The following is an 85,370-nucleotide window of genomic DNA, read 5'->3' as shown; positions in this document are numbered from 1 at the left end:
GTCGGGTGGCTTCAACCGTGACCGCGATGACCGTGGTGGTCGTTCGGGTGGTTTCGACCGCGAGCGTTCCGGTGGCTTCAACCGTGACCGTGACGACCGTGGTGGCCGTTCGGGTGGCTTCGGCGACCGTCCGGCGCGCTCCTTCGGTGACCGTCCGGCCTTCGGCCGGGACCGTGACGAGCGCGGTGGCAGCAGCAGCCGTCCGTTCGCCCGCCGTGACGACCACCGCTCCGGCGGCCGTCCGCAGGCCTCCGGTGGCTTCAACCGTGACCGTGACGACCGTGGTGGCCGTTCGGGCGGCTTCGACCGCGAGCGTTCGGGCGGCTTCAACCGCGACGACCGCAAGCCGCGCTGGAAGAACTGACATCGCGTATCCGATGTCGCGTAGCGCGTAGCTGACGCACTGCGGGCCCGCTCCACCTCGGTGGGGCGGGCCCGTTGGCGTTCCGGCCCCGGCGGGCCGTTGTTCTGCCGGTGAGAATAACCTGTGGCGCCGGGTGCGGGGTGTCCCGTACGGTCGCGGGCATGAGCAGCAGACTGCACGACGTGGCGGTGGTGAACGAGGGGATCGCCGAGCGGGGGAGCTACCGGGCGGCCGGGGGCGAGCTCGTGGAGGTGGCCGACCGGCTGGCGGTGGCCAGGGCGGGGACGGTGTCGTACGCCCCGGCGGAGCTGGACGCGCTGGTGCGGGCCGGTGCCCCCGGGCCCGGTCCGGCGGCCGGTGAGGGGGCGGTCGAGGTGACGGCCGAGGGCAGCATGGAGGCCGCCCGGCGGCTGGTCGGAGCCGGGGCCGGCCCGGTGGGGGTGCTCAACTTCGCCTCCGCGCGGAACCCGGGCGGCGGCTATCTGCGCGGCGCCCGCGCCCAGGAGGAGGACCTCTGCCGCAGCGCCCTGCTGTACTCCTGCCTGCTGGAGGCGCCGGACTACTACGAGGCGCACCGGGTCTCCACCGACCTGCGGTACAGCCACCGGGTGATCGTCTCACCCGGCGTGCCGGTGATCCGGGACGGGCGGGGCGAGCTGCTGGCGCGGCCGTACCCGGTCACGTTCCTGACCTCGCCCGCGCCCAACGCCGGTCAGCTGGAACGGCGTTCGGCGGGGGTGGACGTCCGGGGCGTGCTCGCCGAGCGGGCGGAGCGGGTGCTCGCGGTGGCCGCCCGGCACGGGATACGCGCGCTGGTGCTGGGGGCGTGGGGCTGCGGGGTGTTCCGCAACGACCCGGTACAGGTGGCGGAGGCCTTCGAGGGCGCGCTGGCGCGGTACGGCGCGGCCTTCGAGCGGGTGGTGTTCGCGGTCTGGGACCGCACGCCCGTCTCGGCGAACCGGGCCGCTTTCGAGGCCCGGTTCGGCGCGGCCGGGTCCTGAGGGCAGCCGGTTCCCCTACGGCCTGTGCCGTCCCCGTACGGTCAGCGCTTGCGCGTGATCAGGGCGGTCGCGACGGTGGAGGCGGCGGCGACGACCCCGGTGACGGCGAAGACGGACGGCCAGGCGCCGATCTTCTTCGCCAGCGGGTGCGAGCCGCCGAACGCCGCCACATACAGCCCGGTCAGCGCGGCCGCGGTGGCCGGGCCCGAGCGGTGGTGCCACTGCGCGGCGGCTCCGGCACCGGCCACCGCCAGCACCGCGCCGCCCAGTTCACGCCGGCCGCTCCAGCGGGCGACGCCGTAACCGCCCACCAGACCGCTCGCCGCGGTGAGCGCGGCCGGTGCCGCGGCCGAGAGCACGTTCGGGACCTTCGCCATCCTCGACTCCACTCCTCAGATCCACCGGGCCGTCCGCACACCTGCCGACCGGCCCACTCCTCCCGACCATAACCCGACATCTCCCGACCGTCGGACGGGCCCCGGCCCCCGGGCGACAAGGCCTAGCGGAACGCCTGCTCGAACGACCGGGCCTCGGCCGCCCCCGCCAGCCGGGCCCCGGCCTCGGCCGGTGTCAGCACCCGTTCCAGCCGCAGATCACCGGGGACCTGCTGGATGAACCGCCCGGCCGACCAACTGCGCTCGTACGGCTGCGGGTCCAGCACCAGGGTGCGGACGCCGTCGACCACCGGGATGTCGTCGGGCGTGCCCTCGTTCCAGATCCAGGACCCGTCCGGCGCGACCAGGTTGAACGAGCCGAACGCGGTGAGCCGGCGCCCGTCCGGCACCTCGGTGCGGCAGAGCGCGACGACCTCCGGGTCCGGGCGGGTGCCCGGCAGGTGGCCGCCGCCGATCAGCACGTCCGCGAGCAGCGTGTGCAACTGGAAGTTGTCGCTCAGCCCGTCCATCCGCAGCAGGTACCCGGTGCCGGTGGGCCGGTCCAGCACCAGCAGCGGTTCGTCGTCGAGCGTCCTCGCCAGGTGGACCAGGCACTTGAGGTCGTGCCGGCCACCGCTGTACCGGTCGGCCAGTTCGACCAGGACGTCCGTCACCCCGGACGCCCGGGCCGAGGTGCGGACGGCGGCGTACGAGTACACCGCGAACGAGGCCATCTGCCAGAGGTGCAGCGTCCACCAGCCGATGACGGCCCGCTGGGCGTGCCACTCGTCCAGGCGGTCCGGGTCCTCGATCCGTCCGAGGGCTTCGGCCGGGTTGTCCCGGTCCGGGTCGGGCAGCTCGCCGCCGTCCGTCTCCTGCCAGCGCTCCACCAGCAACTGCGCGGCGCCGAGCGCTTCGCGCAGCCCGGCCAGCACGTGATCGGCGCAGGCCACCGGGTCGGCGCCGCGCTCCACGCACGCGCCCACCATCATCGCCAGCCGCGACCGGGGGAACGGCGGAGTGTCCGGCAGCAGGGTGGCCAGCTGCGGACCGACCGCCGCCGACTCGCGGGGCCCGGCAGGCCCCAGCAGGCCGCCCACCAGCCGGAGCGCGTCGCCGAAGCGCTCGTCGTCGGCGGCTTCGACCGCCGCCGCCAGATCGGCCACCGCCTCGTCGAGGGTCGGCTGCTGACGGTCCGACGGGTCGGCGGACCCGCCGTGCGAGGGATTTCGGTCGGACACCATTCGCCGCAGCATAGGCGCCCCGTCGGACACCCGGCAGCGGGGGCTCTGTCGGACCCTGGTGGGACACTCCCACCGTGACTGACCATGTGATCGCGGACGGCCTGTACCGGGTGCGCAACGTCGGCAGCGGTCTGCTGCTGGAGGTCGCCGACGGCAGCCGCCGCAGCGGCGCCAAGGTCCAGCAGGGCGAGGACAGCGGCTCCGACGCCCAGCTCTGGCGCCTCACCGCCGTCCATCCCGGCGGTGCCCTCCACCACTTCGAGAACGTCGCCAGTGGCAAGCGACTCGACGTCACCGGCGCCTCCCCCGACAACGGCACGCTCATCCAGCAGTGGTCGGCCAACGCCTTCGGCGCCCAGGAATGGCTCCTCGAACACCACCTCGACGCCCCCGGCACCTACACCCTCACCAGCTTCATCAGCGGCAAGCCCCTCACCGTCCGCGACGCCGCCACCACCGCCGGCGCCCCGGTCCACCAGTGGGAGGACACCGACTCGCCCTCCCAGTGGTGGCTGCTCGAACGCCAGGGGTAGCGCGGGGAGGGCCTCACCCCTCACCCCTCACCCCTCAGGCCGAGAGCCTCAGGCCGAGAGGTTGGCGCGCAGGGCGGCGAGGTCGTCCTCGGTGGCGCCGTGGGCGCGGAGGTAGTCAGGGACGGAACCGTGCCGGTCCCGGATCCAGGCGAGGGACGAGGCGAGGAGGGGAGCGGAGATGGGGCGGGAGACGCGTTCGGTACCGGTCTCGTCGAGATAGGGGGTGGGGCCGTCGAGGAGGCCGAGGCCGGCGTTGGAGAGCAGGAAGTCGGCGGTGATGTCGGCGTCGGAGGCCCCGAGGAGGGACTGCAGGACGGCGATGGTCAGGCCGGTACGGTCCTTGCCGACGGCGCAGTGGACGACCGCCGACAGGGTACCGGGGTCGCCGAGCCGGCGGACGATGGCGACCAGCGAGGGGCCGGCGGTCCCGGCCATGAAGGGGTAGAGCTCCTCCTGGTCCTCGGGCCAAGGACGGTCGACGTCCTCGCGGTTGGCGGGCAGGGTCGGGACGTGCAGGGTCTCGTGTTCGAGGCCGTGGTACAGGTCGGGCCAGACGTCGAGCTCGACGGGGCTGCGCAGGTCGATCACGGTGCGCAGGCCGAGGGCCTTGAGACGCTGAGCGCCCTCCGGGGTGAGGGTGTGGAAGGACCCGGAGCGGTAGAGCACGCCCCGGCGCAGGGCGCCGACACCGCCGGCGTCGCGGAAGTTGCGTACGCCGGGGATGTCGAGGAAGGCGGACGGCAGGTCGGTGGCACGGTCCGGCAGGTCGTCGGTCATGGCGTCCACCGTACGGGCGCGGGGTGGGCGGGGGAAGGTCGTTCGGGGAGCCGGACCGACGGCGGGGACGACGGCAGGGGTGGGATCAGCGCCCGCCGGCGATGTCCAGGAAGGCGCCGGTGGTGTACGAGGAGGCGGGCGAGAGCAGGAAGAGGATCGCCTCGGCGACCTCCTCCGGCTGTCCGCCGCGCCGCATCGGCAGGTTCGGGGCGACCCGGTCGACCCGGCCGGGCTCGCCGCCGAGCGCGTGGATGCCGGTGTGGATCAGGCCGGGGCGGACGGCGTTGACCCGGATGCCCTCGGCGGCGACCTCCAGTGCCAGCCCGCGGGTCATCGAGTCGACGGCGCCCTTGGCGGCCGCGTAGTCCACGTACTCGTTGGGCGAGCCGAGCCGGGAGGCGGCCGAGGAGACGTTGACGATGGCGCCGCCCTGCCCGCCGTGCCGGGTCGACATCCGGCGGACGGCCTGCGCCGCGCAGAGGAACGGGCCGGTGATGTTGGCGGCCCAGATCCGGTTGAGCCGGTCCTCGTCCACCTCCTCCAGCCGGCACTGCTTCTCCAGCGTGCCGGCGTTGTTCACCAGAGCGGTGAGCGGGCCCAGTTCGGCGTCCACGGTGGCGAACAGCCGCTCCACCTCGGCGGTACGGGTGACATCGGCCCGTACGGCGACGGCCGTGCCGCCCTCGGCCCGGACGGCCGAGACGACGGAGGCGGCGGAGGCCTCGTCGGTGCGGTAGTTGACGCAGACCCGGTAGCCGCGCCGCCCGGCCAGCAGGGCGGTGGCGGCGCCGATGCCGCGTCCGGCACCGGTGATGAGAACGACCTCGGGGCGGGCGGAGCCAGGAGTGGAGTCCATGGCCGCAACAGTACCCAGAGCGTCGCGGTCGATCCACGGTCCGGCCCTCCGCCCGGAATTCGTTCGCGCGGCGCGGCCCGCTCCGGGCAGACTCCACGGAACGACCCCCGGGGCCGGCGGCCAGGGCCGTCCGCCCCGGCGGACAGCAGCCCAGCCCAGCCCCGCCCCGACGAGAGAGGAGAGCCCCGTGGTACCCGCACCCGGCACCGCCCTGCTCGTCGGCGTCGTCGGCTCGACCGCGTACGGCTTCGCCCAGGCCGGCTCCGACATCGACCGGCTCGGCCTGTTCGCCGCCCCGACCGAGGACTTCCACGGCCTGCACCGTCCGGCCGAGTCCCAGGTCACCACCGACCCCGACGTCACCCTGCACGAGGCGGCCAAGTGGTGCCGTCTGGCGCTCACCTGCAACCCGACCGCCTTCGAACTCGTCTGGCTGCCGGACGACCTGTACGAGGTGCGCGGCCCGCTCGGCGAGGAACTGATCGCGATACGCCGTTCCTTCCTGAGCGCCAAGGCCGTGCGGACGTCCTATCTCGGCTACGCCGACCAGCAGTTCCGCAAGCTGCTGACCCGCGACACCACCGACCCGGTGACCCGCCGCCGGGCCGCCAAGCACGCCCGGCACCTGGTCCGGCTGGTCGAACAGGGCGTCCGGCTCTACGAGACGGCCGAGAACGTCGTCCGCCTCCCCGACCCGGACCGGGTCCGCGACCTCGGTGAGCGCATCGCGGACCACCCCGCCACGGCCGAGGCCCTGCTCGCCTCGGCCGCCGAACGCCTCGCCCGCCCCGGCGTCCTCCCGCCGGCCCCCGACCCCCGCCCCGCCGAGGCCTGGCTCCGCCGCGTCCGTGCCGCCCACTACACCCCGCCCACCACCTGACCCCGCCCGCTCCGCCCACCACCCCCCGGCGCGCCCGCACAATCCACTGGCGGAGCCCTGGGTCCCACCGGGTAGGATCACCGTGGCCCGCCCCACACGGGGCCGGGCCACGGGCCGCTAGCTCAATTGGCAGAGCTGCGGACTTTTAATCCGTAGGTTCAGGGTTCGAGCCCCTGGCGGCCCACGGCGAAGCCCAGGTCAGATACCATCTGACCTGGGCTTTTATCATTTCTGAGGCAAGCAGCACTGGGTTCCCCGAGGGTGCTATATGTCCGATCCGTCCACCTGCGGGGACAGCGCCCCCTCGTTGCCCCCAAATCGCCCCCGAAGTTGCCCCGCGTCAGCTCCCCTGCCAAGTGAGAGAGTTGAGGCGGCTTCCTGGGTTTGGTGTGGAGTCGGAATTGAAGACCTTCGGATTATTCTGAAGCCGAAGCGGGCGCACGGCCGTCGGTGTCCCGCGCTGATGGTGTACCGCTGTGCCCTCTGGCAGTGCACCATCCCCAAGCCTCGAACCCCATGACCGACGCGGCGTCCGCCCCGCAGCTCATTACGGCCGCCAGACGGTCGGCGATCTGGCCTACTTCGCATGAGCTATGAAAGGCCGCCCCTGCTAGGCGCCGCCAGATGCCGGGCCGAACTGGCATGATCACACCCCAGCCCGCCACCACCAGCCCCTGGTCCCGTTCCGCCCCCACCCAGTGCCACCGGTCGCCGCGCCCGTCCAGGTCATCGGTGCCTCGGTGCCATCAGCGACCTCGATCTACGACCAGCCGGTCACCGAGCTCGGCAACCCCTTCCTCGACCCTCTGCTCCGAACTGCTCCTCCTGCAGGGTGCGAGTCATAGCTTCAAATCGTGCCCATCAGGCAGCAGGGCTCTCCTTCACGGTAGTTGAGCGCTTGCGAGGCATCAGGGCCTTCACCCGAGGCAGTCGATGGATCGCGGTGGCGCCAGCAGCCCGGGGGGCTGGCGGCGCCACCGGACACGACCTGATCGGCGGCGTCGCGATGCCTTGCCCGGGTCTCCACTGGAACATCCCGCCCATGGCGCCATGTTTGGCAACGCGAAACCGGATGTCTTGTGACCTGGGCATCTGTACAGGTGGACAGCTTTGCGGTTTGAAACGACATGTGCCATGTTTCTAAATACTTGCGCCTTGTCATCTCGACATGCCATCCTGACGGCATGTCACCTGGGGCGAGAACAGAGAAGCTGTGCTGGCAGAGCATTCGATCCGTCGCGCTTGCGCACAAGCTCGTGCCCGATGCGCCCGGCATCTACGCCTACTCGGAGCTCGCCGAGTTCCACGGCCTGGCTGTGGAGCACCACTGGATATACGTCGGCCAGGCGCTGTGCCTGCCAGCAAGACTGGCCCGCCACCAGGTCCGTACCGAGTCCAACAGGCAACTCAGAGACTGGCTGCACCGACCCGGCGAGAGGCAGCTCTGGTACGCAGAAGTTGACCACGCCGATCTCGACCGGGTGGAGCGGGACTTGATCGCCCGTCTCCAGCCCCGCTTTAACCGGACGCGCTACCTGCAGCACGTCCAGTCTGTCTAGCACCACGATCCCCGCAGATATCCAGGAGAGCGCATGGACACCCGTTCCGCATCCGACCTTGCCGCAGAGATGGAGGAGCTAACGGGACTCCGCGAACGGCAGATCAACATGATCGCCCGCTTCCTCGACGACTCGATTGCCCGGGACGACGCCCTGTTCGTCGAGGTGGCGCAGATGGGGGGCAGCCCCTCCTACATCGCCTCGGCCTCTCTGGAGTGGATCCGTAACCAGGTCAGCCTGGCGAACACCATGCCGCTGCTCAAGAAGAGCATCGACCCGGAGACGGGGAAGCTGCGGATCGACGAGGAGAGCATCGAAGTCATCTCGCAGCGAGCGATCGACTGGTCCCGGGAGTCCGTGCTCGCCAAGTACCTCATCGAGCGCGATAACCACAAGTTCCCGCCGATCCTCGTCGTCCTCAGCCAGCCGTGGGTCGACGACACCGAGAGCGACATGTGGGACGAGGACGGATGCGCGAAGGAGACCTCCGCGACCTTCCGTGCCCTCGACGGACGCGGCCGTGTCGGCATGCTTGAACTCGGCCCGCTGACCCGCCTGTACGCCTTCGACGGTCAGCACCGTGTCATTGGGATCGACGCCGCGCTCAAGCTCATCACCTATGGCCGGCTGGACGTTCGAGACAAGGAGGGCAGGGTCAAGCGCGACGAGGTCCTCCTCCTCGACGCCATCGTCGCCGAGCACAATCTCGACGAGGCCCAGCTCCAGCAACTCGGCGCCGAGCGCATGGGAGTCGAGATCATCCCAGCCGTCCTGAAGGGGGAGTCCCGCGAGGACGCCCAGCGCCGAGTCCGGAGCATCTTCACGCACGTAAACAAGCAGGCATCCCCGCTCACCCCCGGTGAGGTCGCTCAGCTCGACGAAGACAACGGGTTCGCCATCGTTGCCCGACGCGTAGCCGTTGAACATCCTCTCTTCAAGACCGCCAAGAGTGCTGTCAACTTCAAGAACAGCACGATCTCCAAGCGCTCGGCCCACATCACGACCCTCCAGACCTTGACGGAGATGGCAAAGGGCTACCTGCTCGCCGACAACCACTACAGCGACTGGGAAGCCAAGGGTCGCGAACTCGCACGCCGGCCAAGTGATGCAGAACTTCTGAAGGGCCGGTCGGACTTCGCACAGCTCTGGGACTACGTCAACGAGATGCCTACGTTCCAGGCCATCAACCGTGGCGAGTCCGCCTCGCGGTTCCGCCGCTTCGGACACGAGGTGGAGCGAGGAAGCGGCGGCGGAAAGGGACACCTCCTCCTCAGGCCGGTGGGCCAGCAAGCAATGGCCCAGGCTGTGGGACTGCTTCGCGCCGAAGGCATGCATCTCGACGACATCTTCAGCAAGCTCCACGTGCTCGACAGTCGGGGTGGCCTGAAGCTGGACTCCGTAGAGAACCCGTGGTGGGGAGTCCTGTACGACTTCAACGGCCAACGAATGAGCATCAAGGGGCGGGACACCGCTGTAAAGATCTTCCGCCACCTGGTGGCTGGCCTGCCGACGGAGAAGGAGCGGCGCGCCCTGCGTGAACTGCTCGCCGACGCACGTCTCGTTGGCGAGCACGAGTACCGCGACTACTCGGGCGAGGTCGTCCAGCGGAACAAGATCGGCCTGCCCGCCCAGATCTGACGAGATCTCGTCAATATGCTCACGGAGGGCGCGCCCCTCTTCCTGAGAGGGGGCGCCCGTCGAAGCTGGAAGCCGAGCCGCAGCCTCGGTAGCCGCTGGGTGTCCGTGAGTACTCCGAAATGGCTTCAGGTCGAGCCTGATTGAAGTGGCGCAAAAAATCTCGCGCGATCGTGAGGGTAGATCGCGTGAACAAGTCCCATAACAGGTAGAGCAGTTAAGCCACGAGCAGCGAGTGGCGCTTCGTATGCTGGAACCACCTGCTGATGTCGGGGTCGACCACACGGCGACGCCAGCCAAAGGGACAGCGGGCTACAACCGAAGAGGGCCTGACGCATGGCCGTCAGGTACCGGAAGGGCATTAGATGCCTCAGCTCAACGAGGCACGCCAGAGCGTGCTTCGCCGCCTGTACGACATGCACCACCGAGGAGCCCAGGACGTTCAGCGTCTGGAGGTCCTCGACACCGCGCTCAGCCTGACGCTCGGCGAGCGCCGCGCGGCCGACTGTCCCAAGTTCCTGCTGCGCAACGTACTCCGTGACGCCAAGCGGACCCACGATCGAGCGGCGATGGCCGCTCGCGAGTCGGCCGCAGTACTACCTCTCCCTGACGCTCATCGCCGGCGGACCTACCAGCTCCAGGCGGATGGCACCAAGACCGTTGAGCTGGTCTCGCACGACACCCCAGAGGAACGCGCGCTGGTGGGCGAGACCCTTCAGGAACTCGAGTCCTACGCTCGTAATCTTGGTCGGCACGGCCTGACCTGCTGGGCGGGACTGCTGGCAGGGCGGACCGCTACCGAAACGGCCGCTGGCGCAGGAGTCTCGATCGCTACGGTCGAACGAGCCTGGAAGAGCATCCGGACACACGCGCGTTGCCTCCTGCTGGCCAGCGGGTGATCGCATAGCCGTGGAGCTCGCTTTCCGCGGGGCTCCGTGGGGGGAAGGCGAACAGCGCCTCGCCTATCGCTTCACAGCAACTGTCCTGCGCCAACTGCTGCCTACCGGTGTGCTCGGAGCGTACTTGCTGCTCGATGCCAGCCCACCAACACCCGCTCCGATCTACATCGGCCGATCCGACTCCTGTCTACGGACCCGCCTAATCCGCCACCCACTGCTGGGGACCGCTACGCACTTCGCCTGGAGCCCCGCTCGCACGCCCCGGGGCGCCTACTGGTGCGAGTCCTACTGGTACCACCGGCTGCGTGGTGAGCAACTCTCGATCGCTAACCAGATACACCCCGCAACACCGGCTCACGCTGACTACCGGTGTGCGTTCTGCGCCGATGACTCGGCGGCTTGGCACCACGCTCTGAACACGAACCTGCTGAACTACAAGGAGGCACCCCATGACTGACACGAACCAGACGCCCGATGTCATCCCAGTGATGCTCAGCGGCCAGGCCCTCACCAGCCTGCGCGAGTCCGGCTACACGCTGTCGACCGCGATCGGCGAGGTCGTGGACAACAGCATCGAGGCGAACGCCAACACGATCCAGATCCTGATGGAAGAGACCACCAAGGGCCGCAAGAAGACCATCGACCGAGTGATCGTCATCGACGATGGCATCGGCATGGACGACAACATCCTGCAGCACTACCTGCAGCTCGGATACTCCACCCGGTTCATGTCCGACAAGACCATCGGCAAGTTCGGCATCGGAGCTAAACTGGCCGGCCTGAGCGTCGGGGAACGCATCGAGGCATGGTCCCGGGTTGCTGGAAGTGACCGAATCCGGCACGTGGTCTTCGACCTCCAGGATGCACGTAGCGCTGAGAATCGCGGTGAGCCGGTCGGTATCTACCCGCCGGACGATGAGCCGCTCCCCGCGCACCTGGAGCCGTACTTCCCCGAGGGCACCGGAACCCTGCTGATGTGGTCGAAGATCGACCGCGCGTCGAACGGCCGCGGCCAGAGCACCCCTGACGCCCTTCGGCTTGAACTGCAGAAGGAACTCTCCCGCATGTTCCGCGAGTTCCTGTACGGCGGTATCAAGATCGAGGTTGACACCGTCCGACTGTTCCCGCACGACCCCACGTTCCTTCGGGCTGGCTCCTGGGCCGATCACGTCCTCACCCGGGAGGCCGCTCGGGCGCAGGGCGCTCCCCGTGACCCCGACCTCCCAGACGATCACTTCCCCGGGCACATCTTCTTCAACGACTGGATCCCCGTCGAAGGAACGGACCACAAGGTGCGTGTGGTGATCACGCTCGCACCACGGGAGGTCGTCCGCCGTAGCGGCGTCGGCGGCGACGCCCTCGCGAAGACCCTGAGGATCCCTGACAACGAAGGCATGATCAGCTTCATGCGCCTCAACCGGGAGATCAGCTACACCGTCGTGCCGAAGCTGTTTCCGGGTGGGATCAAGACGCCCGACCGCTACATCGGCTTCGAGGTCCACTTCGATCCGACGCTGGACCGCATGATGGGGGTGCGCAACGTCAAGCGTGGCGCCGAGCCCTCGGACGAGCTTCGGAAAACCCTCCGGACCCTGGCGGAGCGCTGGATCCCCAATGCTCGTGCGGAGCTGCAGATCATCTGGGGGCAGATGGCCCGTGAGGAAGCCAAGGAGTCGGGCGAACATGCGCCCATCAACCAGGCGCTCACAGAAGCGGACCGATCACTGCCGAAGAGCCGGGTCAAGGAGGTCGTCTCGGAGGAGCAGCAGCTAGATCTCCTGGGCGAGCTGGCCCGGGACGCCGGCAAGCGGAGCGAGGAGGAACGCGCCGCATACGTGAAGAAGACCAAGGAGATGCCGTTCGTCATTGAGACGGTCGACTTCCCCGGCACCAACCTCTTCGAGATCACCCACGTGAACGGACAGTCGCTCATCCGTCTCAACTCGCGGCACCGCTTCTACAAGGAGATGTACGCCCCGCTGCGTGCCCTGTCACAGCAGGACCCCACAACAGTCACCCCGCACCAGGCCGCGGCCACCGCGCGAAGGGCTGCTGAGGCGATCACGCTCCTGCTGGTTGCCTATGCCCGCGCTGAAGCGCAGCATCCCGAGCCGGCGGAGCACTACGGAGATCTTCGGCAGTGGTGGGGCAACCTGACTGACCGGCTGATGTTCAAGGTGAAGGACGTCCTCGACTGATCAACCTGCGTCTGGCGGACCCCGTGCTTGTTGGGGGCCCGCCAGACGCACGTCACGCAGCGACCGTCATGACGAGATCCCGCACACTTTCAAGGTCCTTACGTCCCGCGAGGTACCCAATTCCACGGTGGAGGTGGACCGCCAGGGTACGGGAGACAGCCTCGTCGGTGGGCTCCTCACCATCCTGAAGACAGCGCGCCTTGATCAGTGCGAGGTAGATGTCGCCGTACTCGCTGCCGGCAAACGTCTTCCAGTCCATCGTAACGTTGGAATCTGCGACGATCTCCCGGACCAACGGTGTCGATGTGTCCTGCAGAGAGAACATCAAGGCCCAACGGCACAGGACATTCCAGTGCTTGATGCCTGTCACGCGCTTGAGACGGACCAGCTGGTCCTTGCCGGTCTGCGACAGTTTGATGTGATCAAGCGACATTCGGAACTCCGGTGGTCCAGAAGTAGCCCTTGTGGACTGTGGTCGTGAGCGCAGAGTCGTCATGGACGAGGGTGTAGGTGTGAGCAATCGACTTCTTAAGGCGGTTGTACAACTGCTCGTCGATCTCCTCGTCCGTTGACAGCAGAAGGACCTGGTCGTTGGCGTGCGGGAAGTACCGCTCCACCAGGTGCTCGCGGTGGTAGCTGTCGAGACGTCCCAGCGGTGTATCGATCACGCTCGGCAGTTCGTTGCCGGCTACACGAGCCACTCCCCAGAGAAGGGATACGGCAAGGAGCTGACGTTCCCCAGCGCTGAGTCGAGCACGGTCCAGGGGCTCACCATCGTTTCCGATGAGGTTCAGCGTGTACTTGTCGGTATCGATATTCAGGTCACGAATGAGGCCGGACTTCCGCATGAGCTTTCGGAGGCTCTCGAGGACGGCTACTTCAAGCTTGTCAATGCTCTCAGCGATGATCCCCGCCGCGTACCTCGCCAGCGTGTCTCGTGCGCGCTCCGTATAGTCCTCAAGGCGCTGCAACTCATTCGAGGTGCGCTCCTTCTTGGCGTTCTCCTTCTTCGCGCGGTCACGCGCGGTCTCGAGTTCAGCGCGTCGAGCCGTTGCCTCCTCCTGAGTCTCTGCTGCCCGCGCGATGAGGGCTTCAAGCGATCCGACCTTCAGGAGAGCTTCATCGCGGCTGTCCATCATCTCCTTGATGGCCGTGACGGCTGTCCCATGGTCCTTCTTGCCGGAGGTGGCGCTCGCGAGGAGCTCATCGACGGTGTCGCGCTCAGCAGACAGGGAATTGGCCCGCTTCACGAGATTCTTTGCAGCTGTCCAGCTCCCGGCCAGGCCCTGGTCAAGTGAGCTCAGTTGGACGAGCATGTCATGGGGGAGATTGAGCTGTCGCGGGGACAGGGCATCCTGGTTTCGGCGGTCGCGATCGGACTCCAGCTCGCGCGCGATATCCGATGCGGCGACGGCTGGCATGGCCTTCTCCAGAAGCTCGACCAGCCACTGGTCTCGCTTCTCCAACGCGTCCAGAACCTCTGCTGCCTGCATTGCGGCGTGCTCCCGCTGCGCGTGCTCGCGGACGGTGGAGAGCAGATCCTTCACAAGCAGAAAGGGAAGTGGGCCGCCTGCGACGGTCGTTCGCAGGTCATGGTCAATTTCTTGGATCTGCTTCTGGAGCTGCGTGCTCTGAGCGGTGAGCTCGGCGTGCCGCTCGAAGACAGCTCCGCCCTCCTTCTCAAACCGCTTCTGAGCGTCGCTTAGCGTGTTCTTGGCCTTTTCGAGCCGGGGGCTCAGTGAAGCCATGTCCTGCTTGGCCGAATCGACTCTCTGCTGCACAGCCTGCAGCTCAGCCTCGATACGTTCGATAACGTCCGAGGCTTTCTTGTCGGAGGTCCGCTCTTCCTCTGCGCGACGCTGGACGACCCGCAGGTCAGTTCGCAGCTGTTCGACCAGATCGACACCCAGCAATGACTGAACAGCAGACTTGATGACGTCGGCTGAGCGCTGATGGTCAGCCAAAGCCTCGATCTTCTCGCCGTCGAAGAAGAAAAGAGACGCCACATCTAGCGGAAGAATCTCTTCGACATGGTCAGTCCAGCCTTGGCTGAACATCCCGTTCGGATTCTTGCTGCCATCGAGATAGACCTGAAGGAACTCGCGAACCTTGTCGTCCTCGATTCGCCACCGCCTCTCTACCTTGTAGAGTCGCTCTTCACTGTCGACGACGATTGAGAATTCGACAGTGACGGAGGCGCCAACTTCAGGGTCGGCGGAACGGTTGATGCTGTCCCGGAGGTACTTTTGGTAGGAGCCTCGGGTGGACTGGGAACGCGAGCCGTAGAGTGCAAGTTGAATAGCCTCTAGCAGCGTGGTCTTCCCGCAGCCGTTCAGTCCGCCGATCAAAATGATCGGCTTGTTCTTCTTGGTGGCGAGAACCAGCGACTGCTCTCCGCGGTAAGCGCCAAAGTCCCGGAGGGTGATCTTACGCAGGTGCATTGGTGGTCTTCTCGCTCGCGTCCGTCGAGTTCTCTGTGGAGGGCTCGATTCCTAGGTTTTCAAGTTGGAAATCAAGGGCGTCCTGCGCGTCCTTGTAGTATCCCTTCTTGATTGCCTTCGCCAGGTTTTCGTAGAGCCCAGCCCGGCGACCCATCTTGCGGTAGTTCCGCTCAACACCCAGGAGTTCACGGAGAGTCGAGTAGTGGAGCTCGTCGCCATCGCACACCTGCTTCAGGATGGCCATGTTGTTGCCCTCTAGGGCGAGGTGGGCATCCACGGGGCGTCCCGGGAACTTCTCTCCTGTGATCTTCTCGTACAGTCCAGGGAGGATGTCCTCGACCTCGTGCTTGTCGAAGACCCAGATGCGCCGGATCTCGTGCAGCTCCTCCATCGTGATGAGCTCGATGTTCTGCACGTGTGCCGGCGCGTTCGTCCGGACGTGGTTCTGGGCCTCCAGAAGCTGCTTCAGCCAGTCTGCCCGGGCTTCCTGGGTGTAGGGGCCGTGGATGACCCTGTCACCGAAGAGCTGGACCTGTCCATTCATCCGGCGGAAGTCGCGCAGCGGCTTGTCGTCGGGCACATCCAGCCTGTTGCGGAGTTCAAGGAGCGGCTCCATCCACAGCTTCTCGTCGTCGTTCGAGATCATCGCGGACATGGACTTGTCCTGCTCGACCAGCGTGCAAGTCCAGCAGCCGAACCGACTATCGCCACAGGAGGGCGTCGTGTTGTCCACGACCAGCGGGCACTCGCCGTCGCTCGAGGCTCCCTGGTACATGGTGAGCAGGTCCTTGTTGTTGTGCCCCCAAGGGTTGGCCTGCTGCATCAGGAACGTCCACACCTCGTCGTTGGTCCAGTCCTCGACGGGGCTGTAGACCAGCGAGTTCGGCAGATTGCCATTGGGGGACAACCGGTCGCGAACCCGGCGCTTCTCATGCTTGGCCATGGCCTTCGCACGGGCCTGGCTCTCGGCCTTGCGGATGCCGAGGACGAGGATCGCTTCGCCGTGGCTCTTGACGACGTCGCGGATGAACTTGTTGGACGGGCGGATCTTGAGGCGTTCCGTGCACCAGCGGAACTTCGGCCGGGGCGCGGGGTAGCCGCGGCCGATCAGGTTGACCCAGAAGGTGTCCTTCACGACCGGCGTGAGGCGATGGGGCTGGATCGGCAGGTCTTGCTTGGCTGCAGCCTCGCTCATGGTCTCGAGGGACTGCGTGACCCAGCTGGCTACGATCGGGTTCTCGACCAAGGTGTCCGTACTGATTACATGGACAGGCTTGCTGCGTTGCTCGGCGGGCAGTCCCTTCAGGGCGAGCCAGACGAGCTGCAGGATCGCGGTGGAGTCCTTGCCGCCGCTGTAGCCGACCACCCATGGCACCTCGTCCGCGACATACAGCTCGCGGATCTCGTCGGTGAGTTCACTGACGACCTCCGCGAGTTTCCTGCCCTGGAACGGTGCAGTACGCGTCGGGGTGCTCATGCGTCTCCTCGGTGGCTGAACGCTTCTTCGGCCTGCTGCTCTTCGGGGGAGAGGGGCAGGCCGAGGCGCAAGCGCAGGTAGTTAGTGGTCAGGGCAAGGTTTTGGTGGCTCTTGGACACCCGGCCGCCCAAGATCGCGCGACCGCTCCAGTCGGCATTCGACCGACCCCAGTCCACGTCCTTGAGACGGCCCATGGAGGGCTGCCACTGAACCGGGTCGGTTGACTCCCGTAGGAGCGAGTTGCCCACACGGCCCAGGGCGTGGAGCGCGAGGCTGTGCGAGTGGAGGTAGTCCCGCCGCACGTCAGGGGCGCACAGCGAGCGGTCTCGCACCAGCTCCCACTCAGGGATGGTCTGGTCGACAGCCTCCCAGTATGCCTGTGCGAGACCAGAGGCTTCCTTCTTGTCGACCTCCAGGCCCTGCAGCAGGGCGTGCGTTCCGGAGTAGATCGCGCTCAGGGTGAACAGGCGCCGGGACCGGCTCGACAGGGTGCTCTGCTCCATCTCGACGCACCCCTTGAACACGGGTGACTCGAGTGCGAGCAGCTTGGTGACCTGTGCCAGGTCGTCGCGGTGGTCGTACAACACGCCGATCGAGCGCGATGGCCGCACAGCGTGGCGGTTGAGGTCGGCGAACATCTGCTGACAGCGGGCGAGCCCGGTGTCATGGAAGAACACGACGGCGATCGTCTCGTCACCGAGGTCGGGATGCTCCTGGAGCGCGACCTCGATCGCGGCCCTTCGGTGCTGACCGTCGTTGATCAGGAACCGCGCGTCCATCGGGATGTGGATCTGGCCGATCCGCATGCCAGCGCCCTCGTCGCTGACGCCGGTGAAGCGCAAGTCACCGTCGATCGACGCGGTCAGCGCACTGAACACGTAGTCGCCGGGGTTGTCGAGGAGGTAGCGGGTCAGTGCTGGCAGGCGGCCCTTGTTGAGCACGCGCTGGGCGCGCACCTCGGGGGGTAGCTCCTCCTCGTCGAACATGAACATCTTGGGGATCAGGCGTAGCGGGCACATCGAGACGTAGAACTCGCGGCCGGCCTGGATCCCACGGATCGCCGGGAAGGTGTACTCGAAGCCGATCGAGGTCCCGGCGCGTTTGGTCTTGGACTGTGTACGTGATCCCACGTGCGTAACATTAGCTCAGGTACGTCTATGATTTCACACGGGTACGTGTCTTGAATTTCGTGTCTGTCATGGTGTTAAAACTGGGATGCGGAGGGCGGTTGTGGTGAACTACCTGGACGTTGCGGCGACCACGCGGGTCGACCAGCGTGTGGCTGACGTGGTCATGCACTGGATGACAGAGGATTTCGGTAACGCCGGAAGCCGCACGCATGAGTTCGGCGCCCGCGCGAAGAAAGCCGTCCAGCAGGCACGTGAGCAGCTCGCATCCCAGATGGCTGCCAAGCCAGAAGAGCTGATCTTCACGAGCGGCGCCACGGAGAGCAACAACATCGCCCTGCTCGGACTCGCACCTCACGGGGAGCAGACCGGCAGACGCCACATCATCAGCTCCGCCACCGAGCACAAGGCCGTCATCGAGCCCCTCGAGCATCTGAGGACCCGCGGCTTCGATGTTGACTTCCTCACCCCGGATTCCCATGGACGAGTGAGCGTGGAAGCCGTGGCCGAGCGCCTGCGCCCAGACACCCTGCTCGTCTCGCTCATGCACGTGAACAACGAGACCGGGGTCATCCAGCCCGTCGCTGAACTCGCCCAGCTGCTGAGTCAGACACCCACGTACCTGCACGTGGATGCTGCGCAGGGCTTCGCCAAGCTGCCGAAGGACCTCATGGCACCGATCGACATGGTCAGCATCAGTGGCCACAAGATCGGTGCGCCGAAGGGCATCGGAGCCCTCCTGACGCGCCGGCGCGGCTGGAACAAGGTGCCGTTGCAGCCGCTGATGTTCGGCGGTGGCCAGGAACGCAAGCTGCGGCCCGGGACCCTGCCCGTGCCGCTGATCATGGGCTTGGCCAAGGCGGAGGAAATCTTCCGCACCGAGCACGCGTCCTGGCTCGCAGGCAGTCTTCAATTCCGCGAGCAGCTGCTGGACGCCCTCTCCGTCACCCGCTTCCACGTGAACGGTGACCCCGAGCGCGGGGTACCCCACATCCTCAACGTGTCGTTCGACGGTGTGGACGCCGAAGCCCTGATCATCCAGCTCAAGAATGTGGCGGCCGTGGCTACGGGCTCCGCATGCACCAGCGCCTCCTACACTCCGAGCCACGTGCTCACCGCCATGGGATTGCCCGAGCAGCAGGCGCACAACGGGCTGCGGCTCTCGTGGTTCCCCTCGCAGGTGGAGGACCTGGACCCGAACGAGATCGCTGCGGCCGTCGCAGGCCTCCAGACGTAGACGCGGTCGGTGATTGGCCATCACGCCGCCTGGCGACGGACCAGGCGGTGCCCACGCAGTTCGCGTCCGCAACGCTGGAGTTCGGCCTGCCAGCCTGTCGCCGTGCCGATCAGATGAGGACGTTCGTAGAGGCCGGCCCGCGTCTCGGCGGCGCTCAGCCGCTGGTACTTGGCGGCATCAGGGTCCTCCGGTGCGAGGAACTCGTGCTTGCGGTGGAGCACCGGACGATCGGGAGCGTCAACGTACGAGGAGTACGACGGCTCCAGCGTTCGAAGGTCGACGGTGTACGAGGAGCTCAGCTGCGGGTGGGGATCGCGGTCGAAGTCCGGATAGTCCATCCAACTGGCGGATCGGCCGTGGTAGCACAGCTTGGCGATGCTCCAGCTGGCCGGACGGCCGGCAGCGATCGCCGCGCAGTGCTCGTACATGCGCAGCACCGTCGGCAACTGGTGCAGGGCCCGTCGGTGGACGTAGAGCGCGGTGGCCGTCACCTTGCCTGCGGCTGACGCCTGCATGGCCCCGAGCACGTATGCGTCGTCCCGCAGCTTGAGTAGCAACCGATCGGCTCGGCGGCACGCCTCCATATACGAGGAGAAGAAGGCGCGGACGTCAAGCTGGACGGACATCGGCAGGCTGCTGAACGGTCCACGTCCGTTGAACAGTTCCACCGCGAGGAACAGCAGGGTGTCCAGGGTTGAGCGCCGGGCGCCGGCGTCCACTTTGGCCGGGTCGGCGGAACGGCGCACGAGACGCTGGAGGTCAGAAGGTTGCACGTGACCGAGGATCTCGGCCATCTGCTGAGGCATCTCTTCCAGCCGGGGAAGCCGGCCACGGCGCTCGGCGTGGTCCACGACGGCGGTGATCGCGCTCGCGCTGTCGCTGGAGCTGAGCCACTTGGCACTCGGCAGAATGCGGCGGGCCAGAAACGCCAGCCGTGCCGAGTCGTCCTTGAAGGCGTAGACAATGCCCGGCGCCGCCGCGACGCACCGCACCCCGGTGACCTCCTGCACGAAGGTCCGAAGTTCACCAGGGCTGAACAAGTGCTGGAAGGTGTTCCGGCTGGTGAGTAGCCCATCCGCGTACTCGTCACCGCGGACCTTGGTCCTCTCCCAGGTCAGGCGAGTCGAGACGACCAAGAGGGAACCAGCGAGGTCCCACGCTTGCCGGAGGGTTGCACAGCGCTCCGACGGATCCTCGATGATGTTGAGCACGTAGGTGAGCAGGACAACCTCGGCGGGCTCCACTCGCCCGTCCGGTTGGTAGAACGGATCCCAGCCCGCGACCGAGACCTCCATCCGCTCAAGCCCTCGGACGTCGCCACCGCGCCCGCACCCGTAGTCCAAGACGCTGGTAGCGGAGGTGATCTGCAGATCGGTGACGGCTTGGCGGGCGGGAACGGACAAGGCGGTGCGCCCGATTGCTGTAAGGCGCCGTTCGCTCTGCCACACCTGACGTGCCATGTGCTGCCTCGTTGAGATCTCACTGACTTCTGATTGCGGTCGCCAACCTGTTGTACAGAATGTCATGCTGACGTCGTGCCAGATTTGGTGGGTGTGCCTCCTTTGGATAGCACGGCGACGGATCCGGACCTGATTGGGGTCGAATCGCTTCGATCAGCTCTGTTCACCGCCACATGCTGATCGTTCTGGCCAGCTGAGCTCGGACCACTTGACGACTCGACGCACCTGGAAAGTGATCCAGAGCCTCGTTTCACCCGTGGCCGAGAACTTCACCTCCATGCATCGATCAGCTGGTCGGGCCCCCAGATCAGGTCGACTAGCCCCTTGTCGACGTCTGTTGTGATTCCGGACAGAGAGGCCACCACCAGGCCGGAGCTGTGAGAGCTGAAGCCTGGAATCTGAGGGGCGGCGCGAGTGAGGTCTGTGAGGTCGTGGCGGTCGAAGGGGGAGAGGAGCCACTTGGTAGAGCCGACGAAGAAGATCTGCTGTGCGACAGGGGAGCGGTCGGTGCCGACCAAGTCGACTTCCGGGTCGAACTGCCGGTTCCACCAGCCGCCGACTGCCTCGACCTGGCTCCATGGCAGGGCGCCGTCCGCGGCCGCCAGTTCGAGGGACTGGCGGACGAGTGGTTCGACGGCGCGGCCGCGCCAGGTGGCCCAGCGGCGCTCGACCACGCGGAATGCGGCCTCTGGTCGGCCTCTGCGGACCTGGTCCTGGGCGCTGCGCAGGACCGCCAGGTAGAGCCGCAGGTTGCTGTCGGCAATGCGGTAGAGGGCGGGTTTGCCCGGGCGGGTGGATACCGGCTCTTCCATGGCCAGGACGTGTTTCTCCTCGACCAGGCGGCGAAGCAGTGGTGACAGGGATCCTGAGGGCAGGGCGCCCTCGCGGCTGCCGGCTGTTGCGGCAATGTTGGCGTGGGTCCTCTCGCCGTTCCCGACGGCCTCCAGAACGCGGCGGGCTTGGTCCGGCGCGGGGAACTCGGCCAAGAGGGATGACTCGGGCACCGAGAAGAGCGGAGACGCCGGGTCTGCGCACTCCTGTTCCAGGAACTGCAGGGCAGGGGTGGCGTGCGGCCACGCGCGCAGGATGCCTGGCAGGCCGCCTGAGGCCAGGTGGGCGTCGATGGCATCGGCCGGAGCCAGCCCCAGTGCCTCGCCCGTTTCGGCGGGGTTCAGCGGCCCCAGGGTCAGGTTGTCGGCGCGACCGTAGAACGGGCGGTCATAGGCGGTGAGGCGTTCCATCATGTGCAGGTCGCTGCCGAGGAGCAGCAGCAGGACCGGGCGCTTGGCCAGGAGCCGGTCCCACGCAGTCTGCAGGGCCCCGTCGAAGAGGTCGTCCTGTTCGGTGAGCCAGGGCACCTCGTCGATCACGACGATTGAGGGCTGGTCGGGCAGGACCGCTGCCAGGGCGCGAAACGCGTCGGGCCAGCTGCCGGAGCTGCCTGAAGGCACCAGTTCTCCGTCCCTGGACACGGAGGACTCTCGTAGGTTGGTCAGGAACTCTTCGACCGCCTCGACGGGCGAGGCGCCCTTGGTGGCGGTGAAGAACAAGTAGGGGGCCGCTACTCGGTCGCAGAACTCCTGGACCAGCCGTGACTTGCCGACCTGGCGGCGGCCTCGGATTGCCACCGCTGTGCCGGCCCCTGTGGTGGCGATTCGCTCGAGGCGCTTGCGGAGCAGGGCAAGCTCGATCTTCCGGCCGACGAATGATGAGACCATGGCAAGCTCCGATCTGGGTAGATTCAATCTACATAGATTGAATCTACCCAATGTTCCCGCTTGATGGTCGACTACCTCAGAGGCGGATTTACAGGCAGGGGACCTGGAAACTGGTCAAGCAGCAACATGCCGCCACCAGCCCGAGCGAGCGGGCGCCCGTCCGCATACTTGTGCAATGGCACCACCGCGGCGGCTCCGGCAGGGACGTGCTCGAGGGCATCGGGGTAAGCGGTTGCGGCGTCGCGGTACCAGCGCCGCGGCTGCCTCAGCTGAGGCACGGGCACGGGCGGGACTTACGGACGCGTAGTCGTCCGTGGTGGCGATGGTCGCATGGCCGAGCAGGTCCTGGACCACTCTTCGGTCCCCTACCGCAGTCAGCGTGAGGGTGGCTGCTTCGTGGCGCAGGTCGTGCAGGCGGACCGGAGGTGAGCCGCTGCGCCTGCAGAGCAGTCGGAAGCGCTTGGAGACGTAGTCAGGGTGGAGCGGGCTGCCGTCCGCGCGGACGAAAACGCGACCGCCCGGCGCCCACGGGTCGCCCCGACGGCGTGATGCCTCCCTCATCCGACTGCGGTGGGTGGTCAGGGCCCCGATGGTGCCACTGTCGAGCGCGAGGGTGCGTTCACTGTGCTGCTTGGGTGTGGCCTCGTAGGGGACATAGCCGAGTTGGATCACCTGACGGGTGATGTCGATCGTCCCGAGATCCAGGTCGACCTCGCTCCAGCGTAGGCCGACCGCCTCGCCGCGGCGCAGACCACGGTAGATCAGCAGGTGCCACAGCGCGTACAGCCAGTCCTCGACGACGGCATCGAGGAATCCGCCAGTCTGCTCCTCTGTCCACACCATGACCGAGCTTGGGCGCACACCAGTGCCCTCCCAGGCAGCGATGCGCGCGGGTGTCCACAGCAGGGCCCGCGGCTTGTGCACAGGCGGGAGTTGGACCAGGCCGGCCCAGTTGACGGGGATGAGCAGTTGCCGTCGAGCATCTGACAAGGCCGAGCGCAGAGTGGCACGGATACGCTGCTTGGTCGCCGCACTGACGACACGCGGCTGGGCACCACGCGGCCGGTGGCGTAGAGAGGGCTCTGGCACAGCGGGCGGGGGAGCGTTGGCGCGAGGGTGGCCGGGACTGCGTCCATACCGGGACTTCCACTCCTGGTGCCGCGTGTGTGCGCTGGCGTACTGGTCACGCTGGACGCTGATGGCGCTGTTACGGGCGTCGATCGCATCGAACACATCGGCGATGTGATGCGGCCTGAGCTCGGCCAGAGGTACAGCATCGAGGCACGGCAGCAGATGTAGGCGCAGGTGGCCCTCATAGGAGCGTGCAGTGGTCGGCGCAAGGCCCGGGGCCTTATCGGACAGCCACTGCCGCAGGAAGTCGCCGGTGGTCAGGCCAACACCTGGCGGGCCAGGCACGGCCAGCGCAGTGTTACGCAGGTGATCCGCCGCAGCGAGCGCTTCTCGACGTGTGGGGAAACCGCTTGCGCGGCGGCGTTCGCGCTTGGCGCCAGGCAGGTGAGGCAGGGTGACGTCGTAGCACCAGGAACCGTGGCGCCGGTTGGTCAGGCTCGGGCAAGCGGCCCCCAACCGGTAGTAGCGCGGCTTGCCGTCTGCGCCGAGTACGGGGCGTCCGGCAGGCGTGAGAATCGGTGCACGGCAGTCGCAGTACCGATGAACCGAGCTCCTGATACCAGCCATGGCAGATGCTCCACGTCTCCGAAGGTCCCACTTCCATCATGCTCTGCAAGATGGCCCCGTGGAGTTGGCCAGCCAGGAGAGCACAGGATGCGATGGGCGATGCTGGCGCCTCTCTGGACGCCCCGTGTCGGGATGCACAGCTCGTAACAGGAGCCGGGTGGGGCGCCACGGCTCGGCAGAGGTGAAATTCGAGTCCTCGCGACGGGAAATCCGAAGCCTTCGAATATCAGGTTCACATCGCCGCTGGTCACGTAGCGTGAACGGTGCGCTGAGGCCGCCGCAGGCCAGTCTGCGGGGACAACGCGGGGACAGTGCGGGGACAACGCGGGGACAGAGCCGCCTGACACGGGGCTGGTCTGGATTGGACGTGCATGGAATGGGTGCTCGGCAGCGTGCAGCGATGGCCTGCCTGACCTGGACGAACGTGGCTCCGGGCAGACGAAGTGAGATGGTTCTGGACGAATGAAATTGACGCCGGATCGGACTTTTAATCCGTAGGTTCAGGGTTCGAGCCCCTGGCGGCCCACCACTGTCAAGGCCAGGTCGGACTGTTCCGACCTGGCCTTTTTCATGTTCTCCAGGCTGTCGGCGCTCCCCTTTCCGCCCCTGTAGGACGTCGTTCGGCGGGCTCCGTCTCCAGCGGGAGGTTCACGGACCGTCGCGGCACCCCTGCGTGGTACGTCGGCCGGACATGTCGCGCGGCGTCCTGTTCGAGGCGGGCGCCGGCGTCCGAGATCGGTCCGGGCGTCGGGTTCGGGCCCACAGGTGGCTCGTGGGGGTGGAACATGTCAGGCTGGTCAACTGTCATGCAGGGGCGAGGGATGGGGGGTTGATGAGTGGATTGCGGTTCTCCGCGGCTGTTGGGATCGTGTGCGCGGCGGTCGTCTGCGCAGGCTGCACCTCGGAGCCGGCGGCGAAGCCGGCCGACGGCGCGCCGGCCGGAACGTCCGCCGCGACGGTCAGCGCCTCCGTCTCCAGCCTGTCGCCGGTGGCGCCCGCCACCCCGACGGTGGACCCGAATGTGGTGCCGGGGTCGGTTCTGAAGACCTATCTGCCGACCGGCGACACCCTGCCCGCGGGGTGGCAGCTGTCTCCCATCTTCACGGAGAGCGACAGCGGCCCGGCGCAGGTGCCGCCGTCCGCGGCTCCCAGCCCGACGCTGTTGCCCTCCTGCGAGCAACTGGCCTCCCACGGCACGGCGGCGGCGCTCGGCAGCCCGGCCGCGTACGCATCCGAGGGGGTCGTCGGCCCGTCGGCCGGCGAGGTCGGGATCACGGTGAACTCCTACCACGCGGGTGACGCGGCGAGGGTCCTCAGCAGGCTGACGGTGCTCAAGGGCATCTGCGGAAGCACCTATGAGATCGGTTCCTCCGGGGGATTCAATCCGGTGACGGTGACCGTCAGCGGGGTCGACGGCCTGGGGGCGGAGAGCGTCCTCGTCAGGGTCGACCGGAAGGCCTACGTCGGCAAGGAGTTCGTCGTGGCGCGGGTCGGTGACCGGGTGCTGTCCGTGAGCTCCGACAACAAGTACGGGGCCTTCCCCGATGTGGTGGCGCTGGCGAAGGCCATCGTCCCGCAGGTCAAGTGAGACCGGAGGCGGCCGCGGCCCCCGCCCCGAGGCGGACCGCGATTTCGGTGAAGTCCGTTGATCCGAAGCCGGTTCGGCCGGGTGGACGGCACCTTCCGGGGTGCGATTCGTTGCCCTGAAAGGTCCTTGCGGCGGGAGCCGGGGGCGGTGGCGGTGGTGTGGCGGAGGGGGTGGGAGGCCGTCGGAGGGGCTTCCGCGCAAGGCCCGAGATCAATATGACCGGCCTTGTATGCTCCCGAAGGGTCTCCTGTGACGGCAGGGGCTCGGGAGGGGTTCCGGAAGCGGTCGCGTGGGGCGTTCATCGGTCATTGCGACCTTCGGATGTGCAACCCGGGGGCGGTTTCGACCGTCTTTCTGTGTGCAGCGCGCCCGGACCGGGTGGGTGCCGCGTCCGCCGGTGAAAGGTTCACGCATGTCAGGTCAGTGGGGCGAGGGCCCGGCTCGTGGTGAGAGCGCGCCCGGCGCGGCCACGGCCGAGGGGACCGGCGACGGGGTACCGCAGCCGCGTGGCGGCGGACGGGCCGAGGCCCGGCGGGCGGCCCAGGGCGGGGCGAGCTCCCCGGTGGCGGCGGGCGGTGGCCGGGCGGCGGCGCGCAACAGCCGGAAGCCCGGGAAGAACGTCAAGAAGATCGTCGCCTGGTCGGCGGCCGGCGTGCTGGTGCTGATAGCCGGCGCGGGCGGCGCGATCTACCTGAAGCTGAACGGCAACATCAAGTCCTTCGACGCGGACGCGATCGCCGCCGACCGCCCGCCGGAGGCGCAGGCCGACGCGGACGGCAACAAGCCGGTGAACGTGCTGCTGATCGGCTCGGACAGCCGGGGCAAGAACAACAGCGACCTCGGCGGCGGCGAGGACGGCGGCGCCCGCTCGGACACCACGATCCTGCTGCACGTCTACGCCGACCACAAGCACGCCGTCGGCATCTCCATCCCGCGCAACGCCATGGTCGTCATGCCTCCCTGCAAGCTGCCGAACGGCAAGTGGACCAAGGGGAGTCCGAGCGCGATGTTCAACGAGGCCTTCTCCACGGGCGGTTCGGACGACGGCAACCCGGCCTGCACCCAGAACACCGTGGAGAAGCTCACCGGCATCCGGGTCGACCACACCATCGTGGTGGACTTCCAGGGCTTCTCCGCGATGACCAAGGCCGTGGACGGGGTGGAGGTCTGTCTGCCGAAGCCGATCTACGAGGGCGACGTCAACCCGCATCTCGGCAGGAAGGGCAACGTCGTCCTCCCGCAGGGCAAGCAGAAGGTGGCGGGCCAGCAGGCGCTCGACTACGTCCGGCTGCGGCACGGCATCGGCGACGGCTCCGACATCGGCCGGATGAAGCGTCAGCAGGCCTTCCTCGGCTCGCTCGCCACCAAGATCAAGGGCGAGGGGCTCAGCCCCACCACGCTGCTCCCGCTCGCCGACGCCGCCACCAAGTCGCTGCTCGTCGACCCAGGGCTCCGCTCCGCGGACAAGCTGCTCTCCTTCGGTCTCTCGCTGAAGAACATCGACATGCACGACCTCAAGTTCGTGACCGTGCCCTGGCGTTACCGCACCCAGGACAAGAACATCGACCTCGTCCAGGCCGACGCCGCCAAGCTCTGGGAGACCCTCAAGGCCGACCGGACCATCGACGGCCAGAACGCCACCGGCGAGCAGCCGGCCGCGCCCGGCACGTCGGCCGCGCTCGAGACCGCGCCCCCCTCGCCGTCCGCGGCGGCCGACGAGGGCAACACGGCCGTCAAGGTGGCCGTGTACAACGGGACCACCACCGCGGGCGCGGCGGGCAAGGCGGGCGAGATGCTGAAGGCGGCGAAGTTCACCGTCACCAAGATGGGCACCGCGGCCGGCACCAAGTACGCGACCACGATGATCGAGTACGGCTCCGGGCAGAAGGCGGGCGCGGAGAAGGTCGCCGCGCTGTTCCCGGGCGCGACCGTCGAGGCCGGCACCTCGCCGGGCGTCACCGTGATCCTCGGGAAGGACTTCGCCGCCGCCAACGGCGGCGCGGCCGGCTCCGGTACCCCCGGCACCTCGGCGGGGCCGCCGGCGGCCCCGCAGCCGCTGCCGAGCAGCGTCACCGGCGACTCCCGCTCGGCGGACGACGACATCTGCGCCAACACCACCTACGGCAGCGGCGGGTAGCGGCCGCCGGGTGGCACCGGCCCCTGTCCGGCGCGCCCGGGGCGCGGGTGTCCCGGGGCCGTGCCATGGTGGCCGGGAAGGGGGGCCGTAGGCCCGAGAGGCGGACCCCATGGCCGAGATCGCCCTGCAACTCGACATCGCCGCGCCCCGCGCCGTCGTCCTGGCCGCGCTCAGCACCCACGACGGGCTGACCAGCTGGTGGACGACCGCGGTGGACCGCGACGGCGACGACGTCCTGCTCTTCGACTTCCCCGATGTGCCCGAGCCCTTCCGGCTGCGCCGCGAGCGGGCCGACCAGGACCGGGTGGTGTGGACGAACGTCGGCACCTTCCCGCCGCACTGGGCCGGCACCTGGATCAGCTGGGACCTCGCCGAGCAGCCCGGAGCGCCCGGCCGCACCCGGCTGCTGTTCCGCCACGGCGGCTGGCAGCCCGGCAGCGAGGAGGGCGTCCCGATGGTGGCCGGCACCTGGGCCGAACTGCTGGTCCGGCTCAAGGACTACGCGCAGAGCGGCAAGGCGCAGCCGTACTTCGTGAAGCGGCCGCCGCACGAGGAGGCCTCCGGGTGAAGGGCCCCGGGCCCCGGGGGACGCGCCCGGCGGGAACCGGCGCCCCGGGGCGACCGGACCGGCACGGGCGGTGACCGTCCGCCGCGAGGCCCGCCCGGGGTCGCCCACCAGGGCGCCGTCCGGTGGCGGGATCGCGGTGACGCGGCGATCGTGGGCGATGTACCCGCCGTCCGTGGCGGACGGCCGTCGTCGGCGGGGGACCATCGCTCTGGAGGCCCAGCCATGCCCGTAGTCACCGCTCCGTACAAGCCCGGCACCCCGTGCTGGGTCGACCTGATGGCGAGCGACCAGCAGGCCGCGCTCGACTTCTACCGCGACCTGTTCGGCTGGCAGGGCCACGTCGGCCCGCCCGAGTTCGGCGGGTACTCCGTGTGCTCGCTGAACGGCAAGCCGGTCGCCGGGATCATGGCGGCGATGGCGCCCGAGGGCGAGCCCCTCCCGCCCGTCGCCTGGACCACCTACCTGGCCACGGACGACGCCGAAGCCGCCAGCCGGGCCATCGCCGACAACGGCGGCACGATCCTCTACCCGGTGATGGACGTCGGCTCCGTCGGCCGGATGCTGGTCGCCGCCGATCCGACCGGCGCGGTGTTCGGCGTCTGGCAGAAGGTGGACTTCGCCGGCGCGGGGATCGTCAACGAGCCCGGCGCACTGGTCTGGAACGAGCTCAACACCACCGACACCGAGGCCGCCGGGCGGTTCTACCACCAGGCGGTGGGCCTGCGCCCGGCGACCATCCAGGGCATGGACGGCTACTTCTCGCTCAACGTCGGCGACCGCACCGTGGGCGGTATGCAGAAGACCGCCGGGTACCTGGCGCCCGGCACGCCCCCGCACTGGATGACCTACTTCTCGGTGGACGACACCGACTCCACCGTGGACGCCCTGGTCAAGGCGGGCGGTTCGGTGATCCAGCCGCCGTTCGACATGCAGTCCGGCCGGATGGCGGTCGTCCAGGACCCGCAGGGCGCCGTGTTCGCGCTGATCGCCTCGCCCGACTCCCCGTGAGGGGCTGAGCAAGCGGAAGCCGCCCGTCCCGCGACGCGCCGCCGGGAAATGGGCGGCTTCCCCGTGTTCGCGGGTAAGACTGCACCCATGCTGGGGCTACCGGACGACATCCGCGCTTTCCTCTTCGACCTCGACGGGGTGCTCACCCAGACCGCCAAGGTGCACGCCGCGGCCTGGAAGGACACCTTCGACGCCTTCCTGCGCGCCGAAGCGGCCCGCACCGGTGGGCAGTTCGTTCCCTTCGACGCCGTCACCGACTACGACACCCACGTGGACGGCCGTCCACGCCTGGACGGCACCAGGGCGTTCCTGCACAGCCGGGGCATCGACCTGCCCGAGGGCACCGACGCCGATCCGCCCGGCGCCCGCACCGTGCACGGGATCAGCGCCGCCAAGAACGACACCGTGCTGCGCATGATCCGCGAGCAGGGCGTCCAGCCGTACGACGGCTCGGTCGCGTACGTGCGCCGGCTGCGCGCGCTCGGGCTGCCCAGCGCCGTGGTCTCGTCCAGCGCCAACTGCCGGGACGTGCTGCGGGCCGCCGGGATCGAGGAGCTGTTCGACGTGATCGTGGACGGCATCGTCGCCCGCCGCGAGGGCCTGCCCGGCAAGCCCGCGCCCGACACCTACCTGGCCGCGGCGAGGTCGCTGGGCGTCGCGCCGGCGCACGCCGCCGTCTTCGAGGACGCCCTCGCCGGGGTCGTCTCGGGCCGGGCCGGCGGCTTCGGCGCGGTGGTCGGTGTGGACCGCACCGGCCAGGCCGCCGAACTGCGCCGCAACGGCGCCACCGTGGTCGTCACCGACCTTGCCGAGCTGATCCCGGAGGAGGCGGCATGAACGGCCAGGACATCTTCGTCGTCGACCCCTGGCAGATCGCCGAGCACGGCCTGGACCTGGCCTCGATGGCCCGCGCCGAGTCCGTCTTCGCGCTCTCCAACGGGCATATCGGCCTGCGTGCCAACCTGGACGAGGGCGAGCCGCACGGTCTGCCCGGTACCTATCTGAACGGCGTCTTCGAGCTGCGCCCGCTGCCGTACGGCGAGGGCGGCTACGGCTACCCGGAGTCCAGTCAGAGCGTCATCAACGTGACCAACGGCAAGATCATCCGACTGCTGGTGGACGACGAGCCCTTCGACCTCCGCTACGGCGAACTGCTCAGCCACCGGCGGTGGTTGAACTTCCGCGAGGGCCTGCTGCGGCGCGAGGCGGAGTGGACCTCCCCGGCCGGGCGGACCATCAGGGTGCACTCGACCCGGCTGGTCTCGCTCACCCAGCGGGCCGTCGCCGCCGTGGAGTACACCGTCGAGGCGGTGGACGGGCCGGTGCGGATCGTCCTGCAGTCGGAGCTGGTCGCCAACGAGCAGCTGCCCGGCGGCGTCGACGGCGACCCCCGGGCGGCCGCCGTGCTGGAGGCTCCGCTGCTGGCCGAGGTGCACCATGCGAGCGGCACCAAGGCCGTCCTGGTGCACCGCACCCGCTACAGCGGCATCCGGGTCGCGGCCGGCATGGACCACATCATCGAAGGCCCGGAGCGGATGAACACCGTCGCCGAGAGCGAGGCGGACCACGGCCGGATCAGCGTCACCACCGTGCTCGAACCGGGCCAGCGGCTGCGGCTGGTGAAGTTCATGGCGTACGGCTGGTCGGCGACCCGCTCGCTGCCCGCCGTACGGGACCAGGTCGAGGCCGCGCTGACCGCCGCCCGGTACACCGGCTGGGAGGGTCTGGTGGACGAACAGGCCGAGTTCCTACGGGAGTTCTGGGACACCAGCGACATCGAGATCGAGGGTGACGTCGAACTCCAGCAGGCCGTCCGGTTCGCCGTGTTCCATGTGCTCCAGGCGGGCGCGCGCAGCGAGGAACGGGCCATCCCCGCCAAGGGGTTGACCGGTCCCGGCTACGACGGGCACAGCTTCTGGGACACCGAGACCTTCGTCCTTCCGGTGCTCACCTACAGCCTGCCGAGCGCCGTCAACCAGGCATTGCGCTGGCGGCACAGCACGCTCCCGATGGCCCGTGAGCGCGCGGCCCAACTCGGCCTCTCCGGCGCGGTGTTCCCGTGGCGGACGATCCGCGGCGAGGAGTGCTCCGGCTACTGGCCGGCCGGCACGGCGGCGTTCCACATCGGCGCGGACATCGCGGTCGCCGTCGCCCGGTACGTACGGGCCACCGGGGACGTCGAGTTCGAGCGCGAGTACGGGCTCGAACTGCTGGTCGAGACGGCCCGGATGTGGCGCTCGCTCGGCCACCACGACGCCGCCGGCAAGTTCCGCATCGAGGGCGTCACCGGCCCGGACGAGTACAGCGCCGTCGCCGACAACAACATCTTCACCAACCTGATGGCGCAGACCAACCTGCGGGTCGCGGCCGAGGCCGCCGGCCGGCACCCGCGCGAGGCCGCCGCGCTCGGCGTGGACACCGAGGAGACCGCCGCCTGGCGGGACGCCGCCGCCGCGATGTACATCCCGTACGACACCAACCTCGGCGTCCACCCGCAGGCCGACGGCTTCACCGACCACCAGCTCTGGGACTTCGACGGCACCCCACCGGAGAACTACCCGCTGCTGCTGCACTATCCGTACTTCGACCTGTACCGGAAACAGGTGGTGAAGCAGGCCGACCTGGTGCTCGCCATGCAGGTCCGCGGCGACGCCTTCACCGACGAGCAGAAGGCCCGCAACTTCGCCTACTACGAGCGGCTGACCGTCCGCGACTCCTCGCTCTCCGCCGGCACCCAGGCGGTGATCGCCGCCGAGGTCGGGCAAATCGACCTCGCGTACGACTACACCGCCGAGGCCGCCCTGATGGACCTCCACGACCTCGGCGGCAACACCCGCGACGGCCTGCACATGGCCTCGCTCGCCGGGGCCTGCATCGCTCTGGTCGCCGGGTTCGGCGGGCTGCGGGACCACAGCGAGGCGCTCTCCTTCCGGCCCCGGCTGCCGGCCGGTCTGATGCGGCTCAGCTTCTCGCTGATGGTCCGCGGCCAGCTGCTCGGGGTGCGGATCACCCACGAGGGGACGACGTACACGCTGCGCCGGGGCGAGCTGATCCACCTGCGGCACGACGGCGAGGCGGTGCAGGTCAAGGCGGGTACGCCGGTCACCGTCCCGATCACCGTGCCGCCGGGGCAGGAGCGCTGCGTCCAGCCGCCGGGCCGCGAACCCGCCCGGCGGCAGCCGCAGGCCGGCGTGGCGGCGGGCAAGCTCGGCCCGGGACCGGACCACCTCGCGGCGGAGTAGCGGCGGAGCGGTAACGGCCGCCGAGCGGTGGGGAGGCGGGGAGGAGCGGCGGCTCGTGCTCACCCGTTCGGGCCCGCCCCGGGTGCGGGGCGGTCCCGGACCGCCGAGGGTGCTGGTGTCCCGTGGCAACCGGTGGCCGGTGAAGGAGAACCCCCGTGGTGAGTGTGGCCGAGCAGATGGTGGAGGTGCTCCGGCAGGCCGGGGTGGAGCGGGTCTACGGGGTGGTCGGCGACAGCCTCAACCCGGTGGTGGACGCCATCCGCCGGGCCGAGGGCATCAGCTGGACCCACGTACGCAACGAGGAGGCCGGCGCCTTCGCGGCGGCCGCCGAGGCCGAGCTCAGCGGCCGGCTCGCGGTCTGCGCCGGCTCCTGCGGTCCCGGGAACACCCACCTGATCCAGGGCCTCTACGACGCCCAGCGCAGCGGTCTGCCGGTCCTGGCGCTCGCCTCGCACATCCCGTCCGGCCAGATCGGCACCGGGTTCTTCCAGGAGACCCACCCCGAGCGGGTGTTCACCGACTGCAGCAGCTGGTGCGAGATGGTCTCCACGCCCGCCCAGCTGCCCCGGCTGCTGCGGGTGGCGATCCAGCACGCGCTGGGCGCCCACGGCGTCTCGGTGCTGGTCTTCCCCGGGGACGTCGCGGCGCTGCCCGCCGCCGGACCGACCGGCACCAGCCACTTCCTCACCGAGCAGGCGGTCGCCGCGCCGCCCTGGTCCCAGGTGCAGGCCCTCGCCCGCGCGCTCAACTCGGCCCGCAAGGTCGCCCTGTTCTGCGGCGCGGGCGTGCGCGGGGCGCACAGCGAGGTGATGGAGCTCGCGGCCGCGCTGCACGCACCGGTCGGGCACTCCCTGCGCGGCAAGGAGTGGATCCAGTTCGACAACCCGTATCGGACCTATGTGCGTACGTTACCGCGTCCTCGGGTCGCTGTGCCTAGCGGGTGGCCCGGCCGCCCAGTGGGGGACGTAGCGACGGCCGGGCCGGTCTGGGGTTAGCCGATGGTGTTCCCGGGCTCATCCAGCCACGGGCGGTGTTCACCGGCCACGGTCACGGTCATGCCGAATCGAGTGAGGTCCGGCTTGCCGTTTCGTACCCACCAGGCGTGCGCCGCAGTCACCTCGTCCCACAGGTTGCGGGGCCCTGACTGCGAGACGGCGTGCTTGCCGTCCCAGTCGGCAAGGCGGCAGTGGGCATACGACACGCCGTCCCACACCTCGGCACGGCCGGTACCGAACCGGTCGTAACCGGCCCACACGTCCTGTCGGAACAGGTCCGGCATCCGCAGCCCGATGGCGAAGGCGGCGTGCGTCTGCTCCGCCACCTCGGCGGGGTCGATGCCGGAGGCTGCGTGCCGAACGTCCTCGATGTCGAACGCGCCACTGTCGGGGCGCTGGTCGCGCACCCACATGAACGACACGTCCTCGACGAACGGGCCGCTCGCCGACTGCCCGTCCTCGGCCACGGTGAGCCGCAGCAGACCCCCGTTGCAGAACGGCGTGCCGTACGGAACCAGGATGACGCCGCCGGGTTCCACCTGCTCGACGGCCGCAGACGGCACCCGCTGGACGGCAGCAGTGAAGTGGGCCCGCTGGAACGGTGCGCCCTCGGGGTGGCCGAGCGTGCCGTCACCGGCGAGGACGGTGGGCCGCAGGTCGGCGGCGTACAGCCGGTATCGGGCCTGGCTTGCAAGGTCCGGGTCCAGCTCGATGCTGGTCACGTTCTCCGCGCCGATCCGGCGGGCCAGCAGACCCGCCGTCCAGCCGGTACCGGTGCCCACCTCCAGGACCCGCATGCCCTCGGCCACGTCCAGGTGCCGGAGCATCTGCGCGACCACGGTGGGCATGGAACTGGACGACGACGGGGTGTCGGTCTTGTCGTAGACCTGCGTCACAAGGGCCAGGTCGGAGGTGACCAACTCGGCCCAGCGGTTCGGGTGTTCGGCGCGGTCGATCCATGCGCCGTCGTGGAAGATCCGGTCCGGGGTGAACAGGTCGCGCGGGGTGGTGCGGAACGTCTTCTCCCAGTCGGCCGACAACGCCCCGGACTGCCGGAGTGCGTCGGTCAGCTTGTCCCACGTCATGGTTTCCCCCTACGGCTTGGACGGCTTGGGCAGGTTGGTGGGCGGCGCATCCCGCTGGCCGTCGTGCGGCGCGGTGTCGGGCTTGCCGGAGTGCCCGCCGCCGCTACCACCACCGGCCTTGCCGGGGCCGTCCCCGCCCGATCCTCCACCGTGCTTTCCCATGTGCGTTCCCTCCTGTGGGTGAGTCCTGGTGAGACCCAAGGGGGCGGCTCCGTCCGCGAGTTGGGGCGGAGCCGTCCCCTCGGGGGTTTCAGCCGGCGGCCGGGGTCACCGGGGTGTCCGGCGGCATCGGGCCGGGCGGGCGCTCGGTCGGCGTGTTGCGCATACTGGTGTCTCCTCACAGCGAGGCGGTACCGGGTCGCCGTTTGGCGTCCGGGCCGTTCGGTGTTGCGGAACCCGCTCCGGTCGGCTGCCTGCCAGGGACGACGGCCGGGGCGGGGGTATGGGTGGGCCGGGGCGTCAGTGCCTCGGGTGGTTGGCTTCTCGGACCCGCGCCAGCAACTCGGCGCGCCGACGCCTGTCCTCGGCCGACAGGGGGACCCCGGCGTGTTCCTCGGGGGTGAGGACCGGCCGGGGCCCGGCGGGCCGCTTACGGGGCCATGGGTGGGTCCTCAGCCACTCGAACGGGTCCACGGGCTCAGCGTCCCCTGAGGGGTCCTGCGTGGCCGTCTGGCGGTCGTCCTGGTGGTCACTCATCCGGGACCACCACCGGGTTCGTGCACTCGCCGTCGTCGGCGTGCCTCTGCCGCCACCGAACCAGGTGCCGTGCAATGGTGGGATTCGTGTCAGCCGGGTACTGCGCGTCGACCCCATCGAAGTAGGCGCATTCAAGACAGGGGTTCTCCGGCGCACCTACCGCCAGGGTGGGGATCGTGGGCAGCGTCACGCGATCCCCCTGTCGGGGCAGGTGTCCGCACCGCAGGTGCACAGGGGCCAGTCCTTCGGGATGCCCCGCCCCATGGCCTTGGCGGCGTATGCCGGGTCGTAGTCGGCCAGCGCATCCCCGGCGGGGGCGCGCTTCCGCTGCTCCGCCCTGTATTCCTCGCGGGTCTTGATCTTGCGGGTGTTGGTGCTCACCGCCATGCGGGCCACTCCCTCGGCGTCGCTGGAACCGATGGGCAACACGCTAGGAAGTCAGACAAGTTGGGAGCCACAAAATTCTACGAGATTGCACGCCATCACCCGAGAGCACCAATGGCAGCAGTGATCAGCGCACGTGCCTTCAAGCCGTAGGCCGCCATGTCCGACAGCGTGGCGAAGGTGTCGGCATACATCGCCACCTCGCTGGGCTGCGTCAACGTCAGATGCCCAGACACAAGCTCGACGTTCACCTGAGCCATATCGAAGATCCAGAAGCCTTCGACTGGCATCCGTGTGCGGTGCAGCCGGGCGGGGACGATCCCGACGCTGACATTGGGAAGCGTGCTCACCGTGATCAGCCGTTCAAGCTGTTCGGCCTGGGTATCAGCGTTACCAAGTCCGTTGCGAAGTACGGACTCCTCAAGCAGGAACGCGAAACGCCGTTGCCCCTCGCGGAGCACGCGTTGCCGTTCCATCCGCACGGCCACGGCATCGGCCACATCGTCGACTGTTACGCGCCTCTGCTGGACGGCCCGCAACACGTCCTCGGTGTAGCCGTGTGTTTGGAGGAGTCCAGGTACGAGCCATGACGAGTAGGCCCGGAACCAATGGGTTCGTTCGAACAGAGGCAGAACGGCCTGCTGCGCCCTTCTCAGCCCTGCACGCTCCATGCGGCGCCATTCGACCCACATGCCTTCCACGGCCCGCAGGGAGGCAACCAGGTCCGCCGTCTCATCCTCCCTGCCGCACGCACTGCACCACACACGGAGATCATCGGCGGACGGGGAGGTCTTGCCGGTGGAGATCCGGGACACCTTGGACGGGTGCCAGCCGCACAGCACCGCCAGTTGCTTGCCGTCCAACCCGGCGTCCTTGCACATCTCCCGGAGGCGATCTGCAAGGACTTGCCGGGCGGCTTGGACGTGAGACGATCCAGAAACGGACATGGTGGGTCAGGCCAGCTTGTATTCCTCGTGCGGGGTAGCCCGCTCCCACACGGTCTCAAAGGCGGACTTGACCAGCTCCACGACGGCCGGTTCGGTGCGCCATTCCCGGTCCACTACTTCCCCGTCCCCGGAAAAGTAGGTAAACAGCACGGCCGACCCGTCGAACATCCACAGGTCCGTTCCCGGCAGCGCGATGTCCGCAGCTTTCCGCCGGGGCAACCAACGGACCTGCTCACCCGCTGCGACGTTGGCGAACGTGAGGTCATGCTCATACCGGATGTAGTCCGTCACAGGCTCCGAGACGATTCGGGCCCGCCTCATGACCACACCGCGTCGAGTTGTCTCGGCCACCAGCTCGGCCCAAGTAGCCCACCAATCAGGCAGGTTGGCCGCATCGTTGCTGTACCGATGGCCAGCGCGCCAGCGAGCGAACTCCGGATCATCCGGCGTGTAGCTGTCGCGCATCTCAAGGTGCACGGCGGAGCGCTGGGCCCCAGCCAGGCCCTCACGTACGGGGTACTTCACCGTTGACGCCCTCCGGTCGCGGGATGTACTCCAGCATCACGGCCGGGAGCCGAATGATCGTCTCGTGAGCCGGAACGTCGGTGCTGTGACCGGGGATTGACCCGATCTGCTGGCACGCCTTCACCTCGTCTTCCGTGGCCTTGTAGGACTGGATCAACAGATCCCCCGTGTCCTCGTCCAGCCAGATCGTCGGCGAGTCGTCAACGGGGGTGTTCGGAATGATCCCCAGGAAACGCAACCTCATGACCTCTCCCTGTGTCGAGTCGATTGCACTCAGTTGCACGACTATCGACCCGTCAGCCGATCAGCGCAAGAGGGCGTCATGGCAAACGACGAAAGCCCCCGCCGGACCCTGTGAAGGGCCAGACGGGGGCGAGGGGGCCGCTCAGCGGTCCAGGTAGGGCTTCCGGTGCCAGAGGCCCCGGGCGTCCTGCCAGAGTCCGGCCGTGGCCGGTGGGAGGCACCTCCGGGCGTTGTGCGGGCCGGTTCGGTGGGCGTCGCCTGCTCGGGTGCTGGCGAAGGTCTCGTGACAGGCCGGGCAGTGCTCGGCGCGCTGGCCGGACCACGCCCGGCCGCATGGCGGGTGGACGAAGGGTGTTCGGATGGGCATCTCCAGTCTTGTTGCCACGGTGGGTACTTGGCGGCCCGTGGCGGGTTCAGTGGACCCGTTGGGCCCCGGCCGGCTGTCGGGCCGACCAGGGCCCCGGGTGGCGCCTCTGTGGGGTGTTCTGGGGCTCGGCGGCCCTCACGTGTGCGTGGGCGGGCGCGCAGGTGCACCCGCGCTGTGCACGCGCGGGTGGGTCGGGCGGCGAATCAGGCGCTGGGCGAGGTCACAGTGGGTGACAGGCGGGCCCGGCCGGAACTCCCAGACCCGTAGAGAGGCCGATTCCTGCTATCGGCACCGATCCCTGAGAGAAGGGGAGGGGAGTCCTCCCCCACCCTCAGGTGCTACGCAACGTAACCAGGGTGCTCGGGTGGCTTGCGCAGCCGTGAGTACCGGCCGCCGGGCTTCCGACCGGCAGCAGCGGCCAGGCCGCCGTCACGGCCCGACTTCACCCCGTGGTGGTAGCCGCACAGCGCTTGCAGGTTGCTCGGGCTGTGGTCGTCGCCGGGGACCACGTGGTCACAGTCGGACGCCACCTCGGGGCAGCGCTGGCCCGTGTCCGCCCGCATCCATTCGCACTGCCAGCCAGCGCGCTGCATGACGCTGCGCCGGAGCGTGGCCCAGTTGCGCGGCAGGCGTGCCCGCCGGTCGCTGCCCTCCCACGCCTGGCCCCCGGTCACCATCCTCGGGAGCCGAACGGGGCCGACGGAATGGCCAGCGGGTTGTGCTCCTCCGCCGGATCGGCGTCGGGGCTCAGTCGGCCGGGCAGACCGCCGGGATAGGTGGTCGAGTACTCCAGCCGGTCAGAAGCGATCCGGTCCAGCGCCTGCCGGTCAGCGCCCCATGTGATCCCGCCACGCGGGGCCATGATCCGCCACTGCCGCTCGTTGCCTCCCCACGGCTGGGCAAGGTCGCCGTCCATGATCTCAACTGCCGTTGCGTAGTTGCTGAGTTGATCCATGAGAGCGGTAAGCCGGGCGGTCGTAGCCAGCGCTTCGGTGCGGGTCTTCTCGACTTCCTCGCAGATGGCCTGTCGCCAGTCCACGCGGACGGCGATGGCTGCGGCCTTCACCGCGTGAGCCGCTTCGGCTGCCAGTTCGTACAGCGGCATCTGCTGACGCTCGGCCTCGGCAAGCTTGTTCTCCAGCGGCCCCCGGTTCGTGGCCTTGGGGATCGGCTTGCCGTCGCGGAGCGCGTCCTTGGCGGCCCTGGCGTCCTTCTCATCCAGGCCTGCCAGCTCCATGCGAAGCGCGCCCACCAGGTCGTCCACGGCGTCCCGGCGCTCCCGAGTGCTCTCCAGCTCCGCGAGGGCGGCCCGCACGGAATCCGGGGTCACCAGGTCAACGTAATACGGGATGGCCCTCTCGGCATGGGTGCGGAGCATTTCAAGGCGCTTCGCGCGCTGCTGCTCCGACGTCAGATTCTCAGGCAAGGGTGTTCTCCTCAGGCGTGGTGACGGAATGCGATGCGATGAATTCGCGGTTCTCGGCAATGAGCGCATCGGCCCCACTGATCACGTCGGCTCGCTGCGCCACCTTTGCGGCAGCTATGTCGGCAGCATGCTTAGCGGCTTCACGCTCGGCGCGTGCCGCACTTTCGGCAGCTTCTCGGGCCTCAGCCTCGGCGGCTGCCTGCTGCTCGGCGATGTCGACCAACAGGCGCTCGATTGCATCCAGGACGGCGCCGTACACCTGCTGGGCCTCGGCCCGGGTCGGCGATACGCCCAATAGGAATTCATCGGCCGACACGCGGATTCCGTCCCCGGTTTCCTTCGGGGAAACTTTCGCCGGGGACATTCCGTGCGCCACACCGCTAGCGGTGAGAACGAGCGGAATGGCGTACGGGATCGAGTGCCCGCCGGTCTTTTCGGCGTAAGTGAGAACGGGGTCCGACAGCCAGCCGATCACGGGCCGATAGGCCAGCGAGGGGCGGCCCTCCGGCGAGAAGGTGAGAACGCTCGCCGTTGCTTCCAGGGCGGGCAGGAAGTTCGCGTTTCGGTACTCATTCATTCACAGTCCTCCGCCGTGTCGTCGGTGTCGCTCGGGCCGCACCAGAAGTGCCAGCCGAATTGGCCGTTTCCCTTCGAGCCCTCCGGGTTGAGCACGCGAATGGACGGGTCCGAGATTTCGGGAATTCCACTGGTTTCGGTCATTGGCGTTCAGCTTCCAAGTCGGCGGGCCATGATGTTGGCCGCAAGCTTTATCGGGTCAATGTCCAGGTGGTGCGGTGGCTGGTCGACAGCTCCACCGGTCGGCAGAATGGACTTCGGCTGAGTGCGCAGGTTCGCAGGCATAGACCGAATTGCCTCCATGAGGCGATCGGCGTCCGCCTTGATCTCAGCCTCAGTAGTTCCGCTCAGCCGGCCAGCCAGCGCCAGAGAAAGGCCGGACGACTTCGCCGCCTTCTCGCGCATTGCGGTGATCTCCGGTGAGGTCACGTCCGGAGAATCGACCTTGGCGGGACGACCTTCCTCCGATTCATTCTCTGCCACAACCTTCGCCATGACCGAGCTCACAAATTCCCTGCGATCAAACATTTGGGTCCTTTGGTTTTCTGCATGCAAAAGCCCTGCGCTGCCGGAGATCGGCGGAGCAGGGCGGAATCAAGGGCTATTCAGTTAGGGCCAGGGGAAGCCGAGGCGTCGGGGTGTCCCACCACCCCGGCACCTGTGGTTACTCGGAGCGGGTAACGCCCTCCCGTCCGCTCCCTGGCGTCAGAGTCAACCGGGGAGCCATAACGGCAGCAGCGGCAGCGGCCTTACGCAGCCGGTACGCCTTCTGGCTGTGGGCGTTCGAGCAGTACTTGCGGGCCCGGCCCATGCCGTCCCATCCGGCGCTGTTCTCGCAGCCTTCCAGGGCGCACATGGCGTCCCAGCGTGCTGCTTCGGCGTCCTCGTGTCGGGCCCTGGCTGTATGTGCCTCACACCACGCCCCGTGGCCGTTGGCGTAGTCGGAAGCGTCGCCGCAGGCATCACAGGGACGCCCCATGAGATCGGCGGTGGTCCGCTTCTCGGCCCGCTTGAGTGCCTGACGGCAGGCGTTCGAGCAGACGGCGCGCTGTCGGCCCGCCAGGGTCCTGCCACACCGGCCGCAGGCGATTCCGATGGTCAGCAGGAGCGGCCTCCCGAAGTGGTGTTGGGAAAGTAGCGTGGTGGTGATACAGGTTTCCCCAATACCCCTACAGAGCTATATGTGAGTACTCCTATAGATAGATACAGAAGTAGGTACAACACTTACCTTCTTTCCTAACGGGACCACCCTGCGGCCTACCTCCGCTGTCATGGGTATTTATGGGGAGTGGTTAAGGGATCGGGCCGCTCGCGCTGGCGGCCGACGCGCCGCGCCTGTAGGACCCCCACAGCGCGTACCAAGCGGCAGCCGAGCAAGGACAGGCCCCAGCCTGCTCGCCGGCCTGGCGGGGTCCTACAAACCGCCCTGTGGCGGGCCTCACAGCGGCTGATCGGCTGTCACGGCCCTGCGGGCGGGCAGAGTGCCCCCGGCCGGGGTTGCGGCGGGGGATCCAGCCCTCACGCGGGTACCGCCCTGCAAGGCACGTAGGTTCGGCGCGTCCTGCGGGAGGCGTGACGAAGTGACGGAGTGAGGCACGGTTCGCATCGGCGCGTAAGAGTAAGGGCGGATTTCTTCTTAGGGTGGATGCCAGATACTCGTCACTTCGTCACTTCGTCACTTCCAGGACAGGAATGCGGATTCTCTCGTCCTGCTTCTGTGCCGAGGACCGGGCATGCGAAAGCCCCGCCCGACCCACAGGGGCCGGACGGGGCTAGAGAGTGTTACGCGAGCTGTTCCTCTCGCTCAACGGCTGCAAGTGCCGCTGCTTCGGGGTCCGTGAACACCCCGATGTCGAACGACAGGCGGCGAGTCACGTCCCGGCTTCCTCGGGTCGTCTCTCCAACCTCTATTCGTACTCCGACCTGCCGGAGGAGGTCCCGCTTGCCTTCCGTGTCCTCGCTGCGCCACAGCTTCGCGTAGGTCTCGCCGGTGGCGATGACCTCCGTCCTCGGCGGGATGACAGGTGCAGCGGAAAGCCTGTCAAGCCTGTCGGACCGGGCCTGAAGCTGCCGTGCGACTGCCGCAGCGGCGGTGCCGCGCAATCCGACCAGTTGAGCCGACAGCTCCTCCACGTCTGCTGTCAGTTCCTCGATTTCGGCGTTGTGGTCCTGTCCGGGTATTGCAATGATCTGGAACACCTCCTTTTCTCCGAATGCTGTAAGGAACTGGTCCTCCGCGTAGCGATCCACGGCGTCGGCGATCACATATGCAGGCTTTCGGCATGACTTGCCGTGTGCCCTTGCCGCGCAGCGGTATTGGCGCTTTGGCTCTTTGCGGTTCGGGCCTGGCGAAAGCCAGCCTTGGTAAAGTCGTCCGCCGCAGACTCCGCAATGAAGAATTCCCAGGAGCGGGTGTGCGTCGGATCGCCTCTCCGGGGCCGTTCCGGCAGTCTCGTCGAGCTTGTTTTGCAGTCGGTTGAAAGCTTCGATCGGAATCAGGGCGTCGCCCCTGACCACGTATTCGCCATTCTCATCTCGCACGACCTTGCCATTGTGCGTGAACCGGCCGGTGAGATGCTGGTTCCTGAGATAGTCGGTGACCATTCCGGGGTTCCAGCGCGCATCGGGGTCGATTTCTCGCCCGGCAAGCCTGCGCCGGTGGTTTGCCGGAGTTACGGCCGGGTGATTCTTGTTCACCCAGTCGGATATCGCGTGGCGGCTCTTGTCGTTGAGTGCCATATCCACCATGTGGTCGCCGATTTCTGCGGTGTTCCACATTGGGTCATCCGATTCATCGTTGAGGCCAAGCCACCATCCCTCATCCTCGGTCGGGTGAGGAACCGGCCTCGCGTGGAAGGGGACCGGCCCGCCGGACCAGCGGCCGACCGAGCGCAGGAACTCGGATGCCCCGGTCGTGCGCTCCTTGATGGCCTCCGCCTCCATCTGGGCAGCGAAGGCGAGCACCATCATGATCAGCTCGGACATGGGGGAGCCGAAGTCCAGCTCAAGCCGGGCGCTCCCGGGCCCCTCGGCGAAGATGAGCCGCTTCTTGTGGTCCTTGGCCCACTGGCCAAGCTGGGCCATGTCCGCCATCTTGCGGACGGCCCGGTCCAGACGCCACCAGGCGATTACGTCGAACTCGTCGGGGCGACGCATCCACTCGCCCAGCTCCGGCCGCTCGTGCGGCGGGACCTTTGAGGCCGACACATCCATGTCGCGGGCCCACCCGACGACGTGTCCGCCAATGTCGGCGGCCACGCGCTCTACCGCTGCCTCCTGACGCTCAGGGGAAGTGCTGTTGTCCCGGTACCGGCTGAGTCGGGTAGCGCCGAGGACGCGCGGTCCCCTTTGTGCAGGTATCACTCTGTGCTCTTGCCTCTCTCGTACGTACGCACCTTAGTCCGGTACGACAACCCGTACGACGTCGGCATGAGCGGCCTGCTCGGCTACGGCTCCTGCCACGACGCGCTGCACTCCGCCGACCTGGTGCTGCTGCTCGGCACCGACTTCCCGTACGACTCCTTCCTCCCGCAGGCCCGCACCGTCCAGGTGGACCACGATGCCACCCGGCTGGGCCGCCGCACCCCGCTCGAACTCGCCGTCCACGGGGACGTCTCGGCCACCCTGCGGGCCGTCCTGCCGCTGCTGGAGCCCAAGGACGACCGGAGCTTCCTGGACGAGCTGCTGCGCAAGCACTGCCGCGCCCTGGAGGACGTGGTCGGTGCCTACACCCGGGACATCGAGAAGCACCTGCCCATCCACCCCGAGTACGTGGCCTCGGTGCTGGACGAGGTGGCCGCCGACGACGCGGTGTTCACCGTGGACACCGGGATGAACAACGTCTGGGCCGCCCGCTACCTCCAGCCCAACGGGCGCCGCCGGGTGATCGGCTCGTTCCTGCACGGTTCGATGGCCAACGCGCTGCCGCACGCGATCGGCGCCCAGCTCGCCTGCCCGGGGCGGCAGGTGGTCTCGATGTCCGGCGACGGCGGCCTCTCCATGCTGCTCGGCGAGCTGCTCACGGTGGTCAAGCACCGGCTGCCGGTGAAGACCGTGGTCTTCAACAACGGCGCACTCGGCATGATCAAGCTGGAGATGCTGGTCTCCGGCTACCCAGAGTCGGAGATCGACAACGGCGATGTGGACTACGCCGGGATCGCCCGGGCGATCGGCATCCCGGCGAAGCGGGTCACCGACCCGGCGCGGGTCCGGGAGGTGCTGACGGAGGCGCTGGAGCGCCCGGGGCCGGCCCTGGTGGACGTGGTCACCGACCCGAACGCGCTGTCCATCCCGCCGGCGATCACCGCCGCCCAGCTGAAGGGGTTCGCGCTGGCGGCCGGTCGGACGGTGCTCTCCGGCGGGGTCGGGCGCATGATCGATCTGGCCCGCAGCAACCTGCGCAACATTCCGCGGCCGTAGCGCCCGAGGATCTTTCCCGGCCGTCCCGGGGTACCCGGGCCACCGGGGCGGCTCTCGGGGAGGTTTGCCTCTGAGGCAAGTTTCTTGCCCCTGCGGCACGGCGGGTGTCCACTGGTCACATGACCACCAGCCCGACCGGCCACTCCACCCCTGGCGAGCAGCTCGACGACCAGGAGGTGGCCGGCCTTGCCGCCAGGCTGCGGGAGCACCGGCTCAGCAGCCGCCTCACGCTGGAGGTCGCCGCCGGCCGGATCGGTCTCTCACCAGCCTATCTGTCCCGACTGGAGACCGGCAGGCGGCAGCCCTCGCTGCCCGTCCTGCTCGGTCTCGCCCGGGCCTACGGAACCTCCGTCTCCGGACTTCTCGGCGAGGCCATGGTCGAGCCGGACCCGGTGGTGCGCGGCGGCGTGATCGAACCCGGCCGCGCGGGCGGCTGGGGCTACCGCCGGGCCGGCGCGCCCGGCCGGGCGATGCAGGCGCTGCGGGTCCATGTCCCCCCGGGCGTCCAGGACACCGTCGTCCGGGTGCACCCCGGCGAGGAGTGGCTGTACGTCCTTCAGGGCCGGCTGAAGCTGACCCTCGGCGACCGCGTCCACCTGCTCGCGGAGGGCGACTCCGCGCACTTCGACTCGCTCACCCCGCACTGCATCGCCGCCGACTCGGCGGACGGGGTGGAGCTGCTTTTCGTGCACACCCTGCTGCAGAGCCCCGGCGGCGAACTCTGCCTCGGCGGCGGCCCTGTAGCACCGCACTGACCCACCGTCAGAAATCTTGGAGGAGATCTCCCATGGCTGATCCCACCACCACCGCAGCCACCGCAGCGGCCACCGCGGCCGTCGCCGACCCCGCCGCGCCGGCCGTCGCGCCGAAGACCGTCGACGCCGGCAAGTGGGCCAACCGCCGCGTCGGCATCCGGGTGCTGATCTACATGGTCGCCACCCACGCCTTCGCGGGCTTCATCATGCTGCTGTTCGAGCTGGGCAACCGGAACAAGTAGCCGCGCCCTCAACCGGAGACGATGCGCCACCCCAGATGGCGTCCGCCGCCCCGGACCTGCGTCAGCCGGTACCAGAGGCGCAGCGAGGCATCGAGGTCGTCGTACTGGTCCGGCCCGACGTACGCCGGGCGCAGGCCGACCGCCGTGATCAGCCGCTCGACGGCCGAGCGGTCGGCCTCGGACGAGGAGAACAGCAGGTCGGCGGGCACGCCGTCGAACAGCGGGCGGTCGAACAGCTCCACCCCGACATTGCTGAACGCCCGCGCGTAGCGGGCGCCGGGGGCCAGCCGGGCCACGGTGTCCGCGCTGTGCAGCACGCCGCCCTCGCCGATCCGGTTGGTGGCGTCGACGACCAGGGCCCCCGCGAGCGCGCCGCCGTGCTCGGTGAGCAGCTCCTCGACGGCCGTGCCCATCACGGCCAGCACCACGGTGCCGGCGCCCGCGAGCGCCTCGGCGATACCGACCGCCCGCACCGGCCCGTCGGGTACGGCGGCCGGGTCGCGCGCGCCGAGGACGACGCCCAGCCCGGCGGCGTGGAACGCCCGGGCGAGGCTGCTGCCGACGCTGCCCGCGCCGATGACGGCGACACCGGTCATGAAGGCCCCCTCCACTGAAGACTCCTGACGTTCGGAAACCCCGATGCCCGCCGTGGAATTCCTCAGGCCAGCCCGCCGGGGGCGGAGGTCCGCACCAGCTCGCAGAGTGCGTCCAGGGCCGCCGGGAACGCGTGCTCGGGCGGGGTCGCGTACCCGACCACCAGGGCGGGCGGGGCGTCCGGGGCCGCCGCCGGGTCGGCCAGGCACCAGGCGAGGCCGGTGAGGGCCAGCCCGGCGGCCTCGGCGCGGGCCAGCAGCTCCGTCTCCGGGACGGACCCGGGCGGCAGCCGCAGGACGGCGTGCAGCCCGGCGGCGATGCCGGTCACCCGGACGTGCGGGGCGCGTTCGGCGAGCACCGCGACCAGCCGGTCCCGGCGGCGCCGGTAGTGCAGCCGGCAGCGGCGGATGTGGCGGTCGTACGTCCCGGAGGTGATCAGCTCGGCGAGGGTGAGCTGGTCCAGCACCGGGGACATGCCGTCCGCCAGCCGCTTCTGCCGGGCCACCGGCTCGACCAGCGCGTCCGGCAGTGCCAGCCAGGCCAGTCGCAGGCCGGGGGCGAGGCTCTTGGCCGCGGTGCCCGCGTACACCACCCGCTCGGGGTCGAGCGCCTGCATCGCGCCGAGCGGCTGCCGGTCGAAGCGGAACTCGCCGTCGTAGTCGTCCTCGATCACGTACCCGTCGTGCTCGCGGGCCCAGGCGACGGCCGCCGCCCGGCGCTCGGGGGCCAGCGGTACGCCGGTCGGGAACTGGTGGGCCGGGGTGAGCAGGACGGCGCTCCACCGGGAGCCCAGCAGGTCGGTCCTGGCGCCCGACTCGTCCAGCGGCAGCGGCGCCGCGGCCAGCCCGGCGGCCCGCAGGACGGCGAGCTGCGGCGGCAGCCCGTACGCCTCGACACCCATCGTGCGGGCGCCGCGCTCGCGCAGGGCGGCGCAGAGCAGGCCGAGGCCCTGGGTGAAGCCGGCGCAGATCAACAGGTGGTCGGGGTCGGTGCGGACCCCACGGACCCGGGCGAGGTAGTCGGCCAGCGCCTCCCGCAGCTCGATCCGGCCGAGCGGGCTGCCGTATCCGAACGCCTCGTGCGGTGCGGTGGCGAGCGCCCGCCGGGTGGCCGTCAGCCAGGCGCCGCGCGGGAAGAGCGAGACGTCCGGCCGCCCGGGCAGCAGGTCGTGCCGGGCGGGGCGGCGGTCCTGCCGGGCGCCCGCCGTCCGGTGGCCGGGGCGCGGGGCGGCCCGCTCGGCCACCGTGGTGCCCGAGCCCTGCCGCGAGGTGAGCCACCCCTCGGCGCTGAGCTGCCCGTACGCCTCGACCACGGTGTTCCGGGCGATCCCCAGGTCCTCGCCGAGCGCCCGCGAGGACGGCAGCCGCGTCCCGGGCGCCAGCCGTCCGTCCTGCACGGCCTCCCGCAGCGCCTCCTCCAGCGCCGCCCGCAGGCCGGCTCCGGCGGCCCGCCGCTCGGTGAGGTCGAGGTGCAGATCGCCGCCGAAGGCGGTCCAGGAGGTGGTCATGGGGGCCGTTCCGTGCGGGCGTGCTGTCCGTACGGGAATTATCGTTCCTCCCGCGGCCGCCGGCCGCCGGCGCCGGGCAGCCGGTCCGGCGCGGGCCTCAGCGGATTTCGGCGGATTTCGGCGGACCTCAGCGGACGACCGGGAGGACCGGGGTGTCCGTGCGGCCGGTGGCGGCCTCGATGAAGGCGACCGGGTCGGCCACTTCGGCGAGCAGGGTACGGGTGGCGTGCAGGGCGGCGGTGGCCGGGGGCGGGCCGCCGATCGCGGCGATCAGGTCGAGCAGGTGGACGGTCGCCTCCATCACCGCCACCTCGCGGAGCGCGCCGATCGTCACCGCGCCGAGCAGCGGGTGGGCGATCACGGTGGCGGGTGGCAGGTCGGCGATCGCGGCGAGTGCGGCCGGGCCCTCGGTGGCGAACCGGGCCACCAGCGCGGCGGGTTCGGTCGCCCCGGCCGTCTGCCGGGCGCTCTCGGCGATCCGTTCCGCCGCGGTGTGCGCCAGCCCGCCGGGCCGGTTGTAGGCGCGCAGGATGCCCGCGCCGCTGTCCACCGCCGCCGGGGCGTCCACCACGGCCCCCCGCAGCTGCGCGAACTGCGCCGGGTCGGGCGCCACATGGGCGTACAGGTCCTGCACCGACCACCCGGGCAGACGGGTCGGCCGGCCCCACCCCTGGGGGTCCAGTGCCGCGCCGCGCTCGGCCCAGGATTCCCACAACCCGGTCAGCAGTGCCAGGTCGTGGTCGATGTGATGGGGCATCCGGTACTCCTTCGGGCCGGTGTCACTGATCTCGGCCCACCGTAACGGGCCGGGGCCGGGGCCTGGGCGCGGGGACTAGGGTGCGGCCATGGCGAACTATGTACTCGTGGCAGGCGCGTGGCTCGGAGCGTGGGCGTGGGACGAGGTGGCGGCCGACCTGCGCGCGGCCGGGCACACCGTCCATTCGCTGACGCTGTCCGGCCTCGCGGAGAGGCGCGGCGGGGCGGCCGGGCAGCAGGCCCATGTGCGGGACATCGTCGACGAGGTCGAGCGGCTCGACCTGCGGGGCGTCGTCCTGGTCGGGCACAGCTACTCGGGCATCCCGGTCGGGCAGGCCGCCGAGCGGATCGGCGACCGGCTGGCGCAGGTGGTGTTCGTCGACGCCAACGTGCCCGCGGACGGCGAGTCGTTCGTCTCGGGCTGGCCGGACGGCCGGGCCGAGGTGGAGGCGTCGATCGCCGCGAACGGCGGCTTCTGGGCGCCCCTGACCGCGCCCGACTACGCGGGCCAGGGCCTCACCGCCGAGCAGATCGGACGGATCGTGGCCGGTTCGACCCCGCATCCGGGCGCCACGCTCACCGAGCCGGCCGTCCTGGCGGGCCCGCTCACCGCGCTGCCGGCGACGTACGTCAAGTGCCTGCTCGACGGCGCCGAGCCGAACCCCGACGTGGCCGAGCTGCTGAAGAGCGCGCACTGGCGGCTGGTCGAGCTGGACACCGGTCACTGGCCGATGTTCTCCGGGCCGCGTGAACTGGCCCGTCTCCTGGGTGGGTTGGCGGCGGAGGAGTAGTGGTCGGACCGGCAGGCGCACCGCGCTGCCGCCGCCGGACGTGTCACCGCCGGACGCGCCGCCCGGTGGGTCACCCGTCCAGGGGGATCCGGCGCCAGGCGCCGCCGTCCGGTACCGGGGCCGGGCCGAAGTCGTACCGCACGCCGCCCGGTCCGAAGGCGAGCAGGGAGATCGAGGACGAGCCCCAGATCCGCCCGTCGCCGAACTCGCGGCGCTGGACGAGGGCGGCCGGATCGTCCAGTGGCAGGCCGTCGCCGGAGACGACCGGCAGCCACGCACCCCATGCCGCCCCGGTGGACCCTTCGCCCGGTTCGGGCCGCACCGCGGCCTCGAACCGGGCCCGGAAGCGGGCGGCCCGGGCGGCCATCAGGGTGCGGATCAGCTCCGAGGTGGTGCGGCTCTCCGCCTCCCCCTCCAGCCCGTCGTTGAGCACCACGTTCAGGCCGGCCGGCAGTTCGCGGTCCTCCAGCCCGGTGCCGCCCCAGCTGAGCACACGGGCGCCGGCCGACCGGACGAGGACCAGGTGGAACGGGTCGTACCGGGCCAGGTCGAGCCGGTCGAGGCCGTCCTCCCGGACGGCGATCAGGGGCAGCTTCCCGCGCGACAGGCGGGCCCGCGCCGGGGCCGGCGCGCCGAAGCCGTTCAGCAGGCAGGCCGCGGCCGCCGGCCGGTCCGGGGCGCCCGGGTCGACCGCGAGCCAGGTGCCGCCCGCCGCGAGGTCCAGGCCGCCGACCAGCGACGGCCGCGCGGGCCAGTGGCGGTCCGGCGGCAGCCACCGCCGGCCGGCGTACTCGTCCCGTACGGAGAGCAGCAGGACCGGCACGGCCGACGACGGCTCGATGCTGACGAACGCCGTACACATGGACCGGCCCCCTGCCCTGGACTCCGGGCGGTCGGCGGTGCCGCCCTGCCTGCGATCCTCGCACGCCCGTTCGTCGTTCGGACCGGTCTGTACCCTCCCTTTTCCGGGGCCGCCGTGCCACACTCGGCCGGACCGGGAAGCGTCGGCCGGATCCGGTCGGGCGGCCCGGGGCCGACCCCAAGTGGCCCGAGGTTTCGTGGTTCAAATGAACCAGGGATGTGGTCCACTCCGCCCCTAGGCTGGTGGCCATGACGACGAACGAGAACGCCACCGTCCCCGCCCCCGAGCAGCGGCTCTCCCTGCCCGACCTCGCCCCGGACTTCTACCGGGCGATGGCCGGTCTGGAGCGCGCCTCCCGGCAGGGCGTCGACCCGAAGCTGGCCGAGCTGGTCAAGGTGCACGCCTCGATGATCAACGGCTGCGCCTTCTGCATCGACATGCACTCCACCGACGCGGTGAAGAACGGTGAGCAGGACCACCGGCTGCTCTCCCTCCCGGCCTGGCGGGAGACCCCCTGGTTCACCGCCAGGGAGCGGGCCGCGCTGGCGCTCACCGAGTCGGTCACGCTGCTGACCCAGGGTCATGTGCCGGACGCCGTCTACCAGGAGGCCGCCGCGCAGTTCGAGCAGGCCGAGCTGGCCCAGCTGATCGCGCTGATCGTCACCATCAACGCCTGGAACCGGATCGGCGTCACCTCCCGCCTCAGCCCGGCCGCCAAGTAGGCCGGGGGAGCAGCGGACATGACGACGAACCAGCAGGAGAAGGCCCGGCTCCTCCACACCCTGCACCGCCCCGGCGAGCCCCTGGTGCTCGCCAATGTGTGGGACGCGGCCGGCGCCAGGCTGGTCGCCGCCGCCGGGGCGACGGCCGTCGCGACGGCCAGCGCGAGCGTCTCCTGGGCGCTCGGCTACGCGGACGGCGAGGCGGCGGACCGGGACGAGGTGCTCGCCCAGACCGCGCTGATCGTCCGCTCGGTGGAGCTGCCGGTCACGGCTGACCTGGAGAGCGGTTTCGCGGCGACGGCGGCCGGGGTCGGCGAGACGATCACCGCGCTGCTCGCCACCGGCGCGGTCGGCGTCAACCTGGAGGACGGGGACCGGACCGCCGCCGAGGCGGCCGAGCGGATCGCGGCGGCCCGGGCGGCGGCCGACGCGGCCGGTGTGCACCTGTTCGTCAACGGCCGCACCGATGTGTTCCTGCACGGGATCGGCGACCCGGCCGGCCGGCTGGACGAGGCGGTCCGCCGCCTGCGCGCCTACGTCGAGGCGGGGGCGGACGGGGTGTTCGTGCCCGGTGTCGCCGACCCGGAGACGATCGCCGCCCTGGTCGCGGCCGTCCCCGCACCGCTGAACGTCGTCGCGGGACCGGGCTCGCCGTCCGTGCCGGAGCTGGCGAAGCTCGGCGTGGCCCGGGTCAGCCTCGGGCCGGGCCTGGCCAGGGTGGCGTACGCGGCGGTGCGCCGCGCCGCCGAGGAGGTGTACGCGAGCGGCACGTACGGCGCCCTCGACGGCGGGCTCACCTACCAGGAGCTGAACGCCCTCGCCGAGGGCTGAGCGGCACCGCGGGCGAGGGCGGCGGCGAGGGCGCCGCGCGGGGGAGGGGGCGCCGGCCTCAGCCGATCTGCCCGCTGAGGCCGGGGTGGGACATCTGGTTGGTGCCGATGGCCTCCACCTCCTGCGCCGCGTGGCCGACCAGCGGGAGCTTGCCCGCCTCGCGGAGGACGAGGTCGCCGGGGGAGAGGTCGAGGCCGCTGGACAGGCCGTCGAGGGCGTCCGCGGACGTCGCGGAGGCCGCGGACGCGGCCGGGGTGGCCAGGGCGAGGCCCGCCATGGTGAGGGCGGCCAGGGTCGCGAGTTTCTTCATGAAACGCCAACGACCCCGGCCGCCCTCAGGTCACCCGGTTCACCCCACCGCGTGGGCACCCGGGCGCACGCCGGTCGCCCGGTGCGGGCGGCTCCGCCGGCTCCGACGGCTCAGACCGTGACGCGCAGCGTCCGCACACTGTTGCTGACGAACGAGCCGATGGGCTCCGGCGCCGTCCCCTCCACCAGGGCCAGCCCGGGGAAACGGCCGAACAGCGACCGCAGCGCGGTCTCCGCCTCCAGCCGGGCGAGGCCCGAACCGAGGCAGAAGTGCGGACCGTGGCCGAGCGAGAGGTGCCGGTTCGGCTGCCGGGTGATGTCGAAGCGGTCGGCGTCCTCGTAGTGCCCGGCGTCCCGGCCGGCGGCCGCGTACGAGGCGAGCAGCGCCTCGCCGCGCCGGATCACCACGTCGCCGACGACGATGTCCTCGATCGCGTAGCGCAGCGGGAACTGCCCGACCGGCGAGTCGTACCGCAGCGTCTCCTCGACCACCGCGGACCAGGGCTGCTCGCCGTCCAGCACCAGCCGCAGCTGCTCGGGGTTGGCGAGCAGGGCGCGGACGGCGTTGGTGATCAGGTTGAGCGTGGTCTCGTGCCCGGCCACCAGCATCAGCAGCAGGGTGCCCACCAGCTCGCGCTCGCTGAGCCGGTCGTCGGACTCCCGGGCGGCGATCAGGTCGGTGGTGAGGTCGTCGCCGGGCCGGGCGCGCTTGGCCTCGACCAGCCCGGCGAGCAGCGCCTGGAGGCCCTGCTGGGCGGCGACGGCGGCGGCGGGGGTCGCCGAGCTGGAGACCATGGTGTCGGACAGCTCGTGCAGCTCGTCCTGCTGCTTCGGCGGCAGGCCCAGCAGCTCGCCGATGACCTGCATCGGCAGCGGGTAGGCGAAGTGCTCGCGCAGGTCGAAGTCGCCTTCCAGAAGGGCGACCTGGTCGAGCAGCGCGGTGGTCCTGGCCTCGACGGCGGGCTGGAGCTCGGCGATCCGGCGCGGGGTGAACGCCTGGCTGACCAGGCCGCGCAGCCGCCGGTGGTCCTCGCCGTCGGCGGTGACCATGCCCGGCACGGTGACGAAGTTCAGCAGTGGCCAGCCCTGGGGCAGGCGGTTCTCGGTGAAGGTGCTCCAGAGCTGCGGGTTCTTGCCGACGCGCGGGTCGGCGAGCAGTTCCTGGAGGGTGTCGTGGTGGGTTATCGCCCAGACCACCACCCCGCCAGGGAGTTCCACCAGGACCGCCGGGCCGGCTTCCCGGAGTCGGGCGTTCTCGCCGTGCTGGTCGCGTCCGAAGGGGTCGAGTCTGACGGGCTGGCGGTCGTCGGCGGTGTCCATGCGGGCCTCTCGGGGGCTGGCGGGCGGGGCGGGGTGAAGGCGCTGTAGAGCACCGGCAGGCTGACCAGGGCGCGCGACCAGGGGGACGGCCGCCAGGACAGTTCTCCTGCGGGGACGGCGAGCTGGAGATCCGGCAGGCGGTGCAGCAGGGTCTCGACGGCGGTCTCGACGATGATCCGGGCCGGCTGCTGGGCGGGGCAGACGTGCTTGCCGGCGCCCCACGCCAGATGGGCCCGGTTGCCGCCGAGGGCGCCGTGCACGCTGGACGCGTTGCCCTGGGCGGCCGGATCGGCGTTGGCCGCGGCCAGGCCGAGGACGAGCATGTCGCCCTCGCTGATGTACTGGCCGCCGAGGACGGTGTCGCCGGTCGCCCACCGGCCGGGGAAGTTCTGCGTCGGCGGGTCGCGCCACAGCACCTCCTCCAGCGCGTCGGCGACGGTGAGCCGGCCGCCGGTGAGGGTGGCCCGGAAGCGGCGGTCGGTGAGCAGCAGCCGCAGCGTGTTGCCGGTCCAGTTGATGGCGGTCTCGTTGCCCGCGACCAGGATCACCACCAGGTGGTGCACGGCCTCCTCGTCGGTCAGCGCGGCCGGGTGGGCCAGCAGCCAGGAGGTGAGGTCGGCGCCGGGTGTGGCGCGGCGGCGCCGGACCAGGTCGACCAGGAGCGCCTGGAACTCCGCGTTGGCCCGCACCGAGTCCCTGCTGCTGTCCACGAAGTGGCTGATCAGCTCGATGAGATGGGGGCCGGCCTCGGCGGGCAGGCCGAGCAGCTGGGTGAAGACCAGCAGCGGCAGCCGGCGGGCGTACTGGGCGATCAGGTCGGCGGTGCCGTCCGGTCCCCAGCTGTCGATCAGGGCGTTGGCGGCGGCCTCGGTGGTCTCGCGCAGCTGGCGGTGGTCGATCTGGGCGAGGGTGTCGGCGACGGCGGCCCGCAGCCGCTGGTGCTCGGCGCCGTCCAGGTTGAGCAGGGTGGGCCGCCACGAGGTCATCGGCAGCAGCCGTGAGTCGGGGGCGAGCCGGCCCTCGGCGGGGACCTTCCAGCGGCGCGAGTCCTTGGAGAACAGCGCTTCGTTGCGGGTGAGTTCGAGCAGCTCGGCGTAGCCGATCACCAGCCAGGCCTCGACCCCGGGCTCCAGCTCGATCGGCGCGACCGGGCCGTACCGGGCGCGCATCCGGGAGTAGTGGCCGTGCGGGTCGTCGGCGACGGCGGCGCCGTACAGCGGGGTGGGCGGGACTCCCGCGGGGATGCCGCCGCCCCCCGCGACGTGCATCGGGCAGCCCGGCGGGGGCCCGGCCTGCGAAGGCCCGGGGGAGGCCGGAACGGCCCTGCCGGGATCGGGAGTCGTCATCGCTGGAGCTCCAGTACGGCGGTGGAGTGCAGATGGTCGACGAAGTCGATCAGCAGGTCGTAGGCGGCCCGCCGGTCGCGTGCGTCGCAGTACAGGATCGGCACCTCGGGCAGCAGGTCGAGGGCGGAGCGCAGCTCGTCCTCGGGGTAACTCGGCGTGCCAGGGAAGGTGTTGACCGCCACCGCGAACGGGATGCGCTGCTCCTCCAGCCGGCCGAGCACGTCGAAGCTCTCGTCCGGGCGGCGCAGGTCGACCATGGCGATGGCGCCGAGCGCGCCGCGCGACAGGTCGTCCCAGAGCGGCCAGAACCGCTGCTGCCCGGGGGTGCCGAAGAGGTACAGGGCGAGCCGGGCGTTGAGCGTGATCCGGCCGAAGTCCAGGGCGACGGTGGTGGTGGTCTTGTCGCCGCGCCCGGTGAGGTCGTCGATGCCGCTGCTGGCGGCCGTCATGGTCTCCTCGGTGCGCAGCGGGGTGATCTCACTGAGCGAGCCGACCAGGGTGGTCTTGCCCACCCCGAACGGGCCGGTGACCAGGATCTTCACCGCGCCCTGGACCGAGGACGGCAGGTACTGCGGCTCGGCGGGCAGGTCGGCCGGGGCTTCAGCGGAGTTGGCGGAGGCCAACGAGCACCTCTTCCAGAAGGGTTGTGGGCAGGCGTTCGGCCTGCGGTACGGGTGGGAGCACCTGGACGGCGCCGAGGTCCCAGAGGTCGCCGACCAGCACCTTGACGACGCCGAGCGGCAGGGCGAGGTGGGCGGCGACCTCGGCGACCGAGAGCAGTCTGCGGCAGAGGTCCAGGATGCGCTGGTGCTCGCGGTTGAGCAGCGCGTCCTCGGGGAGTTCGGGTCGGTCGGGTAACGCGCTGACCAGGCTCTCGATGGCGAGTGCGGCCCGGGTGGGCCGGCTGCGGCCACCGGTGATCACATAGGGCCGGACCGGCCCGCTCACCGCTGTCCCCCCGCCGCGTGGTCGACGCGCGGTGGGCTGGTGAGGTGGCTGCCGATCCGTTCGACCAGGACCTGCATCTGGTAGGCGACCAGACCGGCGTCCACGGCCTCGCCGGTCACCACGGCCAGATGGGCGCCGGCTCCGGCGGCGACGATGAAGAGGTACCCGCCGCCGTACTCGATGATGATCTGGCGGGTGGCGCTGCCCTGGCCGCCGAAGCCCTGGGCGACCCCGCGGGCCAGGGACTGCAGGCCCGAGCAGGCGGCGGCGAGCCGCTCGGCGTCCTCACGCACGATGCCCGCGCTGCGGCCGATCTCCAGGCCGTCGTTGGACACCACGACGGCGTGCTGGACCTCGGGGACGGAGATGATGTCGGCGAGCAGCCAGCCGAGATCAGGGGTGGTGGTCATGGAACTCTCCGGAGCGCTGGGGAAGTCGGGGGGAAACGGGAAGGGAAGGGTCGGGCTGTGCCTGGGCCTGGACCCGGGCCCGGACCGCCGAGCGGCCGCTGGCGGTGCCGGCCTGGAACATCGCCATGAACGCCTGCGCCTCCCGGGCCGAGCGGTACGGAGGCGTGGGCGGGGGCGTGGGGGCGGTGCCCTGGGCGGTGCGGTTGCCGCGGTCGCGCCGGTGGCTCCGGCGGGGCAGGGGCGGCGGGGTGGGACCGGCCTCGGGGAGCGGACCGGCCGGCGGGGTCTCCAGCAGCGGGTGCCCGGAGCCGTGCACGGACGGGTACGGGTACGGGGGAGGTACGGCCTGGCGGGGGCCGGCCGTGAACGCCCGGTCGTCCGGGCCCAGGCCCGGGACGGTCGGCGGCAGCGGTTCGGTGAGCAGCGCGTTCGGCAGCAGCACCACCACCCGCACCCCGCCGTACGGTGACGGCGCCGAGCTGAGGGTGACCCGGAAGCCGTACTGCTCGGCGAGCCGGCCGACCGCCGCGAGACCCAACTGCGGTACCTCGCCGAGGCGGGAGACCTCCAGCGAGGTGCCGCCGGCCAGGGCGGAGGCCGCCTTGGCGACGGCCTGCTCGGGCATGCCGACGCCGCCGTCGTCGATCTCGACGACGGCGCCGTTGTGCACCGGCATGAGGGTGACGAACACCTGGGTGCTGGGCGGGGAGTAGCGGGTGGCGTTGTCCAGCAGCTCGGCCACGGCGTGGATCAGCGCCTCGGCGGCGGCGCCGACCACGGCGGTCTCGATCCGGCTGCGGACCACCACCCGCTGGAAGGGCAGGATGCGCGACTGGGCGCCGCGCACCACGTCCTCCAGGGAGACGGGCTCGGGCCAGTGCCGTCCGGCCCTGGCGCCGCAGAGGACGGCCAGCGTCTGGGCGAGCCGGGCCTGTTGGGCGGCGGCGTGGTCCGCCTTGAGCAGGCCTTCCAGCAGCGCCGGGTCGTCGTGGGTGCGCTCCATCTCGTCCAGCAGGGCCTGCTGGTCGTGGGCCATGACGAGGATCCGGCGGGCCACGCTGAGGAAGGCCCGCTGGGTGGAGGCGTTGAGCTCCTGCTCCTGCTGGACGGCGGCCAGTTCGGAGCCGCGCCGGGACAGTTCGGCGTCGAGCCGCTCCGTCAGCCGGGCGATGTCGCGCCGCTGCTGGTCGGCGCGGCGGCGCTGGGTGGCGGAGACCGCGCGGTAGCGGGCGGCGGCCACGAGGGCGAGGGCGGCGATTACGCCGGTTGCCGTTGCACACCACTGAGTCATCGTCACGCCGCGAATTCTAGGGTGATGATCCTACGAAGGTGTGAACGGATCTCGCCAAGTGACTGGATCTCGTCAATATCCCGTCAATACGGCGTCAATCAGACGTCCTTCGGGCCCGATCGGCCAGGTGGCGGGCGGTGCGGGGCGGTCGGACGGGACCGGCTGGGCGCGGGCCGGGTACGGGCTGGGCGCGGGCCGGGGCATCGTGCGGGTGCGAACGGGTGGGTCGGGGGTGGCGCGGAGCGGGGGCCGTCCGCCCCCGCGCGGACGGCCCCGTCAGGCCTTCGGCCAGTCGCGGAGGCCGCTGGTGAGGACCGCGATCAGACGGTCCTGGGTGACCGAGAGGTCCTCCGCGAGCTGGAAGCCACCGCCGATGGAGAGCGAGGCGAAGCCATGGGCCACCGAGCGGACGGTGCGGGCGGCGTGGATCGCCTCGGGGCCGTCCAGCCCGTACTCGCGGAGCACCGCGACGATCACCCCGACCAGCCGGCCGGCCGCCCGGGTCAGGTCGTCGTCCGGCCGGGGGGCCTGCGGCAGCGCGTTGTAGCGGTGCGGGTGCTCGGTGGCGTAGGCGTGGTAGGCCCGCAGGACGGCGGCCACCGCGTCGTCGCCGCCGCGGCCGAGGGCGGCCTCGGCGAGGCGGTCGGCCAGTTCCTCGGTGACCCGGACGGCGACCAGCCGGCGCAGCTCGGCGAGGCCGCCGCTGACGTGCTTGTACAGCGAGGGGGTGGCCACGCCGGCCCGGCTGGCGACGGCGGCCAGGGTGAGGGCCTCGGGGCCCTGCTCGTCGATGAGGGCGAGGGCGTGGCCGACGACCTGGTCGGGGGTCAGTCCTACTCGGGGCACGTGCGGTCTCCGGGGGTTCGTGGGGCGGGGCAGGGGCGTGCGGTGCGGGGGCCGGGGCTCAGGAGAGTTCGGCGAGGAAGGGCAGCAGCGCGTCGGCGGTGGCCTGCGGGTGGTCGGCCATCGGGTAGTGCCCGGCGCCCTCGATCATCACCTTGCGGGCCCCGAGCGCGGCCGTCTGCCGGTCGGCGACCAGCTCCGGGTTCGGGAAGTCGGGGTCCTTGGCGCCCATCACGACCAGCGCCGGGCACCGCACCGCGGCGGTCCAGCCGACCGGCGACGAGTCCCCGCGGAGCTGGCCCCGGACGGCGGTCCGGCGGCCGGGCGTGCGCAGCGCGGCGACCAGGCCGTCCACGTAGGCGTCGAAGTCGGCCGGCTTGGCGGTCGGGAACGCCATCTTGCGGTGGTAGAGGCCCCAGGAGGCGGGGACGTAGGTCAGCAGCGGGCCCATCAGGCCGAACACGGCGCGCTGCATCAGGTTCGGCGGCGGGTTCTCGACGAAGGCGTTCAGCAGGACGATCCCGGCGACCCGCTCGGGTGCGTCCCCGGCGGCCTTGACCACGGTGGCGCCGGTGTACGAGTTGCCGGCCAGCACGGCGCTCCGGATGCCGAGGTGGTCGAGCAGGGCGATGACGTCGGTGGCGACCGCGGCGGGCGAGTAGTCGTCCCAGGCGATCGAGGACTCGCCGAAGCCGCGCAGGTCCATGGTGATCACCCGGCGGCCGGCGGCCACCAGCAGCGGTCGCAGGTGCCGGTACGCGGCCCGGCTGTCGAGCATCCCGGGGAGCAGGACGACCGGGGTGCCGTCGCCCCGCCCGGTGTCGTCGAAGGCCAGCCGGCCGCCGGGGACGTCGAGGTACTGGGTGGTGGGGGTGGTGATGCCGGACATCGTGGGTCTCCTCGGGCCGCCGGGGCGTGTCATCGGCGGTGCTGCCGATAGCCATAAAGCTAAGGCTAATAGCCTTAGCCGTCAAGCTATCGATGTGCGACGGCTTCGGAGGTGCCCGTTCCGTGGTGCCCGCTCAGATCCCTTCCACCTTGAACGGGTCGTGCTCGCTGAGCAGCTTCTCCAGCCGGGCCTGGTCCACCCGGGTGACGATCTCGCTGGTCTCCTGCTTGTCCCGGACCACCTTGGCCAGGGTGAACGAGGAGGTGACGGTGTAGAGCAGGCCGAGTCCGAGGAAGGCCCTGGTCCACCCCCCGACCGGGAGGTAGGCGATCCCGATCGCGAGGGCGGCGGCGGACAGGGCGAAGGAGAGCACGGCCTGGACGTGGTACGCGGCCGTGGTGCGGGACTGCATCGGTGCGTTCATGGCGTCAGGATGGCGGCGCCCCGAGCGGACGCACATGAGTAGAACTACTCAAATGGGGGGTCGTTCGTTGACGTCCAATCACGTTCGGTAGTGTCAGTTGTCGTCAATCGTCCCAAAACGCCCATCGGGTCGCGTGGTGCCCGTGCTGTATCCGGTTGTCCCGAACGGATGGCTTGGAATCAGGGGCGCCTAGGATTAACGTTTGATAACGCAGCGCGGTTGTCAACGCCGTACCCAGACGGCACCGTGCGCCGTCGCCTAATCCCGACGACCCGCCCCCGGGCAGGTCAGGGAGCCGGGGAACCACGTTCCTTGGGGTGAATCGGCCGGGCCCAGGCCCAGCCGTAGGAGACCTTCCTGCTCCGAACCCGTCAGCTAACCCGGTAGGCGCGAAGGAAGGAAAGGAGCGCGCCTCCGTGGCGTCGACGTACTCTCCGGCACACCTGCCCGGCTCCGCCGCCGGCACCCAGCTGCTCGACCACCCGCGGCCCGCCGCCCACGAGGGCGGCTACGGCGGCCCCGCGGACGAGACCGGCCCGCAGCCCGCCGACGCCAACCGGCACCGGATGCCGCGCCAGGCCCGCGGCACCGCTCCACTGCTCGGCGTCACCGCCGTGGCCGCCACCCTCGGCGCCACCGGCTTCGCCTCCGCCACCCCGGCCGCCGCGCCGGCCATCGAGGCCCCGGACGAGACCCCGGTCGCCCTCTCCGCCGACCCCGGCCTCGCGCTCGCCGCCCGCATCCAGCAGCAGGCCGACAGCCAGCGCACCGCCGCCGAGGAGAACGCCCGCGTCCAGGCCGCCCAGGAGGCCGAGGCCAAGCGCGCCGCCCAGCAGGCGGAGGCCAAGCGGGCCGCCGAGGAGGCCGAGAGGGCCAAGCTCGCCGCCATCAACCTGCCGGTGCGCGACTACAACCTCTCCGCCCACTACGGCCAGAGCGCCTCCTACTGGGCCCACCTGCACACCGGCCTGGACTTCGCGGCCTCCACCGGTACCCCGGTCTACGCCGTCGGCCAGGGCACCATCACCTCGGCCGGCTGGTCCGGCTCGTACGGCTACCGGATCGTCGAGACGCTGCCCGACGGCACCGAGATCTGGTACTGCCACCTCTCCTCGATCATCAAGGGCACCGGCAAGGTCGTCCCCGGCCAGCAGATCGGCAAGGTCGGCGCCACCGGCAACGTCACCGGCCCGCACCTGCACCTGGAGGTCCGCCCCGGCGGCGGGGCCCCGGTCGACCCGGAGACCTGGTTCGAGCAGCGCGGCATCACCCCCTGACGCCCCGGAGGCGCCCCGGTCCGAGCAGCGGCCGGGGCACCTCCGCGTTCCAGGACCCGGAGGGCTCAGGCCCCGTCGGGCAGCCCGGCCAGGTACGCGTCGATCTCCTCCTGCCCCGGCTCCGGCGCCAGGTCCGGGAACTCCGCCACCAGCAGCCGCGGCAGCCCCGGCACCGTCCACCGGCCGGCCAGCTCCAGCGCCGCCTCGGCGGCCGCCTCCTCGAACGCCCCGAAGTCCCCGGTCAGCTCGTCCGGCATCGGCCGGCCGAGCGCGGTCAGCTCCGCCAGGTTGCGGTAGCTGCGCCGCATCAGGCCCTGCTCCAGCAGCCGCCGGGCGCCGTCGGTGGCCATCCCGACCGTGAGCACCCGGGCCGGGCCCCAGCCCTCACCGGCCGTCTCGTCCACCCAGCCGGCCGGCTCCAGCGCCGCGAACGCGGCCAGCCGGTCCTCCTCCGCCAGCTCCCGGAACCCCTCCAGCCAGGCCCGCACCGCCGCCTCGTCCGCGACGTCCACCCCGTAGGCGTGCAGCAGCAGCGTGTACAGCCGGGGCCAGGTCACCAGGTCCGCCCGCCGCAGCAGGCCGGCCGCCACCTCGCCCTGCCACTCGGCCTCCGCGTGCAGCCGCTCCTGCCGCTTGGCGTTCAGCCGCTTCGCCGCCCGCTGGCGGTCGATCAGCAGCCGCACCGCCTCGCCGTACGCCAGCGGATCCTCCTCCGGCGCGGGCTGGACGTACAGGTAGAGCCGCTCGACGAGCAACTGCTCCACGGCGTTCGAGGTCAGCTCCGGCCAGCCGTCGTGCATCCTGCCCTCGCCCAGCTCCAGCAGCGCCAGCACCGTCCGCAGCGGTTCCTCGGCCACCGGCGCGCGGCCCTCCGCCTCCGCCCAGGCGAGCAGTTCGGCGGCCTTGGTGCGCGGGGCGAGCCGCAGGTCTTCGTCTTCCATAGCCTCGACGGTAGCCGCTGGCCGCCCACCGGACGGACCGGGCCGGAGTAGGGTCGACGGACATGGTCCCCGTACGACTCACCGGCCCCCGGCTGGCCATTCGCGAGTTCCACCACACCCCGGGCGACATCGAGGCGCTGTACGCCGTCTTCGGCGACCCGGTCGCCACCCGCCACCTCCCCTTCGGACCGTACGACCGGGAGAGCTGTGCCGATCAGGTGGCGCAGTACCTGGAGGAGGCCCTGCGGGACGAACGCACGGTCTACCGGCTCGCCGTCACCCTGCGCGCGGACGGCACCGACTCCGCCGACCCCGCCGACGGGGGCGCCCCGATCGGCAGCGCCGCCCTCACCCTCGGGGAGCACCGCTCCGCAGTCCTCGGCTACGCGCTGCGCCCCGACACCTGGGGCCACGGCTACGCGGGCGAGATCACCGGGCTGCTCTGCGACCTCGCGTTCGGGACGCTCGGCGTGCACCGGCTGGCCGCCCGGGTCGACGTCGACAACACCGCCTCCAGCCGGGTGCTCACCCGGGCCGGGTTCCAGCTGGAGGGCCGGATCCGGCACGACCTCCACCTGCGGGACACCTGGTACGACTCCTTCCAGTACTCCCTGCTGGCGGACGAGTGGGCGGGGGCCGGGACCGGGGCGGGGCAGCGGGCGGGGGGTTAACCCCACCCCTTGTTCGGCGGGGGGCCGGATGTCCACCGGGCCCGCGCTTTGACAGGGTTGAGGAGTCAGCAGGACACGCCCCCACCACAGAACCGAGGACCGAGGCCCGGCCATGAGCAGCAGCCACAGCATGCAGCGCGGTGCGTACGACCGCGAGGACAGCCGCGACTCCCACGGTTCCGGCGACACCTACGGGACCTACGGCACCGACGAGGCCGACCCGAAGCACCGGCCCGCCCGGGCCCGCCGGACCGAGGAGCCGCCGTACGTCTGGCGGGCGCCGTTCTCCTCCTACACCTACAAGGAGATCGGCTTCACGCTCAGCGGACTGCCGGTCGCCATCGTGGGCTTCGCCTTCGCCGTCACGCTCTTCGCCCTGGGCCTGGGAACCTTCGTCACCGTCCTCGGCCTGCCGGTGCTGGCCGCGCTGACCAGCGGCGCCCGCGGCTTCGGCCGGCTGGAGCGGGCCCGGACGCTCAGCATGCTGGCCCTGGACGTGCCGGGCCCGGCGCCGGTGCGGCGTGCCCGGCCGGGCAGCTGGGGCGCCGTCACCGCGCGGCTGGCGGACGCGGCCGGGTGGAAGGCCGTGCTGTACCAGGTGGTGATGCTGCCGTGGGCGGTCTTCAGCTTCACGATGTCGCTGGTGTTCCTGCTGGTCGGCTGGTCCCTGACGCTCTACCCGCTCTACCACTGGGTCTTCCCGACCTACACCGACTGGCCCGGCTACCGGCTCTTCAACTTCTACGACAGCCACGGCGTCGAGCACGTCTACTACGTCCAGTCGCCGCTGCAGATCGCCGGGGTCTCGTTGCTCGGGCTGCTGTTCGTCTTCCTCACCCCGCAGCTGGTGCGCGGCCTGACCAACGTCAACCGGCTCGCCGTCCGGGGCCTGCTCGGCCGCTGAGCCCGCCTCGCCGGCAGGCCGCCCGGCCCGCTGCCGCCACCCCGGAGCCGCCCGGCCCCGTTCGTGCCCGGTCCCCCGGATGCGGACGGGGCCGGGCCGTGTTCGGATGGCCGGGTGGCCGCCGCCGAGCTCCCCGACCCGGCCGACCTCGCCGACCCGCGGAGGTCCACCGACCCCGCCGCCGCCGGAATCCTGATCACCTCCCGCCCGCTGGACGAGTACTGCGGGCTCTTCGGCCTCACCCGAGCCCGGCTCGCCGCCCTCCCCGGGCCGCTGCTCGACTGCCCCGGTGGCGCCTCCGGTCTGGCCGCCGAGGCTCGCGGGCTGGGCTGCCGGGTGATCGCCGCCGACCCGGCGTACGCCCGGCCCGGCCCCGAGGTCGCGGCGGCCGCCCGGGCCGCCCGGGCGTCGATGGCCGCCGCGATGGCCGCCCGCCCCGAGCTGTACCCGAGGCCGCTCCACCGCCCGTACGACCGCTATCTGCGCAGCTGGGACCGGGCCTGCCGGCTGTTCACCGCCGACGCCGCCGCCCACCCGCAGCAGTACGTGGCCGCCGAACTGCCCCGGCTGCCCTTCACGGACGGCACCTTCGCCCTCACCCTCAGCGGGTACCTGCTCTTCGCCTACCCCGAACGCTTCGGCCCCGCTCGGCAGGTGGCCGCGCTGACCGAACTGGTCCGGGTGACCGCGCCCGACGGCGAAGTCCGGGTCCACCCCCTGCACGACGGCCGCGGCCGCCGCTGCCCCCACCTCGACGCCCTGCGCCACGCCCTCGGTGAGCGCCGGATCAGCAGTGAGATCGACCGCTTCCCGCGCCCCGGGGACGGCCTCACCCGGCGTGTCCTCGTCCTGCGGGCGGCAGATCACCGCAGGCGCCGTGACCAGGGAAGGTAATGGTCAGTAGTGGCCTTCGGTCCTATACTCATCGCCATGACCGAGACGATGATCAAGCGGGCCGGGGCGGCGGACGCCGAGCGGCTCACCGGGCTGATCCAGGCCTCCAGCACCTATCACGGCGAGTACGCCGCGATGATCGCCGGCTACCGGGTGACGCCCGAGTACCTCGCCCAGCACGAGGTCTTCCTCGCCGCGGGCGCCCAGGGCGACCGGCTGCTCGGCTTCTACGCACTGATCCTCGACCCGCCGGAGCTGGACCTGATGTTCGTCGCCGACGAGGCGCAGGGCCTCGGCATCGGGCGGGTGCTCATCGGGCACATGCTCGGCCGCGCCCGGGAGGCGGGCGTGACCGGCGTCCGCGTGGTCTCCCACCCGCCCGCCGAGCAGTTCTACCGAAGGATGGGCGCCGAACGCGTCGGCACCTTCCCCGCCCGCCCCCCGATCGGCTGGGACCGCCCCGAACTGCGCTTCACCGTCTGATCACCGTCCGGCGGCGTCCGCTACGGATCCTGCCGGGCCTGCGACCGCTCCGCCGGGCCGGCCTGCTGGGGGAGGAACACCGCGGACTCCAGGCGGGACAGTATCTTCTCCGCCAGCCAGCTGCGGTCCGACCCGTACGGGATGCCGTCCGGTGCCACCAGCCGCCCGGCCACCGCGTCGCGCAGCCGCTGTGCCCCGGCGGCGGGCAGCCGGGAGAGCAGGCCGCGGGCCGCCAGCAGCGCGTGGTACTGCTCGAAACCGGAGCGCGGCCGCTCGATCGCGTCCAGCACGCTCGGCAGGTCGGCCAGCGCGGGGTCGCCCTGCATCAGCGCCAGGGCCTGCAGCCGCTGGGCCTCGGAGCCGTCCGCGAACAGCTCCCGCACCTGGTCCGCCGTCAGCGCCGAGCGCCGCGCCGTCGAGCGGACCTCGGCCACCACGTTCTCCGGCCCGGCCGCCGCGCCGGCCGGCAGCTGCCGGCTCAGCCGGTCGCCCTGGTCCGCGCTGCCGCCCAGCAGCCCCAGGTGCTGCATCGCCCGTACCCGCAGATCGTCCGCGCCGACCTTGTCGCCCCGGCGGTCCCGGTCCTGGCCGGCCAGGAAGAGGTCCAGCGCCTGATCGGCGTCGGAGAGCACCTGCGGCAGCGTCAACCGCGTCACCAGCCAGCCGGCCAGGAAGCCGAGCACCAGGAAGTACAGGACCAGCGCCGCCGCGAACGGCACCGCGCCCTGCTCGCCGCCCAGCGCGGGCGCCAGCGCCGTACCGACCTGGTGCAGCCGCTCGCCGAGCGAGCCCAGCTGGGTCAGCCCGACGCCGAGCAGCACCTTGGTCAGCCAGTCCGAGACCTGCTCCAGATTGGTGTTCGGCGCGTAGGAGCCCTGCGGCTCGCCCGCTCCGGTCCCGCCCCGCACCCGGGGTACCCCGAACAGGAAGCCCAGCGCGCCGCCGAGCACCGCCGAGGCGCCGGAGATCACCAGTCCGCCGCCGAGCGCCTGCCAGGCCTGCTCCCGGCCGAGCGAGAACAGCAGCAGCCCGAGCACCCCCACCCCGAGCAGCGTTCCGGCCGCGGTCCGCTGTGCCGTGCGCAGCATCGCCGCGCTTCCGCCCCGTCGCGTCCGCGCCATCGCCTACCCCCTGTGTGCGTACCGACCCGCCCCGGAATCCGGGCCGACTCTAGCGCCGTGGCGGGGGGACGGGAACGCGGACGGTGCGACGGGCGCACGGCCGGAAACGCCTCGGGAGACGCTCCGGGAACGCGGACGGCCCGTGGGCTGCTCCTCCGCGCCGGGCCGTGTGACGGGCCGGGCGCCGAGGCACCGGGGATGTTCCGGTGAGCCCACGGGCCGGGTGACTGCTTGGGATTTCGCCTGCCGGAGGCCTGGGGCCCCACCCTGCGCAGGCAGGGGCGGCTCTAGCGAGCAGCCACCTCACACATCCTGACGGTACTCAACTCAGGATCACCTCCTTTCAGTGTGCGACCACCTTAGGCAGCTCACCGGAAGGAGGGCAACGGATTATTCGCGGCCGCCGCTCAGGCGCTCTTGAGCTCGTCCTTGAACTTGGAGAAGTCGATCACGTTGTCGGCCGGCGGGGCCTGGACGATGAGCGGCTTGTCGAAGTCGGTGAAGTCCGTCTGACCGGTCTCCGTGCCCTTGTTCTGCTCGACCCGCACCGGGTAGAACTTGCCCTCGGTGGCGACGTGGATGGTCGCCTGCTGGCCGTCCGGACCGGTCGACTTGAGGCTGAAGGTCTTGACGCCGTTCACGGTGCCGGCCGAGCCCTTGGCGACCGTGCTCTTCTTGCTGTCGTCCTCGACGATCTTCTTGCTCAGCTCCTTGAGGTTGCAGACCGTGGTCAGCTCCTTCATGTCCGGGTCGCCCTGGAAGCCCGACAGGTAGCGGCCCTTGAACAGCTCGGCGGCCTTTTCGCCGGCCGGGCCGGCGACGGCCGTCCAGAAGTCCTTGTCGGGCTTCAGGTAGGTCTCCTTGCCGTCGCTGATGATCTCGAACTTGCCGGTGCCCGGCATGCTCAGCGAGCCGGTGCACTGGCCCTTGGTGTCGAGGGCCAGGCTGATCTCCATCTTCCCGTCGCCGTCGACCACATTGCCGACGATCTTGACGGAGGAGGCGCCGGCCAGCGCGTCCTTGGCCTGCTTCTCGATCTCCTGGGCGCTCAGCTTCTCGGTGTCGAGCTTGGGGGTGGCGGAGGCCTTGTCCTTGTTGTCGCCACAGGCGGCCGTGCCCGCTGCGAGGAGCAGACAGATCGCGGCAGTGCTGGCAAGGCGCTTCGACAGCATGGGAGTTTCCTAACCCGGCGCGACGGAGCGCAGCCGAACGGGTGAAGTTCTCCTCAGTATGCTTGAGCCGCCATTTGCCGGATCTTGGAATCTCTTGGCGTTACCGCTTCGTGCCCTGACCGTGGCCTCCATGAGGCCGGGAACGCGAAAGGCCCGGAGGACTGATCCTCCGGGCCTTTCGGCTACTGAGTAGCGGGGACAGGATTTGAACCTGCGACCTCTGGGTTATGAGCCCAGCGAGCTACCGAGCTGCTCCACCCCGCGTCGGTAAACACAACAATACGGGGAAGTCGCCTGGATGGGAAATCGCTTCTTCCCCGGCCCCGGATCAGCGCTTCGCGCGGCGGACGGCGTGCCGGGCCGTCCGGGCCCTGGCCCAGGCGGCGAAGCAGACCAGCGCGGCGAAGCAGGGCACCATCAGCACCCCGTACACCAGCAGGAAGCCGTGGGTGCCGAGGTCGGCGGCGGCGTTCCAGACACCGTGCAGGGTCATCGCCAGCAGCAGCCCGGTCGGCGCGGCCAGCCGGGCCAGCCAGTGGCGGGCGGTGGTGAGGGTGACGGCCAGCCCCAGCCCGGTCAGCGCGGTGAACAGCGGGTGGGCGAAGGGGGAGAGCAGGCCGCGCAGGACGAAGGTCTGCACGGTGCTGTCGAAGTCCCGCAGGCTGGGCGTCTCGCCGAGGCCGATGCTGTCCAGCCGCTGCTGCTGGTCGCTGGTGAAGGCCCGGCCCAGGTAGAGCACGTTCTCGGTGAAGGCGAAGCCACAGGCGGTGGTCCCGCCGAGGACGACCCCGGCGGCCAGCGTGCGCGGCCGGGACCGGGCCCGGAGGCGGTCCCGGCCCGGCGGGCCGGGGTGCGGATACGGCAGCGGGCGCGGACAGGGGCGCAGCCGTGGCCGGTACCGGCCGTGCGGGCGGCCGGCGGACGCCCGGGGGTGCCGGCCGCCGGGCAGCGCCCGCAGGACGGTCGCGCCCGGGCGCCCGGTACGGTCGCCGCGACACCGGAGCCGCGGCGCGAGTGGCAGCAGCAGGACGAGCAGGGCGGCGCCCTTGGCGCTCTCCTCGATCACCGGGGTGACGATGTCGGCGCCCAGCACCTCGCCCAGGCTGCCCTGGTGGGCGGTCAGATAGCTGCTGGTCCAGCCGTTGGCGAGGATCGCCACGGTGGTCGCCGCGAACGCGCCCCAGCCGAGGCAGAACACGGTGTGGCGCAGCGCCACCCGGGCGGTCTGGTTGAGCCAGGCGAGGCCGCCGAGCACGAAGGGGAGCGGGACGGTCGCCAGGCCCAGGCCGACCAGCAGCCCGGTGGTGCCGGTCTGGCGGCGTACCAGGTGCAGGATCAGCACACCGCAGCCGATCAGGGTCAGGACGGTGGTGGCGGTGACCGAGGAGAGCGCGACCGAGCGCACCGGACGTGCCGGGCCGGCGAGGTCCGGGGACGGGCCGGCCGGGGCGGCGGCCGGCGGAGCGGGGAAGGCCGGCCAGGGCACCAGCAAGCGGGCCCGGCGTCTCCGGGGCCCCGGGATGGCGCGGGTGCCGACGGTACGCGTGGGCATCTCTCGGTCGTCGGCGGAGGCCTGGACCGAGGTCCGGTACCCGCCGCCGGACGGGCTGCTCACCCGGCACAGGGTAGGCCACGGTACGGGTCCGCAGGGAGGATCCGGAACGACGTATCCCGCCGGACCCGGCCCCCGCGGTCACCGCGGGGGCCGCCGGTCGAACGCCGCCCGTGGTTCAGCGGCGGCGGAACAGCAGGTCGTGCACCACGTGGCCCTTGGCGAGGCCGGCCCGCTCGAATTTGGTGACCGGCCGCCAGTCGGGCCGGGGCGCATAGCCGGGGACGCTGCCGTCCGGGTGGTCGGCGGGCTCCAGCCAGCCGGTGCCGTCGCCCTCGGGGTGCAGGTTCTCCAGCTCGGGCGAGGCGGAGAGCACGGCGAGCATCTGCTCGGCGTACGGCTCCCAGTCGGTGGCGCAGTGCACCAGCGCGCCGGGTGCCAGCCGGGGCAGCACCAGGTCCAGGAAGGACGGCTGGACCAGTCGGCGCTTGTGGTGCTTGGGCTTGGGCCACGGGTCGGCGAAGTAGACGCGCAGCCCGGCCAGCGAGGCGTCGGGGAGCATGTCGCGCAGGAGTATGACGGCGTCGCCGGCGGCCGCCCGGACGTTCTCCGAGCCGTCGCGCTCCAGCATGCCGAGCAGGTTGCCGTGGCCCGGGGTGTGGACGTCGGCGGCGAGGATGCCCATGCCCGGGTCGGCGGCGGCCATCGCGGCGGTGGTCTCGCCCATGCCGAAGCCGATCTCCAGGGTGACCGGCCGGCCGCCGAAGAGTTCGCGCAGGTCGAGCGGGCTGCCGTCGATCGCGATGCCGTGCCGCTCCCAGCCCCGGTCCAGCGCGCCCGCCTGGGCGTTGGTCATCCGGCCCCGGCGCGGCTGGAAGCTGCGGATGCGCCGCTCGCTGTGCTGGGCCTCGGTGGCCCGGTGCGGGTACATCGGCGCGGGGTAGCCGGCGGGCGCGGCGGAGAGCCGGGCGGAGGGCGATTGCTGGGGGATCGGGGCGGTGGCAGTCACAATTCCCCGAGTCTACGGGGCCGCCGGGGGCGGTCCGCAGAGCCTGTGACGCACCCCGCACCGCCTCCGGGGGCCGCTTTCCCGCACCGGTCCCCTGCGCCGTCCTTCCCCGCGCCGGTCGGTCAGCCGCCGGCCTCCAGCGCGGCGAGCGCCCGGCGGGCCACCTCGCGGCCGATCGGCAGCGAGGCGGTGGCGGCGGGGGAGGGTGCGTTCAGCACGTGCACCAGCCGGCGGGCGGAGCGCGGATCCTCGGGATCGAAGCCGGCGAAGGCGAAGTCGTCCAGCAGCGAGCCGTCCCGGGCCACCGCCTGGGCCCGGACCCCGGCCGCGGCCGGGACGAGGTCCTCGGCGGTGACGGCGGGCAGCAGCCGCCGCACGGCGGCGGTGAACGCCCGCTTGGACAGCGAGCGGCGCAGTTCGCCGACCTCGTACCGCCAGTGCCGGCGGGCGATCTGCCAGGTGCCGGGGAAGGCGATCGTTCCGGCCAGGTCGCGCGGGCGCACCGTACGCCAGTCGTACCCTTCGCGGGCCAGCGCGGGGACGGCGTTGGGGCCGACGTGCACGTCGCCGTGGATGCCCCGGGTCAGGTGCACCCCGAGGAAGGGGAAGGCCGGGTCCGGTACCGGGTAGACCAGGCCGCGCACCAGCTCCCGGCGCTCCTTGGTGAGTTCGTAGTACTCGCCGCGGAACGGCACGATCCGCACCCCGGGGTCGTCGCCCGCGAGCCGGGCGATCCGGTCGCTGTGCAGGCCCGCGCAGTTGACCAGCACCTGGCAGCGCAGCTCTCCGGCGGACGTCTGCACGGTCACCCCGTCCGCCCGCCGGGCGACCGCCCGCAGCTCGGTACCGGGCCTGAGCACCGCGCCCGCCTCGCGGGCCAGCCGGGCGTAGGTGCCGGCGACCGCCGGGTAGTCGCAGATGCCGGTGGTGCCGATGTGCAGCCCGGCGAGGCCGGTGACCTGCGGCTCGTACGCCGCGATGCCGCCGCCGTCCAGCTCGGTGACCGGGATGCCGTTCTCCCGTCCGCGCTCGGCCAGTGCCCGCAGCCGGGGCAGCTCGGCCCGGTCGGTGGCCACGATCAGCTTGCCGGTCACCTCGTGCGGGATGCCGTGGTCGCGGCAGAACTCCACCATCTCGGCGGCGCCCGCGACGGCGTACCGGGCCTTGAGCGAGCCCGGCCGGTAGTAGACGCCGCTGTGGATGACCCCGCTGTTGCGGCCGGTCTGGTGCGCGGCGAAGCCGGCCTCCTTCTCCAGCACCGCCAGCCGCAGCCCGGGCCTGGCCCGGGTCAGCGCGTACGCCGTGGAGAGCCCGACGATCCCGCCGCCCACCACCAGCACGTCGAAGTCGTACGCCACCGTTCGCTCCTCGATTCGCCCGGCACCGGCCCTCCTTGGGGCCGGCGCCGCCGATGCTGCCACGGCGGGCGGTGCCGGTCGAGGGGGCCTGGTGGCCGGTCCTGCGGAGCTTCGCCGGGACCGGGCTCCGGTCCGGCGGGACCCACGGGACCGGGCCCTACCGCTCCCAGGGCCAGCCGGCGGACTCCCCGGCCTCCAGCAGCGGGATGAGCCGGAACGCGGCGTCGCCGAGCCCGCCGAAGGTGTGCCGGTTCGCCGAGCCGCTCGGGCCGTGGCCGGGGGCGTAGCCGGCCAGGTTCCAGGTGTAGACGGGCACGTGGGCCGGGACGGCGGTCAGCGGGTCGCCGCCCCGGTGGCCCGGGTCGGTCTGCTCGTCGGTGATGACCACGACCCGGTCGTGGCCCCGGTAGTGGGCGCGGACGGCTTCGGCGGTGGCGGTGCCGCCGAGGTCGCCGAAGCGCTCCAGCACCCGCAGCACGGCCTCACCGGGCCGCACCTCGACGACCCGGCTGGTGGTGCCGAACTCGACCAGGTCGGCCGCGGCGGCCCGGACCTTCAGCGCGGTGCCGAAGATCGCCGCCGAGTCGGCCCGGTTGAGCAGGGTCTGCTGGCTGGGCCGGTCGAACATCGAGCCCGAACGGTCCACCAGGATCAGCGTCCGGCCGGCCAGCGCGGGCACGTTGGCGAGCGAGTGGGAGAGCGCCGTCTCCAGCGCGTGGCCCCACCGCAGCGACGGCGCGTGCCGGTACGCGGCGAGATAGCGGAACGGGAACTGCCGGGAGCGGTGCACCTCGCCCTGGTCGCCGATCCGCCGCGCGACCTGCTCGGCGGCCTCGTCCGAGACCCCGGCCCGGTCGAAGTTGCGCAGGTTGCGGACCAGCGCCATCGAGCCCATCGAGGGGATGACCGCCTCCCAGACGGCCGCGTCCATCGGGCCCTGCAGCCACCCGGCCAGCGCCTCCCAGGTCAGCCCGGCCGCGGCCAGCCGCTCGGCGCCGCCCTCGGCCGTCACCGCCGCCCGCCGCTCGGCGACGGGCAGCGCGAGCAGCTCGCGGTTGGCCGTCAGCAGCCGGTCGGAGGAGGGCGGAACGGCCTCGTCCGGCCGGTGCCGGCGGTCCAGGGCGTAGGCGAACAGCCCGCCCTGCCACGGCTTGGCCGGGTCGGGCGCGGGGTGGGTCAGTTCCAGTACGTCGCCGAAGCGGTAACCCTTGGTCGCGGTGTCGTACTTGAGCAGCGCCCGGCCGTCGTAGAGCCGGCGCACGGCGTCCGCGACCCCGCGCTTGAGCGGCTTGGGCAGCGCGCGGCCGTAGCGGGAGGTCCAGTAGGCGAGCAGCTCGCCGGGCTCGTCCGCGCGCTGGAGCACCGCGTCGACGGCCTGCCGGGAGAAGCCGTGCGCCCCGGCGTCCAGCCGGGCCCGGGTGAACTCGGCGGCGCCGACCAGCGCGGCCGTCCGCAGCCGCGCCTCGTGGCGCAGCCAGCGCAGCAGGCCGAGGGTCCACTCCGGGTCGCTCACGGCAAGCTCGCGTACCAGCGCGGTGTAGCGGTCGTCGCGGGTGCCACCGTGCTCGTAGAAGGTGTCCTGCCCCACCAGGTTGGCGACGGCCAGCAGGAAGAGCTCGGACTTCCGGTCCCGGACGTGGCCGGTGCCGCCGTTGTGGTTGGCCGTGCGCCGGCCGGTGGTGGTCACGGGCGAACTCGGACCCGGCCTGGTCGTGCGGACGTTGAAACGCGACATGGTGGCCCCCTGGTGGCTGGTGGAACGCGCGGGAGGCAGGGCGAAGAAGGGGTGCCCGAGATCGTGCCGGCCGGACGGCCGACGTCGGTGGGGGTGTATGCCTTGTGCTCTGTCCGATTGAGCTAGCGGTCGTGCTCGCGCACGGCCCGCCCGGGACTCGAACCCGGAACCGCAAGATCCGGAAGTAACCCCCGCCTGCGCACCGGGCACCCCGGCGCCGTGCCTCCCGAGATCAGGATGGCGGCGGTGTTGTTGGTCGCTTCTACGTGCCCCGCTGGGGGCACTCCACGGAGTAACCGCTGCCGACGCACCGGGAGGTGCGGAAATCTGTTCAGATATGGGTGTTCACGTATGGGTGTCCAGAGATCGAAGGCGGCGAGGTACACAGCCGCTCTACCGACTGAGCTACACCGGCCCGGAGCCGGTGACGGGACTCGAACCCGCGACCCGCCCATTGACAGTGGAAGTAACCTCTGCCTGCGCACCTGGACGAGAGAGACCATAGCCAGGCCTCTCCCGTCGGTGCATCCGAATTACCGTCAGGCGCCCGCGTCCCGGCCCCGCGTTCGGGCTTCACAGCCCGGCCGGCCGGGCGTCACGCCGGGGCGACCAGGATCGAGCGGGCCCGTTCGGTCAACTCCCGTACCCGGCGTTCACCCTGGAAGGGTTCGAGGCGGCGGAGCATCTCGACCACGTACTCGCGGCTGCGCTGGGAGGAGATCCGGCCGGCCACCTCGACGGCGCGCTCGCCGGCGGCGACCGCGGCGTCCAGGTTGCCGGCCTCGGCCTCCGCCATGGCGGAGACCACCAGCCGCAGGCCGTGTGATCGGACGAAGCCCTCGGTGGGCCTGGCCAGCGCCTCCCGGGTGAACTGGCGGACCTTGGAAGGCACTCCGAGGTCGCGGAAGCACTCGGCGGCGTCGGCGGCGAGCCGGTCGTAGGCGTAGAAGTCGATCCACGCCGGATCGGGATCCCCGGCGCGAGCCCGTTCGAGTGCGCTCTCCGCCGCGCCGAGCGCCGTCGCACACGCCGCCGCGTTGCGGGCCTTGGCCTGGGCCCGCGCCTCCACCAGGTGGAAGAAGCTCATGGTGCGGGTGGTGGCCAGCCCCCGGTTCCGCTCCAGGGCGGCCTGTGCGAGGTCCACCGCCTCCTCGGCGAAGCCGCGGTAGCCGGCCTGCAGGCTCATCGAGGCCAGCACATAGCCGCCGAGCGGGACGTCGGCGGCGGCGCGGGCGAGCCGCAGCGCCTGGATGTAGTAGCGCTGGGCCGCCTCGTGCTGGCCGGTGTCGAACGCCATCCACCCGGCCAGCCTGGTCAGTTCGGCCGTCGCGCCGAACAGTGCCCGGCCGACCGTGTCGCTGTAGGAGGCCAGCAGCAGCGGCGCCGCCTCCACCCGCAGGCACTCCGGCACCATCGAGGAACGCCAGTCCCCGCCACCGTACTTGGAGTCCCAGCGGCGGGCCTCCTGGGCGGCCTCGCGGAGCTTGGCGGCGTCCGAGTGGCCGACCCGGTACGAGCCCGGCTCGGCGGGCGCGCGCGGCGCCTCACGGGCCACTGAGCCGTCCGCCGGGGTGATCAGCCAGCGTGAGACGGGCGTCGCGTAGGCCGCCACCGAGAAGGTGCCGGCCAGGCTGTCGCTCCAGCGGCCGCCACCCGGGCCGCGCCGCAGGTCGAGGTCGACCCGCCAGAGGTCGGTGGCGGAGCGGACGGCCTCGGAGACCTCGCGCGGAAAGGCCAGGCCGAGTTCGGGCGCCGGGTCGGTGTCACCGAGGCCGATCTCCTCCAGCGGCACCGGTCGGCCGAGCTTGCCGCCGATCGCGGTGGCGATCAGATGCGGGACCGGGCCCTGCGGGACCATGCCCTTGCTGACCCAGCGGGCCACCGAGGTCTTGTCGTAGCGGAGCGTCAACCCGCGCTGTGCGCCGAGGTCGTTGACCCTTCGGGCCAGCCCGGCGTTGCTGATCTGGGCGAGGGTCAGGAGCGTGCCGAGCCGTTCGTTCGGTCCTCGTGGGCTGACGGTCATGGTGGCGGCGGCACCTCCTGCGGCCTTGTGCGCGGGGCCCGGGCGGCACCGGGCCGTAGCTGCTGTACCTAGAGTAGTCGGACGCGTTCCGACGGTTAAGAGGCCGCATTCCGGATGGCGGGATCGCGCACCCGCCGGTGGTCGGCGCGCGCCGCGGCGGAGTTGGTCCGGACCGCCCGCCGGTGGCCGGACCGGTGCGGGTCGGCCGCGCGCCGGAGCGTTGTGCTCCGGTCCCGTGTCCATGTGCGCCCGGCCGTGCCCCCTGGCCCGACCGGCTGGTCGGCGATTCGCTGGTGGTCGTGGGTCGGCCCGTCGTCGAGGACCCGGCGGGCCGGGGGATGCCGCCGCCTCAATCCCCGCGGGTGGTGGCGAAGTCCGGGAGGGCATGCGGATGCCCTCCCGGACCGGGCGATGCCTTTCAGCCATTTCGCGATGGGCATGACAAGAGTTGTCGCCCCGGCGGTCCGGGCCGAGGAGGGGGAGGCCCGGCCCGCCCTCCGGGTACCCGCCGAGGACGCTCCCCGGGCCGGTGGGCCGGGCCGGGCGCGGCGGACCGGAAACCAGAACTCCGGTCGCCGGGCGTCCGACCGGTGGCACCATGTCTCCTGACGGTGCGCCGGATCGCGGTGGGCAGCCGCCGCAGCGTGCCACGGGCCGGCGGGAGGCGGCCCGGTGGCGGGTGCGCCACGCGGTGCAGGTCCTCGTCCGGTGGAGGCGCGATGCGGTGGCTGACGGGCTGGAGCACGGGCGTGCCCCGGGCGGGCACACCGGCGCACGAAGCACTCGCCCTGGTGACACCGATCGCCGCGCGCCCCCTCTGGACCGGCCCCAACCCGCTCTGGGCGGTCGGTGACTGGCGGCCCGAGGAGATCCGCCTGGTCACGCTCCGCCCCGGTGCCCCGGCGATCGTCACCACCGGCTCCGGCGGGCCCGATCCGGCCGACGACACCCCCGCCACCATCCGGCTCGCCGTCCTCGGCCACTGCGGCGCCTCCGACGCCGAACTCGCCGCCGGCCTCGCCGCCGCCCGCGGCGGCGCCGTCCGCCACCTCACCGCCTGGCCCGGCAGCCACACCGTCGTGCTGCGCAGCGGCACCCGCTCCACCGTGCTGCTCACCGACCTGGCCGGGGCCCGGCCCGTCTTCCACACCCCCTGGTGCGGCGGCACCGCGTACGCCACCGCCGCCCTCCCGCTCGCCGACCTGATCGGCGCACCCCTCGACACCGGCCACCTCGCCGCCCGGCTCGCCTGCCCCGAGTCGCCGGAGGCGCTCGGCACCGGGACGCCCTACCTCGGGGTGCAGCGCGTCCCGCCCGGCCACGCGCTGGCGGTCCGCGGCGGCCGTCCCTACCTCGCCGCCTACGACGAGCCCGGGGGCGGCCCGCCGCCGCGCGGCGAGGCGCCGGCCGTCCGCGAACTCACCAGGGCCCTGCTGGAATCCGTCCGCTCCCGGGTCCGTACCACCGGGCCCGGCCCCGACGACGCCGGACGGGCCCGGCTGGGCGTCGACCTCTCGTACGGGACGGCCTCCGCGACCGTGGCCCTGCTCGCCGCCGCCGTCCCGCTCGCCCCCGCCGCCCCGGGTGGCGGTGAACGCCTGCCAGCCGTGCGCGGGGGCGCCAGGACCGGCGCCGTGAAGGGCTCCTGGGCCCGCCCGGCGGTCCGGGAACAGCCGGGGCCGGAGCGGTTGGCCGCCGTCACCCTCGACGAGACCGACGGCCCGGTCACCCTCGCACTCGCCCCCGACACCCCCCGGCTGCGGCACACCGTGCTCGCCCCCGGCCCCGGCACCCTTCCGTACGCCGGCCCGGGCGCCGACCCGCGGGCCGGCCGGCTCACCGACGAGCCCGGTCCCGAACTGGTCGCCGCCGCCCGCGCCGAGGCCCGCTTCGACGCCGGCGGCACCGACCACCTGACCGGCTACGGCGCCCGCCAGGTCCTGGACGGGCACCCCGCCCGGCTCGCCGACCTGATCCGGGCCGGCCGCCCGCGCGAACTGCTGCCCCCGGTCGCCGCGCTGGCCGGTGCCGACCGGGCGGCGGTGGGCGTGCTGGCGGGCGCGCTGCGCACCCCGCTCACCGTGGTCCGCGCCGCCCACCGGCTCTCCCGGATCCGCTACGCCGACGCGCTCGACGACGCGGCGGTCAGGCTGACGGTCCGGCACATCGAGGACGAGCGCGGCACGGCGGGCGCCCGCTCCGCCGGCGACCTGGCCTGGTGCGTCCCCGGCCCGGCGGCCCGCTGGCTCTCGGACGAGGCGCTCTCCGCCGTCGCCCTGCGGCTGCGCCTGGCGGCGCGCGAACCGGCGCCCGCCGAGAACCCGGGCGCGCGTCGGGCCAGACACGCGCTCCACCGGCATGCGCGCTCCTTCCGCACGCTGGTCCACGCCGCCGAGCAGCCCGGCCAGCGGCTGCACGCGCCGTTCCTGGACAACCAGGTGGTCCGCGCGGCCCGGCTGCTGCCCGACGACGTCCGGCTCCAGCCCGGCGCCCGGCACGCCCTGCTGCACGCCGTCCTCACCGGCGCCGGCCGCACCGACCTCCCGCCGGACTGGGGCCGCGGCCCCCGCCCCGACCGCGCCGCCCCCGCCCGGGCCGGACTGCGGCTCGCCGCCGACGGGCTCGCCGAACTCTTCGACGCCCCGCTGCTCGCGGAGGCCGGCCTGATCGACCTCCCCGCCGTCCGGGCCGGCCTGGCCGGCTCCGCCGACCCGTCCGCCGTCCTGCCGCCCGGCACCCTGGAGGGACTCGCCGACCTGGTCTCCACCGAGCTGTGGCTGCGCCGCGTCCGCGCCCGCCGCCACGGCGCCTGCTGGACCGGCCTGCCGCTCGCCGAACGCACGGCCCTGACGGCGGCGCGCTTCGCCTGAGCCCGCGGGGCCCGAGGCCGTTGGAGTGTCCGGCGCGGCTCGCCGGCGCGGGTGGGCCGGCGGGCGATCATGGCGAGCGTCCCGTCCCGTACCCCCGCCCCGAGGAGGCCGTGGTGACCAGCGCCAGCCCGGATCCGTCCGTCCCCGTTGTGCTGTCGGTGCTCGGACGCCCGCCGTCCGGCCGTCCACCCGGGGTGCTGGCCGCCTGCGACGGCTCGGACGGTTCGCTCTGGGCGCTGGACCGGGCGATGACCGAGGCCGAACTGTTCGGTCTGCCGCTGTACGTGCTCGCCGTGGTCAACCCGGCCCCGGCCGGCTATCCGCCCGGCATGGCCGAACTGGTGCAGGAGAGCGTCGAGACGCTGGTCGAGAGCATGGCGGACGGCCTGCGGCGCTCGGTGGCCGCCGTTCAGCGGGCCCGCCGCCGCCCGTACGCGGGGGAGCTGTCGCTGCACGTGGTGCTCGGCAACGTGATCGAGGTGCTGCTGGCCGCCTCGGCCCGGCAGCACACGCTGGTGGTCGGCACCCGGGGCAACGGCGGCTTCACCCGGCTGCTGCTGGGCTCGGTGAGCTCGGCGGCCGTCCACCACTCGGCCTGCCCGGTCCTGGTCGTCCCCGCGCCCCCGGACCACTGAGCCGCCGGACCACTGAGCCCCCGGGCCGCAGGGCCCCGGCCGCCGAGCTTCCGGACGGCGGGGCGGTGCGCCGGGCGGGTGCCGGGAATGTACCGAGATGGTTCATCGTTCACCTATCTCGACACGCATCCTCCCCACCCCCTGGAGAACCCCCGTCATGAAGGTCGAGATCTACTCCGACATCGCCTGCCCCTGGTGCTACATCGGCAAGCGCCGCTTCGAGGAGGCTCTGGAGGGCTTCGCGGGCAAGGAGAACGTCGAGGTGGTCTACCGGCCGTACCAGCTGGTGCCGGACGCGCCGGCGACGGCGAGCCCGCACCGCGCGTGGCTGGCCGAGCGCTACGGGCCGCAGTCGGTCGCGATGGACGCCCGGGTGGCCGAGCTCGGCCGCGCCGAGGGCATCACGTACGACTTCGACGCCGCGCTGCACGCCAACACCTTCCTCGGCCACCGGCTGCTGCACCTGGCCGAGACCGAGTACGGCGTGGCGGTCCAGGGGCGGCTGAAGGAGGCGCTGCTCAAGGCGCACTTCACCGACGGCGTGGACGTCGGCGACCGCGAGGCGCTCACCGAGGTGGCCGCGGCCGTCGGCCTGGACCGCGAGCGGGTGGCGGCGTACCTGGCGGGCGACGAGGGCACCGCCGAGGTCCGCGCGCAGCTGGCCGAGGCCCGCGAGCTGGGCATCAACGCCGTGCCGACCTTCGTCTTCGAGGGCAAGTGGGCCGTCCAGGGCGGCCAGGAGGCCGAGACCTTCCGCAAGGTGCTGGAGGAGGTCGCCACCGAGATCGGCGAGCGCCGCCCCGCACCGGTGCAGGTCGCCCCGGCCGGCGAGACCTGCGCGGACGGCTCCTGCGCGATCTGACCGGTCCGCCCGTCCGTTCGGGCCGGCAGCCCGGCCCGGCCGCTCCGGCCAGCCCCCCCGAGGCCCGCTTCAGTCGCACCTGAAGCGGGCCTCGGCCCAGTCGGCCACGTTCAGCGTCGACCAGACCCCGTGCACCGGGGTGACCACCAGCCGGACCGACGTCTGCCCGGTCAGCGGCACGTGCACGGGCACCGCCGCGTCGCCAGTGCCCATCACGGGCGACGTCCACAGCGTGCGGCCGTCGCCGCCCTGCACGGAGAAGACCACGCCGCCGGGTGAGACCGTCAGATCGTCCACCCCGGCCACCGCGTCGAAGGACGTGCAACCGCGGTTGAGGTCGATCAGCGTGGTGGCGGGCGCGTGCACGGTGATGCCGTGCGCGTGGTGCTCCCCGCCGATCGAGACCCCGGCCCGCTGCCAGAACCAGTCGCTGCCCTTCTGCCGGATGCTCGGGACCGGCGGCGGCACCCGGTTGTTGCCGGGCTTCAGAACCGGCAGGGAGTCGGCCCAGAAATCGGAGGGCTTCGGCGGCACGGTCGGGCTGACCGTCGGGGTCGGCACCGTCGGGACGGTCGGTAGTGGCGGGACGGTGGGCATCGGTACGACCGGCACCTCGGGGGTGGGGATCGACGGTACGACCGGGGTCGGCACGACCGGCACCGGTGGCCTGGGCACCGAAGGCTTCGGCGCGGTCGTGACCGGGGACGCCGGCGGCTTCGACGTGGCCGGTCGGCCGGCCGCGGGCACGGGCGCGCCCTGCGGCTGAGGGGACGGCGACCCGGCCGGGGACGGTGGCGTGGCGGCCGGGCTCGTGGCCGGCTCCGGTGCCGACGTCGGTTCGACGCCGACCGGAGCCGGGCCCGGTGCGGGCGGTACCGGTGCCAGGGACGGCGCGGGCACGGCCGGGGAGGAGACTGGGGGAGCGGCCACCGGGGGCTTCGGCTCCGGGGAGCCGGTCAGCGCGTACGCGGCGACGGCGGCGGCGGCCACCGCGACCGCGGCGGCGATGCCGGCCTTGGCCGCCGAGCCCAGGCCCTCGCCCGCGGCCGCGCCGGCCCCGGCACCGGTACCGCCCGAGGCCGCACCCGCGCCGCCCGCCGCCGCACCGCCCGAGGCGACGGCCGCCGTTCCGGCCGCCGCACCACCGACCGCCGCCGCACCGCCCACGGCCGCCGCGGCGGCGCTGAAGCCGCCCACGCCGACCCAGACCAGCACGCCGCCGGGCAGCAGCGCCCGCAGCCCGTGGTTGATCTCGGACAGCTCCAGGCAGGCGGCCGTGCAGCGGTCGCACTCCCTGAGGTGCCGGCCGACCTCCGCCGAGGCGCGCTTGCGCAGTGACCCGCGCGCGTACGCGCCGAGCCGGTTGGCGTACGCCTCGCAGGCCCGCTCCTGGCTGCCCGACACATGCGCCTGCAGGAAACCGGCGGCCAGCCGGTCGCGGGCCCGGTGCGCCTGGACGGCGGTGGCGTTGGCGGTCTTGCCGAGCATCACCGCGACGGTCTTCGGGGACTCCCGCTCGACCTCGGTGTGCCAGAGCACCATCCGGTCGTCCTCGGGCAGTTCGGCGTACGCCTGCATCACCATGCGCTGGTCGGCCAGCGCCATCGCCCAGGCGTCCGCGCCCGGATCGGCCAGGTCGAGGTCCACGGTGGCGGCCGAGGTCTGCGCGAACACACTGAAGTCGTCGACCAGTTGCTCGCGCCGCTCGCTGCGGGTCCAGGCGGCGGCGACATTGCGCACGGCGGTCAGCAGATACGCGCGGACGGCGAACTCCGGCCCCTTGCCGGCCCGCAGCGCCTGCAGCGTGCGGGCGAACACCTCGCCCGCCAGGTCCTCGGCGGTGAAGCTGTCCCGGCAGCAGGTCCGCGCGTAGCGGCGCACCGAGTCCGCATGCCGGCGGTAGATCTCCTCGTACGCGGTGTCGTCGCCGGCCCGCACCCGGGCGGTCAACTCGGCGTCGGAGGGCGGGCGCTCGCCGTCCACCGGGTCGGCGGGGGCGGGCACGGTCGGGCGGGCCGGCCGGCCGGTGCCGACGAAGGCCTCCGGGGCGACGCCGCCCTGGCCGGCCGGGGCCTGGCCCGGCACCCGGTTGGACGGCAGCGCGGCGGCGGAGAACGACTCGCGGCTGGGCATCCCGGCCTGGTCCGGCACCTGCCCGGACCCCAGCCCCGGGCCCGGAGCCGGTCCAGGCGCGGGGGAGCCCGCGGCCGGACCCCCGGACCGGCCCTCAGGCCCGCCCGCGTCGGCCCGGCCGAAGTCGAGGCCGTAGCCGTAGTCGTTCTGTTCCTCGGCGCTCACAACGGACCCCAGATTCCACGACAGCCCCCGTAGTGTGGCAGGGCGTGCGGGAGTGCGTGGGCGCACGGTTCCCCGCTGCACGGCGCCGAGAGCGCTCGAACGGCGCGCATCGGGACATTGGCTCCAACCACGGGCAAAGGATGGCATAGCGCAGAGGCGGGCGGTAGCCGGACCGGCCGCGACCCACTCTTCCGAGGAGCCGTCGCGGATCTGTTCGGCCCGGGTGAGACGCCCGCCGCGATATCGGCCGTACCCGGCGCGCGACCGCTCCGAGCGCGCCGGGAAGCCGTCAACTCCCAGGTATGCCAAGGGTGGGGAGCGCCACCCGGGAACGCCGCTCAGCGCACCCGCAGGCCGTCCAGCAGAATCTGCAGCAGCCGGTCGGAGGGCCCGTCAGCGGGTTGACCGTCCGCCTGCCCGCCTTCCGCCGCCGACGGCCCGCCGGTCGCCGGGACCGGGGCCACCGCCGAGGCCGGAGCCGGCGGGGTGCGCGCGGCGTGCACCGGCACCGAGGCGGTCAGCACCAGCACCACGTCCGCGACCGTCACTCCCGGCCGCAGCTCACCGGCCGCGCCCGCCCGCGCCACCAGGGCGGCGAGGAGTTGCAGCAGCAGCCGCGGGTCCGCGTCGGCGGCCGTCGACGCCGGGTCGCCGACGGCACCCGGCTGCGGCTCGGCGCCCAGCGACTCGTACCGGACGCCGCCGGGAACGGCGCCCGGTACGGCCGGATCGACCGCGCGCTGCCCGGGCACTCTTCCCAGGTCCTCCGCGTACCGGAACGCCTCCGGCGGAAGCAGCCGCCCGGCACCCGTACTCACCGCCCGCGCCAGATAGCCGGCCAACGCCTCCCAGGCCCCGCCGCCGCCGTACAGCGACTCGCGGGCCTGCGCCGTCAGCCAGGCGACCTCCTCGGCGGCGATCCGCTGGACCAGCACCTCCTTGCTCGGGAAGCGCCGGTACACCGTGCCCACCCCGACCCCGGCCCGGCGCGCGACCTCCTCCATCGGCGCGCCGTAGCCGAACTCGCCGAACACCTCACGGGCCGCGCGCAGCACGCTCTCCAGGTTCCGGCGGGCATCCACCCGCAGCCGGGCCCCCGGCGCCGGCCCGCCGCCCTGTGGCGGCTCGGCCCGGTACGGCATGCCGGGGTACGGCATGCCGTGCTGCGGCGGCAGATCCGCGGGGCCGCGCTGCTCCGGCACCACGCCCTGGCCTGCGTGCGACCCACCCGCTCGCCCCAACAGTCGCTCCTGCTCCATCATCCCAACTCTCCCCCGCAGGCGTCCGATGCCGGACCCTGTCGGCGCCCGCCCCTGCACCCCCCGGTGCAGCTCCGTCTGTAAGAAATGACCCGATGACCCATCGCTCGTGCCGCTCGTGCCGTCCAGGTGACGCATGACCACTCACGCATGACGACGCCGACTCCACCACGGCTGGTGCAGCCGGGCCGGGTTGCGCGTCCGGCTCGGCGCGTCGGCACCTCCGCGGGGCTTCGTCCGGGAACTACCCTTCCCCGGATGACTGTCCCGCAGTCGGGTTCTCGCGCCAACACTAGAACTGGCCGTAGTGGCCGCTCCACGGTGCGTCGCCGCCAGTTGTCATGGCGATGGCCGCCCCGAGACACAATCCGACCATAGTTCACGGCAGTTCGCGGCCGAAAGTACGTCAGAAAGTCACCCCGACAGCACATTCGGTCCCAGGAGCCGCTCTCCGTCCCGTCCGCCCCGGCACGGACTGTGGACAAGAGGGCCCCCGGCGGTCCTTCATTGAGGGCGTAGTCCGGGCAGAGCCACATCGGCAGGGGGCGCACCATCAGAATTCTGATCGTCGGCGGCGGCTGCGCCGGGATGTCCGCCGCGTTGCACCTTCAGCGCGGCCTGGGTGAGCGGCTCCGCCGGGGCGAGGCGGAGATCACCGTGGTCGAGCCGCAGCCCTATCTGACCTATCACCCGCTGCTCGCCGAGGTCGCGGCCGGCTCGATCGACCCCCGGCACGTGGTGGTCCCGCTCCGCCGGACCCTGCCCGACTGCCGGGTGCTCACCGCCCGGATCACCCGGATCGAGCACGCCACCCGCCGGGCCTGGGCCGACCCCGCCGCCCGCGGCGAACCGCCCGCGCCGGTCGAACTCGACTACGACATCCTGGTGGTGGCCCCCGGCTCGGTCTCCCGGACGGCGGCCGTCCCCGGCCTGGCCGAGTACGGGCTCGGGTTCTCCACCGTCGGGGAGGCGGTGGGTCTGCGCAACCACATCCTGGAACAGCTCGACCTCGCCTCCGCCACCCGGGACCCGGCCCTGCGCCAGGCCGCGCTCACCTTCGTCTTCGTCGGCGGCGGCTACGCGGGCGTCGGCGCGCTCGCCGAACTGGAGGACATGGCCCGGTACGCCGTCCGCGGTTACCACAACATCAGCCCCGAGGACCTGCGCTGGGTCCTGGTCGAGGCCACCGACCGGATCCTGGCCGAGGAGTCGCCCGAGCTCGCCGCGCACACCCTGGCCCAGTTGCGCGAGCGCAGCGTCGACGTCCGGCTGCGCACCACCCTGGAGTCCGCCGCGGGCCGGGTGACGGCGCTCTCGGACGGCAGCCGCTTCGCCGCCCGCACCCTGGTCTGGACGGCCGGGGTGCGCCCGGCCCCGCTGCTGCGCGACACCGACCTGCCGCTGGACACCACCGGCCGGATCCGCTGTCTGCCCACCCTGCAGGCGATCGGTCCGGACGGGCGGGCGCTGCCCGGGGTCTGGGCGGCCGGGGACTGTGCCGCCGTGCCCGACCCGTGGGGGGACGGCGCGCCCTGCGCGCCCAACGCCCAGCACGCCTTCGCCCAGGCCGAGCAGCTCGCCGCCAATGTGCTGGTCTCGCTGGAGGGCGGCCCCCGCGCGGCCGGGATCGCCGAGTACCGGCCGGACCGTGCCGCCTGTTCGACCTCGCTCGGCATCGGCCGGGCCGTGGCCCACAGCCGGCGCGGCGGGCGGCTCACGGGCCGGCGCGCCTGGTGGCTGCACCGGGCGCGGCACCTGCGCCGGCTGCCGAGCGCCGACCGGCGGGTGCGGGTGCTGATGGACTGGGTGCTGGGCGGGCTGTTCTCCCGCGAGGTGGTGTCGCTGGGGACGCTGGAGCATCCGCGGTCGGAGTTCGAGGCGGGCTTCGGCCCGGGGGCGGGCCCCGGGCCGCGCCCTCGTTCCGGTCCGGGTTCCCGTCCCGGCACCGGAGCGGATCCGGAGCCGGGGCCCGGGCTCGCGGACGAGCGGCCGGCCTGAAGGGGGGCTCCGGAGAACCTGCCGTGACCGATCCGACGGCCGTGCCGGGCGCGCGTGACTTCCGGAATCGGGCCTCCGCCTGACAGGATCTGCCCAACCGAGTCATTACCCCGTGTGCTGCTACGCACACAAAAAGTGATGATATGCCTGAAACCCGAGGAAACGGCCGTCGTTTGAACCTCATGCGCTGGAGCGCGCGGCTCACCGGAGTCCCTTGGCGTGCCGCCCTGCCGACCGGGGCCGACACCCACCAGGGCGCGGCGTCCGGCGACGGCGTCGTGGTCCCCAGCCCCCGCGACCCGACGAGCCCGCTCTGCCCGCAGCGGCCTCAGGACCTGCGCGAGGTGCTGAACCACATCCCCGCGCCGGTCGCCGTCACGTACGGCCCGCTGCACCAGCTCGGCTATGCCAACCGCGCCTACCGGGAGCTCTTCGGCGACCGGCCGACCGGCCTGCCCGCCTGCGACGCCCTGCCCGAACTCGGCGCCATGGGCGTCCTGCCGCTGATGGACCAGGTCATCCGCGGCGGCCGGCCGCGCAGCGTCAAGGCCCGCTGCATCCTCGGCCTCACCGGCAACCGCTACTACAACGTCTCCTGCGTCCCGCTCGGCCGGGACGAGAACGGCCACGACGCGGCGGAGCCGGGGGACGGCCAGGACGGGCCGCCCGCCGGCGTCCTCGTCTTCGCCGCCGAGGTCACCGACCAGGTGCTCGCCGCCACCCGGCTGCGGGAGTCCGAACGCCGCCAGCGCGAGGCCGCCGTCACCCTCCAGCGCAGCCTGCTCCCGCAGAAGCTCGACCAGCCCGCCGACCTCCGGGTCGCCGCCACCTACCAGCCGGGCGGGGCCGAGGCCGCGGTCGGCGGGGACTGGTACGACGTCATCGGCATCGGCGGCGGCCGCACCGCACTCGTCATCGGCGACGTGATGGGCCGGGGGCTGCGGGCGGCCGCGGTCATGGGCCAGCTCCGTACCGCCGTGCGCGCCTACGCCCGTCTCGACCTGCCGCCCCACGAGGTGATGCGTCTGCTCGACGGCCTCGCCATGGAGATCGACGCCAACCAGATCGCCACCTGCACCTACGCCGTCTGGGATCCGCGGCCCCGCACCCTCACCTATGCCTCCGCCGGACACCTCCCCATGCTGCTGCGCTCCCCGGACGGCACCGTCCTGCGCAGCGAGGAACAGAACGGCCCGCCCCTGGGCACCGGCGACGGTGTCCACGTCTCGCACACCCTTCGACTGCTGCCCGGCACCACCGGCGTCCTCTATACCGACGGCCTGGTGGAGCGCAGGGACGAGGACATCGACGAGGGCCTGGACCTGCTGGCCCGTACCCTCGCCGGGGCCGCCGGCGCGCCGGCGGTGATCTGCGCCCGTCTGCTGCGGGCCATGGGCGTCACCTCCGAGCACGACGACGACGTCGCCGTCCTCGCCTTCCAGCTGCCGGCCGGGGAGTCCGCCCCCGGGCCGAAACCCGCTCTTGACTCGCCCTCCCGAGAGGTCTAGTGTTCTTCGAGTTGCCCGACAGGGAGCACCGGACACGCATCGGCGCGGACGGTCCCGGGGCGGCCAATCCACGAAACACCACTTCCCGGTTCTGTCGGGTCGCGTCTGCTTTTCGGGTCGCGGCTCGGGGTGAATTCGGCGTGCGCGTTTATATGGATTGTGGCTGGATTCGCTTTTTGGAGCGGGGATCGGCTAGAGTTTGGAACGTCGGACGGGCCGTCAGGTCGCGGAAGACAGCAGCGAGTTGGGTGAGTGAAACTCCGGAAAACGGAGCGG

The 85,370-nt window shown here is 71.6% G+C and carries 74 protein-coding genes, 2 tRNA genes, 4 pseudogenes and 1 riboswitch; of the genes and pseudogenes, 33 read left to right on the top strand and 47 right to left on the bottom strand.

The features are described 5' to 3' along the window. Positions 1-364 (top strand): annotated as a pseudogene (locus ACIP82_RS27890) (RNA helicase); the annotation flags it as partial. Positions 365-525: 161 nt separating this feature from the next. Then, positions 526-1,365 (top strand): TIGR02452 family protein, encoded by an 840-nt coding sequence (locus ACIP82_RS27885; RefSeq protein WP_400657242.1) that lies wholly within the window; start codon positions 526-528, stop codon positions 1,363-1,365. Positions 1,366-1,406: 41 nt separating this feature from the next. Here the strand turns inward: ACIP82_RS27885 and ACIP82_RS27880 are convergent, their stop codons facing one another. Then, on the bottom strand, positions 1,407-1,742 hold the full coding sequence (locus ACIP82_RS27880; RefSeq protein ID WP_400657240.1) for a hypothetical protein: 336 nt from the start codon (positions 1,740-1,742) through the stop codon (positions 1,407-1,409). 122 nt (positions 1,743-1,864) lie between these two features. Next, the gene (locus ACIP82_RS27875; RefSeq protein WP_400657238.1) at positions 1,865-2,983 is read right to left on the bottom strand and encodes a hypothetical protein; all 1,119 of its coding nucleotides are present in this window, start codon (positions 2,981-2,983) and stop codon (positions 1,865-1,867) included. A 74-nt stretch (positions 2,984-3,057) separates the two neighbouring features. Here ACIP82_RS27875 and ACIP82_RS27870 point away from each other — a divergent pair, with 74 nt between their 5' ends. Beyond that, complete coding sequence (locus ACIP82_RS27870) at positions 3,058-3,516, top strand: RICIN domain-containing protein (RefSeq protein ID WP_363611039.1); 459 nt, start codon at positions 3,058-3,060, stop codon at positions 3,514-3,516. A 48-nt stretch (positions 3,517-3,564) separates the two neighbouring features. Here the strand turns inward: ACIP82_RS27870 and ACIP82_RS27865 are convergent, their stop codons facing one another. Both ACIP82_RS27865 and ACIP82_RS27860 read right to left on the bottom strand, forming a co-directional pair. Continuing rightward, positions 3,565-4,293: a tyrosine-protein phosphatase gene (locus ACIP82_RS27865; RefSeq protein ID WP_363611037.1), complete on the bottom strand. Its 729-nt coding sequence runs from the start codon at positions 4,291-4,293 to the stop codon at positions 3,565-3,567. An 85-nt stretch (positions 4,294-4,378) separates the two neighbouring features. After that, a complete protein-coding gene (locus tag ACIP82_RS27860; RefSeq protein WP_400657235.1) occupies positions 4,379-5,149 on the bottom strand; it encodes an SDR family oxidoreductase in 771 nt (256 codons plus the stop codon). 187 nt (positions 5,150-5,336) lie between these two features. Between ACIP82_RS27860 and ACIP82_RS27855 the strand changes: the two genes are divergently transcribed. The 6 genes from ACIP82_RS27855 to ACIP82_RS27830 all read left to right on the top strand — a co-directional run bounded on the left by ACIP82_RS27855 (position 5,337) and on the right by ACIP82_RS27830 (position 12,320). Next, positions 5,337-6,029 (top strand): DNA polymerase beta superfamily protein, encoded by a 693-nt coding sequence (locus ACIP82_RS27855; RefSeq protein WP_400657233.1) that lies wholly within the window; start codon positions 5,337-5,339, stop codon positions 6,027-6,029. Between the two features lie 111 nt (positions 6,030-6,140). Continuing rightward, positions 6,141-6,213: transfer RNA gene (locus ACIP82_RS27850), tRNA-Lys, on the top strand. Between the two features lie 1,000 nt (positions 6,214-7,213). After that, positions 7,214-7,588, top strand: a complete 375-nt coding sequence (locus ACIP82_RS27845) for a hypothetical protein (RefSeq protein WP_400657231.1) — start codon at positions 7,214-7,216, stop codon at positions 7,586-7,588. 33 nt (positions 7,589-7,621) lie between these two features. After that, a complete protein-coding gene (locus tag ACIP82_RS27840) occupies positions 7,622-9,226 on the top strand; it encodes a DGQHR domain-containing protein (protein WP_400657229.1) in 1,605 nt (534 codons plus the stop codon). Between the two features lie 362 nt (positions 9,227-9,588). Further along, entirely contained in the window at positions 9,589-10,122 is a 534-nt protein-coding gene (locus ACIP82_RS27835) for a hypothetical protein (RefSeq protein WP_400657227.1), read from the top strand. A gap of 449 nt (positions 10,123-10,571) precedes the next feature. Beyond that, positions 10,572-12,320, top strand: coding sequence for an ATP-binding protein (locus ACIP82_RS27830; protein ID WP_400657225.1), 1,749 nt, complete (start codon positions 10,572-10,574; stop codon positions 12,318-12,320). Positions 12,321-12,372: 52 nt separating this feature from the next. Here ACIP82_RS27830 and dndE read toward each other — a convergent pair whose 3' ends face one another. Genes dndE through dndB form a run of 4 tightly spaced genes read right to left on the bottom strand, consistent with a single transcriptional unit; the run spans position 12,373 to position 17,368 of the window. Further along, positions 12,373-12,753 (bottom strand): DNA sulfur modification protein DndE, encoded by a 381-nt coding sequence (gene dndE, locus ACIP82_RS27825; RefSeq protein ID WP_400657223.1) that lies wholly within the window; start codon positions 12,751-12,753, stop codon positions 12,373-12,375. Then, positions 12,743-14,761, bottom strand: coding sequence for a DNA sulfur modification protein DndD (gene dndD / locus ACIP82_RS27820; RefSeq protein ID WP_400657221.1), 2,019 nt, complete (start codon positions 14,759-14,761; stop codon positions 12,743-12,745). The genes dndE and dndD overlap by 11 nt, the downstream gene beginning before the upstream one ends. Beyond that, the gene (gene dndC, locus ACIP82_RS27815) at positions 14,748-16,238 is read right to left on the bottom strand and encodes a DNA phosphorothioation system sulfurtransferase DndC (protein ID WP_400657219.1); all 1,491 of its coding nucleotides are present in this window, start codon (positions 16,236-16,238) and stop codon (positions 14,748-14,750) included. The genes dndD and dndC overlap by 14 nt, the downstream gene beginning before the upstream one ends. Continuing rightward, a complete protein-coding gene (dndB, locus tag ACIP82_RS27810) occupies positions 16,235-17,368 on the bottom strand; it encodes a DNA sulfur modification protein DndB (protein ID WP_400657217.1) in 1,134 nt (377 codons plus the stop codon). The genes dndC and dndB overlap by 4 nt, the downstream gene beginning before the upstream one ends. A gap of 100 nt (positions 17,369-17,468) precedes the next feature. Here dndB and dndA point away from each other — a divergent pair, with 100 nt between their 5' ends. Next, on the top strand, positions 17,469-18,602 hold the full coding sequence (dndA, locus tag ACIP82_RS27805) for a cysteine desulfurase DndA (protein ID WP_400657215.1): 1,134 nt from the start codon (positions 17,469-17,471) through the stop codon (positions 18,600-18,602). A 20-nt stretch (positions 18,603-18,622) separates the two neighbouring features. Here dndA and ACIP82_RS27800 read toward each other — a convergent pair whose 3' ends face one another. The 3 genes from ACIP82_RS27800 to xerC all read right to left on the bottom strand — a co-directional run bounded on the left by ACIP82_RS27800 (position 18,623) and on the right by xerC (position 23,478). Further along, on the bottom strand, positions 18,623-20,062 hold the full coding sequence (locus ACIP82_RS27800; protein WP_400657213.1) for a DNA phosphorothioation-associated putative methyltransferase: 1,440 nt from the start codon (positions 20,060-20,062) through the stop codon (positions 18,623-18,625). A 269-nt stretch (positions 20,063-20,331) separates the two neighbouring features. Next, positions 20,332-21,780 carry an ATP-binding protein gene (locus ACIP82_RS27795; RefSeq protein WP_400657211.1) on the bottom strand — a complete coding sequence of 483 codons (1,449 nt, stop codon included), beginning with the start codon at positions 21,778-21,780 and terminating at the stop codon, positions 20,332-20,334. 114 nt (positions 21,781-21,894) lie between these two features. After that, a complete protein-coding gene (gene xerC / locus ACIP82_RS27790; protein WP_400657209.1) occupies positions 21,895-23,478 on the bottom strand; it encodes a tyrosine recombinase XerC in 1,584 nt (527 codons plus the stop codon). 832 nt (positions 23,479-24,310) lie between these two features. Between xerC and ACIP82_RS27785 the strand changes: the two genes are divergently transcribed. From ACIP82_RS27785 to ACIP82_RS27755, 7 genes and pseudogenes are all read left to right on the top strand, one after another. Then, on the top strand, positions 24,311-25,066 hold the full coding sequence (locus tag ACIP82_RS27785) for a hypothetical protein (RefSeq protein ID WP_400657207.1): 756 nt from the start codon (positions 24,311-24,313) through the stop codon (positions 25,064-25,066). A gap of 412 nt (positions 25,067-25,478) precedes the next feature. Next, complete coding sequence (locus ACIP82_RS27780) at positions 25,479-27,203, top strand: LCP family protein (protein WP_400657204.1); 1,725 nt, start codon at positions 25,479-25,481, stop codon at positions 27,201-27,203. Positions 27,204-27,312: 109 nt separating this feature from the next. Then, entirely contained in the window at positions 27,313-27,771 is a 459-nt protein-coding gene (locus ACIP82_RS27775) for an SRPBCC domain-containing protein (RefSeq protein WP_363611027.1), read from the top strand. Positions 27,772-27,993: 222 nt separating this feature from the next. Continuing rightward, on the top strand, positions 27,994-28,779 hold the full coding sequence (locus ACIP82_RS27770) for a VOC family protein (RefSeq protein WP_400657200.1): 786 nt from the start codon (positions 27,994-27,996) through the stop codon (positions 28,777-28,779). An 87-nt stretch (positions 28,780-28,866) separates the two neighbouring features. Beyond that, complete coding sequence (locus ACIP82_RS27765; RefSeq protein WP_400657197.1) at positions 28,867-29,616, top strand: HAD family hydrolase; 750 nt, start codon at positions 28,867-28,869, stop codon at positions 29,614-29,616. After that, on the top strand, positions 29,613-32,021 hold the full coding sequence (locus ACIP82_RS27760; protein ID WP_400657194.1) for a glycoside hydrolase family 65 protein: 2,409 nt from the start codon (positions 29,613-29,615) through the stop codon (positions 32,019-32,021). The genes ACIP82_RS27765 and ACIP82_RS27760 overlap by 4 nt, the downstream gene beginning before the upstream one ends. A 176-nt stretch (positions 32,022-32,197) precedes the next feature. Further along, positions 32,198-32,911: pseudogene (locus tag ACIP82_RS27755) on the top strand (thiamine pyrophosphate-binding protein); the annotation flags it as partial. A gap of 101 nt (positions 32,912-33,012) precedes the next feature. On the opposite strand, the gene ACIP82_RS27750 reads toward ACIP82_RS27755, so the two are convergent. The 11 genes from ACIP82_RS27750 to ACIP82_RS27700 all read right to left on the bottom strand — a co-directional run bounded on the left by ACIP82_RS27750 (position 33,013) and on the right by ACIP82_RS27700 (position 42,628). After that, entirely contained in the window at positions 33,013-34,101 is a 1,089-nt protein-coding gene (locus tag ACIP82_RS27750; RefSeq protein WP_400657192.1) for a protein-L-isoaspartate O-methyltransferase, read from the bottom strand. A gap of 9 nt (positions 34,102-34,110) precedes the next feature. Beyond that, positions 34,111-34,263, bottom strand: a complete 153-nt coding sequence (locus ACIP82_RS27745; protein ID WP_355253943.1) for a hypothetical protein — start codon at positions 34,261-34,263, stop codon at positions 34,111-34,113. A 720-nt stretch (positions 34,264-34,983) separates the two neighbouring features. Beyond that, on the bottom strand, positions 34,984-35,184 hold the full coding sequence (locus tag ACIP82_RS27740; protein WP_400657190.1) for a hypothetical protein: 201 nt from the start codon (positions 35,182-35,184) through the stop codon (positions 34,984-34,986). A 95-nt stretch (positions 35,185-35,279) separates the two neighbouring features. Beyond that, positions 35,280-36,128: a helix-turn-helix domain-containing protein gene (locus tag ACIP82_RS27735; RefSeq protein ID WP_400657187.1), complete on the bottom strand. Its 849-nt coding sequence runs from the start codon at positions 36,126-36,128 to the stop codon at positions 35,280-35,282. Positions 36,129-36,134: 6 nt separating this feature from the next. Beyond that, positions 36,135-36,653, bottom strand: coding sequence for a DUF6879 family protein (locus ACIP82_RS27730; protein ID WP_400657185.1), 519 nt, complete (start codon positions 36,651-36,653; stop codon positions 36,135-36,137). After that, positions 36,634-36,897 carry a hypothetical protein gene (locus ACIP82_RS27725; RefSeq protein WP_400657183.1) on the bottom strand — a complete coding sequence of 88 codons (264 nt, stop codon included), beginning with the start codon at positions 36,895-36,897 and terminating at the stop codon, positions 36,634-36,636. The genes ACIP82_RS27730 and ACIP82_RS27725 overlap by 20 nt, the downstream gene beginning before the upstream one ends. A 1,036-nt stretch (positions 36,898-37,933) precedes the next feature. Next, the gene (locus tag ACIP82_RS27720) at positions 37,934-38,689 is read right to left on the bottom strand and encodes a hypothetical protein (protein ID WP_400657181.1); all 756 of its coding nucleotides are present in this window, start codon (positions 38,687-38,689) and stop codon (positions 37,934-37,936) included. After that, complete coding sequence (locus tag ACIP82_RS27715; protein WP_400657179.1) at positions 38,682-39,266, bottom strand: hypothetical protein; 585 nt, start codon at positions 39,264-39,266, stop codon at positions 38,682-38,684. The genes ACIP82_RS27720 and ACIP82_RS27715 overlap by 8 nt, the downstream gene beginning before the upstream one ends. Continuing rightward, entirely contained in the window at positions 39,263-39,409 is a 147-nt protein-coding gene (locus ACIP82_RS27710) for a hypothetical protein (RefSeq protein ID WP_400657177.1), read from the bottom strand. The genes ACIP82_RS27715 and ACIP82_RS27710 overlap by 4 nt, the downstream gene beginning before the upstream one ends. A 6-nt stretch (positions 39,410-39,415) precedes the next feature. Further along, entirely contained in the window at positions 39,416-39,793 is a 378-nt protein-coding gene (locus ACIP82_RS27705) for a hypothetical protein (RefSeq protein ID WP_400657176.1), read from the bottom strand. A gap of 1,254 nt (positions 39,794-41,047) precedes the next feature. After that, positions 41,048-42,628 carry a recombinase family protein gene (locus tag ACIP82_RS27700; RefSeq protein ID WP_400657175.1) on the bottom strand — a complete coding sequence of 527 codons (1,581 nt, stop codon included), beginning with the start codon at positions 42,626-42,628 and terminating at the stop codon, positions 41,048-41,050. Between the two features lie 36 nt (positions 42,629-42,664). On the opposite strand from ACIP82_RS27700, the pseudogene ACIP82_RS27695 reads away from it, so the two are divergent. The 3 genes and pseudogenes from ACIP82_RS27695 to ACIP82_RS27685 form a co-directional block, all read left to right on the top strand. Next, positions 42,665-43,684: pseudogene (locus ACIP82_RS27695) on the top strand (thiamine pyrophosphate-dependent enzyme); the annotation flags it as partial. 119 nt (positions 43,685-43,803) lie between these two features. After that, on the top strand, positions 43,804-44,439 hold the full coding sequence (locus ACIP82_RS27690) for an XRE family transcriptional regulator (protein WP_363611017.1): 636 nt from the start codon (positions 43,804-43,806) through the stop codon (positions 44,437-44,439). A 32-nt stretch (positions 44,440-44,471) separates the two neighbouring features. Next, positions 44,472-44,681: a DUF6126 family protein gene (locus ACIP82_RS27685; RefSeq protein ID WP_400657174.1), complete on the top strand. Its 210-nt coding sequence runs from the start codon at positions 44,472-44,474 to the stop codon at positions 44,679-44,681. 8 nt (positions 44,682-44,689) lie between these two features. On the opposite strand, the gene ACIP82_RS27680 is transcribed toward ACIP82_RS27685, so the two are convergent. The 3 genes from ACIP82_RS27680 to ACIP82_RS27670 all read right to left on the bottom strand — a co-directional run bounded on the left by ACIP82_RS27680 (position 44,690) and on the right by ACIP82_RS27670 (position 47,539). Next, positions 44,690-45,277, bottom strand: a complete 588-nt coding sequence (locus ACIP82_RS27680; protein ID WP_400657172.1) for an NADPH-dependent F420 reductase — start codon at positions 45,275-45,277, stop codon at positions 44,690-44,692. A gap of 62 nt (positions 45,278-45,339) precedes the next feature. Further along, positions 45,340-46,782, bottom strand: a complete 1,443-nt coding sequence (locus ACIP82_RS27675) for a PLP-dependent aminotransferase family protein (protein ID WP_400657170.1) — start codon at positions 46,780-46,782, stop codon at positions 45,340-45,342. 127 nt (positions 46,783-46,909) lie between these two features. Continuing rightward, positions 46,910-47,539, bottom strand: a complete 630-nt coding sequence (locus tag ACIP82_RS27670; RefSeq protein ID WP_400657168.1) for a maleylpyruvate isomerase N-terminal domain-containing protein — start codon at positions 47,537-47,539, stop codon at positions 46,910-46,912. Between the two features lie 88 nt (positions 47,540-47,627). Between ACIP82_RS27670 and ACIP82_RS27665 the strand changes: the two genes are divergently transcribed. Further along, on the top strand, positions 47,628-48,329 hold the full coding sequence (locus ACIP82_RS27665; RefSeq protein WP_400657166.1) for an alpha/beta fold hydrolase: 702 nt from the start codon (positions 47,628-47,630) through the stop codon (positions 48,327-48,329). 70 nt (positions 48,330-48,399) lie between these two features. Here the strand turns inward: ACIP82_RS27665 and ACIP82_RS27660 are convergent, their stop codons facing one another. After that, positions 48,400-49,191 carry an NRDE family protein gene (locus tag ACIP82_RS27660; RefSeq protein ID WP_363611005.1) on the bottom strand — a complete coding sequence of 264 codons (792 nt, stop codon included), beginning with the start codon at positions 49,189-49,191 and terminating at the stop codon, positions 48,400-48,402. A gap of 248 nt (positions 49,192-49,439) precedes the next feature. On the opposite strand from ACIP82_RS27660, the gene ACIP82_RS27655 reads away from it, so the two are divergent. Both ACIP82_RS27655 and ACIP82_RS27650 read left to right on the top strand, forming a co-directional pair. Beyond that, the gene (locus ACIP82_RS27655) at positions 49,440-49,913 is read left to right on the top strand and encodes a carboxymuconolactone decarboxylase family protein (RefSeq protein WP_363611003.1); all 474 of its coding nucleotides are present in this window, start codon (positions 49,440-49,442) and stop codon (positions 49,911-49,913) included. 18 nt (positions 49,914-49,931) lie between these two features. Continuing rightward, on the top strand, positions 49,932-50,744 hold the full coding sequence (locus tag ACIP82_RS27650) for an isocitrate lyase/phosphoenolpyruvate mutase family protein (protein ID WP_363611001.1): 813 nt from the start codon (positions 49,932-49,934) through the stop codon (positions 50,742-50,744). A 58-nt stretch (positions 50,745-50,802) separates the two neighbouring features. Here ACIP82_RS27650 and ACIP82_RS27645 read toward each other — a convergent pair whose 3' ends face one another. From ACIP82_RS27645 to ACIP82_RS27600, 10 genes are all read right to left on the bottom strand, one after another. Further along, positions 50,803-51,054 (bottom strand): hypothetical protein, encoded by a 252-nt coding sequence (locus ACIP82_RS27645; protein ID WP_363610999.1) that lies wholly within the window; start codon positions 51,052-51,054, stop codon positions 50,803-50,805. A gap of 110 nt (positions 51,055-51,164) precedes the next feature. Beyond that, the gene (locus ACIP82_RS27640; protein ID WP_363610997.1) at positions 51,165-52,271 is read right to left on the bottom strand and encodes a cytochrome P450; all 1,107 of its coding nucleotides are present in this window, start codon (positions 52,269-52,271) and stop codon (positions 51,165-51,167) included. Next, positions 52,235-53,719, bottom strand: coding sequence for a cytochrome P450 (locus ACIP82_RS27635; protein ID WP_363610995.1), 1,485 nt, complete (start codon positions 53,717-53,719; stop codon positions 52,235-52,237). The genes ACIP82_RS27640 and ACIP82_RS27635 overlap by 37 nt, the downstream gene beginning before the upstream one ends. Next, positions 53,716-54,342, bottom strand: a complete 627-nt coding sequence (locus ACIP82_RS27630; RefSeq protein ID WP_363610993.1) for an ATP/GTP-binding protein — start codon at positions 54,340-54,342, stop codon at positions 53,716-53,718. The genes ACIP82_RS27635 and ACIP82_RS27630 overlap by 4 nt, the downstream gene beginning before the upstream one ends. Beyond that, on the bottom strand, positions 54,320-54,667 hold the full coding sequence (locus tag ACIP82_RS27625) for a DUF742 domain-containing protein (protein ID WP_363610991.1): 348 nt from the start codon (positions 54,665-54,667) through the stop codon (positions 54,320-54,322). The genes ACIP82_RS27630 and ACIP82_RS27625 overlap by 23 nt, the downstream gene beginning before the upstream one ends. Next, entirely contained in the window at positions 54,664-55,077 is a 414-nt protein-coding gene (locus ACIP82_RS27620; protein ID WP_363610989.1) for a roadblock/LC7 domain-containing protein, read from the bottom strand. Before ACIP82_RS27620 ends, ACIP82_RS27625 begins: the two co-directional genes overlap by 4 nt. Next, complete coding sequence (locus tag ACIP82_RS27615) at positions 55,061-56,368, bottom strand: sensor histidine kinase (RefSeq protein WP_400657313.1); 1,308 nt, start codon at positions 56,366-56,368, stop codon at positions 55,061-55,063. Before ACIP82_RS27615 ends, ACIP82_RS27620 begins: the two co-directional genes overlap by 17 nt. A gap of 276 nt (positions 56,369-56,644) precedes the next feature. Then, positions 56,645-57,214: a TetR/AcrR family transcriptional regulator gene (locus tag ACIP82_RS27610; RefSeq protein WP_400657159.1), complete on the bottom strand. Its 570-nt coding sequence runs from the start codon at positions 57,212-57,214 to the stop codon at positions 56,645-56,647. 58 nt (positions 57,215-57,272) lie between these two features. After that, on the bottom strand, positions 57,273-58,100 hold the full coding sequence (locus ACIP82_RS27605; RefSeq protein WP_363610985.1) for an alpha/beta hydrolase: 828 nt from the start codon (positions 58,098-58,100) through the stop codon (positions 57,273-57,275). A gap of 133 nt (positions 58,101-58,233) precedes the next feature. Next, complete coding sequence (locus ACIP82_RS27600) at positions 58,234-58,524, bottom strand: YiaA/YiaB family inner membrane protein (RefSeq protein WP_363610983.1); 291 nt, start codon at positions 58,522-58,524, stop codon at positions 58,234-58,236. Positions 58,525-58,769: 245 nt separating this feature from the next. Further along, positions 58,770-58,928: riboswitch (cyclic di-AMP (ydaO/yuaA leader) on the top strand. A gap of 12 nt (positions 58,929-58,940) precedes the next feature. On the opposite strand from ACIP82_RS27600, the gene ACIP82_RS27595 reads away from it, so the two are divergent. Then, positions 58,941-59,801 carry a M23 family metallopeptidase gene (locus tag ACIP82_RS27595; protein ID WP_363610981.1) on the top strand — a complete coding sequence of 287 codons (861 nt, stop codon included), beginning with the start codon at positions 58,941-58,943 and terminating at the stop codon, positions 59,799-59,801. A gap of 65 nt (positions 59,802-59,866) precedes the next feature. On the opposite strand, the gene ACIP82_RS27590 is transcribed toward ACIP82_RS27595, so the two are convergent. Beyond that, positions 59,867-60,742: a hypothetical protein gene (locus ACIP82_RS27590; protein WP_363610979.1), complete on the bottom strand. Its 876-nt coding sequence runs from the start codon at positions 60,740-60,742 to the stop codon at positions 59,867-59,869. Between the two features lie 62 nt (positions 60,743-60,804). Here ACIP82_RS27590 and ACIP82_RS27585 point away from each other — a divergent pair, with 62 nt between their 5' ends. The 4 genes from ACIP82_RS27585 (at position 60,805) to ACIP82_RS27570 (ending at position 63,694) form a co-directional block, all read left to right on the top strand. Next, positions 60,805-61,413 carry a GNAT family N-acetyltransferase gene (locus ACIP82_RS27585; RefSeq protein ID WP_400657155.1) on the top strand — a complete coding sequence of 203 codons (609 nt, stop codon included), beginning with the start codon at positions 60,805-60,807 and terminating at the stop codon, positions 61,411-61,413. Positions 61,414-61,525: 112 nt separating this feature from the next. Then, positions 61,526-62,317 carry a sensor domain-containing protein gene (locus ACIP82_RS27580; protein ID WP_400657152.1) on the top strand — a complete coding sequence of 264 codons (792 nt, stop codon included), beginning with the start codon at positions 61,526-61,528 and terminating at the stop codon, positions 62,315-62,317. Between the two features lie 114 nt (positions 62,318-62,431). Next, complete coding sequence (locus ACIP82_RS27575) at positions 62,432-63,211, top strand: hypothetical protein (protein ID WP_363610973.1); 780 nt, start codon at positions 62,432-62,434, stop codon at positions 63,209-63,211. Between the two features lie 36 nt (positions 63,212-63,247). Next, positions 63,248-63,694 (top strand): GNAT family N-acetyltransferase, encoded by a 447-nt coding sequence (locus tag ACIP82_RS27570; RefSeq protein ID WP_400657149.1) that lies wholly within the window; start codon positions 63,248-63,250, stop codon positions 63,692-63,694. Between the two features lie 20 nt (positions 63,695-63,714). Here ACIP82_RS27570 and ACIP82_RS27565 read toward each other — a convergent pair whose 3' ends face one another. From ACIP82_RS27565 to ACIP82_RS27530, 8 genes are all read right to left on the bottom strand, one after another. Then, positions 63,715-64,782: a hypothetical protein gene (locus ACIP82_RS27565; RefSeq protein WP_400657147.1), complete on the bottom strand. Its 1,068-nt coding sequence runs from the start codon at positions 64,780-64,782 to the stop codon at positions 63,715-63,717. A 440-nt stretch (positions 64,783-65,222) separates the two neighbouring features. Then, a complete protein-coding gene (locus ACIP82_RS27560; RefSeq protein ID WP_363610963.1) occupies positions 65,223-65,987 on the bottom strand; it encodes a hypothetical protein in 765 nt (254 codons plus the stop codon). Between the two features lie 190 nt (positions 65,988-66,177). Beyond that, positions 66,178-66,251, bottom strand: a tRNA-Met gene (locus tag ACIP82_RS27555). A 64-nt stretch (positions 66,252-66,315) separates the two neighbouring features. Then, on the bottom strand, positions 66,316-67,602 hold the full coding sequence (locus ACIP82_RS27550; RefSeq protein ID WP_363610961.1) for a PrsW family intramembrane metalloprotease: 1,287 nt from the start codon (positions 67,600-67,602) through the stop codon (positions 66,316-66,318). Positions 67,603-67,717: 115 nt separating this feature from the next. Next, positions 67,718-68,548 (bottom strand): tRNA (guanosine(46)-N7)-methyltransferase TrmB, encoded by an 831-nt coding sequence (gene trmB / locus ACIP82_RS27545; protein ID WP_363610959.1) that lies wholly within the window; start codon positions 68,546-68,548, stop codon positions 67,718-67,720. Positions 68,549-68,670: 122 nt separating this feature from the next. Then, positions 68,671-69,906: an L-2-hydroxyglutarate oxidase gene (gene lhgO / locus ACIP82_RS27540; protein ID WP_363610956.1), complete on the bottom strand. Its 1,236-nt coding sequence runs from the start codon at positions 69,904-69,906 to the stop codon at positions 68,671-68,673. Positions 69,907-70,063: 157 nt separating this feature from the next. Further along, on the bottom strand, positions 70,064-71,641 hold the full coding sequence (locus ACIP82_RS27535; RefSeq protein WP_400657143.1) for a TROVE domain-containing protein: 1,578 nt from the start codon (positions 71,639-71,641) through the stop codon (positions 70,064-70,066). Between the two features lie 595 nt (positions 71,642-72,236). Then, the gene (locus ACIP82_RS27530; RefSeq protein ID WP_363610952.1) at positions 72,237-73,664 is read right to left on the bottom strand and encodes an MFS transporter; all 1,428 of its coding nucleotides are present in this window, start codon (positions 73,662-73,664) and stop codon (positions 72,237-72,239) included. Positions 73,665-74,383: 719 nt separating this feature from the next. Between ACIP82_RS27530 and ACIP82_RS27525 the strand changes: the two genes are divergently transcribed. From ACIP82_RS27525 to ACIP82_RS27515, 3 genes are all read left to right on the top strand, one after another. Further along, a complete protein-coding gene (locus ACIP82_RS27525) occupies positions 74,384-76,534 on the top strand; it encodes an asparagine synthase-related protein (protein ID WP_363610950.1) in 2,151 nt (716 codons plus the stop codon). Between the two features lie 113 nt (positions 76,535-76,647). After that, positions 76,648-77,169, top strand: coding sequence for a universal stress protein (locus tag ACIP82_RS27520; RefSeq protein ID WP_363610948.1), 522 nt, complete (start codon positions 76,648-76,650; stop codon positions 77,167-77,169). Positions 77,170-77,326: 157 nt separating this feature from the next. Continuing rightward, the gene (locus ACIP82_RS27515; RefSeq protein ID WP_400657140.1) at positions 77,327-78,031 is read left to right on the top strand and encodes a DsbA family oxidoreductase; all 705 of its coding nucleotides are present in this window, start codon (positions 77,327-77,329) and stop codon (positions 78,029-78,031) included. A 69-nt stretch (positions 78,032-78,100) separates the two neighbouring features. On the opposite strand, the gene ACIP82_RS27510 is transcribed toward ACIP82_RS27515, so the two are convergent. Together ACIP82_RS27510 and ACIP82_RS27505 are read right to left on the bottom strand one after the other, a co-directional pair. Beyond that, the gene (locus tag ACIP82_RS27510; protein WP_400657138.1) at positions 78,101-80,329 is read right to left on the bottom strand and encodes a sigma-70 family RNA polymerase sigma factor; all 2,229 of its coding nucleotides are present in this window, start codon (positions 80,327-80,329) and stop codon (positions 78,101-78,103) included. A gap of 338 nt (positions 80,330-80,667) precedes the next feature. After that, positions 80,668-81,591 carry a TetR/AcrR family transcriptional regulator gene (locus tag ACIP82_RS27505; protein ID WP_400657136.1) on the bottom strand — a complete coding sequence of 308 codons (924 nt, stop codon included), beginning with the start codon at positions 81,589-81,591 and terminating at the stop codon, positions 80,668-80,670. Between the two features lie 531 nt (positions 81,592-82,122). On the opposite strand from ACIP82_RS27505, the gene ACIP82_RS27500 reads away from it, so the two are divergent. Continuing rightward, positions 82,123-83,586, top strand: coding sequence for an FAD-dependent oxidoreductase (locus ACIP82_RS27500; protein WP_363611061.1), 1,464 nt, complete (start codon positions 82,123-82,125; stop codon positions 83,584-83,586). A 173-nt stretch (positions 83,587-83,759) separates the two neighbouring features. Beyond that, positions 83,760-85,037 (top strand): annotated as a pseudogene (locus tag ACIP82_RS27495) (PP2C family protein-serine/threonine phosphatase); the annotation flags it as partial. Positions 85,038-85,370: the final 333 nt, after the last annotated feature.

The sequence above is a fragment of the Kitasatospora sp. NPDC088548 genome (assembly GCF_044753005.1).
Taxonomy (GTDB): domain Bacteria; phylum Actinomycetota; class Actinomycetes; order Streptomycetales; family Streptomycetaceae; genus Kitasatospora.
The sequence above is the reverse complement of the archived record's forward strand: the minus strand, read 5'-3'. Positions and strand labels throughout refer to the sequence as shown.

What these genes read in the sequence shown, in the direction of transcription:
- ACIP82_RS27885 (WP_400657242.1), top strand. Translation starts at nt 526, where the DNA reads ATGAGCAGCAGACTGCACGACGTGGCGGTGGTGAACGAGGGGATCGCC.
- ACIP82_RS27880 (WP_400657240.1), bottom strand. Translation starts at nt 1,742, where the DNA reads ATGGCGAAGGTCCCGAACGTGCTCTCGGCCGCGGCACCGGCCGCGCTC.
- ACIP82_RS27875 (WP_400657238.1), bottom strand. Translation starts at nt 2,983, where the DNA reads ATGGTGTCCGACCGAAATCCCTCGCACGGCGGGTCCGCCGACCCGTCG.
- ACIP82_RS27865 (WP_363611037.1), bottom strand. Translation starts at nt 4,293, where the DNA reads ATGACCGACGACCTGCCGGACCGTGCCACCGACCTGCCGTCCGCCTTC.
- ACIP82_RS27860 (WP_400657235.1), bottom strand. Translation starts at nt 5,149, where the DNA reads ATGGACTCCACTCCTGGCTCCGCCCGCCCCGAGGTCGTTCTCATCACC.
- ACIP82_RS27845 (WP_400657231.1), top strand. Translation starts at nt 7,214, where the DNA reads ATGTCACCTGGGGCGAGAACAGAGAAGCTGTGCTGGCAGAGCATTCGA.
- ACIP82_RS27840 (WP_400657229.1), top strand. Translation starts at nt 7,622, where the DNA reads ATGGACACCCGTTCCGCATCCGACCTTGCCGCAGAGATGGAGGAGCTA.
- ACIP82_RS27835 (WP_400657227.1), top strand. Translation starts at nt 9,589, where the DNA reads ATGCCTCAGCTCAACGAGGCACGCCAGAGCGTGCTTCGCCGCCTGTAC.
- ACIP82_RS27830 (WP_400657225.1), top strand. Translation starts at nt 10,572, where the DNA reads ATGACTGACACGAACCAGACGCCCGATGTCATCCCAGTGATGCTCAGC.
- dndE (WP_400657223.1), bottom strand. Translation starts at nt 12,753, where the DNA reads ATGTCGCTTGATCACATCAAACTGTCGCAGACCGGCAAGGACCAGCTG.
- dndD (WP_400657221.1), bottom strand. Translation starts at nt 14,761, where the DNA reads ATGCACCTGCGTAAGATCACCCTCCGGGACTTTGGCGCTTACCGCGGA.
- dndC (WP_400657219.1), bottom strand. Translation starts at nt 16,238, where the DNA reads ATGAGCACCCCGACGCGTACTGCACCGTTCCAGGGCAGGAAACTCGCG.
- ACIP82_RS27800 (WP_400657213.1), bottom strand. Translation starts at nt 20,062, where the DNA reads ATGGCACGTCAGGTGTGGCAGAGCGAACGGCGCCTTACAGCAATCGGG.
- ACIP82_RS27795 (WP_400657211.1), bottom strand. Translation starts at nt 21,780, where the DNA reads ATGGTCTCATCATTCGTCGGCCGGAAGATCGAGCTTGCCCTGCTCCGC.
- xerC (WP_400657209.1), bottom strand. Translation starts at nt 23,478, where the DNA reads ATGGCTGGTATCAGGAGCTCGGTTCATCGGTACTGCGACTGCCGTGCA.
- ACIP82_RS27785 (WP_400657207.1), top strand. Translation starts at nt 24,311, where the DNA reads ATGAGTGGATTGCGGTTCTCCGCGGCTGTTGGGATCGTGTGCGCGGCG.
- ACIP82_RS27780 (WP_400657204.1), top strand. Translation starts at nt 25,479, where the DNA reads ATGTCAGGTCAGTGGGGCGAGGGCCCGGCTCGTGGTGAGAGCGCGCCC.
- ACIP82_RS27775 (WP_363611027.1), top strand. Translation starts at nt 27,313, where the DNA reads ATGGCCGAGATCGCCCTGCAACTCGACATCGCCGCGCCCCGCGCCGTC.
- ACIP82_RS27770 (WP_400657200.1), top strand. Translation starts at nt 27,994, where the DNA reads ATGCCCGTAGTCACCGCTCCGTACAAGCCCGGCACCCCGTGCTGGGTC.
- ACIP82_RS27765 (WP_400657197.1), top strand. Translation starts at nt 28,867, where the DNA reads ATGCTGGGGCTACCGGACGACATCCGCGCTTTCCTCTTCGACCTCGAC.
- ACIP82_RS27760 (WP_400657194.1), top strand. Translation starts at nt 29,613, where the DNA reads ATGAACGGCCAGGACATCTTCGTCGTCGACCCCTGGCAGATCGCCGAG.
- ACIP82_RS27750 (WP_400657192.1), bottom strand. Translation starts at nt 34,101, where the DNA reads ATGACGTGGGACAAGCTGACCGACGCACTCCGGCAGTCCGGGGCGTTG.
- ACIP82_RS27745 (WP_355253943.1), bottom strand. Translation starts at nt 34,263, where the DNA reads ATGGGAAAGCACGGTGGAGGATCGGGCGGGGACGGCCCCGGCAAGGCC.
- ACIP82_RS27740 (WP_400657190.1), bottom strand. Translation starts at nt 35,184, where the DNA reads ATGGCGGTGAGCACCAACACCCGCAAGATCAAGACCCGCGAGGAATAC.
- ACIP82_RS27735 (WP_400657187.1), bottom strand. Translation starts at nt 36,128, where the DNA reads ATGTCCGTTTCTGGATCGTCTCACGTCCAAGCCGCCCGGCAAGTCCTT.
- ACIP82_RS27725 (WP_400657183.1), bottom strand. Translation starts at nt 36,897, where the DNA reads ATGAGGTTGCGTTTCCTGGGGATCATTCCGAACACCCCCGTTGACGAC.
- ACIP82_RS27715 (WP_400657179.1), bottom strand. Translation starts at nt 39,266, where the DNA reads ATGAATGAGTACCGAAACGCGAACTTCCTGCCCGCCCTGGAAGCAACG.
- ACIP82_RS27710 (WP_400657177.1), bottom strand. Translation starts at nt 39,409, where the DNA reads ATGACCGAAACCAGTGGAATTCCCGAAATCTCGGACCCGTCCATTCGC.
- ACIP82_RS27705 (WP_400657176.1), bottom strand. Translation starts at nt 39,793, where the DNA reads ATGTTTGATCGCAGGGAATTTGTGAGCTCGGTCATGGCGAAGGTTGTG.
- ACIP82_RS27690 (WP_363611017.1), top strand. Translation starts at nt 43,804, where the DNA reads ATGACCACCAGCCCGACCGGCCACTCCACCCCTGGCGAGCAGCTCGAC.
- ACIP82_RS27685 (WP_400657174.1), top strand. Translation starts at nt 44,472, where the DNA reads ATGGCTGATCCCACCACCACCGCAGCCACCGCAGCGGCCACCGCGGCC.
- ACIP82_RS27680 (WP_400657172.1), bottom strand. Translation starts at nt 45,277, where the DNA reads ATGACCGGTGTCGCCGTCATCGGCGCGGGCAGCGTCGGCAGCAGCCTC.
- ACIP82_RS27675 (WP_400657170.1), bottom strand. Translation starts at nt 46,782, where the DNA reads ATGACCACCTCCTGGACCGCCTTCGGCGGCGATCTGCACCTCGACCTC.
- ACIP82_RS27670 (WP_400657168.1), bottom strand. Translation starts at nt 47,539, where the DNA reads ATGCCCCATCACATCGACCACGACCTGGCACTGCTGACCGGGTTGTGG.
- ACIP82_RS27665 (WP_400657166.1), top strand. Translation starts at nt 47,628, where the DNA reads ATGGCGAACTATGTACTCGTGGCAGGCGCGTGGCTCGGAGCGTGGGCG.
- ACIP82_RS27660 (WP_363611005.1), bottom strand. Translation starts at nt 49,191, where the DNA reads ATGTGTACGGCGTTCGTCAGCATCGAGCCGTCGTCGGCCGTGCCGGTC.
- ACIP82_RS27655 (WP_363611003.1), top strand. Translation starts at nt 49,440, where the DNA reads ATGACGACGAACGAGAACGCCACCGTCCCCGCCCCCGAGCAGCGGCTC.
- ACIP82_RS27650 (WP_363611001.1), top strand. Translation starts at nt 49,932, where the DNA reads ATGACGACGAACCAGCAGGAGAAGGCCCGGCTCCTCCACACCCTGCAC.
- ACIP82_RS27645 (WP_363610999.1), bottom strand. Translation starts at nt 51,054, where the DNA reads ATGAAGAAACTCGCGACCCTGGCCGCCCTCACCATGGCGGGCCTCGCC.
- ACIP82_RS27635 (WP_363610995.1), bottom strand. Translation starts at nt 53,719, where the DNA reads ATGACGACTCCCGATCCCGGCAGGGCCGTTCCGGCCTCCCCCGGGCCT.
- ACIP82_RS27620 (WP_363610989.1), bottom strand. Translation starts at nt 55,077, where the DNA reads ATGACCACCACCCCTGATCTCGGCTGGCTGCTCGCCGACATCATCTCC.
- ACIP82_RS27615 (WP_400657313.1), bottom strand. Translation starts at nt 56,368, where the DNA reads ATGACTCAGTGGTGTGCAACGGCAACCGGCGTAATCGCCGCCCTCGCC.
- ACIP82_RS27605 (WP_363610985.1), bottom strand. Translation starts at nt 58,100, where the DNA reads ATGTCCGGCATCACCACCCCCACCACCCAGTACCTCGACGTCCCCGGC.
- ACIP82_RS27600 (WP_363610983.1), bottom strand. Translation starts at nt 58,524, where the DNA reads ATGAACGCACCGATGCAGTCCCGCACCACGGCCGCGTACCACGTCCAG.
- ACIP82_RS27590 (WP_363610979.1), bottom strand. Translation starts at nt 60,742, where the DNA reads ATGGAAGACGAAGACCTGCGGCTCGCCCCGCGCACCAAGGCCGCCGAA.
- ACIP82_RS27585 (WP_400657155.1), top strand. Translation starts at nt 60,805, where the DNA reads ATGGTCCCCGTACGACTCACCGGCCCCCGGCTGGCCATTCGCGAGTTC.
- ACIP82_RS27580 (WP_400657152.1), top strand. Translation starts at nt 61,526, where the DNA reads ATGAGCAGCAGCCACAGCATGCAGCGCGGTGCGTACGACCGCGAGGAC.
- ACIP82_RS27570 (WP_400657149.1), top strand. Translation starts at nt 63,248, where the DNA reads ATGACCGAGACGATGATCAAGCGGGCCGGGGCGGCGGACGCCGAGCGG.
- ACIP82_RS27565 (WP_400657147.1), bottom strand. Translation starts at nt 64,782, where the DNA reads ATGCTGCGCACGGCACAGCGGACCGCGGCCGGAACGCTGCTCGGGGTG.
- ACIP82_RS27560 (WP_363610963.1), bottom strand. Translation starts at nt 65,987, where the DNA reads ATGCTGTCGAAGCGCCTTGCCAGCACTGCCGCGATCTGTCTGCTCCTC.
- ACIP82_RS27535 (WP_400657143.1), bottom strand. Translation starts at nt 71,641, where the DNA reads ATGTCGCGTTTCAACGTCCGCACGACCAGGCCGGGTCCGAGTTCGCCC.
- ACIP82_RS27530 (WP_363610952.1), bottom strand. Translation starts at nt 73,664, where the DNA reads ATGACCGTCAGCCCACGAGGACCGAACGAACGGCTCGGCACGCTCCTG.
- ACIP82_RS27525 (WP_363610950.1), top strand. Translation starts at nt 74,384, where the DNA reads ATGCGGTGGCTGACGGGCTGGAGCACGGGCGTGCCCCGGGCGGGCACA.
- ACIP82_RS27515 (WP_400657140.1), top strand. Translation starts at nt 77,327, where the DNA reads ATGAAGGTCGAGATCTACTCCGACATCGCCTGCCCCTGGTGCTACATC.
- ACIP82_RS27505 (WP_400657136.1), bottom strand. Translation starts at nt 81,591, where the DNA reads ATGATGGAGCAGGAGCGACTGTTGGGGCGAGCGGGTGGGTCGCACGCA.